The following is a 115,343-nucleotide window of genomic DNA, read 5'->3' as shown; positions in this document are numbered from 1 at the left end:
GAGATGATGAAACGCCTCATTTAATTTTAGAAGATCTTGCCTATATTCTAACACCTGTAAAACAATTAGAAGATATTATTGAGTTATCAATAATATCAGAAGAGGAAATCAGTGATAAAGCAAGTAGTACTTTAAGTTCAATTAGAAGAAATTTAAAGGAAAAGAATTCATCAGTAAGAGATAAAATTAATTCAATAGTAAGATCAAATGCTAAATATCTACAAGACTCTCTATATACCATGAGAGGAGATAGATATGTATTACCTGTAAAAGCAGAATATAAAAGTGCAGTCCCTGGGCTTGTACATGATCAAAGTTCTACTGGAGCTACTCTTTTTATAGAACCAATGAGCCTTGTTAATTTAAACAATGAAATAAAAGAGCTTAAGCTTAAAGAAAAAGCAGAAATAGAAAGAATATTAATGGACTTATCAAACAGGGTTTTTGATGTAATAGAAACTGTTGAGAGTAATTTTAATATACTTACAGAATTAGATTTTATTTTTGCAAAAGGTAAATATGGATCAAGTTTAAATGCAATATGCCCAGATGTAAATGAGGATAAAAGCTTCGATATAATTCAAGGAAGGCATCCTCTTATTGACCCTAAATTTGTAGTTCCCTCAGATATATATTTAGGTAAAGAATTCAGTACCTTAATGATAACAGGACCAAATACAGGTGGTAAAACTGTTACATTAAAAACTGTAGGATTATTACACTTGATGGCATTAAGTGGGCTTTTAATTCCAGCTAGAGATAATTCTAGTGTAAGCTTTTTCAAAAGCATTTTTGCAGATATAGGAGATGAGCAGAGTATAGAGCAATCATTATCAACATTTTCTTCTCACATGACAAGTATAGTTAAGATAATGGAGAGTGCTGATGATAACTCTTTAGTTCTATTTGATGAAATTGGTTCTGGTACTGATCCTACAGAAGGTGCTGCACTGGCTATTGCTATATTGGAAACCTTAAGGGAACAAGGAGCAAGAATTATTGCAACAACTCATTATAGTGAGTTAAAGGGGTATGCTTTAAGAACTTCAGGTATAGAAAATGCTTCTGTAGAATTTGATGTGGAAACTTTAAAACCAACTTATAGATTATTAATAGGTATTCCAGGTAAATCTAATGCTTTTGAAATATCAAAGAGATTAGGATTAAGGGAAGATGTAATATCTAAAGCTAGACAAAATATATCTTCAGAAAATCTACAATTTGAAGATTTAATTAGGGATTTACAAGAAAAAAGCATTATAGCTAATAGAGATGCAAGAGAAGCTAAAAAGTTGAAAAATGAAGCAGATGAACTTAAAAAGAAATATGATGAAAAGCTTAAAAGATTAGATGAAATAAGAGATAAGGCTTATAGTGAAGCAAGATACGAGGCAAAGAATATAATTTCAAAAGCTAAGGATGAAGCAGATGAAATATTAAAGGCCATGAGAGAATTAGAAAAGTTAGGTATATCTCAAGGTGGTAGAGCTAGACTTGAAGAAGAAAGAAAAAAACTTAAGGATAGTTTAGAAAATAAGGAAGCTTCATTAATTAAGGAAAGAGAAAATAATGGTGAAGTTATAGATAAGGTTACATTAGGAATGGATGCTTATTTACCATCATTAAATCAAAATGTAATAATTATTTCAATGCCTGATTCTAGAGGCGATGTTCAAGTAGAGGCTGGAATAATGAAGATAAACGTTAAACTTAAGGATTTAAGAAAAGTAAAAAATACAAATACTAAAAAAGAAAAAAAGAAAAGAGAATTGAATTTAAATTTAAAATCTGTAGATAGTAGAGTAGATTTAAGAGGAATGGATTCAGAAGAAGCATGCTATAAAGTAGATAAGTATTTGGATGAAGCTTATATGTCTAATTTAGGAGAAGTTACTATTGTTCATGGTAAGGGAACGGGAGTTTTAAGAAAAGCAATTAATGATATGCTTAAAAGACATCCACATGTAAAAAGCTATAGACTTGGTGAATATGGTGAAGGTGGAGATGGTGTTACTATAGTAATACTAAAATAATTAAAATAAAATTAAAATAAGGAGACTCGTTTTTTCGGGTCTCTTTTTATGATATAATAATGTATGAAAAGAGGTGTCAATATGTATCTTATTAGTAGTTGCTTATGTGGTGTCAATTGCAAATATAGTGGTAGTAATAATCTAAATGAAAGTTGCTTAAAGCTTTTAGAAGAAGGAAAAGCTATTTTAGTTTGCCCTGAGCAATTAGGTGGACTTTCAACACCTAGAACACCTGCGGAGATAAATGGTACAGCAAAGGGAGTAATTTATGAAAATGATAAGGTTATTACTAAGGATGATATAGATGTAACTAAAGCTTTTATTAAGGGTGCAATGGAAACTTTACATATAGCGAAGTTAAGCAAGGTTAAAACTGCAATATTAAAAGAAGGTAGCCCATCTTGTGGAGTAAACTATATTTATGATGGTAGTTTCACTGGTAAAAAAGTTTATGGAAAAGGGGTAACTGCTACCGTTTTAGAGGAAAATGGGATAAATGTTATAAGTGAACTTGACTTTGGAGGTAAGAAAAATGGGGATTTTTAATTTTTTAAGAAAAGTAAAGCAAAATGGTAATTATGATGATGTAATGGATAATGATAATGTAATAGATGATAATAATGAAGATAATTATAAAGAAATTAAATTGGATTTAAGTGATTTAGAAAAAGAAATAGAAGGTATATTTGAAGAAAAAGAAGAAAATATTGAAGAAGAAGTTAAGCTTACTCAAGAAGAAATTGATGAGCTTATATCAACTGAAATATTAAGAATAATAGATTTGTATGATAATTTTGAGGATGTAAAGAGTTCAGCTTATGATTCAGCTATGAAAATTGGAAAAGAGAATATTAAAGAAATTCCAAAGTTTTTAAATGGTAAAATGCATAGACCTACTAGATATATAAACAAGTATATTGATGATCAAGAATGGTCAGTAGCAGTTGAAAATTCAATTTTAATGATAATATATAGCTTTAAGAAAGATGCAGTTCCTGTTTTAGAAAGACTATCTCAAAAAAATACTAAGTTAAATTTAAAAACTACAAATTTATTATGTAAGCTAGCAAGTGAAGGCGTTGAAACTGATGAGATAGTAAGTTGGATAATGAATAATTTAATGGCTTTTAATGATGAAAATAAAATTACAATTTTAGGATTTATGTCTCAAATAAAAGGTAATAATCAAGTTATTGGATTAATACAACACTTCTATAAGAGTTTTGTTAAAAATGGAGAAATAGAATATGCTTATAGAACATTAAATCATTTAATTAATGCAGCTGAAAAATTTACTCAAGGTCATTTAAAGTTCTTAAAAGCTATTGCCATGAATAAAGCCACAATTAACCTAGAGGAGATAATGATATTAGAGGAAAGTGATCCAAAGGTTATAACTTTAAATAAAATAGATGATAAATTAAGTATAGATGCTGCAGTAACACACTTTGCATTAGATAAAAATGACGACGATATAAATAGTAAGTTATACTATTTAAGTGAATATTCATTAGATAAGAACTTAAGAGAAAATCTTAAAGTACTTCTAAAAGGACAGTAAAAAGATATTTGATTAGAAGTATATTACTGGAGGTTTAAATTTGAAACAAAAGGCGAGAAAAACTAAGAAAAAGTCAAGGTTTAATTTTATAAGGATAGTTATATTTTTAGTTGTTTTATGGGCTTTTATATATATACCAATAAAAATTCAATATTTTTCATTAATTAGAAGAGAGGTAAAAGCTAGTGAAAGATTTAATGAAAATTTAGAGTATATAAATGATTTTAAAAATTTAAAAATTAGCTATTCAAATTTATATGGCAATGAAGATAGGTTAAGTGAAATTAATGAATTAATTAAAAGCATTGAAAGTAAATTATCAAATAAATTTGATGATGAGGTGGAAAATAAAATTTTAGAATTAAAATCTAAGATTAATGATTTAAGTGCTTTAAATGAAAGAGAATTAGAAGAATACTTTAATAATATTAACGATACAGATTTTAATAATTTTATTGATAGCGAAAAAGAAGAAGTAAATCAATATATTAATGATTTTAGTAATTTATTTGAAGATAAAAAGTATAATTTAGCTAAAGAAAAGCTAGATGAATTAAGTCAATATATTAATGAAACGAAGAAAAAAGCTAATGCTAGAAGAATAAATGAAACTTACGAAGAAAAATCTAATGAAAATGCTAGTTTAAGAGAGGCTAAATACATAAACGGAATATTGATAGTTAATAAAGAGTATGGATTGCCAGATACATTTCTTCCAGGGGAAAGTACTGAAGCAAGAGCTGCCTTTGAAGAAATGAAAAGTGATGCTCAAAAAGAAGGCATATACTTAAATGCCTTTTCAACTTATAGAAGTTATTGGAGTCAAAATAGACTCTATAATAATTATGTCGCAAATTATGGACAAGACCCTACAGATACATTTTCTGCAAAGCCTGGCTTTAGTGAACATCAAACTGGACTGGCTTTTGATATAGGTGGAGTAGATAGATCTCTATGGGCAGAGGAAGATTTCAAATACACTGAAGAAGCAGAATGGCTTAAGAAAAATTGCACAAAATATGGATTTATTTTAAGATATCCTGAAGGCAAGGAATGGGTTACGGGATATATGCATGAGTCTTGGCATTTTAGATATATTGGTGTTGAGCATAGCAAAAATTTTGAGAATAATGATTTAACATTAGAAGAATATTTAGGATTATAAAAGAAGCTGCCTAGGCAGCTTCTTTATTTTTTTACTATTTTAATATTTTCAATAGTTGAATCTTCTGTTCCTTGAACATATAAATTAGCTCTTTTTAAATCATGAACATAATCTACAACTTCTTTTGTTATTATTTCTCCAGGGCAAAGAACAGGTATGCCAGGAGGATATGCTAATAAGAATTCTCCAGATATTTCTCCAATACTTTCATTTATAGAGATAGAAACTTTATCGCTATAAAATGCTTCTCTTGGTTCTAATATTTTTTTAGGAATATTAGGTATATCTAAAAAGTCTTGAATAGGCTTTCTTTTTCCGTAGTATTCTTCAGATATAGATTTTAAAGCTGATATTAATTTATCCATTCCCTCTCTAGTATCTCCAAATGAACCAACAGCTAAAACGTTATAGAAGTCTGATAATTCCATTTGTATATGATATTTATCAGCAAGAATCATATCTAGTTCAAAGCCTGTTATTCCAAGGTCTCTAGATGAAATTGTAAGTTTAGTAGGATCAAAAGCATATGAACCAGGTTTCCCAAGCACTTCTTCTCCAAAACAATAAAATCCAGGAATTTTATTTATTTCATTTCTTGTATATTTGCATAACTCAATAGCTTTATCAAGTAATTCTTTTCCTTCTAAGGCAATTTGTCTTCTAGCACAATCTAAAGAAGCCATTAAGATATATGATGGTGAAGTTGTATGTAGTAAATTTAATATTTGTTGTACTCTCTTAGGACTTACATATTTACTTTTAACATGTAATAAAGATCCTTGAGTTAATGCACCAATGATTTTATGAGTACTTTGAGCACAAATATCTGCACCTGCTTCAAGTGCTGACATTGGTAGTTTTTCTGAAAATCCTAAGTGAGGTCCATGTGCTTCATCTACTATTAAAGGTATATTATAACTATGAACTATATCTGCGATTTTCTTTATATCTGTAGCAACTCCATAATAGGTAGGGTTAATAATTAATACTGCTTTAGCATCAGGATTATCTTCTAATGTTTTTGCAACAGTTTCAGGTGTAACACCATGAGCAATTCCTAGTTTTTTATCGATTTCTGGTTCCATAAATACAGGTGATGCACCACTAAGGATTATTCCAGAAGTAACTGATTTATGTACATTTCTTGGAACTATAATTTTATCGCCATCATTTACAACTGATAATATCATAGCTTGTATTGCACCAGATGTTCCATGGATTGAGAAAAATGTAGCATCTGCTCCATAGGCATCTGCAGCTAATTCTTGAGCTTTTTTTATGGGACCAGTAGGATGGTGTAAGCTATCTACTAATTTAAATACAGTAACATCTATTTTAAACGGGTTATCTCCAATAAAATTTCTAAATTCATTATCAACTCCTACTCCTTTTTTGTGTCCTGGGACATGAAAGGGTAGAGTTTCTCTATTTACATATTCCATTAAAGCATTAAATAGTGGAGTTTCATTTTGATTCATATTATACACAAAAGCACCCTCTTTCTTAAGAATAGTATTAATTTTATTTATATAGTTTTATACAAACATAAATATTATATTTTAATAATTATAACTATGCAATATAAACCTTTCAATTATTAAATAAATAGTAAATTAGCAAATTTTGAATAAAAATAATGAAAAATGATAAGAATATCTGAAGAAAAGTTAAATAATAGGAGGAGTTATTTGTGAATAGTCTAAATTTAAATAAAAGAGATGAGAGTATACCTAACAACGCAAAAAAATTAAGAAGAGAAGGCAAAGTTCCAGGAATTTTATATGGAAAAAAAATAAATGAAATTATGTTTGAAGTTGGAGAATTGGAATTATGTAGAGAAATATCAAAAAATGGAGAACATGGAGTTATAAGTTTTGATTTAAATGGAAAAGATTATCAAGGATTAATAAAAGATGTTCAAAGAGATCCTGTAACGCATAAAATAATTCATTTAGATTTAGAAGAATTAGATGAAAATAAGAAAATAATTTCAACAGTCCCTATATATTATGAAGGTGAAGGACTTTTAAATAAGAAAGGTATGGTACTTCAAAAAGAAAAAGACTCCATAAAAGTTGAATGTACTGCAGATAATTTACCAAAATATATAAAAATAAATATTAATGGAAGCAATAATGGATACGTATATAGAGCAGGAGATTTAGAAGTAGCCTCAGAATTATCAATTATTGATGATTTAAATACTGTAATTGCAGCAGTTACATACGAGAGAAAAACTGTAAGTGATGATATGGAAATTACACAAGAATAATACGAAAATAATAGAATAATGTCTTAAAATGTAAAGATATGCAACATTTGCACTCTTTACATTTTTTTATTCCATATTTCATTTTTTTAGTGTATAATATTAGCTGATAACTACGTTTGGGAGGTATAATATGTTGTATAAAGAGAAGTATAATGATTGGTTATCATCAACAGTTGTAGATGATGTAATGAAAAATGAATTAAGAAGTATTAAAGATGAAAAAGAAATTGAAGATAGATTTTATAAAGATCTTGACTTTGGTACAGGCGGACTTAGAGGGGTAATTGGAGCAGGAAGTAATAGAATGAATATCTACACTGTGTCAAAAGCTACTCAAGGCTTTGCTAATTATTTAAATGGAAGATTTGAAAATCCATCAGTTGCAATTGCATATGATTCAAGAAATATGTCAAAGGAATTTTCAAAAGCTGCTGCTTTAACTCTTTGTGCAAACAATGTTAAAGTTTATTTATATGAAGGCTTGAGACCAACTCCTATGCTTTCTTTTGCAGTTAGAGAATTAAACTGTACTGGAGGTATAGTAGTAACAGCTTCACATAATCCAAAAGAATATAATGGATATAAGGTTTATGATGAGTTTGGCGGTCAAGTAACTGATGAAAAAGCTAATATTATAATTAATGAAGTTAATAAAATTAACAATTTTGATATGATAAAAAGTATTTCTGAAGAAGAAGCTATAGAAAAGAATCTATTAGTATATATTGGTGAAGATGTAGATAAATTATACGTAAATAGAGTTAAAGGCCTAACTATTAGAAAAGAGTTAGTAAAAGAAAAAGCAAGTGATTTGAAAGTTATATATACGCCTATACATGGTTCAGGAAATATGCCAGTTAGAAGAGTGTTAAAGGAACTTGGATATACAGGGGTATCAGTTGTTAAGGAACAAGAAATGCCAGATGGAAATTTTCCAACTGCTTCATATCCAAATCCAGAGGAACCTGCTGTATTTAAATTAGCTTTAGATATGGCAAAGGAAGAAAATCCAGATGTTATTTTTGCAACTGATCCTGACTGCGATAGAATTGGAGTAGTTGTTAAGGATAGTGAAGGTGAATATAGAGTATTAACAGGAAATCAAACAGGATTATTATTAACTCAATATATTTTAGATTCTTTAAAAGAAGAAAATAAGTTACCAGAAAATGGAGTGGTTATTAAGACTATAGTAACTACAGATGGTGCGAAAAAAATTGCTGAAGCATATAATGTTGAATTAATGGAAGTTTTAACAGGCTTTAAATATATTGGAGAAAAAATACAAGGCTTCGAAGAAAACAAAGACAAAACATATTTATTTGGCTTTGAAGAAAGCTATGGATACTTAGCAGGAGACTTTGTAAGAGATAAGGATGCTGTTATTGCTTCAATGTTAATAGCAGAAATGACTTTATTCTATAAAGAAGAAGGAAAGAGCCTTTATGATGCTTTAATTGAACTTTACGAAAAGTACGGATTCTTTAAAGAAACTTTAGTTTCCTTTGAACTAAAGGGTAAAGAAGGGGCTGAAAAAATAGCTAAGTGCATAGATTCTTTAAGAAACGAAGAACTTAAAGAAGTAAATGGAGTTAAGGTTAATGTTAAGTATGACTACAAACTTAGCACTGAAGAAAATATATTAACTGGAGATAAGAAAGAAATAAACCTTCCTAAATCAAATGTTCTTAAATTTGTTTTAGAAAATGGATCATGGTTTGTAGTAAGACCTTCAGGTACTGAACCAAAAATGAAAGCTTATGTAGCAGTTAAAGGAAATGGCCTAAAGGATGCTGATGATCAGCTTGAAAGCTTTAAATCAGAAGTTATAAAGCTAGTTAATGAAAAATTAAATTAGTATAAAATAGGATGTTCATTTGTTATTATATAGTTATATAACAAATGAACATCTACTTTTTTATTTAATATCAATTTGTTATTTGAAACCTTATGAAATATATAGTATTATTTATAGTAAACCAAATAAAAGGAGGAATATGTTTGGATTATAATTCAACTTTTAAAGAAAAATTAGGTAAATTATTATTTTTAGAAATAGATAAGGATGGTTTTAAAAGGAGTGTTGGCATTCCCGAATATGTATCTTTCTCAAATAAAGAACTATATTTACCTATATCCTCAGAATATATAACTACAAATATCCAAAATGAAATTAAAATAAAGAACTTACCAATATTTTATTTTATTGAAGGAATGTTTTTAGCTATAGGAGCAGATGAAAATTTAAAATTTAATGAAGATTACGAGGTCATTTTATCATATATAAAGGATACTGATAATTGTATAAGAAGTGTTATATCTAATAAGATAAAAGAAGATAAGCTTATAGATGGATACTTATTACTAAAAGGATATTATAGATATTCTAAAGATACAGACATTATGAAAAAGCTTCTATTAGTTGCTGAAAGTATAAGAGAAAAGGATAGTGGATTTAAAGATATATTACTTACTGATATTGATTACTGTGAGAAAAACTTATTAAAGATTCCTGAAGCATTTTTATACAAGGCATTAATATTAAAGGATAGTGGAGATTTTAAGGCTGCTAAAGTAGCAATTAATGAATATATTAATATGAATGGCAAGATTACAGAAGATATTAAGTATTTAATTGATGATATAAATAATATATCAAATTATGAATTAGCAATTGAACATTTAAAAGATGATCCAGCAAAAACAATTAAAATGCTATTAGATTTACTTAATAATTTTGATAGTAACCCACTAATATATTATTATTTAGGTGTTGCATATAGAAAGTTAGAAAATTATGAAAAAGCAATATATTATTTAAATGAAAGTATAGCTAGAGAAAGTGGGATTTATGAAGTGGTAGTTGAACTAGGAATAAATTATGCTTGCATAAATGATTATGAAAATGCTATTAAATACTTTAAAAAAGCTTTTGAAGTTACTAAAGAAGTTGAGGTATGCACTAATATAGTTATGTGTTATATGAATTTAAATAATTATGAAGAAGCAAAACTTCACTTAGATATTGCGAAGAAGTTAAATCCAGAAGATGAAGTAGTTAAGGACTTAGAAAAGATATTAAATAAATAATAACTTAAAATTAATTAATAAGATATTTTAAGCTTATAATTTAAATAAAGGAGCTGGAAAATCAGCTCCTTTATTAATTTTTTCTATTTACTAAGATAAGATTTTTATAAAAACATTAATTATTAATAACTTTAGTAAAGTAAATAAATATGATATTATATTTATGGATAATTTTACGTATTAATTATTAAGGAGATAATATGTTATCTTTAGTGATTATAGTATAGATAGTAAATAATAATATAGATATAGATAATAGTAAATATATACAAGGATAAGAGAGTATAAGAAGATAGTGTATAAGAGTAAGTAAGTACCATAGTAAAATATATTATAGATAAGACAGTTTTACTATAGAATAATTATGTTAAATATACTTATAATAGTAGTATAAACTTATTAGACATATAAAGAATAATGGGAGGAACTTACTGAATGGAATTACACACTATAAGATATGAGAATAAAGACATTATTGTACTACTTGATGATAATATGAAATTAGTTAAGCCTGTATATGACTACTTAAAATACCTTAGATTAAAAGATAGAGCATTTAATACAATAAAGGCTAATTGCAATGATTTAAAGTTGTATTGGGAGTTTTTAAGCAAGGAGCATTACCAATATGACGAAGTAACACCCAATGTTATAGGTGAATTCATAGAATACCTTAGAGAGCCTAACGCTACCGACAACGTAGTTAGTATTTATGCTGAAAGTAAGCGTACAGGAAAAACAATAAATAGAATACTTAGTACAGTTTATAACTTCTATAAGTATTGTGGAATGGTTAGAGAGGTAAACAACCCTATCATTATGGAAGAAGTAAATAGACCATTTGATATGTTTAAGAGCCTACTACACCATGCAAGAAGTAATAATAAAACTAAGCAATCTATATTCAAGGTTAAGGAAAGTAAAACTACTTTTAAACTGGTATCAGATAGTGACGCTGAAACATTCTTAAATGTTTTACCAACTTGGAGAGATAAACTTATCTTCAAGACAATGTACCTTACAGGGGCGAGAATTGGTGAAGTTTTAGACCTGCAAATTGAGGATATACCATATCCCGATACGTCTAAGGAAATTGGAATGTTAGAAAATATAAAGTCTAAAGGTAAAAGAAGGCATTTATATATTCCAATGACTTTATTAGAGGAAATAGATAACTTCATAATGGAAGAAAGAAATAATATTGATACAGAGCATAGTTATATCTTTGTATCACAACAAAAGCAGAATTTAGGTAAGCCATTAACATATAGAGCAATCTATGAAGTGTTTAATACAGTTAAAAAGAAAACTGGTATAGAGTTAAATTTCCACGATTTAAGGCATACTTGTGCAACTGCTTTACTTGAAGGTGGTATGGATATTAGTCTTGTTAGAATAATCTTAGGACACGAACATATCACTACAACTCAACAATACACTCATATTTCAAATCAATACCTTGAAGATAATTTAAGCAGGTATTGGAATAAGAGTTCTTTAATTGGAGGTGGAGCAAATGGCAAGTAAAATGCCTAATGGTGATAAGTGGGAATTGATAGATAACGATAGTAACTCACAACATTATGGGAAGAAGTTTAAGTTTGATTTCTCATATATCGAGAGCGATAGCATTAAAAATGTGGTTAAGGCTTATATTTGGAGAAATTATAAAGAAGGAAATAAAGCGTTAAAAAGACTTTATGACGAATTAAAATATTTTAATGTATTTTGGGGATTTATTAACCTAAATAACATTAAAACTTTAGGGGAATTAAATAACAACTATATAGACAATTATGTAAGTTACCTAAAAACCTATATAACTCCTATTAGAAAGAAACCTTTGTCATACCAATCTCAAAAGATACATTTAGATACAGTTAAAAGTATTGTTCGTTGGGGACAATTGTATATGAGTAATGAAGTGCCTAAAGTAGAGATATTTACAGGTAATGAATATGTAGGAGTTAATAGAAAACTTAAAATAGATTTTATTCCAGATGAAGTTTTAGAACAGATAAATAAATCCTTAAAAAATGAGGAAAATCCTTATGTTAAATATGGAATAATCATTCTTCAATCAACAGGAATGAGAATTGGAGATATGCTTAAATTAACTACCGATAGCGTTAAGCCACATCTAATTAGTGGATATACTTTAACTTGGTATGACCATAAAAACCGTAAGGAACGTCAACCAATGCCTATTCCCAATGAATGTGCTATCGCAATCGAAAAGTTAATAGAGCATACAAAGGAATTGAGAGAACAGACTGATGATAGTATTGAAGACTATTTGTTTATTCATAGAGTATCTAACGGGAAAAATGTTGGAGAAATAATGAATATAAATAGAGTAACAATTGGAAATTGGTTTAATGCTTTCATTAAAAATAATGATATTAGAGATGCCAATGGTGAGTTATATAACTTAAAATCACATCAATTTAGAAGAACACTTGCAACTGATATGTTATCTAAAGGAACTGATTTAAAGGCTATACAAGAAGTTTTAGGACATTCTTCTCCTATGACAACTAAACAAAGTTATGCAGACATTAAAGATAAAGAAAGAGCCGAAGTTTTTAAGAATATAGGTATTATCGGTAACATCAACAAAGTTGATGAAACAGTTATAGAAAATAAGAATGATTTAATTTGGTTCAAGGAAAATAAGGATAAAGGAGCAAGAATGGAAGATGGTTATTGCACTAAACCTTGTAGTGATGGGAAGATTTGCGACAGATTATTAAAAAGACAGAAATGTTATACTTGTAGCAGATATATCACTACTCTAGAGTATTTACAGGCTCATAAAAATCATTTAGGAGAGTTAGAAAAGCAGTTAGAGGGAAATATCTATGGTGACCATTATGCCGAACATTTCCTACCTACTATTGAAATTCTAAAAGAGATTGTAAAGAAATTGGAGGAAATACAAGATGGAAATAACTAAGTTAAATTTACAACCGATAACTACTGAAAGTGATTATACTAATATAACCATTGGAAATTCTAAGTTTACTGACGATATATGGGATTTATCACCTTTTATAACTACTGCTAAGGTGATACAAAATAAAAAGCAAATAAATTTTAAATATATACATGAGGAAGAAATTAAGTGTACCACAAAACTTTATGTTTATTACAAGTTAGGGAAAGTCAAACCAAGAACTATTGTTGATTATATGAGATGTCATTTCCCTTCGTTTATTGAATATTGTAAATTAAATAATATTACTAATTTCAATGAGATAACTAAGGAAATGTTTCTACAATATTCAATGTGGCTTAAAGAAGAAAAGGAGGTTGAACAACAGACAGGTTATATTCGTTGTAAGATAGTTGAAGAAGTTATTAAAATCGGTCAAACAAAAGGATGGGATGTTCCTAAAAAAAATATCTTTGTAGATTTTACTTCTTTAGATTTATGGAATACGAAAAAGTATTTAAAAGAAAATAAAACCAAGCCTATTCCAGAAGATATATTTGATAAAATACTTCAATGTGCATTAAAAGAAAGTGATATGTTAACTAAAGCAGGAATAATAATTCAAAGTCAAACTGGACTTAGGATTAATGAGGTGTTATCTATTCGACAAGGTTGCGTTCATAAAACTAATGAAGGGTATGATTATATGGAAGTTACTCTTAGTAAAACAGAAAATGGTGAGCCTATAATCCATAAGGTGTTTATCAATGAGTTAGTTAAAAATGTAATTGTAGAACTTGAAGAATATACTAAGGATTTAAGAGTTAAATATGGCTTAAAGGAACTGTTTATAACTAATAGAGGAAATGTATATTCAATAGACCAATGGGGTTCAAAAAAGTTAAGAAAATTTATAGAAACACATGATATAAAGGATAACAAAGGCAACTTATATTCATTAGAATCACATCAATTTAGAGCAACGTTTGTTAGAGAACTTATAAAACAAAAAGTACCCATAGCACACATTATGAAACAGTTTGCTCATGTATCTATTGAAATGACTTCACATTATCTTACTTTAAAAGAGGAAGAAGTTAAAGAGATATATTCAGATATGATACTGGGTAAAGATTCTAAGATTGCTGGACTTAGAGCAAAGGAAATTAAGACTAAACTTGATGAACAGTTTAGAGGTAAAACAGATCAAGAGGTTGATGATATAGTTTCTAACTTATCGAAATCAATGAGTTTTAATCCATTACCGACAGGCGTATGCCTATATGACTTTAGAAGGGGGAATTGTTCTGATGGTGATGGTTGTTTCTTCTATAATTGTCCTAACTACGTTACCGAGGTTAAGTTCTATCCTGTTTTAAAGAAGGAATTAGACCTTATAGAGAAAGAAATGGCAAGATATAAAGAGTTAGGTCAACAACGTTCTTGGGAAAGACAATACGTTAAATATAAGTATTTAAAACCATTAGTAGATAGTTTGGAGGAGCAAATCAATGAAGAAAAATAATAATAAAAATACAGAAGGCTTAAAGGAATTTGCTGAAAAGAAAAATCAAGAAACTATTGAAAAGGTTAATAAAGCAATAGATAAATTAAAGCGTTCTAAAACTAAGAGTATTAACTTTAAAACAGTAGCCGAGGAAGCAGGAGTATCTAAGGCTACTCTATACAATAATGATATTCTTAAAGAACGTATATTAAGCCTTAGAGCCATACAGAAAGGTGTTCCTAATGATAATATAGTTGCTACACCTAAAGATAAGATAAAGGTTAAGGATGAGAAAATAAAACAACTTTATGAAGAAATAAAGAAACTTAAAGAAGATAAAGCAAAACTAATTATTCAATTAGTTGAGATGGAAGAACTTAAAGATGAAAATAAAAGATTAAGAGAAAATTTATATAAGATTAAAAGTATGTAGTTATTATTGAGTTTGTTAATATTGCAAAGTAATTAATGAAATGTTCTTTGAAAATTGAATAGTACGGTGTTGGAAATATATGCTATAATAATTATATTAAAGTAAACTAATAAAAGTTATTATTAACTATAATATAGTTAGAGGAGCAAATAATGAATAAAATAAATAATAAGTATGTTATAATTGTAGTTATACTTAGTTTAATATTACTAAATTTATTTCAGTTAATTAAATTAAAAAACTATCAATCAATTACAGACAATGTTGATTCTGATTTTGGAGCTTCATTAGATTTAATTTGTATTGGAATAGAAACTATAGAAGATAATACTGAGGATGAATTTGTGGGGATAGCTATATTAGCATCAGGTACTGGAGAAGCTGAATCACTTTATAAACAATCATCTTATTATAAAGAAAATGAACTACTATATGTGGCTTTAAGGAATTTAAATACTATTATAAGTAATAATAGTAGAGTTAGAGAGTTAATAGAAAAAAATGATTTAAAGACATTAATTCCAATAATTGAAGATTTAAGAAAAAATCCTTTGGATAATGAAGCAACTGAAAAGTTACATGTGTTTTTTAGATACTTTGAAATGTAGATTTAATGGTGAATAAAGGTAAAACAATACTCAGTATATAATGTAAATATATATAATACCGTACTATTCAAAAAATGAATGTGCGGTATTTTTTAGTACGCAATTCAGAAATAACTTGAACTAATAACTTGCTATACACTTGAAAGTGTATAAAATGAAAGGAGGTGAACTTTAGTAAGAGTTTGGTACTTATAATACACTCTCTTACTAAAGATAAGTTATGAAAGAGAATAACTTTATTGAGATATTAGGATATAAAATATTTAAGAATAGTATTGAAGATGCTATTAATTACATAGAAGATAAAAATAAACTTCATATAATTTCTGGTAATCCTGAAGTTCTTTATAATGGATTAAATAATAAAATACTTTTTGAAAACTTTACTTCTAATAATTCTTTAATTATTCCTGATGGAGTTGGGATTCAAATAGCAGCAAAATTTTTAAAAACTCCTGTTAAAGAGAAGATTGCAGGAATAGATTTAATGAAGGAACTTATTAAAAAGTTATCATTAGAAAATAAAAGTATTTATTTACTTGGAACTACAGATGAAAACTTAAAGGCCTGTGTAGCAAATATTATAATGGAGTTTCCAGAAGTTAATATAGCAGGATATAAAGATGGATATTTTGATATTAATAATCCTGTTGAATTATTAAATGAAATAAAAGAAAAAAAGCCTTATGCAATTTTTGTAGCAATGGGATGTCCAAGGCAAGAAGAATTTATAGCAAAATATATGGATGAGCTACCATGCCAAATTTTTATGGGTGTCGGTGGAAGCTTTGATGTTATTGCTGAAAAAGTTACTAGGGCGCCGAGATGGATGATAAAATTAGGATTAGAATGGTTATATAGGGTAGCAAAAGAACCTTGGAGAATAAAAAGATTAGGGAGTATACCTAAGTTTTTACTACTTGTAGTAAGGGGAAAAAATAAAAATGAATAAAAACAAAATATTTAAAGCAACTTTTATAGTTATGGCAATGACTATATTAAGTAGAGTTATTGGTTTTGCAAGAGATATTTTAGCAGCCTATCATTTTGGAGTTGAGGGGTCTTATGATATATATGTTGCATCTGTAGCAATACCAGAATCAGTATTTATGATAGTAGGTCTTGCCATATCAACAACATTTATACCAATGTTAAGTGAAATAAAACATAGTAAAAATAATAAAGAAATGTTTAATTTCTCTAATAATATAATTAATATACTATCATTAATTTCTATATTTATTATAATTTTAGGCCTAATATTCACTAAAAAAATTGTGAGTATTTTTGTGCCTAATTTTACGCCAGATAAAATAGAGCTAACTATTTTCCTAACAAGGATAACATTATTTAATATAATATTACTTTGTATAAATGCTTGTTTTGCTTCTATACTTCAAGTTTGTGAAGATTTTGTTATTCCAGCTTTACTAGGTATATTTTTTAATTTACCTATAATTATATATTTATTACTATTTAATGATGTTAGTATTGTTGGATTAGCTATAGCAAATGTTATAGGTAATTTATTAAGAGTTCTTGTGCAAATACCATCACTATATAAGAATGGATATAGAATTAAATTTTATATTAATATTAAAGATGAAAAACTTAAAAGTATGATTATACTTATTATTCCTGTAATAATTGGTGCAGGTGCTAATTCTATAAATATGTTAGTGGATAAAAGTGTAGCATCTGGGCTAATAACTGGTTCTATGGCTGCATTAGAGTATTCACAAAGAATTATACAATTTGCTAATACAGCAATTACAACCTCTTTAGTTTCTGTAGTTTATCCTATTATGGCAAACAAATTAAATAAAGGTGATAAGGAAGGATTCTTAAAATATTTAAGCAAATCCATAGTTATAATTTGTATATTTTTAGTACCAATTACCTTTGGAGTAATGTTTTTAAGTAATGATATTGTAAAAGTTATATATGAAAGAGGAAAATTTGAATCAAATGCTGTTGTTTTAACTTCTATGGCTCTTTTGGGTTATGCAATTCAATTGCCCTTTGCAGGAGTTAGAGATATATTAAATTCCTCTTTATTTTCAATGAAAAAAACAAAGGTTACTACTATAAATGGAGTTATTGGAGTTATAGTTAATATAATATTAAGTATTACTTTATCTAGATTTTTTGGAGTGCTAGGAATTTCAATTGCAACATCAGTTTCAGCAATAATAATATCTATACTGTTATTAAATTCTACAAGAAAAATAGTAGGAACATTCAATTTAAAAGAAATTTTTATTAAGGTTATAAAGATTACCATTAGTTCGTCTATTATGATAATTACACTTTATTATTTTAATAAAATATTTACTATAGAGAGTTCGTTTTTTATTATTGCAATAGATGGAGTAATGGGGGCTGTAATATTCTTTGTTTTATGTAAAATACTTAGCATTGAAGAATTCGAAGAAGCCTTAATTATTATTAAGGAAAAAATTATAAGGAGGGAAGGTTAATGAAAATATTATTTATCGCTTGTTATTCGCCACTAATAAATAATTCTGCATCTATTGAAACCCTTCAATATTTGAATAATTTAGCTAAAATTCATAATAATGAAATTCATCTTTTAACTGTAAATTTTCCTCCTAATTCAATTTACTATGATGAATATATTTTAAGTATGCTAGATCCTAAAGTTAAATTACATATTATTTCTGGTGGGATAGTATTTGAAAAGATAATGCCTAAAAAGAGAAATTCTTTAAGTGGGGTTAGTAATAGCAATAATTTTAAAGCTAAAGTAAAAGGTATTCTTAGAAAAGTTAAAAGTATATTTGCTATTCCTGATATGTATTTATATTGGGCTATAAAAGCAAGTAGTTATGGAATTAAACTAATGGAAAATGAGAAATTTGATGTTATGTTTTCTATGCATGAACCGCCTTCTAGTCATATATGTGCCTATAGAATTAAGAAAAAGTATAAAAAACTTAAGTGGATAGCTTACTGGAGTGATCCTTGGCTAAAAGATTCAACTAGAGAAGGCTCTAGCTTCATTAGAAAGAAAATTGAAGAAAAATATGAAAAAGAAATAGTAAATTTAGCAGATAAACATATTTTTGTTACAAAAGCTAATAGAGATGATTACGTAAGGACTTATAATTTAAATATTGATAATACTTATATAATAACAAGAGGATATGATGCTAAGGTATATAAAGAAATTAAGGATAGCGAGAAGCCTATTTTAATTAATGATAAGAGGATTAATATAGTTTATGCTGGAGAAATTTTCTCAAAGCTTAGAGACATAAGACCTTTTATTAAAGCTATAAATACTATTAAAAAAGATAATTATGCATTATATAATAAATTAAATATATTGTTTTTTGGAAATATAGATAACGAAGAAGTAAGAAATGAACTTCTAGAAATAGATAATGTTAAAGTTTCTAACAGAATTCCTTATAAAGAAGCTTTAGGTTATATGATAAATGCAGATATATTATTACTTTTTGGAAATAAAAATTCTAAACAAATTCCTGCAAAGATTTATGATTATTTTGGTTGTTATGCATATATCTTGGTTGTTTTAGGAGACGAAAATGATCCTATAATTGATGTTGTTAGTAATATAGATAAGTGCAAAGTAGTTATTAACAATAGTAATGATATTAATGATGCCATTATAAATTTAACAAATAGAATAATTGATGGAAGTAAATCTAATCAAATTGCTGAATATGAATGGGAGAATATATCTAAAAGATTAGATTTAATATTAAGGGAGGATTAGCAATGCATGTTATGTTTGTACCATCTTGGTATCATAATAAGAGAAATCCAGTACATGGAAGCTTCTTTAAGGAGCAAGCAGAAGCTATTCAAGAAAGTGGAGTTAAAGTTACAGTAGCCTATAATGAAATATGGCCATTAACACAATTGTTTAAAATTAATGAAAAAATAGGCATTAGTTTTAGTATTGAAGATAAACTAAGAACATATAGATATAAGAATTATAATTACTTACCTAAGAATCCTAAAATGTTTAGTATTTTTAATAGAAGAATGGATAGGCTTTATAGGGAAATTTTAAAAAAAGAAGGCAAAGTTGATTTAATACATTGTCAGTCTTCCTTTTGGGCAGGAATTAGTGCAGCATATATATCAAAAAAATACAATATTCCTCTAATTATAACAGAACATTCATCCTTAAAGACTGCTATTTATATTAAGGATAGTTATAAACCATTTATTAAAAAGTCTTATTTGGATGCTGATGTTTTAATAGCAGTAGGAAATGGACTAAAAAAAGAAATTAGTGACTTCTCTGGAAGAAGTGATATTAAGGTAATTCATAATTTAATTCCAGTGGAAAGATTTAATATTAGCAAAGATACTAATGATATATTTACTTTTTTCTCTTTAGCCTTTTTAGAAGGAGAAAAAGGAATGGATGTGTTAATAAAAGCCTATGCAAAATATTTTAAGAATACAAATACCAAACTAATTATAGGCGGAGATGGAAGTCAAAAGGAATATTTAGTTAATCTAGCCATAGAACTTCAAATAGATAGTCAAATGGAGTTTTTAGGAGCTTTATCTAGGGAAGAAGTATCAAATTATATGAGTAGATGTAATACCTTTGTTCTTGCTTCAAAATATGAAACTTTTGGTGTGGTATATATTGAAGCACTTGCCTCAGGGAAACCTATTATAGGAACTTATAATGGTGGTGCTGAAGACATTATTAATGAAAATAATGGTTTATTAGTTAAAGTTAATGATATTGATGATTTAGGTAATGCTATGAAATATATAACTAAAAATATAAATTCATATGATGCTGAAAAAATCAGAAGTGAATGTATAGATAAGTATTCAAAGAAAAAAATTATTAATGAAATATTAAAGGTATATAGTGATTTAATGAAAGAGAGGTAATTAAAGTGTTGTTTAAGGATTATAAAATAGAGAATTTCCTAGAGAAATTATCTTCAGAGGCTCCATCACCTGGTGGTGGAAGTACTGCAGCATTAGTTTTTGCTCTTTCTGCAAGTTTAAACTCTATGGTTTATTCATTAACTGTAGGTAAAAAAGCTTATGAGGCATTAAAAGATGAAGAAAAAGAAAAGATGCTAATTTTACATAAGGAAGCTAAAAAGTTAGTTGTTGCTGCTGAAGAGTTTATGGAAAAAGACAGAAAAGATTTCTTAAGTCTTATGGAATCTTATAAACTACCTAAAAGTAATGAAAAAGAAATAGAATTTAGAAAAGAAAAGATTAAAGAATTTACAATTAAAGCAATGAATACACCTATGGAATTAGCAGAAGAATGTATTAAGTTTTATGAAAATATAGAATTTGCTATAAGATATGGTAATAAAAATTTGGTTTCTGATGCAGGAGTAGCTGCAACTTTATTACATTCAGCAATTGAAAGTGCTATAATTAATGTTAAAGTAAATTTAAATTTCTTAAGAAAAGAAGAATTCTGTGCCGAAATAGAAGAAAAAGCTAATAAGATTGTTAGTGATTCTTGTTTAAAGAAAAATAATTTAATGAATGAAGTAGATAAAATAATTTACCCTTAAGAGGCTGCTTAGGCAGCCTCTTTTTTAAGGTAATTCATTTAATGATTTAAATTCATATCCTTGGGATTTTAGTTCTTGAATAACATCTTTTAAGATTTTTGCATTTGTGTTAGAAACTGCATGTAATAACATTATAGAACCTGGGTGAGCACCACTAACTATTTTTTTTATAGCAGCTTTTTCTTCAGGCTGATTATCAACTAGCCAATCCTTATATGCAAAGCTCCAAAATATAGTTTTATAGCCTAAATCTTTAGTTTGTTTTAATGAGTTTTTAGAGTATTTTCCCATAGGAGGTCTAAAAAACTTAGGCATATCTTCTCCTATTAAAGCCTTATATTCATCTTCAACTTCAGAAAATTCTAATTTAAACTTTTCACTATCCTTTATACTAGCCATTGATGGATGATGAGAGGTATGATTACAAACTAAGTGTCCTTCTTCTACCATTCTTTTAACTATATCAGGCTCTTGTTTAATATAGGGTTTAACTACAAAAAAAGCAGCAGGTACATTTTCTTCTTTTAAGGTGTCTAATATTCTCGGAGTATTACCATTTTCATATCCTTCATCAAAGGTTAGATATAGAACCTTTGAAGTTGTATCTCCCACATAATAGCCATCATATTCAGATAAAAAACTTTGTGATTCCTTTGGTTGCTCTGGTGTTTTAGCATCACCTCGTTTAACAAAATACCAATTTAATTCTAAATCATCTGATGCTATAGTTTCTAATGTTGTTAAATTTAATATAGAAAAAAGTGTTATAATTATTAAGGTTAATTTCTTAAGTTTTTTCAAAAAAATCGCCTCCTCAATAGTATTTTTATCTAAAATATTTCTTTTACTCTGGAAATAGAATGAAAGCATTAGATAATGAGGTTAATAGCTTTATATATTGAAAAAAAATTGAGAGTAGAGTATAATTTTAAAGATGTGAATAAGTAATGAAAGGAATGTACATAGATGAATTTAGGAATAGTTGGTTTACCTAATGTTGGTAAAAGTACTTTATTTAATGCAATAACAAAAGCTGGAGCTGAATCAGCAAACTATCCTTTTTGTACTATAGAACCAAATGTTGGAGTAGTAAGCGTACCAGATAAGAGATTAGATGTTTTAGAAAAAATGTATAATACTAAGAAAAAAGTTTATACAGCTGTTGAGTTTTATGATATAGCTGGATTGGTTAAGGGAGCATCTAAAGGAGAAGGACTTGGAAATAAGTTTTTATCTCATATAAGAGAAGTATCTGCAATTGTTCATGTTGTAAGATGTTTTGATGATGGAAATGTAGTTCATGTTGAGGGATCTGTTGATCCTATTAGAGATATAGAAACTATAAATTTAGAATTAATATTTGCTGATTTAGAAGTTCTAGAAAGAAGAATGGAAAGAAGTTTAAAGCAAGTAAGATCAGGAGATAAAAAGGCTAAAGAAGAATATGCTTTAATGGAGAAAGTAAAAGCTCATTTAGAAAAGAATTTACCAATAAGAACATTAGAAGTAACTGATGAGGAAGAGGAATTAATAAAAGGATTATTCTTAATAACTTCAAAACCAGTTCTTTATGCTTGTAACATATCAGAAGATGATATGATGGAAGGTAATACAAATAATCAGTATGTTCAAAAGGTAAAGGCTCATGCTGAATCTGAAAATTCTGAGGTTGTTGTAGTATGTGCAAAGCTTGAAGAAGAATTATCAGGATTAGAAGAAGATGAAAAACTTGAAATGTTAAGTGAATATGGTTTAACAGAATCAGGTTTAGATAAATTAATAAGAGCTAGTTATAAGCTATTAGGATTAATAAGTTATTTAACTGCAGGAGTACAAGAAGTAAGAGCATGGACAATCAAAGAAGGAACTAAGGCTCCACAAGCTGCAGGAAAGATTCACTCTGATATAGAAAGAGGATTTATAAGAGCAGAAATAGTATCTTACAATGATTTAGTTGAATGTGGATCTGAAGCTGCAGCAAAGGAAAAAGGTCTTTACAGATTAGAAGGTAAAGATTATGTTATGAAAGACGGCGATGTTGTTAATTTTAGATTTAATGTATAAGATTAAATAAATTAAAAGGTTGATTTTTATCAACCTTTTTTATTTTTTTAATAAAATATGCCAATAATATAAATAAATCTTGAAGTATTTATAAAAAAAATATAAAATAAAATTATAAAGTGGTTGAAAGTGGTTGAAAGTGGTGAAGAATTTTAGAGAAGGTGGGTTATAAATGTTTATTGGAGAATATCAACATGCAATAGATGCCAAAAACAGAATGATAGTTCCTTCTAAACTTAGAGAAGGCTTAGGTAATAAATTTGTGATTACTAAAGGCCTAGATGGATGTCTTTACGTTTACCCAATGGAAGAATGGAAGGCTTTAGAGATTAAGCTTAAATCTTTACCACTTACTAATAAGGATGCTAGAGCATTTGTAAGATTCTTTTTTTCAGGTGCTTGTGAAATTGAAGTAGATAAACAAGGAAGAGGGTTAATTCCTCAAAACTTAAAAGAATATGCAGGTATAGAAAAGGAAATAGTAAGTATAGGTGTATTAACTAGAGTTGAAATTTGGAGTAAGGAAAAATGGATAGAATATAATGAATCTGATATAGATTTCGATTCTATTGCTGAAAAAATGAGTGATTTAGGAATATAAGGAGAATTATTATGGAATTTAAACATGTATCTGTACTTCTAAATGAGTGTATAGAGGGATTGAATATAAAGGAAAATGGAATATATGTAGATGGTACCTTAGGTGGAGGAGGTCATTCATCAGAGATATTAAAAAATCTTTCAGATGAGGGACTTTTAATAGGAATAGACCAAGATAAGGATGCTTTAAAGGCAGCAAGTAATAGGCTACAGAATTATAAAAATGTTAAGTATGTACATAATAATTTTTATAATATAGATTCCATATTAAACGAGTTAGAAATTGAAAAAATAGATGGAATGCTTATGGACCTTGGTGTTTCCTCTTATCAATTAGATACAGGTGATAGAGGATTTAGCTATATGCAAGATGCACCATTAGATATGAGAATGAATAGAGAAAATTCATTATCTGCTTATGAAGTAGTAAATGATTATGAAGAAGCAGAAATTTATAGGATAATAAGAGATTATGGTGAGGAGAAATTTGCTAAAAGAATAGCTAGATTTATAGTAGAAAATAGAGAAAAGAAAAAAATAGAAACAACCCTAGAATTAGTAGAGATAATTAAAGCAGCTATACCTGCAAAAGCAAGGAGAGAGGGGCCACATCCAGCAAAAAGGACATTCCAAGCTATTAGAATAGAGGTAAATAGTGAATTATCAATACTTAATAAAGCTATTGAAGATGGAGTAAATAGATTAAATAAAGGTGGAAGAATGGCAATAATAACATTTCACTCTTTAGAAGATAGAATAGTAAAGCTTAAGTTTAAAGAGTTAGCAACTGCATGTACATGTCCTAAAGAATTTCCAATATGTGTGTGTGGAGGAAAAGCAAAAGTAAAAATTATATCAAGAAAAGCTATTGAACCATCAAAAGAAGAAGTTGATGAAAATCCAAGAAGTAGAAGTGCGAAGTTAAGGGTAATAGAGAGGATATAAGAAAAAAATTAAGTTAAGGAATATGGGGGTGTAATAAAATGGTTAATAAGGAATATGATTATATTAGGGGAAATACAGTTCTAAGTCCAAAGAGAAGATTTGAAGAAGAGAAAAGAAGAGAAGAAAGAGAACGAGTTGAGAGACAAAGAAAAGAGCAGCAAAGAAAACAAAGAGAAGCTAAAAAGGCTGTTGTAAAGAATATTTTACAGGTTGCATCTATTGCTTTAGTATTAGGAGTTTTAACCATTGCTAGAGATGGAAGAGTTTATAGATTACAAAATGACTTAAGCAATGTAAAGAGTGAGGCAAAAACAATTACAGCAGAAAATGAAGCCTTAAGGGTTAATTTATTAAAGTTTTCTTCACTTGGAGAAATTAAAGCCTTTGCAAGTAAAGAAGGAATGAAAGTTCCACAAAAGGATGATATTATAACTGTTAATATAACTAAGGATTTCTTTGCTAATATTAGAGAGTAACATAAGCAATAAAATAGTACACTTGCCAGATAAAGAGTATAAAAATACTCCACATGTTATTAATTAATTACATGGAGGCATTGATGTGAATAAAAAGATTTTTAGAGATAAAGCGCTAATGAAAAAAAGAATATCATTAGCGCTTACAACGTTAATATGTTTATTTACTCTTTTGATAATAAGGCTATCTTACATAATGATAGTTAAAAGAGAAGAATATTCTGCAAGGGCAGAAGAACAATGGACTAGTGAAGTTAAAATTGATGCTCGTAGAGGTAAGATATTAGATAGAAATGGAGTAGAGCTTGCAGTATCAGCTAATGTATATAGAGTGGATTTTGACTTAAATTCAATTAAAGGACATTTAAGAAAAGAAAATCTTACAATTAATGATATAGCGCCTAGTATAGCAGAAGCTCTTAATATTGATGAAAGTAAAGTTTTAGAGAAATTAAATACTAAATTACCTAGTGGAGCTGATGCAGGAGCTGCAATTTTAGTTAGAAGAATAGAAAAAGAACAAGCTGATAAAGTGAAAAATTTAAACATACCTGGAGTTATAGTCTCTCCAGACACAAAAAGATATTATCCTAATGGGAATTTTCTAGCCCATGTGTTAGGAAGTACAAATATAGACGGAAAAGGGCTAACGGGAATAGAATTAGAATATAATAATTATTTATCAGGAACACCAGGTCTTAGAATATCAGAATTAAGTAAGTACAACGATGAACTTCCTTATACTATTTCAGAATTTACTGCACCAGTAAATGGCAAGGATTTAGTGTTAACAATAGATACAAACTTACAAGCCTTTGCTGAAAAAGTTGCAGAAAAAGGCTATAAGGATAATTTAGCCAAGCAAGTATCAATTATTATAATGAATCCAAATAATGGAGAAATTCTCGCCATGGTTAATAAACCGGATTTTGACCCTAATAATCCATATGAAGGTACTGAAAATTATGAGGGAGCAAATATAGCAGAAAAAGTTCAAAAAATGTGGAGAAATCATTTGGTAAATGATACATTTGAACCAGGATCTATATTTAAGGTAGTAACAATGATAGGAAATCTTGAAGAGGGATTAGTTAAGGAAACTGATACTTTTACTTGTAATGGTAGTTTAAAAATAGGACCTCATACTATTAAATGTTGGAAAACATCAGGGCATGGGACTCAAATATTACCAGAAATTTTGCAAAATTCATGTAACGTTGGATTTATGGAGATTGGTAAAAGAATAGGTAAAGAAAAGTTAAATGAATATATTAAAAAATTAGGATTTGGACAAGTAAGTGGTATAGACTTGCCAGGAGAAGCTAAGGGGATTATAAAGAAGACAGAAAATATTAATGAAGCAGATTTAGCAACTATTTCATTTGGACAAACGAATACAGTAAATGCAGTTCAATATATGACAGCTTATAATAGCATTATAAATGGAGGGAAATTAATACAACCCCATATAATGAAGGAAATAGTTTATACTAATGAAAATGGCGAAAAGGTTGTAGAAAAAAACTTTGAACCTAATATTGTGGATGTTTTATCCGAAGAAAAAACTGCCATATTAAGAGATTACCTAGAAAGAACAGTTTCTTATGGAGGTTCAAGTAAAGCTTACGTTGAAGGATATCATATTGGAGCAAAAACAGGTACTGCCCAAAAAGTAAATCCTAAGGGTGGAGGATATGAATCAGGAAAATATATTTCCTCTTTAGCAGGTTTTGCACCAGCTGATAATCCGCAAATTACTGTGTTTATTTCTATTGATGAACCTGGAACTGGAACTTATTATGCAGGACAAATTGTAGCACCACTAGCTAATATATTATTTACAGATATTTTTAATTATATGAGTGAAAATATGCCTAAAGATGATATAGATAGTATAGTGAAAGAAGTAGTTATACCGGAAATTAGAGGACTCAAAGTAGATGAGGCTAAAAAAATATTAAAAGAGTACAATATAGCGTATAATATTCAAGGAAATGGGGATATAATTACAGATGTAAAACCTTATCCAGGGTATACTATTAAAGAAAATTCTAAGATTAATATAGACACAGGGGAGATAGAGTCTTATAATAAATATGTTGTTATGCCAGAATTAAGGGGCTGTACCTTAGAGGCAGCAACGAAAATTTTAGATGATCTTGGAATTACTTTTTCTTATGATGGTGAAGGAACAATAACAAAACAAAGTATTCAAAAGGGAGAGATAATTACTAAGGGAACTAAGGTTAAATTAGTATTAAATGAAGAATATGGAGATTAATTAGAATATCCCTTTACATTAGCATGTGGGAAACTCACATGCTAAATTTATATACAAAAGATATTGGGATTTCGTTTAGAATATTAAGGAGATGGTGAAATGAAGTTATTAGATTTATTAAATGGAGTAAATTATGAAGTCTTAAGTGGTACTGAAGATATGGATATAAACCACATCCAATATGATAGTAGAAAAATAAAAAATGGAGATATATTCGTTTGTCTTACAGGCTTTGAAGTAGATGGACATGATTATGCAATTAAAGCTATAGATGCAGGTGCAAAGGTTATTGTCTGTGAAAAAGATATAAATATAAAAAATGATGAAATAACAGTTATACTAGTTAAGGAAGGCAGAAAAGCATTAGCAACTATGTCAGCAAATTATTATGGACATCCAACCCAAAAATTAAAGTTAATTGGTGTAACAGGAACGAATGGTAAAACTACAACAGTATATTTACTAAAATCTATGCTTGAAAAAGCAGGAAAGAAAGTTGGATTAATTGGTACAATCGCTAATTATATTGGAGATAAAAAGGTAAAATCAGAAAGAACTACTCCAGAGTCTTTAGAACTTCAAAAATTATTTAAAGATATGGTAGAAGATAACTGTGAGTATTGCGTTATGGAAGTTTCATCACACTCATTATATCTAGATAGAGTTTATGGATGTGAATTTGAAGTTGGAATTTTTACAAACTTAACTAGAGATCATTTAGACTTCCATAAATCCTTTGAAAATTATTATAAAGCTAAATTCAAGTTATTTGAAAGAAGTAAAAATTGTGTGATAAATATTGATGATGACTATGGATATAGAATTGTAACAGATATTGAAAGTATAGGAAATAAGGAAGTAAAAACATATTCAATTAAAGATGAAAGTGATTTTAAAGCTTCTGAAGTTATGTTAAAGGAAGGAGATATTCACTTTAATGTAAATGGAGATAATTATAATTCAGTTTTACCAGGAGAGTATAATGTTTATAATGCATTAGGAGCAATAGGGGCAATGAATGTCTTAGATATTGATAAAAAATACATCAAAGAAGGTCTTATGGATGTGGTAGTTCCTGGAAGATGTGAAAGAATTGGATATAAATATAATATTCCATACGAAATAATAATTGATTTTGCTCATACTCCTGATGGTCTTAAAAACATACTAGAAACTTTAAAAGACTACACTAAAAATAGATTAATTGCAGTTTATGGTTGTGGTGGAGATAGAGATAAAGTAAAGAGAGCAGAATTAGGTAGGATTGGAACAGAATTAGCTGATTTAGCTGTTATTACATCTGATAATCCTAGAGAAGAAGATCCTATGGCTATAATAAAAGAAATAATAGCAGGTATAAGTAAATCAAACTATATAGCAATAGAAGATAGATCAGAAGCTATAAAGCTTGCATTAAGCATGGCAGAAGAGGGTGATGTAGTAGTACTTGCAGGTAAAGGCCATGAAAATTATCAAATCACTAATGAAGGTGTAATTCACTTTGATGAAAGAGAAGTAGTTGATGAAATTTTAGCAAATAAAAGAAAATAATAGAGGTGTGAAAAGTGGAATTATCTTTAAATGAAGTTTTAGAAGCTACTGCTGGAAAAGTAATAGTGGAAGGAAAAAAAGACTTTAATAAAATTTGTATAGATACAAGAAAAATTGAAGCTAATAATATTTACTTAGCCATTAATGGTGAGAGATTTAATGGTAATAAGTTTGTTATGGATGCCTTTCGAAAGGGTGCTTCAATAGCGATTGTAGATGAAGTTCTATTTGATATAGAAGAATTAAAGGGTTTAGAAACTGTAATAAAAGTAGAAAACTCAGAAAAAGCTTTACTAGATTTAGCAAGCTTTTATAGAAAAAAACTTGGACTTAAGGTTGTTGGTGTTACAGGATCATGCGGTAAAACATCAACTAAAGATTTAATTGCTGCATTTTTAAGTGATAAGTATAAAGTTTTTAAAACTAAAGGGAATTTTAATAATCAAATAGGATTACCACTTATGATATTAGAACTTGATAGTTCCTATGATGTTGCAGTCTTAGAAATGGGAATGAGTAATCTAGGTGAAATAGATGTTCTTGCTAATTGTGCAAGACCAGATATTGCAGTTATTACTAATATAGGATTATCTCATATCGAAAATTTAAAGACACAAGATAATATTTTAAAAGCAAAATCTGAAATATTTAATTACTTTGATGAAAGTAATACTTTAATAATTAATGGTGAAGATAATTATTTGTTAAAAATTAAAAATAAATGTTTTGAAATTTTAAGAATTGGATATAATCATGAATATGATGTCTATGCTTTTAATATTATACTAAAGGAGGATAAAACTTCCTTTACAGTAAAAGTTAAAGAAGAAAAATTTAATTTTGAAATTCCAATGGCAGGCAAGCATAATGTTTTAAATTCAATGCTAGCAATAGCTGTAGCAATGAAATTAAATGTTTCCTTCTCTGAAATGGAAAAAGGGATTAAGAATTTAGAAGCTACATCAATGAGGTTGCAAGTAATAAAAAAAGAAAATTTCACAATAATTAATGATTGTTACAATGCAAGTCCTGACTCAATGAAATCTTCTATTGATGTTCTTAATTCATATAAAGATGGAAGAAAAATTGCGATACTAGGAACTATGAATGAACTTGGTGATGAATCTATAAATGCACATATTGATGTTGGGTATTATGCTAAAGAAAAAGTTGATTTATTAATAGCAATTGGTGAATATAAAGATTGCTATAAAAAAGGATATACTTTAGATAATATAATTACCTTTGAAAATAAAGAAGGCTTTATTAGCAATTTAAACAAGATCATTGAAAAGAATGATGTTATTTTAGTAAAAGCATCAAGGGGAATGAAGTTTGAAGAAATAGTAAGTTCTCTAGAAGAAGTACAAATATAACAAAGGAGGTGAACTGCCTTCTTAGGCAGTGACAATGGGGGAGAAGTTAATAGACATTATAACATCAAAGATAGCTATAGGTTTAGTATTATCTTTTATAATAACAATTATATTAGGACCAATAATAATACCTATGCTAACAAAATTAAAATTTGGTCAAAATATTAGAAAAGAAGGGCCTCAAAGCCATCTTAAAAAAGCTGGAACTCCAACTATTGGTGGTTTAATATTTATTATTTCTACAGTAATAGTTATGTTGGTTATGAGATTTAGTCCTACAGATGAATCTATGATTGCACTTTATTCACTAATAGCTTTTGGATTTATTGGATTTTTAGATGATTTATTAAAGATATTGAAAAAAGAAAATGAAGGCTTAAAAGCTTGGCAAAAAATGTTGTTATTAATAATTTTTTCTACTGCAATTGCAGTTTATGGTTATGTAAATTTAGGAACTGGTTTAAGATTTCCATTCATAAATACAATACTACCATTAGGAGTTCTATATATACCATTTGTAATAGTGTATTATGCAGGTGCTACTAATGCAGTTAACTTAACTGATGGATTAGACGGATTAGCATCTACTGTAAGTATATTGGTTTTAACCTTTTTTGGAGTCGTATCTTTTACTATGGGACACGAATCTTTAGCTATATTTTCTATAATACTAGCAGGTGGGTTACTTGGATTCTTAAAGTTTAATGCTTATCCAGCTAAGGTATTTATGGGAGATACAGGTTCATTAGCAATAGGTGGAGCCATTGCCACTATTGCATTAATATTGGAGTTACCACTTATATTATTTATAGTTGGTGGAATTTATGTTTTTGAAACAATTTCAGTTATATTACAAGTTTCATCATATAAATTAAGAGGTAAAAGGTTATTTAAAATGGCACCAATTCATCATCATTTTGAACAAATAGGATGGAGCGAAACTAAAATAGTAACAGTTTTTGCAGTTATTACAGTAGTGTTATGCTTTATAGGATTTATGGCCCTTTAATCATTGATTGGAGGAGGTTATATGAGAGCAACAAAACAAAAGGCTAAAATAGGGGAAATAGACTATGGTATATTTTATGCCGTTATTCTTTTGCTTTCCATTGGAGTAATTATGATTTACTCTGCTAGTTCATACTATGCTATGTTTAAAGATGGAGATAGCATGGTATATTTAAAAAAACAATTAATTTGGGCTATAACTGGATTGATAGCCATGGGAGTTATGTCAAATTTTGATTATCATAAATTGCGTAAAATTACCCCGCATATACTTATTACTACTGTTCCTTTATTAATTGCAGTATTTTTCTTTCCAGCAGTAAATGGTGCTAAAAGGTGGATACAATTAGGTCCATTATCATTTCAACCATCTGAATTAACCAAATATGCAGTTGTAATTTTTCTAGCCATGAGTTTAGATGTAAAAGGTGATGGAATTAAAAAGTTCTGGACTGGAATAGTGCCATATCTAGGGGTATCTGGATTTTTTGCAGTTATGATTTTAGCTGAGAAGAACCTAAGTATTGCGGCAATTATTATGATAGTTACATTTATTTTGCTTTTTGTTGCAGGAGGCAGAATACAAGATTTATTTGGTAAAGTTGCTCCTGTTTTATTAGTTGCAGTAATGTTTTTTATATTTGGTGAAGACTATAGAAGAGCTAGAATGTTAAATTTTTTAAATCCATGGCAGGACCCAGCTGGAGATGGATATCAATTGATACAGTCATTTTATGCTTTAGGTGCAGGCGGAGTAACGGGACTTGGTCTTGGACAGTCTAGACAAAAAACATTATATATGCCAGAACCTCATAATGACTTTATTTTTTCTATAATTGGTGAAGAGCTTGGCTTAATTGGGTGTTTATTCATTATACTACTATTTATTTTCTTTGTATGGAGAGGAATAAAAGTAGCAATGAAGGCTAAGGATTCCTATGGAACTTTATTAGCTATAGGTATAACATCTATAATTGCAGTTCAAGCTATAATAAATATTGCAGTTGTAACTGGATCTATGCCAGTAACTGGAGTACCAATGCCTTTTATAAGTTATGGTGGTACATCACTAGTAATTAATATGACTGCTATGGGAATTCTTTTAAACATATCAAGGCAGATTCAAGGTAAAAATATATAAGTATAAAAAAGAGTTGATTTTTAAATATAAAAAATCAACTCTTTTTTATATTTACACTAAAATAGCATTAAAAATATTAAATTATTATAAATTTTTGAGTTAAGTAAAATTTTGTGATGAAAAAATAACCAAAAAGTGATATTATTAAATTATATATTATTATGTAAAAGTAGGAGAACTATGAATACTAATGTGAATAAATTTGTAATAAAGAAAAGAAGGAAAAAACTTATAAAAAGGATAGTACTTGGATTATTTGTTTTTATAATTGGAATTATTATTTTTATATACAAGGCACCAATATTTAATTTGAAAAAAATTAATATTACTGGATTAGTTACAATATCTAATGAAAGTTTACAGGAAAAATTAAAATATAATCTTGGGCAAAACATTTTTACATTAGATTATAACAAGATTGAAAAAGAATTAAAAGCTAATCCATATGTTCAAGATGTTATTATAAAGAAAAAAGGTATTAGCACTATTAATATTAATGTGGTTGAAAATAAAATAGCATTTTATCTTATTAGCAATAATAAAATAAAAGCTATAAATAATGAAGGTATAATTGTAGAAGAATTAGACGATTTAGGTGACAGAAAATTAACTAAGTTATCTGGTGTGGACGTATCAGATAAAACAGTAGGAAGTAAAATAGTAGATGGTAATGAATTACCTAAAGTTTTAGATACTTTTTATAAAATGATTGAAGTTATACCTGAAGAGTTTAAAATCTCAGAAATAAATATATTAGATTTAAATAATATTATTTGTTATATAGGAAATGTAGAAATAATATTAGGGGATAGTTTGGGCTTAATAGATAAGGTAAATATAGCTTTGAACCTTATAGAGCAGGGAACTATTACAAAGGGGTATATAGATTTGAGTTTGGAGGGAAGGCCTGTAATTAAGCAAAGTTAATAGAAAAGGAGAAGTTATATGAAGAAAGTTACATCACAAATATTACTAGCTATAGTTTGTGCATTTTTAGGCTTCTTATTAGCACATCAATTTAAAATGTTAAATGAAAAAAATAAAGCAAATATGTCTAATAAAAATTTAGATATTTTATCTGAAATAGAAGTGTTAAAAAAAGAAAAGGAAGAACTAACAGAAGTTAATACTTCTTTATCTGATGAATTAAAGCAACTAGAAGAAAAAGTTTCTCAAGAAGGTACTGTTGAAGCGGAAATAAAAAAACAATTAGATAATGCTAGAATGAACTTAGGCTTAGTAGATGTTAAAGGACCAGGGATTATAATAACAATAACACCAAAGTCTAATATATTTGGATCTAGTAGTGATAGTTCTAGAAGTGTTATTACTGAAGATGAAATTGTTCATGTAGTTAACTCTCTTAGATATATAAAAGCTGAAGCTTTATCAGTAAATGATTATAGACTAACACCTCAAACTGGTATTAAAAATTCTGGTAATTGGATTTGGGTTGGTACAGCTAAAATAGATCCAAAAGAAAAAATAACAATTAAGGTTATTGGAGATAAGCAAGCTCTTAGTGTAGCTGCAAACTTTCAAGGGGTTTTAGATTATGGTGCATTACAAAATTATTATTGTGATGTTAAAGAAAGTGATGAAATTGTAATAAATAAAACAACTCAATCTTTAAAGAATGAGTATATTAAACCGGTAGAGTAGGAGAAAGGGGATTAATATGATAGCATTTATAGGACTTTTAATAGGTGTGCTTTTAGGATTAATACTGCACGTAAATATACCAGAAACCTTCTCTTCATATATTTCTGTAGCAATACTTGCTTGTTTAGATTCAGTATTTGGAGCTGTAAGAGCTTCTTTATCAAAAAATTTTAAGGCTGATATTTTTATTTCAGGCTTTTTTGGTAATGCTATTTTAGCTGCTGGTCTTGCTTATTTAGGTGATAAGCTTGGAATACCAATGTATATAGCTGCTGTAATAGTTTTTGGTGGGAGAATTTTTGATAATTTCGCTGTTATAAGAAGATTGTTAATTGAAAGGTTAAAGACTCGTAAAAATGGTGAATAAATGAATTTTAATAAGGCAAAAGGTTTTATTTTAGTAGCATCAATTTTTACTGGATTTTTAATAATAAATAGTATAGATTTAAGCGAAGTTACAAAAGGTATGTCCTCATTAAATGCTATAGACTATAAAAAAGCAGTTGAGGAAAGAAATCAGCTTTATAAAGAAATAGATAATCTTAGAAGTGAAAATATTGATTATAGATATCAAATTAGTAAATATGATGATAACGATCCTGAAAAAAGTAAGAAACTAATTGAAGATATGAAAAGACAGTTAGTTGATTATGGAGCCTTAAGTGGAGTTTCTACAATAAAAGGTCCAGGATTAATAATTAAATTACAAGATGGGGATATTAATAAATTGTTAGATCCCGAATATGAAGTATTAAGAAAAATGCTCCATGAAGATGATATGGCACATGTATTAAATGAGCTAAGGGGTGCAGGAGCACAAGCAATTTCAATGAACAATCATAGAATATTACCAAATACATCTGTTAGTTGTTATTGGGCATTTATTGGCTTTGAAGATGAGTCTAGTATTTTTGCTCCCTTTTATGTTTATGTAATAGGAAATCCAGAAGAAATTAAGGCAGCATTACTTGCAGAAGGAAGTATTATTCAAGAGTTATTACTAAGAAAAATTAAAGTAGAAATAGAAGAAAAAGATGAAATAATCATACCTGCAACGAAACAAAATACAGAAGTAAAGTACATGGAAAGGTATGAATCAAAATAAATTTTCTAAAAATAATAAAATTTGAAGGATTTTAAGTTTTTTTGAAGAATTATTTAAATATGTAAATAACTTCTTTAGGAGGAAGTACAGTGAGTATTGAAGAAAATTTAAATAGAATAAAAAGAAATATACCAGATAATATTACACTTGTAGCTGTATCTAAAACAAAACCTATAGAAGATATAAAATTAGCTTATGAGTTAGGCCAAAGGGATTTTGGAGAAAATAAAGTCCAAGAACTTATTGATAAAGAAGAAGTTTTACCTAATGATATAAGGTGGCATTTTATAGGTAATTTGCAAACAAATAAAGTGAAATATTTAGTTGATAAGGTTTATTTAATTCATTCCTTATCAAGTATAAAGCTATTAAAAAAAATAGAAGATGAATTTTCTAAAAAAAATTCTATAGCTAATCTTTTAATTCAAATTAATATTGGAAAAGAGGAAAGCAAAGGAGGATTTTTTAAGGAAGATTTGAATAATGTTATTAGTGAAATTGAAAAATGTAATCATGTTAAAATTAAAGGAATAATGGCTATTATACCTAAAGGTAATACAGAAGAAAATAGATTTTATTTTAAAGAAATGAAAACTATTTACGATAATTTAAGTGAAAATACATATAAAAATATCTGTATGGAAATTTTATCAATGGGTATGACACATGATTATGAAGTAGCTATAGAGGAAGGCTCTAATTTGGTGAGAATTGGAGAAGGAATTTTTGGAAAAAGAAATATAGTAGGAGGATTGTCAAATGTCTAATATGTTTGGAAAGTTTAAAGAAATAATGGGTTTTGGAGATTATGAAGATGAGTTCGATGATTTAGAAGAAACTGAAGTAGAAGAAGAATTAGAAGAAGAAATTGAACCTATTATTTCAAAACAAAAAGGAAACAAAGTAGTTAATATTCATACGGCATCTACAGCAAAAGTTATGGTAACTAAACCAACTAATTATGATGATGCTAGAGAAATTGCAGATGCTATTAAAGCTAGAAAAATTGTTTTAGTAAACGCAACAACATTAGAAACTAAAATAGCACAAAGATTAGTAGACTTTATAAGTGGATCTTGCTATGTTTTAGGAGCAACTTTACAAGAAATAGAGCAAAGGGTTTATTTATTATCACCATCAAATGTTGAGGTAACAAATGAGCTTAAAAATGAATTAAGTTCTAAGGCATTATTCAACTGGAACAAATAGGAGGAGATTTATATAAATCTAGTTTTTTTAATAATAAGATTATTAACAATAGTTTTAGAAGTAACTATTCTGTCAGAAGTAATACTATCTTTATTTCCAACTATTAAAGAAAGTGTTATTTATAATATAATTACATCATTTAATTATCCAGTTTTAAAACCTTTTAAAACTATACAAAGTAAGATTTTTAAGAATAATATTATTGATTTTTCGCCTTTATTTGCAATTATGTTATTATCCTATATAAGGATGTTATTTAATGGTTAATAAAGAATATATTCTTAAGAATTTCACTGAAGATGATGTAAATGAAGCTATAAAGATATATGAAAATTATAAATTAGCTGTTGAGAAAGATATAACTATTTTCTCAAATAGTTTTTGTTCACCTAACATTTGGAGTTTCTTTCAAAATAATTGCGAAAGTAGCAATTTTAAAATAGCTACTAATGGAATTTTTGAAGAAGCAGAAAGAAGAATAATAGCATTTAATAACATATATGATATTAAATATCCTATGGAAGTGTTAGAAATCAAAAATAAGTCTAATTTTTCTAAGTTAAAACATAAGGATTATTTAGGTGCAATACTATCTTTAGGAATAGATAGAAATAAAATTGGAGATGTAGTTGTAAAGGAAGACAAAGCTTATGTTCCTGTAATGGAGGATATAAGTAATTATATTTTGAATAATTTATCTTCTATTGGAAAATCACCTGTAGAAATTAATCTTCTATATAATTTAGAAGATTTGCCATCTATAGATTTTGAGGAGATTTCAATTAATGTGCAATCACTACGTTTAGATAGTGTTATAGCAAAACTTACAAATGTGTCTAGATCTAAAGCCATAGAATTATTAGATAATAGTAAGGTTTTAGTTAATTATGTTAAATCAAAAGATAAGAGTCAGGAGCTTGCAAAGGGAACCAGGCTAACTATAAGAGGGAATGGAAAGTATATAATTGGAGATATAATTGGTGAAACAAGAAGTGGAAAACAAAGAATTATAATAAAAAAATATATATAATAGTAGAGGTGATTTTATGAAGCTTACTCCAATGGATATAAGCAATAAGGAATTTAAAAAGGGATTTAGAGGTTATGATAGTGATGAAGTTGATGAATTTATAAATGAAATCATAGAAAATTATGAAGAGCTTTATAAGGAAAATTCAAGACTTAAAGAAAATTTATCAAGAGTAAATGAAAAATTAGAACACTATGTAAAAATAGAAAATACTATACAAAATACTTTATTATTAGCACAAAATGCTGCAGAACAAGCAAGAGCAACATCTCAAAAGGAATCTGACATGATTCTAAAAAATGCTAATGAAGCAGCTAAGAGAATAATAGATAAGGCTCATAATGATGTAGTATCAATTAATGATGAATATGAAAAAGTAAAACAAGAATTTATAAAGTTTAGAGCAAAATTCAGAAACTTTATGAATGCACAAACTGAAACTTTTGATGAATTAGAAAAGGATCTAACTAAAAATTATAATGTTTCTGAACCTGTAGAAAAGTTAGAAAAGGAAGAAAGTATAAATTTATCTCATAAAAACATAGAAGAAGCTGAAGAGATGTATACTGAGGATATGGATGAAATAAAAAGCTTTTTTGCACAAACAGAATAAAAATCCGTTTAAAACGGATTTTTTTTTGCTTTAATGAAGCTTATCTATTGAGTGTAAAGTTTTGATATATTATAATGTGTTAAGAATTAAAAAATTTGGAGATTAATTAATGGATAAATTATTTTTTAAAATAACAAATGAAAATGATATAGGAGTAAGAATAGATAAATACTTATCAGCTAATATTGAAGGAAAATCTAGATCTTTTATACAAGGATTAATAGATTCAGATTCAGTTATTGTAAATGAAAAGAAAATAAAAAGTAATTACAAATTAAAAGATAAAGATATAGTAGAAGTAGTTATGCCAGAGCCAGTAGAACTAGATGTAAAGCCAGAGAAATTAGACTTAAATATTATTTATGAAGATAAAGACATAATAGTATTAAATAAACCACAAGGTGTAGTTGTTCATCCAGCACCTGGAAATTATTCAGGAACTTTAGTAAATGGATTATTATATCATTGTAATGATTTATCTGGGATAAATGGAGTCATTAGACCTGGAATTGTTCATAGAATAGACAAAGATACTTCTGGAATATTAGTAATTGCTAAAAATGATGAAGCACATAATGTCTTAGCAGAGCAATTTAAGGAACATAGTATAAAAAGAGAATATTATGCTTTGGTTGAAGGAAAATTTAGTAAGTTAGAAGGAACTATAGATAAACCATTAGGAAGAAACAAGAAGGATAGATTAAAGATGGCTATAGTTGAAGATGGGAAAAGAGCTGTAACACATTATAAGGTATTAGAGCAGTATAATAATAATACATCTTTAATTAAATGTATATTAGAAACAGGTAGAACTCATCAAATAAGAGTTCATATGGCTTCAATTGGTCATCCATTAGTTGGTGATCCTTTATATGGAAGTAAGAAGCAAAAGTTTAAACTAAATGGGCAAGTTTTACATGCAAAAACTTTAGGATTTATACATCCTACATCTAAGGAATATATGGAATTTGATTCTGAATTACCAAAGTATTATTTAGATTTACTAGAAATATTAAGAAAATAGAGGTGATAAAATGAAATTAAAAGCAAATTTATTAGATGATAAAGCAATTAAAAGAACTCTAATTAGAATATCTCATGAGATAATTGAGAGAAATAAAGGTGTTGAAGATATAGTTTTAGTAGGAATTAAAAGAAGGGGATATCCATTAGCTGAAAGAATTGCTAAGAATATAGAAAATATTGAAGGTATTAATGTACCTGTTGGATCAGTAGATATAACTTTATATAGAGATGATATAACGGAAATTAAGGATACTCCTAGAGTTAATAATTCCAATTTAGGTGTAGATATTATTGGTAAAAAAGTTATATTAGTAGATGATGTTTTATACACTTGTAGAACTGTAAGAGCAGCAATTGATGCTGTAGTTGATTCTGGAAGACCAGCACAAATTCAATTAGCTGTATTAATTGATAGAGGACATAAAGAATTACCTATAAGAGCAGATTACGTTGGTAAGAATATTCCTACTTCTAAAAGTGAGATTATAGCAGTAGAAATAGAAGAAATTGACGGTTTTGATTCTGTTAAAATATACGAAGGATAAAAAGGAGAAAAGTATGGAATATGATTTAATTGCTACAACTACCTTTGGATTAGAAGGTATAACTGCAAAGGAATTAAAAGCTTTAGGATATGAGAATTTAAAAACGGAAAATGGTAAGGTACATTTTCAAGGGGATGAGATGGATATAGCAATTGCTAATATTCACTTAAGAACTGCAGATAGAATATTAATAAAAATGGCAGAATTTGAAGCGAGAAGTTTTGAAGAATTATTTCAAGGGACAAAGAATGTTAAATGGAGCGATTTGATTCCTATTAATGGTATTATGCACGTAAATGGAAAGTCTGTTAAATCGACTTTACATAGTGTTCCAGATTGTCAGTCTATAGTAAAAAAAGCTATAGTTGATAGTATGACAAATTCTTATGGAATAACTCAATTTTCAGAAGATGGACCATTATATAAAATAGAAGTATCTATATTAAAAGATGTTGTAACATTAACTATAGATACATCAGGTCCTGGATTACATAAAAGAGGATATAGAGAAGAAGCTGGAGCAGCACCTTTAAAAGAAACTTTAGCGGCAGCTATGGTATTAATTTCTAGATGGAAAGAAGATTTTACTTTAGTAGATCCATTTTGTGGTTCAGGAACTATATTAATAGAAGCAGCAATGATTATGCAAAATATAGCACCAGGTTTATGCAGAGCATTTACTTGTGAAACTTGGCCAACAATGGATGAAGATATATTTGAACAAGTAAGAGAAGGTGCAGAAAGAGCTATAAAGAATAAAGATATAAAGCTTTTAGGTCATGATATAGATGGAAGAATATTAAAAGTTGCTAGAAGTAATGCTGAAAAAGCAGGAGTTTCTAAGTATATTGAATTCCATAGAAGAGATTTTAAAGATTTTTCTAATAGTGACAAGTATGGATTTATAATATCAAATCCTCCATACGGAGAAAGATTAGGAGAAAAGAAGGAAGTTGAAGAGCTTTATAATATATTTGGTAAATATAAGAGAAGATTTTTAAATTGGGATTATAATATATTAACTTCTTATGAAAAATTTGAAGTTCCTTTTGGAATGAAATCAAGTAAGAATAGAAAGCTTTATAATGGAAAATTAAAATGTTATTATTATCAATACTTTGATAATGAACTAATAAAGAATGATGGAGATATGCTTATAAATCATATATAAAATTATAGATAAAAAATATTCCTTCAAATATCAGAATGATTCTAATATTTGAAGGATTTTTTTATTTGATTATTTGATTATTTTCAAATTTAAAGTCATTGTAACCACTTGGTTCAGTATAAATTGTATAATTCGTATGATATATAACCATTCCAGGCTTTGCACCATTAGGTTTTTTAATATTTTTAACAATAGTATAATCTACTGGTACCTTTGTAGAATTTTTAGCTTTACTATAATAAGCTGCAAGTATAGCTGCTTCTTCTATAGATGTATCACTAGGATTATCACTACATAAAATAACATGTGAACCAGGTATATTTTTTGTATGAAGCCATAAATGATTTTTATTTGCAAATTTTAAAGTTAAATAATCATTTTGAATATTATTTTTTCCAATATAAATATCAATTCCATCAGAAGAAATAAAATGTATAGGCTTAGAAGCTTTATCTTTCTTATTATTTTTGTGATTTCCTTTAAATTTTAAATATCCAGTTTCAGTTAATTCTTTTTTGATATCATTAATTTCAACATAATTTTCACAATTTATTATATTGGTAAATACTGAATTTAAATATTCAAGCTCTTCTTTATTTTTCTCCAATTGCTCAATAGCTGATTCTTCTGATTTTTTTAATTTATTATATTTTTTGTAATAACTTTGTATATTCTCTGAAGGAGATTTATTTTCATCTAATTTTATAGTTACGTATTCTTCTTCATCTGAATTATAAAAGTTTAGTACTTTAATTTCTTTATCACCTTTATTAATCAAATAAATGTAAGAAGTTAATAAATCACCAAAAATCTTATATTTTTGTTTTTCATCACATTCCTTCAAAATGTTTTTTAATTTCTTTGCTTTATTATTACATCTATCTATATTTGTAGTGACTAATTTTTGCAAATCCATACTTCTACTAAGCAATCTATCTTGTTTATCTTTTATAGCAAAAAATTCATCTAATAAAAGATTTGGATTATCAAAATTTATTTTAGAAAACTTATTTTCATATAAAGATAGGTTTATACAATAAAAGTCTTTAAAAATATCATTTTCCTTATATATATTAAATGAGAATTCATTTTCAATATTTTTCATAAATATTTTGAAGAAATTAAAAATATTATCACTATTTATGTTATCATTATCTTGTAGGAAATTTATATATAAGCTTCTAGATAATGGTTTTCCTATACCTGTAAAAGTATTTGTGAAGAAAAGTTCATCTATAGCTATATTATTATTTTCTAAATATAAATTATAATCATCAAAAGAAAAATTAAATGGATCTAATTTTGGAGAACTAGGAGGATATACATAGCTTATTCCAGGATATAAAACTCTATAGGTATTTACATCTGAAGAAATATGCTTAATGCATTCCATAATTTTATTATCTCTTTCTCTAACCAAGGTAATATTGCTATGTCTTCCCATTATTTCAACTATTAATATATATTTACTATCAAACCCTAATTCATCAGTAGATTCAATATGTAATTGAATTATTCTATCTCCATTTAATTGAGTTATATGAGTAATTCTTCCTCCAATTAAATACTTTCTCATTACCATAGTAAACATTGGTGCTTGAAGGGGGTTTGGTTTGCTTACATTAGTTAAATGAATTCTAGGAAATTTAGAAGAAGCAGAGATTAATAACTTAATATTTTCTCTATCCTTTCTTAGTGTTAAAATTACTTCATCTTTTTCTGGTTGATTAATTTTATCTATTTTACAATTTAATATTGATTTTTTAAAATCATGTAATAAACTATATAAGTAGATACCATCCAAAGCCATAAGTATCATCCTTTCTTTGGTAATAACATAAGGATAGTATAACATTTAATAGTGAGTCTTATCAATGGAATAAAAGCTAAAAGGAGGGATTTTATGAATTTTATAAAAATGCAAGGCCTAGGTAATGATTTTATTTTAATAGAGGATACTGAAGAGTTATTAATTGATAGGGAAGTAGAACTTGCAAAAGAGGTTTGTAATAGAAAATTTGGTGTTGGTGCAGATGGATTAGTTATAATTAGAAAATCTAGTGTTGCTGATGCTAAGATGGTAATCATTAATAGTGATGGTTCAAGAGCAAATATGTGTGGAAATGCTATAAGATGTTTTGCAAAATATTTATATGAAATCAAGATGATTAAGAAAGATAAGCTCTATATTGAAACAGGGGATGGAGTAAAGTCAGTTAATCTATATATAGATAATAATAAAGTTATTTTAGTTAAAGTTAATATGGGAAAAGCTAGTTTTAAAGGTGAAGATATATTATTAAAAGATAAAGATGAACTAATTAACAAGGAAATAATAATCAATAATAAATCTTATAAAATAACTAGTTTATTAATGGGTGTACCACACACTATATTAATTAATGATAACAAGGAATATTCAATTAAAGATGGTAAAATAATAGAAAACTATGAGTTGTTTATAGAAAAAACAAATGTTAATTTTGTAAATATAATCGATGAAAATAATATAGAAGTTCAAACTTGGGAAAGAGGAGCTGGTGCTACTTTAGCATGTGGAACAGGTTGCTGTGCATCTGTAGTTGCTTTAAATAAACTTGGAATGTGTTTAGATAAAGTTAAGGTAAAAACCTTGGGAGGAAATTTAGAAGTTCAGCTTAATAGTGGAGATGTATATATGATTGGGGAAGCAGGATTTATTTGCAGGGGAGAATTATTGTAGTAAGAGGTAAAAAATGAATTATAAAAGAAAAAGGAAATATGTCCTAGTAAGCTTAATTATATTGTTAACTAATATTAACTATGGTTGTAAAAGTACATCTGAGGATAAAGAAAGTATTCAAATAAATAATGGATCAGTTGCTATTGAGAATAATGGCAGCTATAAGACATATAATTTAAATAATGGAACTTATGAAGGGATAGAAGCAGACTATATTATTACTTCTTATGATTCTAAAAGTAATAATTATATTTTTAATGAAGAAGGAGAATTTAAAGTACATTATTTAGGTAAAGAAAAAATAATTGATGAAGATAATGAGATTTTTTCACCTAAATTATCTCCAGGGGGAAATTACCTAAGCTATTTCCTAAAAGATATATATTTAAATCTAAAGGTAAAAGATCTTAAGAAAGACAAATTTATAGATATTAATAGTAATGTGTCTATATCTGGAGAATTAATTGATTGGTATAATAGTGAATCTTTAGTTTACTATGGAATTGACGATTCAAAGAATAATGGAATTTTCATTTATAATATAGATAAAAATGAAGAAAAAATGATTTATAAACTAGATTCTGGATATGTAGAGTATCTAGAGGTTTTAAATGATGGAGTAGTATTTTTACAACAAAAAGAAGGAAAGAAAAAGACATTAAAGTTTATAAATGAAAATGGTGAATTAAAGGATTCAATTGAAAATATAATTGATATAAGTGATGTAGAACATACAGAAGATGGTATATATATAATAGGAAAAATTGAAAATAATAATTATTCATTATATAAATATAATGATGGAAAAGTAAAAAGATTGGTATATGATTTTCCTAAAATAATTAATTTAGATAAAGGATTATCAAAAGATTCTAATGGTAATATTTTATTTATAGGCGGAGATGAACCAAATGTAGAAAAAGTTTATATTTGTGAAGATGGTGCTATAAGTGAATTAAGTGATAAAGAAGGAAAATACTATTTTATAAATTATGATTAAGGATATTTATAATAAATTATAAATGTCCTTTTTTATTTTTAATATTAAATTTAAATAAGGAAATAGATTTACTTTGTTGGATAATATTGTATAAAAATCTTTGTAATGGATATAAATTAAAATGGTGATTTAAAATGGGAAAAATAAATGTCTTTGAAATTGATTTAAACATTGCTAGAAAGCTAGGAATTAATAAGATTAAGGAAAATTGTATTTTACCAATAAAAGTTCAAGAACAAAAGATATTAATACTTTCAAATAAGGAATCTTTAGAGAATATAGATGAAATTGAATTTATATTTAATAAAAAGGTTAGTCTACTTGAAGCTAGTTATGATTATATCAAAGATTTAATTTATAAGGTATTCTTAGGAACAGAAGAAAAGCTTTTGGATATAGTATTATCTAAAGGTATAGTAGAAAGGGCATCTGATATACATTTTGAGCCTGTAAGAGAAGAAGTTTTTATAAGGATAAGAATAGATGGAGTATTAGTACCCTTTGCAAAGATTAAATATGAAGAATATCAAAAGTTACTATCAAAAATTAAAATCATAGGAAATATGGACATAACTGAAAGACGAAGACCTCAAGATGGAAAAGCATTTATAAAAATAGATGAAAAAGATTATGACTTAAGATTATCAACTATTCCTATTGTTTATGGAGAAAAGTTAGTTGTTAGAATTTTATATGGAGAAATCTTCGAACATGATATAAGTAAGATAAATATGAGTAATTATCAAAGAGAAAAATTAAACAAAATAATCTCTATTAAAAATGGTTTAATTTTAATAAATGGACCAACTGGAAGCGGTAAGTCAACAACCCTATATTCAATACTAAAAGAAATAAATAAAAAAGAAATCAATATAACTACATTAGAGGATCCAGTAGAAGTTATGATAGAAGGAATAAACCAGGTAAGCTTAAATAAAAAAGCAAATATTACATTTTCTACTGGACTTAGAAGTATATTAAGACAAGATCCAGATGTAATAATGATAGGAGAGATAAGAGATGAAGAAACTGCAAATATGGCAGTAACAGCATCATTAACAGGGCACAAGGTTTACTCTACAATTCATACTAAAACTCCTAAAGAAGTTTATTTTAGACTAGAAGATATGGGAGTAAAATCATATTTAATACGTGATTCCTTAATAGGAATAATTTCTCAAAGATTAGTTAGAGTATTATGTGAAAAATGTAAGGAAATTGATAATAATATTAATATGAATGGAAAAAAGGTAAATATTTATAAATCAAATGGATGTTTTTATTGTAATTATTCTGGATATAAAGGAAGAAAATCAGTTAGTTCTGTTGTTCATATAGATAAGAATATAAAAAGGATAATTTCAAATATTTACCAGGAAATAAAAGAACTTAGTAATGAGGAAATGATAGTAAATCTTTCTTATTTACTTGAAAAGGGATATATCTCTTGTAGTGATTATAATAACTTTTTGTTAGAAGAGGATTTAAATTATGATGAAAATAAAATTATTATATAAAAAAGTAAAGTATAATGATTTATCATTAATATCTGGTAATATTGCAATGTTATATAAGGAAGGAATATCAATGCTTATGATTATGGATTTACTTACTGAATTACCTATAAGTAAATACTATAAAGAAAGTTTAATTAAGTGTAAAAGCTATATTCTAGAAGGAAAATCCTTAGAACAATGCTTTAAGAATTTTCCTGATTTGTATCCTGACTTTTTTGTAGGGATGATTTCAATGGGAGAAAAAAGTGGAAATTTATATAAGGTATTAAAAGGACTAGAAGAATATTGTAATAAAATTATATTTATTAAAAGCACTATAAAAAATGTTCTTTCATATCCATTATTAATTATAATTTCTTCAATATGTCTGTTAGTCTTTATAGTACTCTTTACAATACCAATATTATATGATTTCTTTATTAGCTTAGGCAGCAGTGTTCCATTTATATGTAAGTTATCTTATAATCTTTCCAATTATATTAAAGAAAATCCAATTATATCAATAATTTATAGCTTCAATTATTTTATATTATTACCTTGGTTTTTAGGTAAGTTCTACCTTAAAGATATATTTAGAAGATTAGTTAATAAAATTCCAGCTTATAAGGATTTTATTGAGTATACATTTATTTTATTGCTTTCAATTATATTAAAGAGTGGTGTTAATTTATCAGAAGGACTTATATATGCTACAAATAGTTTTAAAATAAATGATTTAAAAGAAAGATTTAATTATTTAAATTTAAGTATTTTAAATGGAGATTCAATTTCCAGTAGTTTAGAAAATAGGAGAAGCTACTCTAAGTATACAATTTCTATTGTAAAGTTAGGTGAAGAAGGCGGATCTATAGATGAGAGGTTAGATTCATTATCCTTATATTTAGAGAAAAAACTTATATCAAAAATAAATAGAGGAATAGCTTTATTACAACCAGCTTCAGTTATATTTATGGGAGGTTTTGTTATCATATTCTTAATTATTTTTATACTTCCACTTTTTTCTGCAATGTTTGAGGTGGGTTTTTAATGAAAAAGGGTTATACATTAATAGAATTAATAGTAGTTTTATCTATAATTACAATATTTTCTTCTATAGTTGTTATAAATATTGGAAAAGTTAAAGAGAAAATGTATGATATCCAATTTAAAAATTTAGAAGCAGAAGTTAAGTCTTTATTAAGCTTTGGAAAATCATATTGCCGTAAAAATAAAGTTCCAGGAGAAATAACCATTGGATTAGATGGTAAAACTATATTATTCCAAGTTACAGGTATAAAGGCACCAATTATAAGAAGAATTAGTTTTGGTGAAGATATTGAAGTATTAAGTAATATTAATTCTTCAGGAAATTCAAATAATATAACTCAGGAAGGTTATATTAAATCTGCAGGCACTATAACAATTAAAGGTAAGAAAAAGAGAACTGAAATTACTATAAGTGTAGGAAATGATATTATTAGAAGCCCTATAATAAATGATGAAGAAGAGGGTGATATTATAGAATGAAAAAAGGTAGTACTTTAATAGAAACTGTAATATCAATGGCAATTTTATTGATTGCATTAACTTTAAGCACACAAATTTTTTCAATATCTTCAAAATCTATAGTAGTAAGAAGAGATAAGGAAAAAGCTAATAGAGTAAGTTATGCTATAGAAAAAGAAATAAAATATAATATAAGATTTCTAGATATAAAAAATTTACTTGTAAATAATAAATTATCTTTAAAGTATAAAGAAAATATTTTAGAGAGTTTATTAACAGAATCTATTTTATCATTAGAAAGAGAAAGCAGAATAGAAAGAAGAAATGCAATTATTATTGAAAAGAAAGAAGAAAATTCAGTAGAAAATAATTATGAAATATCAACTTTTAAAATAACCATTTATGATTCAAATGGAGGTATATTAAATGAAAGGGAATTTATTAAATCCTACTGGATGGAAATTTAATAAGAAAAAGTTAGGATTCACATTGATAGAACTAAATGTTTCAATGTTAATTCAATTAATAGTATTAACCTTAGCCATTAATTCATTTATATTAATTATTAAAAATTATTCAGTTCTTATAAATAATTCAAAAGTTCAAGATCCCTTTGACGATGCAGTTCTTAATATAGAAAGACTTTTAACAGGATATATGATTGAATCTATAAATATACAGGATGAGATTTTATATGATAGAAGTTTAATAGAAATTAACTATAGAATAGATAATAGTAAAGGTGATATAAAAAGAAAAGAGATAAAGTTTGATAATACTAATGGGAAAATTGTTTTAGAAACATATAAAAACAAATTTAAAATAGGTACTAATATAATAATGATTGATGTTTCAAGCTTTAAAATTACAAAGAAAGATAAGACTTACTATTTACAAATTACAAATAAAAATAATGATACGAGGATTATATGTTTATGAAATATAAGAAAAAGGCTTTTGCATTTATACAAAGTTTAATAGTATTTATGCTTGTAATACTAATAGTAAGTATTTCTGTTACTTTAATTAGTTCTAATTATCTTAAAGCTAATACATTTAAAAGCTATCCAGATAAAAAGTCATTAGCTATTGAGGAGGAACTTATTTTAAAGATAATTAATAAGGATAAGAATTATACCTATAGTGATAATAAATATGAACTTATAAAGAGAAAAGAAGTATATTACTTAGTAAAGAAAAGTACTAATTCTAATACTTATTTTCAACTTGAACTTAAGGAAAAAGAAGGAGAAAAATTCTTAGTGCCAACTTATTATAAAACAAAAAATATTATAGGAGATATTAATATTGATTAGTAGTATTGTTGTATGTAGACAAAGATATTATTACAAAGGAATAGGATATAGTAAATCTGATATTACTTCTCTACTTAAAAAAATAAGTAAAAATAGAAGGATTATTTTATGTCCTGAAAGCATTTTAATAAAAAAATATAATTATTCTAGTAAAAATATTGATAAATTTATAGATAATAAAATTTATGAAGATTTTACAAATAAGGATAATTTATTATTTCATTATGAAATAGACAAAGAATATAAAAATGTTTACTTATATTCTATAAGAAATAATATTAGAGAATTATGTGAAAATGCAAAAGATTTAAGAGTTGAGGTCCTTGAGTTTAAAATTAAAGCTTTTGTAAAAAATAAACTAAAAAATATTAATGATATTATAATAATATATAAGTTTAATAATATAAATTATTTGTTAAAGATTAGTAATAATATTATAGTTGATATAATTTCAACTATAGATATAAGCTGTATTAAAAATTATTTAAGCGAAGAAAAAAATAAAAAAATTATTTTAGTAAAGGATAAAGAGTATAAAGATATAGATAATATATATTTTCATTATTCTATAGATTTAGGAGTTGATACATATGAAAAAGTATGTAAGGAATAAGAATTTTATTTCAGATGATTTTATTAATAAGCTAGAGAAAAATTCTAATGAAAACAATAATAAATTAATTTTATTATTATTAATTGTGAATATATTTATAATTCCTAATTCTATTTCTAAAATATCTAATGAATTAGAGAATCGCAAATCAGTTTATGCTGCAAATATGCATAGTAATTCTAACGCAACTTATAAAAATATAAATAATGATAAATTAATTTTAATACTTAATTCTATTGGTAATATTAAAAAAATTAAAATTGATAATACTGGGGGCTTTATTGAGGTGGATTCTATGGATGAAGTATATAATATAGAGGAAAAAAAGGATTTTAAAATAAAGTCTGTAGAGATTAAAGAAAAAACTATATCTGTTGAGGTTCAGCTATGAAAAATAAATACATACTATATATTATGGTAGTACTTATAAGTTTTTTACAATGTTATATATTATTGAGATTTAATAAGGATACAGAAGTTAAAAATATAGAGGATACACAAGTAGAAAGTATAACTATAAGTAAAAATGTGAAAAATATAAAGGACATAAAAAAAGATTTTATTAATTATAAGACCGTAACTATTTTAGGCTATAATAAATTAGAAGATGGAAGTTGGAAAATCAAATGTTTATTAAATGGTAGCAAGAAAGATGTTTTAAATGATATTGAAAATATAAAATATTATGAAATAATTGATTATAACTTAAGTTATGAAAAAAATAATGTCTCAATAGAGGCAAATCTTATATATAAATAATTGCATTTATTTGTGAATTTTGATAAAATATTTTTGTTATGTCATAAACAATGTTGAAGTTATGACTATTTAGTTGCTAAAAGAGTTATACTAAATATGTAATAAAGTTTTTGGAGGGATATTTAATGATATCAGCAGGAGATTTAAGAAAAGGTACTACTTTCGAGCATGAAGGACAAGTTTATACAGTTATAGAATTCTTACACGTTAAACCTGGTAAAGGTGCAGCTTTTGTAAGAACTAAACTTAGAAATGTAATTTCTGGTGGAGTTACTGATACAACTTTCAACCCTACGACTAAGCTTCAAGAAGCAGTAATTGAAAGAAAAGAAATGCAATACCTTTACTCAGATGGAGAATTATACTACTTCATGGATCAAGAAACTTTTGAACAAATACCTTTAAACTATGAGAAAGTTGAAGACGCTATAAAGTTTATCAAAGAAAATATGTTTGCAGTAATTAAGTTCTACAAGGGAGAAGCTTTCTCAGTTGAAGCTCCAAATTTTGTTGAATTATTAATAACACAAGCAGATCCTGGAATAAAGGGAAATACAGCTACAAATGCGATGAAACCTGCTACTTTAGAAACAGGTGCAGTTGTTAATGTTCCTATGTTCGTAAATGAAGGAGATGTAATTAGAGTAGACACTAGAACTGGTGAATACATGGAAAGAGTATAATAAACAAAAGCTAAGTTTTTACTTAGCTTTTATTTATAATTTTAAATAATTGGGTATAATTTAAATAGATTATTTCTAGTTTTAAGGAAGTGAATATATGAAGGAAGTAAAGTTTAAAATAGAAAAACTAAAGGAAGAAATATCTTCTGTTGAAGATAATAAGTATAAAGATATATTTAATAGTATATTATCTATAGTTAGTGACATATCAGATTCTATAGAAGAAATTGATTATAAGCAAGATTCTATAGAAGAAAATATTAAATATATAGATGAGGATATTATTGGATTACAAGATGAGTTGTTTGAAGAAGTTTCAATAGAAGAGTTAATTGAACTAGAAGATGAATATATTGAAATTAACTGTAAAAACTGTAATAAACCTCTATTTGTTGAAAAGGAAGCTATAGATAATAATAAGAAAATACCATGCCCATTTTGTAATAAAGAAGCACTATAATGAAAAATCCTATTAACATATGTTAATAGGATTTTTATATTTTAGAATTTATAAATCTAATTTACTTTAGTATTGAGGATATAGACACTATATTCTAGCCACTGGGAGATTACCAATTGGCAAAGAATATAATATCTATATCCTTTTTTATAGTTATTTTTAAATATTTTACATATTTAATTATTAGTATGAATATTATCTTATAGATAGAAATAATTTTAAATATAACAATAGAATAGGAAGTGATAAATTGTGGAATGAGGATGAAGTATTAAGAATATTACCATCAGATATATTAAATGAAGTAAGAGGGTATTTATTAATGGAATCTGTACAAGAACTACGGATAAAGGTGAACAAGCCCATAATAATTCATTTATCTACTAAGGAAATTATATTAAATAAGATAGCTACAATAAATGATATTAAACAGATATTAATTAGAGTTTCAAATTATTCTATATACGCATATGAAGAGGAAATTAAGCAAGGATATATTACTATTAAGGGAGGACATAGAATAGGAATAGCTGGTGAATGTGTATTGTCTAAAGGAGAAGTTAGAACTATTAGAAATATTTCATCTATAAATATTAGAATATGCAAGGAAATTAAAGGATGCTCTAATGAAATAATGAAATATATTGTTCAAAGTAATAGAGTTAACAACACTTTAATAATTTCTCCACCTAAATGTGGCAAAACCACTATATTAAGAGATTTGGCTAGAAATATTTCAAATGGTATGCCAATTAATAATTTATCTGGTAAAAAAGTATCCATAATAGATGAAAGAAGTGAAATTGCATCTTGTTTTAATGGAGTTCCACAATTAGATGTAGGCATTAGAACAGATATTTTAGACAACTGTTTAAAGAAAGATGGAATGATAATGGCAATTAGAAGCTTATCTCCAGAAGTATTAATATGTGATGAAATTGGTACAGAAGGGGATATAGAATCACTTAATATGGCCTTTAACTCTGGAGTAAATATAATAGTTACAATTCATGGATACAGCATTGATGATATATATAAAAGAAAGGTTTTTAAGGACTTATTAGAGGATAGTATTTTAGAAAAAGTAATTATTTTAAGTAATAGAAAAGGGCCAGGGACAGTAGAAAATATATATTCAATAATGTCTGGAGGAGAGCTAAAATGCTTAAAATAATAGCAATTTCAATAATATTTTTTGCTTGCACATATATAGGTTTTTATTACGGTGAAAGCTTTAAAAGAAGAAGTAAACAACTAAAATCTATTTTAAAATCAGTAATGTTTTTAAATAACGAGGTTATGTATTCAAACACACCATTACCTGAAGCATTAAAATATATTTCTATGAAGGTAGAAAGCCCTATAGATGATATTCTTTCAAAGGTAGCAGTAAACCTTGAAGATGGAGAATCCAAAAGTGTCTATGAAGCATTTAGTGAGCAATATCATAAAAGCAAAAGTAATTTTAATTTGTTTGAAGAAGATAAGGCAATAATCAAAGATTTTCTTAAGGGTCTAGGAGAATCAGGTGTATATGGACAAGATAAGTTATTCAATTTAACTATTGAAAATATGAAAATAAATTGCAAAACTGCAGATGAATTAGCAAAGAGGAATTCAAAAATGTATAGTGCTATAGGTATATGTATAGGTGCAATGATTGCAATTTTTTTATTTTAGTGGGAGGGGAATAAATGCTAGATATAAGTATTTTATTTAAAATAGCAGCTATGGGTGTTTTACTTGTAGTTATTGATAAAGTTTTAAAAGCTAGTGGCAAAGATGACATAGCAGTAATAACAAATATTGCAGGAATAGTAATTATACTTATTACAGTAATTGGATTAATAAGCAATTTATTTAACACTGTAAAAACTATGTTTATGTTATAGGAGATTATTATGGAAATATTAAAAATAGTATCCTTTGCACTTGTTGCATTATTTATATTCTTACTATTTAAGGATAAAAGATCTGATATAGCAGTATTAGTATCATTAATAGCAGGTGTAATTCTTTTTGTATCAATTCTAACTAGTATAACTGACATAATAAGCTTTATTAAAGATATATCTTCAAGAGCAAATATAGATATAGTTTATATAGGAGTTGTTTTGAAGATACTTGCAATATCATATTTAGCAACTTTTTGTAGTGAGATATGTAAAGATGCAGGAGCAGCAAGTATAGCTAGTAAGGTTGAATTTTCTGCTAAAATATTAATTTTAACTTTAGCAATACCTATTTTAATGGCTGTATTACAATCTATTTTACAAATATTGTAGGTGTTTATATGTTTAAAAAATTATTAACTATAAGAATTATATTTGTATTTACTATAATAGTTCTTACATTTATAAATTATAGTACTAAAATTGCTTTAGCAAATGATAAAGACAATAATTTTCAATACTCTTTAGAAAATAATGAACTTCAGGATGAAGAAGTAAATAACAAATTGAATTCATTATATAACTATATAAATAGTATGAAGTTTGATATTGAAATAATGAATGACTTAGATCCTGCAGATTATATAAAAGGATATATAAAAAATGGTGAGGGAAATTTATCTATAAAGACATTTAGTAATGCAATTATTAGTTTTTTATTTAAAGAGGTAAAAACAGCGCTTTCATTTTCTGTAAGCATTATAGTTATTGCAATTATGTGCTCTTTAATAAAAAACTTACAATCAGCTTTTTCTGGTGAAGGTATATCAAATATAGCATTTTTTGCTTGTTATTCTATATTGATAATAATTTTATCAAAGAGTTTTTTAGTAAGTATTAATATAGCAACAGATATAATAAAAGAATTATCAAACTTTATGGCTGCAATATTACCAGTATTAGTTATGATGATTGGTTCAATAGGTGGTTTTGCACAAGCAGCCACTATGGATCCTATTATTATTGGAGCAACATTAATAATTCCAAGAATTTATACAACTATCATTATACCTTTAATACTTATAAGCTTTGTTCTAGATTTTGCTAATAATATCTCTAATGAATTTAAAATTGGAAACTTATGTAAGTTGACCAAGCAAATAACTATTTGGATTCAGGGGATTATACTTACTTTATTTATTGGATTATTAACAGTAAGAGGTATAACTTCATCTACTATAGATGCAGTTACCTTAAAAACTGCAAAATTTGCAATAGATAATTTTATTCCTATAGTAGGTAAGGCTTTTTCAGATGCTATTGCTTCTGTAGCAGGATATTCACTTATAATTAAAAATGCTGTAAGCTCCATTGGATTAATAATAATAGTAATTATGATGCTTTATCCAATAATTAAGCTGGTTCTAATTTCCTTTGTATATAAGTTAACTGCAGCAATTATAGAACCCATAAGTGATAAACGTATAACTAGCTCTTTAGCTTCAGCAGGCAATTCATTAATACTTCTAATGTCCTGCGTATTATCAGTTAGCTTAATGTTTTTTGTTTTATTAGCTATAATGGCTTCAGCTGGAAAGTTCGTTATAGGAGGTTAGGAAATGAATGAGATAAAAGGGTTTATTGTAACTTTAATAAGTATGATTATTTTAATTTCTGCTATAGAATTAATTTCCCCTGATAATAGTATGAAAAAATACTTAAAATTTGTTCTAGGAACTATTTTAATAGCTGTAATGATAAGTCCAATAGTTTCTTTTATAAATAATGGAGAAAAAACTATAACTGGTGATATATCTGAATATATAGACTTATTTAATGGGAAATCTAAAGAAGCAAAAAGCGAAAATAGAGAAAGTAAAAGTGAAGTTGCATTTAAGGAAAATTTACAGGAAAATTGTAATAGATTATTGAAGGAAAAATTTAAAGAGCTAGAATTTAATAGTAATATTGATTGTAAGCTAAGTATGGAAGATATAACTTATTCAATTAATAAAGTTGAAGTAGGAGTTAAAAATAGAGAAGTTTCTAAAATAGAAAAAATAGTAATTAATAATAGAGAAAGTACAGAGGTTAGTTCTAAAGAAAAAAAAGTAAATAATGAAGATGAGATTATAAGTTATTTAGCAGAGATTTTAAATATTAATAAGAATCAAATAATGATTTATAAAGTAGATTAGTAGGAGTGAGAAAATGGGAAAAGGTAATTTTAAAGATGATTTAACCAAATTAATTAATGATAAAAAGTTTTTAAATGTTGTAGTAATAGCATTAATACTAGCCTTTGTATTACTTGCTATTAGCTTTTTAACTACAACTAGAAGGAAAGATACTAAAGAATCAATAAGCTCAAATGTAGAAGATATAAGTAACTTAGAGGAAGAGGTAAAGAGAACAATGGATAATTATGAGGAAAATGAAAAACAAACATTAAAAAATTTGCTAAGTAAAATAGAAAATGTAGGGAACGTTGAGGTTAAAATTAATTTTAAAAGTGGTGAAGTAAAGGTTCCTGCAGTAGAAAAAACTACTCAAGAATCAGTTACAGAAGAAACTGATAGTCAAGGTGGAAAAAGGGCAACTACTCAACAAAATGGTGGAAGTAAAGTAGTTATGGCAGGTGAATCTGGTAAGAATGAGCCCTATATATTACAAATAAATAAGCCTGAGATAAGTGGTGTTCTAATAGTTGCAGAAGGTGCAAATAGTGCTAAGGTTAAATATGATATACAAGTGGCAGTATCTACATTATATGGAATATCTATAGATAAGGTTAATGTATATCCTATGAAGAATTAGCATATAAATAATATGAAAAATAGATGGGGGGAAATCAAAATGACAAAAAAACAATTTGGTATTATTTTCACACTTATGGCTCTTATAGTATGTGTAGGAGTTGTAGCAGCTAGGATAAATAAAACTGGCTTAAATGATCCAACAGATTTTAGTCAAGTAATATCACAACAAGGAACAGATGAAGATAAAGAAAAAGATAATGATAAAGAAACTATTGGAAATAAAGAATATTTCTATAGTTTAAGAAGTGAAAAAGATCAACAAGATGCAGTTACAATGCAAGAATTAGATGAACTAATTAAAGATGAACAAACTTCACAAGAACAAAAGGATTTAGCATCAAATGAATTAAGAGAAAAAACTATGATGAAGGATCAAGAAGGCAGAATAGAAGTAAGTGTAAAAAATAAAGGCTTCGAGGATGTATTATGTTCCATTGAAAAGGGTACAGTTAGAGTAGTAGTTAAAGCAGATGAACTAACAGAAGCTGATACTGCTTCAATTCAAGAAATTGCTGAAAATATTTCAGGAATAAGCGATATAATAATTGAACCAAAGAAATAATTCATTGTAATATAGAAATTGCTTTGATATAATTAACATAAGAAAGAGTTTTGAAATCAAAACGCTAGGAGGTAATCAAATGGACAATATGAACTACGAAGAAAATTTAGGTATAGTTAAAATATCTGATGAAGTTGTTAGCGTTATAGCTGGAATAGCCGCAGAAGAAATAAATGGAGTAGAAGATCTACAACACATGGCTGGTAATAACATATCACAATTGCTAAAAGGTAAGAAAAATGCTGGAAAAAATGTTAAAGTAACTTTAAATGAAGACTATGCTACTATTGAATTAAATTTAGCTGTAGAGTATGGTGTTAAAATACCTGAAGTGGTAAGTGCTGTTCAAGATAATGTTAAGAAAACTGTTGAAACTATGACGGGATTAAATGTTACAGCAGTAAACATTAATGTTCAGAACATTTATGTTCCTAAAATAGAAAAATTAGAAAACAAAGAAAAATAATCAAACCCTCTGATTTTTCAGAGGGTGTTTTTCTTGTGCTTTAAATAAATTTGTTGTAGTATATTTATGATTAGAAAGTTTTATAAGGTTAATAATATTATTAACAGCACTTAGGAGGATAAGATGAATAGAAAAAGATCTAGAGAAATAGCAATGGAATTACTATTTGGAATGACTTTAAGCAAAAATACACTTGAAGAAACTATAGAAACATTCCTAGAAGACTACGAAATGAAATTAAATACTATAGACTTAGATTACATAAAAGAAATACTTTTAAAGGTAGAAGAAAATAAAACTGAGATTGATAAAAAAATAGAAGAAGCTCTAACAAATTGGAAATTAGAGAGAATTTCTAAAGTGAATTTATCAATATTAAGATTAGCTATTGGAGAAATGCTTTATATGGAAGATGTTCCTGAAAAAGTAGCTATAAATGAAGCAATAGAAATGACTAAAAAATATTCAGAGGATAAAAGTGTATCTTTTATAAATGGGGTACTAGATAAAGCATTTAAGAATTTATAAAATAAATAGGGGGCTGTTTTCCGTGAAAAATATAATAGATGGTAAAAAGATTTCTTTAGAAATAAAAGAAGAAATAAAAGCATTTGTAAAAGAAAGAGTAGAAAAAGGTTTAAGAGCACCTAAAATAGCATCTATATTGATTGGAAATGATGGAGGATCCATTTACTATATCAATAATCAAGAAAAAGTGGCAACTTCTCTTGGAATTGAATTTGATAAGATTATTTTAGACGAAGGTATAGAAGAAGATAAACTTATAAATATAATAAGTAAATTAAATGAAGATAAGGGTGTGGATGGAATAATTCTACAGCTTCCTTTACCTAAAAACTTAAATGAAAAGAAGATAATTAATGCTATTTCACCAGAAAAGGATATAGATTGTTTAACTTATATTAATCAAGGTAAACTTTATTGTGGAGAAAATGTATTTTTGCCTTGCACACCTAATTCTGTTATAACATTATTAGAAAAATATAATATAGAGTTACAAGGTAAAAATGTTGTTGTTATAGGTAGAAGTAATATAGTTGGAAAACCTGTAGCTCAACTATTACTTAATAAAAATGCTACAATAACTATATGTCATTCAAAAACTAAAGATTTAAAAGATATTTGTAAAAAAGCAGATATATTAATTGTGGCAATTGGTAGAGCTAAATATATAAATAAAGATTATATTAATAAAAAATCTATAGTAATAGATGTTGGTACTTCATCTTTAAATGGTAAAATAACAGGTGATGTAGATTTTGATGATATTGTTAATGAAGTAGAAATGCTGACGCCAGTACCAGGTGGAGTAGGAGCATTAACAACTACTTTATTAATAAAGAATTCATGTGAGGCGTTAGTAAAGTATGAGAATGAAAACTTTAACAGTTAGTGAAGTTAATAATTATATAAAAAAAATATTAGACAATGATTATATTTTAAATAACCTAATAGTAAGAGGGGAAATATCTAATTTAAAATATCACAGTAGTGGGCATATTTATTTTTCTCTAAAAGATGCAAGTAGTAAAATTAATTGTGTAATGTTTAAAAGTAGCTGTATTAATCTGGACTTTAAACTTGAAGATGGAATGCAGGTTATAGCAGTAGCTAGATGTTCAATATACCAAGGAACAGGTTCTCTTCAATTATACATTGATAAATTAGAAAAAGAAGGATTAGGTGAGCTTCACATTAAATTTGAAAATCTTAAAAAGAAACTTCAAGATGAAGGATACTTTAGTATTGAAAATAAAAAGAGTATTCCTAAAATGCCAAGAAGAATTGGGGTAGTAACATCTGAAACAGGAGCAGTAATTAGAGATATAATAAATGTAACAAAAAGAAGAAGTTCATTAGTTGATATTGTTTTATATCCAGCATTAGTACAAGGTGATGGTGCATATAAGACTATTATAAAAGGTATAAAATATTTCAATAATAAAAAAAATGTTGATACTATTATTATTGGAAGAGGTGGAGGTTCATTAGAAGAACTATGGAACTTTAATGAAGAAGAGTTAGCAAAGGAAATTTTTAAATCTAAAATTCCTATAATTTCTGCAGTTGGACATGAAGTTGATTTTACAATTTCTGATTTTGTAAGTGATTATAGAGCATCAACTCCTTCTCAAGCAGCAGAAATAGCAGTACCTTTAGAAAGTGATATCAAAAAATCTATAAAAGACTATGAAAGTAATATTAATAAGATAGTTTTAGATACTTTAAATTACGAAAAGGAAAGATTATATAATTATAAAAAATTAATGACATCCATGAATCCTGAAGTTACCTTATCTAATTCTTATATTGAAATAGATAGAACTTTAGATAAATTAAATAATCTTATGTTGAATAAGCTTGATAAGGAAAAAATGAAAATTCATTCCCTTAATGAATTACTTAAAGCACATAATCCCATAAATGTTTTAAATAAAGGATATGCAATAGTACAAGATAAAGATAATAACATTATTCCTTCAAAGAAGTCTTTGGGAGAGATAGAAGAAATAAACATTCTTTTTAATGATGGAAAAGTTAAAGGGAAAATTATAAAAGATTTTAATTAAATTAAAGGGAGTTGAAGGTTTATGGCTAAAAAAGAATCTTATGAAGAGATGTTAAATAATCTTCAAGAGATATTAAATAAAATGGAAAGTAATGATCTACCACTTGAAGAATTAATGAAAGAATATGAAAGTGGAGTTAAGTTAATAAATAAATTATATAAAACCTTAAATTCTTTAGAGGGCAAGATAAGTGTAATTAAAGAGGAAATGGAAATGGAGCTAAAGAATGAGTAATAAAATAAATCATTATAGGGATTATATTAATAGTTATTTAGATTTGTACTTTAACAATAAAGGAAGTTATAATAGAATTATATATGATGCAGCAAGTTATAGCCTTAATATAGGAGGAAAAAGAATAAGACCTATATTATTCTTATTAACTTATAGTTTATATAAAGATAATTATAAAGACGTAATAGAAATGGCCTCAGCAATGGAAATGATTCATACTTATTCTCTTATACATGATGATTTACCATGTATGGACAATGATGATTTAAGAAGGGGAATGCCTACTAATCATAAAAAATTTGGGGAAAGTATAGCTATATTAGCAGGAGATATGTTATTAAATGAGGCAATGAGTTTACTTATGCTTTTTTCTATAAAAAATGGGGGGAGAGCTTTACTTGCAGCTAGGGAAATATCAGAAGCAGCAGGACCAGAAGGAATGATTGGAGGTCAAGTTGTAGATATTATGGCTGAAAATAAAGAGATATCTAAGGAAGAACTTATCTATATGCATAATAAAAAAACTGGTGAGCTAATAAGAGCTTCAATTGTATCTGCCGCTATTTTAGCAGATGCACCTAAAAAAGATATTGAAATATTAAATGAGTTTGGATTAAAGCTAGGTTTAGCCTTTCAAATAAAAGATGATATTTTAGATATTACAGGTGAAGTATCAAAGCTTGGGAAAAATATTAATTGTGATGAAAATAAGTCAAACTTTATATCTTTATTTGGCTTAGAATATTGTGAGAGAGAATGTGTAAGATTAACAAATGAATGTATTGAATTGTTGAAGAGCCTTTCTGTAGATGCTATTGACTTAAATGAATTAACTTTAGAGTTATTAAATAGAGAATTTTAATAGAAAGAAAGGTTTGATTATGGGTAGAATATTAGATAAGATTACCTCTATTGAAGAAGTAAAGAAATTAACAAATATAGAATCAGAAGTATTAGCTTCTGAAATTAGAGAGTTTTTAATAGATAGTGTTTCTAAAACTGGTGGACATTTAGCTTCTAACTTAGGAGTAGTTGAATTAACTATTGCCTTATTTAAAAGTTTCAATTTAGAAGAGGATAAAATAGTATGGGATGTTGGACATCAATGCTATGTTCATAAAATTTTAACAGGAAGAAAAGATCAATTTGATAAGCTAAGAAAATATAAGGGCTTAAGTGGATTTCCCAAAAGATGTGAAAGCAAGTATGATGCCTTTGATACAGGGCACAGCAGTACATCTATATCAGCTGCTCTAGGAATGGCTAGAGCTAGAGATATTAAAAAAGAAAAAAATGAAGTAATTGCAGTTATTGGTGATGGAGCATTAACTGGAGGAATGGCTTTAGAAGCTTTAAATGATGTTGGATTTAAAAAAACTAAAATGATAGTGATTTTAAATGATAATCAAATGAGTATTTCACCAAATGTTGGTGGAGTATCTAAGCACTTAAATAAGCTAAGAATGGAACCAAAATACAATAAATTAAAATCAGAAATAAATGAAACATTAAAATCATCTAAAGCTGGAGAAAAAGTTGCTACATATATTTCGAAATTTAAAGATGGACTAAAACAATTTATAGTACCATCAATGCTTTTTGAAGATATGGGATTAAAATATATAGGACCTATAGACGGACATAACATAGAACTTTTAAACGAAGTTTTTGAAATGGCAAAAAAGATTAATGAACCAGTAATAATTCATGTAGTTACTAATAAAGGTAAAGGATATGAATTAGCAGAAAAAAATCCTAATAAATATCATGGAGTTAGTCCTTTTGATTTAGAAAGTGGAGAAGTTAATACTAAAAGCAGCAAAAATTACTCTAAAGCTTTTGGCGATGCAATGATTGAATTAGCAAAGGAAGATGATAGAATAGTAGCTATAACTGCAGCTATGCCAGATGGAACTGGGCTTAAAGAATTTGCTAAGGAATTTCCAAATAGATTTTTTGATGTAGGAATTGCTGAAGGACATGCAACTACTTTATCAGCAGGATTTGCAGCTGCAAATTTGAAACCAGTTTTTGCAGTTTACTCAACCTTTCTACAAAGAGCATTTGATCAACTAATACATGATGTTTGTATTCAAAATATGCCAGTAGTATTTGCTATAGATAGAGCAGGTTTAGTAGGTGAAGATGGTGAGACTCATCAAGGAATATTTGATTTATCATATTTATCAGCAGTACCTAATATGACTGTTTTAGCTCCTAAGCATTTAGATGAAGTAAAGATAATGCTAAAATGGGCATTAAATCACAATGGACCAGTTGCACTAAGATATCCAAGAGGTGGAGACTTATGTGGTAACTTAAAGCCTTTAAATTCAATAGAATATGGAAAATGGGAAAGAGTGTCTGATGGAGAAAAAGTTGCAATTATAGCTGTTGGTAAGATGCTACAATATTCTATTTTAGCCAAAGAAGAATTATTAAAGCAAGGAATTAATCCATTAATAGTTAATGCAACTTTTGTAAAACCTTTAGATAATAACATTTTAAGAGAACTAATAAATGATGGTTATGATATTGTAACTATAGAAGATAATATTACTAACGGTGGATTTGGTAGTTATGTATTAATGAGCTTAAATGAATTAGGTTTTAAAAATAAATTTAAAGCTTTAGGATTTAAAAATAAATTTGTACATCAAGGTGATATTAATACATTATATAAAGAAAATAAATTAGATGCAGAAGGAATTGCAGAATCAATCATAGAACTTTATAAATAAAGGAGATAAAAATGTCTGTGAAAAAAGAAAGACTTGATATACTTTTAGTTGAAAAAGGAATATTTACCTCTAGAGAAAGAGCAAAAACAAGTATAATGGCTGGTAAAATATTTGTTGACGGACAAAGAGTAGATAAAGCTGGTGAAAAGGTCAGTGTAGATGCAGAAATTATTTTCAAAGGACAAGAAATACCTTACGTAAGTAGGGGAGGATTAAAGCTTGAAAAAGCAATGAAGGAATTTGGAATTTCCTTAGAAAATAAAACTTGCATGGATATAGGAGCCTCAACAGGTGGATTTACAGATTGTATGCTACAAAATGGAGCAAAAAAAGTTTTTTCAATAGATGTAGGATATGGACAATTTGCCTGGAAACTAAGAACAGATCCAAGAGTTGTTTGTATGGAGAGAACAAATATTAGATATGTAACTCCAGGTGATATAGGAGAACTTGTTGACTTTGCATCTATAGATGTGTCCTTTATTTCATTAAAAAAAATTATGCCTGCTACTATAAATTTATTAAGTAACGAAGGTGAAGTTGTTGCCCTAATTAAACCTCAATTTGAAGCTGGTAAAGAAAAAGTAGGTAAAAAAGGTGTAGTTAGAGATATTAATGTTCATAAAGAAGTAGTGAAAAGTATAGTTGATTATTTGTACTCTGAAAATTTAAATATATTAGCAGTAAGTTATTCTCCAATTAAAGGCCCTGAAGGGAATATTGAATATTTAGTATATTTTACAAAAGATAAAAATAGAGAATCAACATTTTCTGTAGATGATATTGAAAATACTGTGAACGAATCACATAATTTATTATAATTTTATATTGAATCTTATTAAAGGCTTCTAGAATTAACTTGAAGTCTTTAATAAAATTTATGGTATAAGTAAACCACAGGGGGCATGATTGTGAAGAGAGTTGCTATTGCAATTAATTTAGATAAAGATAAAAATATGGAAATGGCTTTAGAAGTAAAAGAAAAGCTAAATAAGTATTTTGATGATATAGAAGTTATCATGCTAAACAGTTATGATATAATTAATTATAAGTTTAGAGATTTACTAGATCTAATAATAGTATTAGGTGGAGATGGGACAATATTAAGTGTAGCTAGGGGGATTAATGGGAAGCTGGATGTACCTATATTAGGTATAAATATTGGAAATCTAGGGTTTTTATCAAGCGTAGAGTTTTCTGATATAGATAAAGCTTTTAAAAAATTAAAAGATGGAAATTACACATCTGAAAAAAGAATGTTATTAACTTGTGATTTTTCTTTAGAAAAAGTAATTAATGAATCACTAGCATTAAATGATATAGTAATTGCAAGAGGAAGCTTATCTAGAATGATAAGATTTGATATATATATAGACGGAAAACGATACTATAATTATAAAGGAGATGGTCTTATTATAGCTACTCCTACGGGTTCAACAGCATACTCCTTTTCAGCTGGAGGACCATTTGTTTATCCAACTGTAGATGCAATTACATTAACTCCAATTTGTGCCCATACCACTGGGATTCAACCTATAGTATTAAATAGTAATAGTAACATTGAAGTAAGAATAAAAAGTAATAATGATGAAATTAATGTTATTTTTGATGGTCAAAGCACTATTACTCATATAGATGAAGTTATAGTAAAAATAAAAAAGGCAAAAGAATATGCAAATGTTATTTTATTTGATGACTATGATTATTTTAAAGTATTGAGGGCAAAAATTATAAATAATTGGAAAGATTGTGAAGGTGATTAATTTGAAGCTAAGAAGGCATAACAAGATACTAGAGATAATTAATGAAAAGGATATAGAAACTCAAGAAGAATTAGCAGAAGAGCTAAAAAAGGCAGGCTTTGATGTTACTCAAGCAACAGTATCAAGAGATATAAAAATACTAAAATTAATAAAAATGCAAGGAATATCTGGAAGTTATAAGTATGCAGTTTCTTCTAAAGAAAGCAAGGATATTAATGAAAAATTATCTAGCATATTATCTAATGCTGCTATATCAGTAGAAAATGTTGATAATTTTGTTGTAGTTAAAACCTTAACAGGTTCAGCTATGGCTGTAGCTGAAGCAATTGACACATTATTTGATACTGAAGTTGCTGGTACAATAGCAGGAGATAATACTATATTTATTTTAGCTAGAAGTTTAGATAAAGCTGAAGAATTAGTTGATAAGGTTAGAAAAATGATTTTATAAATAAAAGGTGATATTAATGTTATTACAATTAAATATTAAAAATTTTGCGTTAATTAGAGAATTATGTGTTGAATTTGGAAAAGGATTTAATATCTTATCTGGTGAAACTGGAGCAGGTAAATCTATTTTAATTGATACAATAGATTACGTTTTAGGTGGAAAGTTTTCAAAAGACTTAATAAGATATGGTGAAGACAAAACTTTTGTAGAAGCAGTATTTTCAATAGAAAACCCTGAAATTTTAGATATACTAAAAGAACTTGATATAGATGATGAATTATTAATTATTTCTAGAGAGACAACCTTATCAGGTAAGAGTATTATCAAAATTAATGGAAAATCTGTGGTTTTAGCTTTTTTAAAAAGAGTAAGAGAAAAATTATTAGATATACATGGTCAGCATCAAAATCAGAATTTATTAAATAAATCAAGCCATATACAGTACTTAGATGATTTTATTGGAGAAGAAATATACTGTTATTTAGATAAATACCAAGAGTTAAGAAAAGAGCAAAATTTAATTGTAGAGAAAATAAAAGAGTTAAATGGAAATACTGATAGGGATAAATTACTTGATTATATAAAATTTCAAATAGACGACATAGAAAAGGCAAATCTTAAAGTTAATGAAGAAGAGGATTTAAAGGAAGAGTTTAATCTTCTTTCTAATGCAGAAAAAATATCCTTGGCATTAAGAAAAAGTTATGCTTTATTAGATAGTCCAGTTGAAGGAATATCTATAAATGAAGGATTGTCTAAAGTAGTAAATGAATTAGCAAACGTTGAAAAGCATTTTGAAAAAATTAAAGAAAAAAGAGAAAAAATAGAAGACTCACTTTATATTATAGAAGAAATTTCAAGGGATATAAGGGATCTTTCATCTGAAATACATTATGATGAATTTGAATTAGAAAAAATAAATTCAAGAATATATGAAATAAGTTTATATAAGAAAAAATATGGTGAATCTGTTGAAGAAATATTAAATTATTTGCAAAAATTAAAAGATCAATATGATGAGCTAGTTAATTCTGAAGAAATAATAAATGAATTAAATTTAAAAAAATCAAAGATAGAAGAAGAAATGAAAGAATTATGTTTTGTAATGCATGATATAAGAGAAAAATATGCAATAAGTCTTGAAGAAAAAATTAAATATGAATTGAATTATGTAGGTATGGAAAAATCAGTAATAAAAATAGATATTGAAACTACAGATATATTTAATTCTAGAGGATTTGACGAAGTTACATTTTTAATATCTACAAACCCAGGTGAACCTTTAAAAGTTTTAGAAAAAGTAGTTTCTGGAGGAGAACTTTCAAGAATAATGCTTGCTATGAAATGTGTATTTGTAGATAAAGATCAAATTCCAACATTAATTTTTGATGAAATTGACACTGGAATAAGTGGAACTATAGCAAAGAGAGTTGGAGAAAAAATGTTTGAAGTTTCCGCTAAGCATCAAGTATTATGTATAACTCATTTACCTCAAATAGCAGCTTTATCAGATTGTCATTATTTTGTTTCTAAAAGAGTAGAAGAGGGTAAAACTTTTACTGAAATAAAAACACTAGACAAATATGAAAAAATTAAAGAAATAGCTAAAATGACAAGCGGAGATGAAGTCAGCGATGTAACATTAGAAAATGCATCTGAAATGGTTGCCTTTGCTGAATTAAAGAAACAAGAAATATTAAAATGTATATAAACTTATACATAAGTAAATATAATTTTGAACAAACTAAAATCATGGTTATTTGCCATGATTTTAGTTTTTTATTTTTTAAAGTTATATCTTTAAAATTTTTAACGATTTTAACAAACTTAATACAGCATATAAGAATGGTCATGAGGGAAAGTTAAATACAGAGAAGCAAAGGAGGAGATAAAATGAAAATGAAAAAAATTAAATATGTAGCTATGATAATAACTCCAATGTTTATTCTGAGTTTATTTACTTACTTCTATTTGTTTAATATACCTAAAAGAATTTATATTAATGAAGATGCTGAAAGTATAAAAGTATCAAATAATATATTTATAAAGGATAGTAAAATAGTTAAGGATAAATTAGAATTAAAACTTTTAGGCTTAATTCCAATTAAATCAGTTTCAGTTTCTAAGGTAAAAGATTTAGAAGTATATCCAGGAGGGTTAAATGTTGGAATAAAAATATCAACAAAAGGAGTCTTAGTTGTAGGACATTCAGATATTGATTCTATTGAAGGAAAGGTAGAAAGTCCTGCCAAAGCTTCTGGTATAGAATTAGGAGATATAATAACTAGAATCAATGGAAAAGAAATAGAGAATTCAAGAGATTTATCTCAAAAAATAAGTAAATTAGAAACAGAAAATATATGGGTAGAATATTTGAGAAATGGAATAAATAATAAAAAAGAAGTACATTTGGAAAAAGAAAATAATGAATATAAATTAGGACTTTGGGTAAGAGATTCTACAGCAGGGATAGGAACATTAACTTTTTATGATAAAAAATCAAATTTATTTGGAGCTCTAGGACATCCAATAACAGATGGTGATACTAATAAACCCTTTAATATAAAAGAAGGAAACTTACTTAATTCATCAGTAATAAGCATAAAAAAGGGAGAAAAAGGAGCACCTGGGGAATTAAAAGGTTTATTTGTAAATGAAAGAGAAAATATTGGTAAAATCGACAAAAATACAGAATCAGGAATTTTCGGAGTTGGCTCAGATAATTTAATAAATAGTGTATATAACAAACCTATTAAAGTTGGATTTAGAAGTGAAATTAAAGAAGGGCCTGCAAAGATTATTACTACTATAGATGAAAATGGACCTAAAGCCTATGATATTGAAATACTTAAATTATTATCACAAGAAGAGCCTGGTGCTAAAAGTATGATAATTAAAGTAGTAGATCCTGAATTGTTAGAAAAAACAGGTGGAATTGTTCAAGGAATGAGTGGTAGTCCTATAATTCAAGATGATAAATTAATAGGAGCAGTTACTCACGTATTAATTAATAAACCAGATGTAGGATATGGTATATATATCGAATGGATGCTTAAAGATGCAGGAATAATAGAATAGTATAAAATTATTTAAAATTTTCCAATATAAAATTTTGAAAAAATTGTAAAAAACCTATTTTATTTAAATAATTTGTGATATAATGAATAAGAATCCTTTATAAAACAAAAGTATTTTAATAGAATGTCTATAAATAAAGTTTATAGAAGATTTATAAAGATAAAAATGAAAAGAACTATTATTTACTCATTTAATGTGGAGTATACGGGAAGATGGGGGAGAAAAGTATGAATGACTCTAAAATTTCAGTTTTAATAGCTGATGATAACAAAGAATTTTGCAGTATATTAAATGACTATTTGTTAAATCAAAGAGACATAATAGTTACTGCAGTTGCTAAAGATGGAAGGGAAGCTTTAGCTTTAATTGAAGAAAAACAACCAGACTTAGTGGTGTTAGATATTATTATGCCACACTTAGATGGTTTAGGAGTTCTAGAAAAATTAAATTCTATGAATTTAGAAAAAATGCCAAGAATAATTGTACTTTCTGCGGTAGGCCAAGACAAAATAACTCAAAAAGCAATAACTCTTGGTGCAGATTATTATGTTGTTAAGCCTTTTGATATGGATGTATTTACAAAGAGAATTAGAGAATTATTTAATGGTTCTTCAAATGATATTGTAAGAAAACCAACAAACACTATATTAGAAACTGAAAATAAGCCAATGTCAAAAGGACCAATAGACTTAGAAACAGAAATAACAAACATAATTCACGAAATAGGAGTGCCTGCACATATAAAGGGATATATGTATTTAAGAGAAGCTATTACTATGGTAGTTAATGATATGGAGTTATTATCAGCTGTAACTAAGGAGTTATATCCTTCAATAGCTAAGAAGTACAATACAACTGCTTCAAGAGTAGAAAGAGCAATTAGACATGCAATTGAAGTAGCTTGGGGTAGAGGACAAGTTGATGCTATTAATAGACTATTTGGATACACTATCCACAATGAAAAGGGTAAACCAACTAATAGTGAATTCATTGCAATCATTGCTGATAAGCTAAGACTTAAGAATAAAGTAAGCTAAATTAATTATTGGATTTTAAAAAAGAAAAGTTTACAATTATAAATATTATAAAAATAAGTTTAAAAATTTTATTTTAGCAGATAAATTTTTAAATGATAGTATATTAAATCCTTCATTCAGATGATTTTAGATATCAGTTGAATTGGAGGGTTTTAATTTTTAAATTTTTATTTATATTAATTACTATGATATACTATATATAAGATAAATTTATGATAGTAATAATTAAAGGAGAAAATATGGATTTAAAAGAAAAAATAATTATTGAAAAACCAATATATAAAGGAAGCTTTTTAGATATAGTAAATGTTGATGTAGTATTGCCTGATGGTAATAAAGTTTCAAGAGATGTAGTTAAGCATCCAGGGGCAACTGCAATAATTGCTTTCTTAGATGAAGAAAATATAATCTTAGTAGAACAATTTAGATTAGCTTTAAATCGAATAATGTTAGAAATTCCTGCTGGGAAGATTAATAAAAATGAAGAAACTATGGAATGTGCAAGAAGGGAATTACAAGAGGAAACAGGATATATAGCAAAAAACTTAGAATATTTAGGAAGCATAGCTACTGCACCAGGCTTTTGTGATGAAATAATATACTTATATAAAGCAACTGATTTAACCTTAGGTGATAAAGATGAAGATGAAGATGAATTTACTAATGTAAAAATAATGAATATTAATAAGGTAAAAGAAATGATAAAAAAAGGTGACATAATTGATGGCAAAACAATAAGTATTTTTACTTATTTATAAATTTATTGTGAAAAGCTATGTTAAATTGATTAATTAATCAATTTAACATAGCTTTTTAATTTTATCTTTATAATACTTTTTTTATTTACATATATTCAATTATGAATAATAAAGAAGTAATTATCATATTATGATTTATAGCAACTTATTAGGGGGAGTATTATGAATATAATTGAAAAAATGAATTCTAATTTTAAGGAAAATAAAATTTTTTATTTATTGGTATTAACATTTTTCTTTGTTGGAATATTACTAGGTGCATATACCATAAAATATATGGATGGAGTAGATGCAAAGGATTTATCTGATTATTTTACAGGATTTATTAAAAGTATTGTAAATCAAGAAATTAAAACTAATGAATTACTTATTAGCATTTTTAAAAATAACATATTAACTATATTACTTATAATAGCACTTGGGTTCACAATTTTTGGAGCTCCTTTAATTTTAATCATTGATTTAGTAAAAGGATTTACTTTAGGATATACTTTTAGTTTTTTATTAACTACCTTCGATGGAAAAGGCATTTGGATAGCATTAATTTCAACTGTTCCACAAAATTTACTTTATATACCTTTTTTTGTTGGAATAAGTATAATTTCATTAGAACTTTCATCAGCTAAGGTTAAAGAAAAGTTTTTTGGTGGAGTAAGGTTTAGTAAGGAGATATATAGTGGACTATTTATGAAATTATCGTTCTTTTTTATATTATTTATAGTAGGAGTTTTAATTGAGTGTTATTTAAGCCCAGGATTGATAAGACTAGTGGTTACTAATGTTTATAAATTAACTTAAGCCAATGAAAATAAAGAAGGGATTAAGAATTTTTTGTCGAATAAATAATATATTAGGATAGGGGATTAATATGAAAGAAATTGTGAATAATTATAAGGAAGCTTTATTAAAGAGCCATAAAAGTGAAAATACTGTTTATGCATATGTAACTGATGTTAATTTATATGTGAAATATTTAAATAGCAAAGAAATTAATATAGATGAAACTGATAACGTATCAGTGCTTGGATACATTCAACATTTACTAAGTCAAGGAAAATCAGAGAGATCTATTAATAGAATAGTAATAAGCTTAAGAAGCTTTTATAACTATTTAAAAGATCAAGAAGTGGTTAGAGAAATTCCTAAGATTTATTATAAAAATACCTCAACAACAAGAAAACTACCAGAAATTTTAACTATTGAAGAGGTAGACAGAATAATTAGAATTGTAGATAAAGATTCTAATAAGGGGATAAGAGACAATGCTTTGTTAGAGCTTATGTATGCAACAGGCATGAAGGTTTCTGAAATAATTAACATTAAAGTTTTTGATGTTAATTTAGAATTGAATTTCGTGAAATGTATAGATAACAAGCACTTTGAAAGATTAATACCAATAGGTAGAAGTGCAGTAATAGCCTTAAAAGAGTATCTTAGTATAAGAGATAGAGTGGCTTGTGAAGGTGTAGATAATTTATTTGTTAATTTAAATGGAAATCAATTAACAAGACAAGGTGTATGGAGAATAGTAAAAGAATATTCGCATAAGGCTGGAATTAAAAAAGAAGTTAATTTAAATACCTTTAGACATTCATTTGCTGTTCATTTATTACAAAATGGTGCAAATGTCAGAGCAGTACAAAAACTTTTAGGAAATCAAGTATTAACTTATATGGACACATATTATGAAATAATAAATAATGATAAAATCAATATAGTATATAAAAACTCCCATCCTAGAGCATAATACTAGTAAATAATTTATAATTCTATGTTTTTGCTATTGAAAGGAGTAGATAAATTTTATTAGTTCTATAACATATAAAGAAAAAAGGCTTATAGAGATTTTTTATGCTATTATAATATATATAATTATATTTATATAATAAACTTTTGAATAACTTGCGTAAATAATAGGAGGACATATTCTAATGAGAATGTATGACATTATTCTAAAAAAAAGAAAAGGTCAAGAATTAACTAAGGAAGAAATTAATTTTTTCGTGCAGGGGTTTACAAATGGAGAAATTCCAGATTATCAAGCTTCTGCATTACTTATGGCAATATTTTTTAATAAGATGAATAAGAAGGAAACGGCAGATTTAACTATGGCAATGGTTAATTCGGGAGAGGTAATAGATTTATCTTCAATAAATGGAGTGAAAGTAGATAAGCATTCAACAGGTGGTGTTGGAGATAAGACTAGTATTTGTCTTACACCTTTAGTTGCTTCATTAGGGGTACCAGTATCAAAAATGTCAGGAAGAGGTTTAGGACATACTGGAGGTACTATTGATAAATTAGAGTCTTTTAATGGTTTTTCTGTAGAGCTTACAGAAGAAGAGTTTATTAATAATTCTAATAAAATTGGAATAGCCATAACAGGTCAAACAGGAAATATAGCACCTGCTGATAAAAAATTATATGCCTTAAGAGATGTTACTGCAACTGTAGATAATATGTCTTTAATAGCTTCAAGTATTATGAGTAAGAAAATAGCTTCAGGTGCTGATGCCATAGTTTTAGATGTAAAGGTAGGAGATGGAGCATTTATGAAAACTCCTGAAGATGCAAAAGCTCTTGCAAGAGAAATGGTTGACATTGGAACATCAGTTGGTAGAAAAACTATAGGAGTTATATCTGATATGGATCAACCTTTAGGATATGCTATTGGAAATGCCCTAGAGGTAAAGGAAGCTATTGAACTATTAAAGGGAAATGGACCAAAGGATTTATTAGAATTAACATTAACTTTAGGAAGTTATATGCTTATTTGTGGTAATAAAGCAAAGACTTTTGAAGAAGGGAAGGCTTTATTATTAGAAAATATAAATAATGGAAAAGGAATAGAAAAATTAAAGGAATTTATCAAGGCACAAGGAGGAGATCCATCCTTTGTTGATGATACTGAAAAATTACCAAAAGCTAAATATATTGAAGAAGTAAGAGCTAATAATAGTGGAGTAATAACAAAAATTAATGCTGAAGCATTTGGATTAATTGCTATGGAATTAGGGGCTGGTAGAGAAACAAAAGAAAGTGAAATAGATCTTGCTGTTGGAATTGTTCTTAATAAAAAAAGAGATGATGAAGTTAAAGCAGGAGATATATTAGCATATATTCATAGTAATGATAAAAATAATATAGAAAAGACTAAAAATAATATTTTAAATAATATAGTTATAAGTGAAAAAAGCACAGAAAAACTACCTTTAATATATGGAATAGTAGAATAATAGTGATATAAAAATATGATAAGAAGATTTATTCTTTTTATCATATTTTTATTTTTATTGGTAATAATAAGCTTGAAAGGAGGAAATAAAATGTATAAAAACAAAATGAAAAAAATTATTGTACTTTCTTTAAGCTTATTTATTTTAAATATTATACCAGTTGATGCCTTAGTTAAATCAGAGGGAAATGAAATTGAAACATATGAGGAATGGAATACTGAAACCTTTAGCGAAGAAGGTATAAATGTAGATGCAAAATCTGCATTATTAATTGAGCCTATTTCTGGTAAAATATTATATGAAAAAAATTCAGATGAAAAATTTGCACCAGCATCAGTAACAAAAATAATGACAATGTTATTGACTATGGAGGCAATAGATAGTGGTAAGATTTCTTTAAGTGATAAGGTAACCTGTAGCGAAAATGCAAAAAAAATGGGGGGAAGCACTATGCTTCTAGACACTGGAGAAGTAAGAACCGTTGAAGAGTTATTAAAGGGGGTTGCCATTGCATCCGGTAATGATGCAGCAGTTGCTTTAGCAGAATATTTAGCCGGAACAGAAGATGCATTTGTAGAATTAATGAACAAAAGAGCTGAAGAACTTGGCATGAAAAATACTACATTTAAAAATTGCAATGGATTACCGAAAGAGGGGCACTTATCTACTGCAAGAGATATTTCCCTTATGTCATTAGAACTTCTTAAACATCCAACTATATTAAAATACACAGGAACTTATATGGAAACAATTTCTGAAGGAAGATCATCTCCAATAGAATTAGTTAATCATAATAAGCTAGTAAGATTTTTTGAAGGATGTGATGGATTAAAAACTGGATATACATCAGAAGCTAAGTATTGCATTTCTACTACAGCAACAAGAAATGGTGTTAGAATGCTTTCAGTTATTATGGGGGCACCAACCTATAAAATAAGAAATAGAGATGCTGGAATGCTTTTAAATTATGGTTTTTCTAAATTTGAAGGCAAAAAGATATTAGTAAAAGATGAAGATGTTGAAAACATATATTTAAGCAAAAATACAGATAAATTTTTTATTGCAAAAGCCAAAGATGATTTAATTGCTATTATTGAAAAAGGGGATAAAAATGAAATAAGTAAAAAGATAGTAATGGATAATCTTAAAAAGGAATATAAAGAAGGAGAAATCGTAGGAAAATGTGAAGCATATTCTGGAGAAAATAAAATCGGAGAAGTAGATTTATATTCTGATAGAGATGTTAAATTAGGTGGCGTTTTTGAAAACTTTAAATTTAATATGAAAAATATGTTTAGAAAAGGCATATAATAGGATTCTTTAAGGAATCCTTTTTTTCTTGTTTTAAAAAGGTTGTTCTTTATAAATAAACTTGATATTATATTCTAAGGAAATACATTATTAAAGGCGGATGAATAATATGGAAATGCCCAAAATTAAAGTAGCAAATTTTGAAGGACCCTTTGATTTATTGCTACATTTAATTAAGAAAAATGAAATGGATATATATAATATTGAGATATATAAGATAACAAATCAATATTTAAGATATTTAGATGATATGAAGATTATGGATCTTGATATAACATCAGAATTTATAGTGGTAGCTGCAACTTTGATTGAAATTAAATCTAAAAAACTTTTACCAGTTATAAAAAATGAAGAGGAAAATGAAGAAGATATAGAAAAAAATCTTATGTATAGACTTATAGAATATAAAAAGATAAAAGGAGCAGCTTTATTCTTAAGAGATAAATTTGTTAGTTCAGGAGAGATATATACTAAAAAGCCTGAAATAATAAAAGAAGTTAATATTGCAAATAAAGAAGAAGATATTTTTAAAAATATAACTTTACTAGATTTATATAATATTTATAATAATTTAATTGAAAACTATATTAAGAAGCAAAATAAAGAAAATGTAATTCAAAGAAAGATATATGTTGATAAATATAAGATTGAAGATAAAATGAATGACTTAATGATAAAGTTTAATAACAATAAGATAGTTAAATTTAGAGAAATTATAAAAGAAAGTGAGTGCAAGTTAGAGGCAGTTGTAATTTTCTTAGCATTATTAGAATTAATAAAGCTTAGAATGCTTAAAGTATACCAGGACAATAATTTTGATGACATTTTAATGGAAAGGAGAATAGGAAATGAGTAGTATAGAAGCAGCACAATATGAGTTTGAAGAAATATCATCAAAGCCTATGTTAAAGTCTTCAATCGAATCACTTCTATTTGTTAGTGGTGAGCCATTAACTATAAGGGATTTAAGCAATACCTTAGAGGTTTCACCTAAAATAGTTAAAGGGATATTAGATGAAATGCAAAATGATTATGAAGAAGAAAGAAGAGGAATAAAATTAATTTCTATAAATGGAGAATTTCAATTAGTAACTAAGGCTGAAAATAGTGATTATATACAAAAACTATTAAGAAAAAATAAAAGACAATCATTATCTCAAGCTTCTTTAGAAAGTTTAGCTATAATAGCTTATAAGCAGCCAATAACAAGGGTTGATATAGATGAAATAAGAGGAGTTAAATCTGAAAGTGCTCTACATAGACTTTTAGAAAAAGACTTAATTAAAGAAGTTGGTAGATTGGAAGTTCCTGGAAGACCAATTTTGTTTGGAACAACAGATGAATTTTTAAGACAATTTGGATTAAAGGAATTAAATGAATTACCTTCATTAGATTTATATGATAATAAAGATGAAGATATTATAGAGAATATGAGTGAAATTATAAAAGAGATGTAAGATATATTTTAGACTTCTAAAATATATCTTACATAAATTAATATAAGTTGCTTGAGGAAGAATCACAATTGTCTATAGGTGATTCTTCTTCACATTTATTTTTAGTAGACTTATCTTCATTAAAGAAACCTTTTATGGTATCTATAATTTGAGGGATAGAATCTACTATTCTATCATATGTATTATTTTGTTCTACAGGTAATATTCTTACAACATCTTTTCTTAAAACTAAGAAAGCTACTGGCTTAACGGTAATTCCAGCGCCGGAGCCACCTCCAAAAGGATGATTTGACATATTATCTCCAGGACCAATGCATACATTCCCAAATTCACTTCCACCAGAAACAAATCCAAAGGTTACTTTTGATATTGGAATTATATAGCTTCCGTCTTTTGTTTCTATTGCATCACCAATAACAGTATTAACATCTATCATTTCTTTTAAATTTTCCATTGTACTTTTCATTAAACTTTCAACAGGATGTTGATTTGTCATATTTTTCTCCCTAAATTGGGAGCCACCTCCTTATTTTCTTTACTTTTAATTAATAAGAATAATATACATATAATATTAGCAATATTAAAGTAAAATATACTAGTAATTCCAAAAGTTAATAAAGTTGAATTAAATTTAGGATCAATATCAAAAGATAAATCCTTAACTTTAAAGATTATACTTAAGAATAAATATAAAATAATAGGTATATTACAAAGGAGCCCATATAATATAGCAGAAATTGCAGCATCATCTATTCCATAAGAAAGTGAAGCTTTAATTTTAATTTTAGGCTTTAATTTATTTTTAGAAAAATTTCTATATAAATTTTTAAATGAAAGTTTTCTAGTAAATTTTCTTTTTGCTTTTATTTTGTTAGTTTTAATTTTAGGCTTCTTTTTCAATAGTTTTTTTAAATATTTATTTTCAACTCCGTTTTTAGATGAAAATAGAGGATATTTATATAGTTTTATGATTAAGTTTTTATCTAAATACTCTAATTTTATTTTTATAGGTAAAGGTAAAAACAATATTATTAATATAATAATAAGTATGATAATTAACTTCATTATTAAATCCTTTCATTGAATTTTAAAATTATCTTATTTAGAAAATTTTAAAATTATGTTTAAAAATTATCTTTTAGAACAAACTATTTTTAGATGGTAGTATAGAAGGTGATAATATGAAAAATATAAAAAAATTTTTAGCAACTATTTTATTAGTATTATTGACATTTACATGGGATATATATTCAGTTAAAGCTGTTACTGATGATAATATTGACAATGATAACGAATCTATTGATATACTTGAAGAAAACTCTATAGATATATCTTTAGATGAAGTTAATATTAATTCTCCTTTAAAGGTATCTGCTAGAAATGCTATTGCAATAGATGCTGAAACTAATGAAGTATTATGGAATCAAAATGGATATGAAATAGTACCGATGGCAAGTACTACTAAAATTTTAACTGCCCTTATAGCAATAAATTATGGCAATTTAGAAAGAAAAGTAACCATAAGTAAAAATGCTTCATCTATTAGGGGTTCAACAGTAGGATATGTAGCAGGTGAAGAAATAACTATGAGAGAATTATTATTTGGATTGATGTTTAGATCTGGTAATGATGCAGCTATAGCTATTGCAGAAGATATTGGAGGATCAATAGAAGGATTTTCTAATATTATGAACGATTTTGCTAAAAGCGTAGGAATAATAGATTCACATTTTGAATCTCCACATGGTCTAGATAGTCCAAAACATTATTCTTCTGCATATGATTTAGCAATTTTAACATCAAAAGCAATGGAATATGATATTTTTAGAGAATGTGTCGGAGAAAAGGTAATATATAAGGATAAGTATAATTTTACTAGAGATTATCAAAACATTAATAAAATATTATATAAAATACCAGGTGCTAACGGAGTAAAGACTGGATACACAGGTGGTGCTGGCAAATGTTTAGTTTCGTCTATAAATTATAACGGCAAGAATATAATAATAGTTGTATTAAACTGTGTTGATAGATGGAATGTTACAGAAAAAATATATAATTATGTTATAAAAAGTAATGAGTTTATCAATAAGAATAATAAAAAAATATTAGATGAAGAAAAACTTGCGGGTTTAGGTAAAATAATAAATGAAGAGGATTTAACTTATGGATATAAAGAAAGTGATGTTATAGAAGTGGAAGTTTTTAAACCGATAATAGATGTAGAAGAAGGACATATAATTGGGAAAATATCCATTAAAGAGAAGCTATATGAAAAAAGCAAATTTCCTTTAATAAGTAATATAAATATAAGTAAAGAGGAATTAGAAAAAATAATAATTGGTGAAAAGTAGAGGCTACATAGTCTCTACTTTTTATTTTTAAGATTGTAACAAAATAAATTATAATAAATAATCTAATATTGTATAAGAAATCTTTGGAGAGATATAAAATAATGAGGGAAATTGTAGAATGTATTGATTCAGGTACAGAATTTTGTCCGTGTAAGTTAGCTGAAGCAGGTGAATGTATAGTTTGTTCACAATTGCAGGGAAGTTGTTTTTGTGATTGTTTAAACTGGAAGGGGGTTTGCATATATCACGAATTTATTAACAATGGTTCTAAAGCTAAAGAAGGAAGAAAAACATATAATTGTTTAGTTAAAGAAACAGAACTTTATGAAAAAGATATATTATTAATTAAGTTTGAAGTCCCTCACAAGTTAGCAATAGATTTAGTAAAAGCAGGCAGTTTTATATTTATTAGACCAGATGAAAATAATATATATTTTGATGTTCCTATATCTATATTAGAGTCTGATATAGAAAAAAATATTGTTTCTATAATGATAGAAATAAGAGGAATAAAAACAAAAAATTTATTAAACGTAAAGGAAGATAGCATATTAACAATAAGAGGACCTTATTGGAATGGAGTATTTGGATTAAAAAATTTAAAAACTCAAATAAATAACAATGTATTAGTACTAGCAAGGGGAATAGGAATGGCTCCAATGATTCCTGTTATTAGAAATTTATATCAAAATAATAATAAAATAATATTAATCCTAGATAAATCACCTTATAAAGATAATTATGTAAAAGAGTATTTGAAAGATTATAATGTTGAAATCATTAATGAAATTTTAATAGATAAAGGGGAAATTAGTGATGAAGCAAAAGTCATAATTAAAAATCTCTTATCTGAAAAGGATATTAAATATGTTCATATTGCAGGAGCAGACATATTAAGTGTAAAACTAATAGAGTATTTAAATAGTATAAATAGAGAAGATATAAAGCTTTCATGCTGTAACAATATAAAAATGTGTTGTGGAGAAGGAATATGTGGAAGTTGTACTGCTAGATTTTCAGGACATAGAGTAAAAAGATTTTGCAAAGTTCAAACAGATCCAAGAAAGGTATTTGAAGGGAGAAGATTTATATGACAAAGGTTATTATTGTTGGGGGAGGATGGGCTGGTTGTGCATCTGCAATAACAGCAAAGAAAGCAGGAGCTGAAGTCCATTTATATGAAAAAACTGATTTATTATTGGGACTTGGAAATGTTGGAGGCATAATGAGAAATAACGGAAGATGGACAGCATCTGAGGAATTAATAAATCTTGGTGCTGGAGATTTAATAGATATTGTTGATAATACTGCAAGACATAAAGATATAGAATTTCCAGGTCATAAGCATGCTACATTATATGATGTGAATTTAATTGAAGGTAAAATAAGTAAGTATTTAGAAGAAATGGGCATAAATATTCATATAGAAAGTAGAGTTACTGATGTTAATTTAGAAGGTAGTAAAATTAAAGGAATATACCTTAGTGATGGTAGCTATGAAGAGGGTGATGTATTTATTGAAACAACAGGAACTACAGGTCCAATGGGAAATTGCTTAAGATACGGAAATGGATGTTCAATGTGTATTTTAAGATGTCCAGCCTTTGGTCCAAGATTAAGCATAAGTGAAAGATGCGGTGTTTCAGATATACATGGAGAAAGAGACGTAGATACATTAGGAGCAATTTCAGGTTCTTGTAAATTAGCTAAAGAAAGTTTATCAAAAGAAATTGTTGAAGAGTTAGATAGAACAGGATGCGTTATATTAGAAGTTCCAAAGGAAGATATAAATTATGATAAGCTTAATGCTAAGGTATGCCAGCAATATGCTTTAAAGGAATTTGCAGAAAATATAATTTTATTAGATACTGGACATGCTAAGCTAATGACTACCTATTATCCACTAAAGAAGCTTAGAAAAATTAAAGGCCTTGAAAATGCAAAATATGTTGATCCATATGCAGGAAGTAAAGGAAATTCAATACGATATTTATCAGTAGCACCAAGAACTAATGATTTAAAGGTAAAGGGAGTAGATAATCTATTTTGTGCAGGTGAAAAATCTGGATTATTTGTTGGCCATACTGAAGCAATAGTTACTGGTTCATTAGCAGGTCATAATGCTGTAAGATTAGCTATGGGAATACCATTATTAATATTACCTTCATCAATTGCAATAGGAGATATAATTTCATATGCCAATGAAAAAGCTGAAAGTAGAGAGGGAAGAAAAAATAGATATACCTTTGCAGGAGCTGAATACTTTAAGAGAATGAAAGATTTAGGTCTATACACTAAAGATAAAGAGGAAATAAAGCAAAGAATTAGCAAAGTTAATTTAGATAATGTATTTAATCAAAAATTAATATAAAAATTTAAAAAGCACTTAGTTTTTTCTAAGTGTTTTTTAAATTTTTATAAATAAACTTCTTAAATAAAATACTCGTAAATGATAATAAATTTATAAGAAACAAATGCTAACATAAAATTAATAACAAAAATAATCTAAAATCAAGATTATAATAGAAGGAAAAATAAGTATGTTTATTGAATTATAGAAATAAAATCATATATGTATAAATGATGACAGAAAGTAAAAAAAGAAAAGTTTATTAATAAAAATATAAATTAAAACATTACCTAATCTTTAATAAAGGAGTTTTTTATGAAAACTAATATTGGAATATCCATAGAAAAGTTATTAACACTTGAGATATTAAAGGGATCAAAGGTACTTGCTGGAAACAAAGGATTAAAAAATAAGATTACTAAAGTAAATGTAATGGAGGTACCAGATATTATTGATTGGGTAAGCAAAGGAGAATTCTTAATTACTACTGCTTATTCTATAAAGGATAATGTGCAAATATTAGAAGAATTAATTCCAAGATTAAAAGAGAAGGGGGTTGCAGGGCTAGGAATTAAGGTAGGTAGATATGTAAAAGAATTATCAGATAATATTTTTAAATTAGCAAATAAACTTAACTTTCCAATTATAGAGGTCCCAATATCTGTGTCTCATACAGATATAATTTCATCAATTTTAACTCAAGTTATAAGTGAGCAAACTATTCTGTTATTAGAAATTGAAAGATATAATAAAGAAGCTATGGAGATTGTTATAAATGGTGGCAACTTAAATGATATTGCAACAAATCTATATAATAATATAGGTAATACTTTAGCTATATATGAAAATATAAATGATAGATGTGAAATTATTTGTAATGATAATATAGAAAAAAGTGAAATTGAAAAAATAGTATATGAATTTATTAGTAGCAATAACTATTGCGAAAAGAGTTGTTGTGAGAGTATAGATATTATAAATGGGAAAAATATTGGAAGAATTACTATTCCTTTAATTATTAATAAAATGGAATATGGCAATGTCTTTATATGGACTGATAATAGTGATATAAATACATTACAAAAAATGATTATTGATCTTTATATTAATATAATAATGCTGGAATTTTCAAAGAGAATTTCTATGCATAGTATGGAAAGTAAGTATAAACTAGAGTTTTTTGATGATTTACTAAGTCAGGACGAAATTAGATTAAAAAGAGCTATTGAAAAATCTAAAAATTATAATTTCAATATTAGTAATAAATATTGTATTATAGAAATAATGTTAAAAGCATGGAATGAAGAAATTAAACATAGTTATCAAGAAGAAATAAACAATTTAATGTTTATTGTAAATAGAATTATTAAGTCTTGTAAAAATAATATTATATATGTAGAACGTGGAGATAGAATTATACTTTTATATGGAAGTGCTAAAAGTTATAATGCTGTTAAAATTAAAGAAGATACGTTGAATTTATGTAAAAGGATCTATTCTGAAGCAGTAAAAAAGATTACTTCTATGGAAATAATAGTTGGCATTGGGAGATGCTATATTGATATATCACAATTGTATAAAAGTTATGATCAAGCCAAGCTTATTGTTGAGCATTTAAGTAAAAGTACTACTGAATCAATAATTCATTATGATGATTTAGGTATTTACAGAATATTAGCCCATGATGAATTAAAAGGGGAACTAATTGACTTTTGTAAAGATACTATTATGCCATTAATAGAGTATGATAAGGAATATGAATCAGAGTTAGTAAAGACATTAAAACAATATTTTAAATTTAATGGGAATATGAAGAAAATTTCTGAAAGAATGTATATGCATTACAATACTATAGTGTATAGAATTAATAAAATTGAAGCAATTACTGGGTTAAATATAGAAGATGGTGATAATAGATTAAACTTACAAATAGCTTTGAAAATACTAGATATTATAGATATAGCTTAAAAGTACTTATAGGCAAATAGTAAATTGCCTATAGGTACTTTTTCTGTTTGGTAAATGTTTACAAAAGAAAAGTTTTAGGTTTATTAATATTACACAAAAGATTTATTTAATAATAATAGAATTATATAAGTATAATAAATTGTAAGAGAATTACAGGGGAAAAGGATGAGGTTTCTTGGAAGCATTATTTATAAGTAAAGATTTATTAGAATACGTTAAAAGCAACACTACTATTATATCTAAAATTCATTCAATATTTAATAATGCTTGCAACATGGAATATAAAGAAAAACTAATAACAATTTTAACAAAAGATAAGATAATAGCTCCTATGAGTATAGTTATAGATAATCCAGTGGGCTTTGATTTCAAAAAGCTTAAAATAAATAGTAATAATAAATTTGTATTTACTGATGAGTTTATTATTTGTAGTAATTTTACTTTTAAAGTTGAATTAAAAAATGCAAAAGTCTATGATCCAAAGATTGAAAGATTAGAAAACTATATTGAAGAAGAGGTTATTTTGAAAAACTTAATTAAGATGAAAGACATTTTATTTGAATATGGAAAATTAGACTTCTTTTATCCGTTACTAGATGATATTAAAAATTGCATTGCAAATGATTTAGTTTATAAATTAAGGATAATAGATATAGGAAAATTAAGTAATGGATTAAGTTTAAAAAACAATGATAAAAGTTATCTATTTATAAAAAACAAATTTATAGACTTTTTAAAAGCTATTATAAGCTATGATATTGCTAATATTCAAGATTATGCAAGTAACATAATTGGATTTGGCTTTGGATTAACACCATCTATAGATGATTTAATAAGTGGACTAATGATTTCAATTATTTATTTAGGCGATTATTACAACTTAGATATTAAAAATATATATAAGTTTAATAATAAATTAATTGCAAAATCAATAAATAAAACTACAAAGGTAAGTAGTGAAATGCTTATAAATTCAGCAAAAGGTGCAATAAGTAAGGGGATTAAACAGTTGATGACTACATTATTATCGGAGGATGATGATGTAAGCATAACCAATGATTTGAAAAGGGTTATTTCCTTTGGAGAAACTTCAGGAAGTGATATGGCATTTGGAATATATATAGGATTTGCCATTTTTACTGATATTAGATATAGGGGGAATTGGAAATGAATCTATGTGTAGATATTAGAAAAAACGTGTACTACGATTCAGTAGCGCTAATGCTTATTACAAAAGAAGTTAAGAAAATGGATGGTGTTAAAGAAGTAATCGTTGGAATGGCAACAGAATTGAATAAAGAATTAGCAGAAAACTTAAACCTATCTAATGATGAAATAAGAATATTAACACCTAATGATTTCTTTATTTCAGCATATTCAGAAGATAATGATGGTCTAGAAAAAATTGTAGATAGAGTAAATGAATTATTAAATTCAAAACAAAAAGAAGAAGAAACTGAAATAGAAGTTAAAACTTTAACTGCAGCAATTAACCATATGAAGGATGCAAATATGGCAGTTATATCACTACCAGGAAAGTATGCAGCTTATGAAGCAAAGAAGGCCTTAAATAAAGGACTTAATGTAATGCTTTTCAGCGACAATATAACTGTAGAAGAAGAAATTGAATTAAAGAAATTAGGAAGAGATAAGGGCCTTTTAGTTATGGGCCCAGACTGTGGTACTGCAATAATTAATGGAATTCCTTTATGCTTTGCAAATGTAGTTAGAAGAGGAAATATAGGAATTGTTGGGGCCTCTGGAACAGGAACTCAAGAAGTAACTGTACTTATTGACAAATTAGGTGGAGGCTTATCACAAGTTATAGGTACTGGTGGTAGGGATTTAAAGAGTGAAGTAGGCGGAATAATGATGCTTGAAGGCTTTAAAGCACTAATAGATGATAATGCAACTGATGTAATAGTTTTAATTTCTAAACCTCCTGCAAAGGAAGTTGCTGAAAAGATTCTTGAAATGGTAAAGGCTACTAGCAAACCAGTTGTAGTTAATTTTATAGGTGGAGATAGAAGTCAAATAGAAAAAAGTGGAGCATATGCATGTATAAGTTTAGAAGATGCAGCTCATAAAGCCTATAATTTATCAAAAGGTATTGAACCACAAGATTATGAAGGCTTTGAGATGTCAGATAATGATATAAATGAAATAGTAGAAAAGGAAGCCTCTAAACTACATCCATCACAAAAGTATTTAAGAGCATTATATACTGGTGGAACATTAGCGGATGAAGCTATGAAACTACTTGGTAAAGAAGGTTTTTCAATATATTCTAATATACCTTTATCACCAGAGTTTAAATTGAAGGATATTCATAAGAGCGAAGAGCATACTTGTATAGATTTAGGTGATGATGATTTTACTGTTGGAAGACCACACCCAATGATTGATCCAATAGGAAGAGTTGAAAGATTACCTAATGAAGCTTTAGATGAAGAAGTTGCAGTTATACTTATGGATTTTGTAATAGGATATGGATCTAATATGGACCCAGCTGGAGAGATGTTACCATATATTATTGAAGCAAAAAAGAAATTTGAAAGTGAAAATAAATATTTATCTATAATAGCTTATATTTGTGGAACTGATAAAGATCCACAAAGTTATAGAGAACAAAAAGAAAAGCTAGAAGCAGCAGGTGTTATTCTTATGCCATCAAATGCACAAGCAGTACGACTTACTGCAAAGCTTCTTAAAGCGATAAAGGGTTAGGAGGTGCGGTATGTCTTTAATAAATAAATTATTTGAAAATGATTTAAAAGTTGTAAATCTTGGGTTAGAAGCTTTTCATAATGATTTAAAAGAACAAAAGGTAGAATCAATCCATGTAAATTGGAGGCCACCAAGTGAATCAAGTAAAAAGCTAGATCAATTAGAAGATGAGGATATAAAAATAAAGATAGAAGCAGCTAACAAAGAAGCTATAGAAAGATTATTATCAGCTCAGCCTGTGATATTAGGAGTAGGAAAAGCAGGGGATGATATTCCAGGTATGACAAAGAACACTATACTTCATGCAGGGCCACCAATTACTTGGGATAGAATGAGTGAGCCTTTAAGAGGTGCAATAATAGGAGGGCTTTTATATGAAGGCTTAGCTTCTAAGGAAGAAGAGGCAAGAAATTTAGCCGCATCAGGAGAAATAATTTTTGCACCATGCCATCATCATAATACAGTTGGCCCAATGGCTGGAGTTGTTACTTATTCAATGCCAGTATGGAAACTGCAAAATAAAGCTTTTGGGAATTATGCTTATTGCACATTTAATGAAGGATTAGGAAAAGTATTAAGATTTGGTGCCTTTAGTGATGAAGTTATAGATAGACTTAAGTGGATTGAAAGCACATTAGCTCCTGTCATTAAAGAAACAATGAATATTAGAGGGCCTATAGATTTAAAAGCTATCATTGGACAAATAGTTCAAATGGGTGATGAAGGTCATAACAGAAATAAAGCTGGTACATCACTAATATTTAGAGAGTTAGCACCATATGTAGTTAAGACAAGTTTCTCGGATGAAATAAAATCAGATGTTTTATCCTTTATAGATAAAAATGATCATTTCTTTTTAAATATTTCAATGCCTGCATGTAAATGTAGTTTAGATCCATTAGAAGATATTGAGTATAGCACAGTAGTATATACAATGTCTAGAAATGGTACTGATTTTGGAATAAGAGTAAGTGGAACCTCAAAAGAGTGGTTTACAGCCCCTTGTGAATTAGTTCAAGGACTTTACTTCCCTGGCTTTGATGAAAAAGATGCAAATCCAGATATAGGAGATAGTTCTATTACAGAAACAGCAGGAATAGGTGGTTTTTCAATGGCAACAGCACCAGCAATTGTTCAATTTGTTGGAGGAACACCTAAAGATGCTATAAATTATACAAATAGTATGTATGAAATAACTCTTGCAGAAAATAATGCTTATAAATTACCGAACTTAAACTTTAGAGGTGCACCTACTGGAATAGACATAAGAAAAGTAATTGAAACAGCAATATTACCAGTAATAAATACTGGTATAGCATGTAATAGAGCAGGAGTTGGACAAGTGGGAGCTGGTATAGTTCACCCACCTACAAAATGTTTTGAAGATGCATTAAATGCATTTATAAATAAATATATATAAATTGAATGGAGGATTTTAAATGAACATTATTGAGGCTTTTAGCAATGTAAAAATGTATGATTTAACTCAAAAACTTAGCCATTTAACACCACCTTGGCCAACTTATGAGCCATTAGAAATTAAATTTTTCAAAAGATTATCTTCAAATGGAGCTAATGGACAAGTATTGACACATTCAAACCACGTTGGAACTCACTTAGATGGTTCTCTACATTTCTGTACTCATGGAAGAGATATAGCAAGTATTCCACTAGAAGAATTAGTTGGACCAGGAGTAGTAGTAGACCTTTCTGATATAGCAGAAGATTATGGAATTTATACATCAAAAGACATTATGGATAGAGCAGATGTTAGAAAAGGAGATATCCTTATAATAAATACAGGTTATCACAAATATGGATGGGATGAACCAGAGGCTGACGAAGAAAGAGTTATGGTAAGACATCCAGGTCCTACAAGAGAATTTGCTGAATGGTGTAAAGAAATGGAATTTAAATGGATAGGTGTTGACTGCGGTTCTGCAGATCATCCAATGAATACAAAGATTCGTGAATGGTGTCCAAAAGAAGCTAGAAAAGCTGATAAATTCTTAAAATCTAAATATGGAAAAGGATTAGATGATTTCTTCCCAGAAGATGATTACCAATTTATGCACTATGATTTATTCCCAGTTGATATAATTCATGCTGAAAATCTTGGTGGAGATATAGATAAGGTCCTTGGCAGAAGATTAATAATTGGATGTTTCCCTTGGAGATTTGAAGGTGGAGAATCTTGTATATCTCGTATAGTTGCATTTGATACTAAATAAAAATAAAAAAATAATTTTGAGAGGATGTTAAGTTATGATAATAGATAAAATGGAACAAACCTTAAGACCTGCTGAAAGTAATATGCCAGAATATCCAGCTAAATATATAACATTAGCTACTGGAGAAAAAATGGTTATACGCCAAATAAAGAGAGAAGAAGTGCCTCTAATATTAGAGGCTATACAACCTTTAATGGATGTAGAAAAAGATTTTTATGATATAGTTGCTTCAAGATTTTATTCTGAATTATTAGGTTACTACAAATATAGAGTTAAGGATGAATATTGCTTAATAGGAACTATAGATGGACTAATAGTTGGTATAGTTAATGGACGTATGATAGATGAAAAATCAGGAATGTCTTATCACACAATCACTTTAAAACAAGGCTTAAGAATAGGTGCTCAATTATTTGCAGCTAAAATGGAATACCATTTTGATTATTTAAATCAAGAAGAAGTTTGGATAGTTGCAGAAAGTCCAAATGGATTTAAGAGATGGATGATAGAATATGAATTAGAATCAAGACCAGAAATATGGCATGAATTAGGTGGAGTTCCAACTTACGTTTTAACTAAGGCATTATGGGAAAAGCATAAAAAATCTAAATGCACAGGAAGACGTCCAGTTAAAGAAGAATTACTTGCAACTTCATTAAATCCTATCCTTCCAGAAACTTATTCTCAAAAACCAGGGTACAGAAGATGCGCGAAGTAGGTATAGTAGGCATCGGACATACTAAGTTTGGTAAATGGTCTGGAGGGACATTTATAGACATGCTTAGTAAAGCTGCAGTAGAAGCTTTAGATGATGCTGGTGTTAAAACTGGAGAAAATCATGGAATAGATCAAGTTTTTGTTGCATCTATGGGTGCAGGAATGGTAAATAGAGTAAGTGGTGTTGCATCTGCTTTAGTTGATACTTTAAATCTAAGACCTGCAATGGCTGATACAGTAGAAAATGGCCCAGCATCAGGTGGATCTGCAATAAAACTTGGTTATATGGCAATTGCTAGTGGTATGTGTGATGCAGTTTTAGTTGTTGGTGGAGAAATGATGAGAGTAATAAGTGGATGGGAAGGTACAGATTTCGTTGCAACTATGTTACACCCAGAAGCAGAATACAATTATGGACTAACTCTTCCTTCATTTGCAGGAATGTTTACTAAATTGTGTATGGATAAATATGGTATTACCGAAAAGGATTTATCAATTGTATCTGTTAAAAATCATGAACATGCAGTTCATAATCCAGTAGCACATATTCACGTAGTTCCAAGTTTATATGCCATTGCTGATGACGAAGATGCTGATGTAATAAATCCTTATGTTGCAGAACCATTAAGACTATATCATGTATGCCCAGTATCAGATGGTGCAGCAGCTGTACTTTTATGTGCTATGGACGTAGCTGATAGATTTAATAAAAAACCTGTTAAGATAGCAGGTATAGGTCAAGCTACAGATACACACGTAGTAGCTGAAAGAAAAGTTCCTACTGATTTATTAGCAGTAAGACTTTCTGCAAAAAAAGCTTATGAAATGGCAGGGGTTAAACCAGAGGATGTAGATGTAGCTGAATTACATGATGCATTTCAAATTCTGGAAGTAGTTGAATCAGAAGAAGTAGGATTTTTTGAAAGAGGACAAGGACACATTGCTGCACGTAATGGAGAAACAAAAGTTGGAGGTAAAATTCCAATAAATACTTCTGGTGGATTAAAGGCTAAAGGGCATCCATTAGGAGCAACAGGGGTATCTCAAGTTGTTGAATTAGTAAAACAATTAAGAGGCGAAGCAACAGGAAGACAAGTTGAGGGAGCTAAAGTAGGACTTGCAGTTAACTTTGGTGGCTTTGGAAATAATGTAGTTTCAACAATATTAACAAAGGTGGAGGATTAGAAGATGAGTGAAAAGATGTATGCTTATAAATGTACAGCTTGTGGTGAACTTCATCATCCAAAGCATTATGTATGTAGAAAATGTGGTGCTAGAGAATTTGAAGAAGTTGAACTAGGGGGAGAAGTAACATTATTAACTTATACAAGAGTGTATAATCTTCCAGAAGGTTATATGAAACCTTATCTAGCTTTTGGAATAGTTAAATTTGATAATGGATTAACTGCTACTGGACAAATTGACTCTGAAGACCTTGAAATAGGTATGAAATTAAATACAACAGTTGGAGTAATAAAAGAAACTGTTGGTAGGGATTGTTATGGTTTCATTTTTAAACCTATAGAATAGAATATATTAAGACGAAGCTTCTATTGTACTACAATATAAATAAAAGTTAGTATAATAGGAGCTTTTAAAAATTAAATGTAATGGAGGGATTAAATTGCAAGAACTTCAGTACTTGAGACCAGAAAGTATAAAAGAAGCTTTAGAACTCTTAGATGGTTATGGCAAGAACTTAAAAATATTAGCTGGTGGTACAGATCTTATTATTGCACTAAAGGATAGATTAATAAACTGTAATTATTTAATGGATATTAAGAATATACAAGAGTTACAAGAAATAAGATATACAGAAGATAAAGGATTAGAAATAGGAGCAGCAGTTTCTTTAAATGAAATAATCCATTCAGACATTATTAATGAAAAGTATGGAATATTAATTCAGGCTGCTAAAACATTAGCTAATAGTTTACTTAGGAATAGAGCTACACTCTTAGGTAATATATGCAATGCTTCACCAGGTGGAGATATGCTTGGACCTTCTATTGTTCTTGAAGGTAAATTGGAAATCTTATCTAAAAATGGTGTGAGAATAGTACCTTTGAAAGATTTCTTTGTAGGAGTTAAAAGAACAGTATTAAAGGAAAATGAATTGGTTAGCAAAATTATTTTCCCAAGTATAGAAGGCGTTGGGAAATACAGAAGAAGGTCAAGAATAAAAGGACATGATTTAGCTCAAATAGGAGTTTCTATGTTCTTAAAAAATGACAGTTGGTTAAACGTTTCCATAACTGCTGCGGGACCAACACCAGTTATAATTGAAGACTTTGCTCTATTAAAGAAGGATAATCTTAAAGATAATATTCCTGTTATAGTTGATAAAATTATGACTTCAATAAAGCCAATAAGTGATCAAAGAGCAAGTAAAGAATTTAGAATTGATATGGCAAAATATTTATCAAATCAGATCTTAGAAGAGTTAAGTTCGGAGGGATAAAATGAAAGAGAAAATTCATCTAAATGTAAATGGAGAAGAGGTTTTTGTAGAAGTTGAGCCAAATAAAACTTTACTTTGGCTATTAAGAGAAGAATTGGAATTAACAGGAACTAAGGAAGGTTGTGGGGCAGGGGAATGCGGAGCTTGTACAGTTATTCTTAATGGTAAAGCTGTTAATTCATGTTTAGTAATGGCCTTAGAAGCTGATGGAGGATATGTTCAAACAATTGAAGGGGAAGCTAAAAATGGCAATCTTTCAAAACTTCAAGAAGCATTTATTAAGCATAATGGTCTTCAATGTGGTTTCTGTACTCCAGGAATGATAATGTCTGCAAGAGCTTTATTAAATAATAATCCAAAACCAAATAGAGAAGAGATAAAAGAGGCTATGCAAGGAAATCTTTGCAGGTGCACTGGTTATGAAGCTATTATAAAATCTGTTGAAGAGGCAATAGAAGAATAAGTAATTAATAATATATTTTAAATTTCTGATGAGGGGGGAATAGCTTTGAATTATGATTATGTGGGCAAAGGAGTAACAAGATTAGATGGAATCGAAAAGGTTACTGGAGAGGCTAAATATGTTCATGATATTAAACTTCAAGGAATGCTATATGCCAAAGTTAAAACAAGTCCATATGCACATGCATTAATAAAAAGCATAGATATATCAAAAGCTAAAGCATTACCTGGCGTAAAAGCAGTATTAACAGGAAAAGATGCTTATCAAAAGCTTGGAATATACATGATAGATAGACCTATATTAGCATGTGATAAAGTTAGATATTACGGAGAGGCAGTAGCAGCAGTAGCAGCTATTGATATTGAAATTGCAGAAAAGGCTATAGAGCTTATTGATGTAGTTTATGAAGAGTTACCCGTAGTACAAGATGTTGAAGAAGCTTTAAAAGAAGAATCACCTTTGGTTCATGAGGATATATCAAGTAATAAATGGATGGAAAATGTATTTAGTCCTGTAATAGGTACAAATATAGCTAACCTTTTTAAAATAAGAAAAGGAGATCCTGAAAAAGGATTTGAGGAAGCAGATATAATTGTAGAAAATACATTTACCCAACCGCAAGTGCTTCATGTTCCTATGGAAACTCATAATGTAATAGGGAAATGGTCAGTAGGAAATAAAATTAAAGTATGGAGTAGTGCACAAGCACCATTTGCTATAAGAGATTTAATGAGTGTTGCTTTAGAAATTCCAAAGCAAGACATAGAGGTTATAGTTCCATATGTAGGTGGAGGCTTTGGTGGGAAAGCAGGTATTCATTTAGAACCACTAGTGGTTTTACTTTCTAAAGCTGCAAATGGTAAGCCAGTTAAACTTTGTCCTACAAGAGAAGAAGAAACTTCTACACTACCATGTAGACAAGGCTTGGTAGCAAAAATTAAAACTGGTGTGAAGAAAGATGGTAAAATAGTAGCAGAGAAAATTGAATATTTATGGGACGCAGGTGCTTATGCAGATTATGGAGTAAATATTGGAAGAGCTTCTGGGTATTCTGCAGCAGGTCCATATGAAATAGATAATATATTTGTAGATTCATATACAATATATACTAATCATATTTTTGGAACAGCATATAGAGGTTTCGGGCATGCAGAGTTCTTTTGGGCAGTAGAAAGACAAAGAGAATTAACAGCTAAAGCTTTAAATATGGATTCATTCGAATTTAGAATGAAGAATTTATTAAAGTCTGGTTCTAAGACTATTACTGGTGAAATAATAACTGAAAATACAGGAAATGTTCAAGAATGTTTAAGAATTGTTAAAGATAGTATAGGATGGGGAACAGAAAAGACTGAAGAAGAAAAAGCTAATGAAATGAAGACAGGAAAATATAAAGGAAAAGGAATAGCAGTTCTTCATAAAGCTCCAGCAATGCCTTCTTGGTCTGCATCATCTGCCTTAATTCAGATGAATGAAGATGGTTCAGTTAAATTTAATGTTGGGGGTATTGACTATGGACAAGGAACCTATACAGTTTTAGCTCAAATTATAGCAGAGAGACTTCATGTTCCTTTAGAAAAAATCCATGTAGTTAATGAAACAAATACAGATACAGCACCTTATGATTGGCAGACTGTTGCAAGTCGTATGACAGTTCTTGCAGGTAACGCAATTATAGAAGCTTGTGATGATTTAGTAGAACAGATTTATGAATTAGCATCAATAGTTCTTCATGCTGCAAAACACGAATTAGCAATAGGTGAAGAATGTGTATATGTAAAACAACACCCAGAAAATAGACTTCCTTATAATAAGATAGCTATAGGATATGTTTATTCAAATGGCAATTCAATTGGAGGTCCATTAATAGGAAGAGGAAAGAGTATAGCTCAAGGATTAACATTCTTAGATCAAGAAACAGGGCAAGGAAGACCAGCTTTAGATTGGACTTTTGGAGCTCATGGAATTGAGTTAGAAGTAGATAAAAATACAGGTGATATAGAGATATTAAAAATAGCATCTGCCTTTGATGTAGGACATGTTATGAATAAAATGCTTTTAGAAGGACAAGTAGTAGGAGGAGTAATACAAGGATTAGGAACAGCTTTATGTGAAGGTATGATTTATGATAATAAAGGCAGGCTACTCACAAGAAATTTTGTAGACTATAAGATTCCTACAATGCAAGACTTACCAGGAAAGATAGAACTTCATTTTGTAGAAACACCACAGCTTGATGGCCCATATGGAGCTAGAGGTTGTGCAGAGCATCCTATGATTTCAATTACATCTGTAATAGGAAATGCAATAGCTGATGCAACAGGAGTAGAAATATATGAACTTCCATTTACTGCAGACAAAGTATATAGGGCATTAAATAAAAGGTAAATAAAATTTTTATAATATATGAAGGAGAGTGAATTAATGAGACGTACTATTGGTGTAGACGAAAAATTACCTTTACTCCAAACATTACCATTGAGTTTTCAACACTTAACTGCAATGTTTGGTGCCACTATTCTTGTCCCAATTCTTTTTGGAGTAGATCCAGCCATTGCATTACTTATGAATGGTATAGGAACAATGTTATACTCCTATATTACAAAAGGAAAAATTCCAATGTATCTTGGATCAAGTTTTGCATTTATTTCTCCAGTATTACTAGTAATTGAGCAGTATGGTGATTATTCATATGCTCAAAGTGGATTCCTTTTTCTAGGGATACTATATCTTGTATTATCCCTTATAATTAGATCTGTTGGTACTAGATGGCTAGACATAGCACTTCCGCCACCAGTTGTAGGTGCAGTTATTGCAACTATAGGTATTGAGCTTGGACCTGTTGCTGCAGAACAAGCTGGTTTACTTGGTGGAAAAAGTGCAGATGTAATTATAGTAGCAATGTTTACTTTAGGTGTAGCAGTTATTGGGTCTTTATTATTTAGAGGTTTTATACAAGTAATACCTATTCTTATTGCAGTAGTTGCTGGATATATTTTTTCATGCTTTATGGGGATGGTGGATTTTTCAGTTATAGCAGCTGCTCCATGGTTTAAGCTACCTACATTTACTGCACCAAAATTTGATATTAATGCAATGCTCATTATTGCGCCTGCTTGCTTAGTTGTAATAGCTGAGCATATTGGAGACTTAATGGTTACTGGAAATGTTATAGGGAAAAATGTTATTAAAGATCCAGGATTACACAGATCTTTCTTAGCAGAAGGTCTTAGCAACCTTATGTCTGGATTAGTTGGTTCACCTCCAAATACAAGTTATGGTGAAAACATTGGGGTTATGGCTATAACAAAAGTATTCTCTGTATGGGTTATTAGAGGTGCTGCTATACTTGCAATTATATTTTCTCTTATTGGAAAGATATCAGTTGTTATTCAAACTATTCCTTCAGCAGTTATGGGTGGAATGACTTTATACTTGTATGGTGTAATTATTATATCTGGTATAAGAATGTTAGTTGAGCAACAAGTTGACTATGCTAAGAACTATAATTTAGCTTTAGGTGCAATTACATTTTTAGTTGGAACATGTGGAGCTACAGTTACAATTGGAGCAGTAAGTGTTAGTGGAATGGTACTTGCAGCTGTAGTTGGTATGATTTTATCACTTATAATTTATGCTTTTAGTAAACTTGGATTATTAAATGAAGAGTATAAAATCAAGTATAGGGACGAGATAGACCAAAGTCATAAAAATGAAGATACTAAAAATATTAATAATTAAATAGTTAATAAAGGCAGTAGAAGAGTTTTATACTTTAAAGTTCAGATACTGTCTTTTTGAATACGTTAGACATTTAAAAGAGAACAAACACTATAATATTTTATAATAAAAAATAAGGGTAAACATTCTTAAATAATATACTCGTAAATAAGCATTAAATAAATATAAAGTGGTGAATTTATGAAATAAATGTTAGAATATAAGTATAATTATTAACAAAGGAGGATGTATAATGGACATAGATTTAATGATATTATTTAATGGTTTCATAAGAAATTATGTCAATTTAGGGTTAAGTATAGGCAGCAAAAGTAAAGATATAATAAACCAAGAGAATAGATATTTTATTACATTAGGTAAATTATTAGGATATTTTGTCTCAAGCAAAAAGAGTGATGACGGAAACATTGAAATAGATTGGAAGGAATATGAGTTTAATACTATTAGTACTTCATCAACGAAATTAAATATAATAAGGGAAATAGACTTAACTAAGGATCTATCAGTAATACATAATTTAATTAATAAAGTTAATTTAAAACCTAACATAAGGTATATGCTTATATTGGAAGTTTCATCTTTCAATAGAATAGATTTTTTAAATAATATTATTAGTACATCATTAAAATCTACTAAGTATGAAGTATTGATAATATATAATGTAAGAGATGTAATAAAAAATATTTTTCACTATAATGCATATTTATTTAAAGATAGTGACACTATTAAAAGTAAGATAGGAATTTCATCAGTTGACGAAGATGGAAATTTAAAAGCTATTTTTAAAGTATAATAAGTAAAGGTGATATAAATGGATATTAAAAAAAGTAGAATTTATGAACTTTGGAACATTGATCATAGTAAAGTAATTATGTATAAGCAAATTATAAAAAATAATACGTTAAATGAATCAATGGAAATTGAAAGTGATAACTTGAATGAACTTATAAAAGAAGTAAGAGTTCAACTTAATAAATGGAATAAAATATCCTAAGGAGATTGTAATGAGTTTAGAACCAATTAATAATTTTAATTTTAAAAATATTATAAATATTAGATTTAATAATATTCTAGATGGTTTTGATAATTATAAGTATATAGAACTATCACCCATTAATAATGAGAGGCTAGATAAGGAAAATGAAGAAAATTTTATTAAGGCTCTTGAAGAATTTTATGATTTAAATGAAGGAAACTTGATTATTGATTTTTATAAAAATAAGTTAAATTATGAGAGTATTAATTTTATAAAAAATAACTTGAGTATTGAAGATAATATATTATTTGAAGAAGTTATTAATGAAGTTAATGATAATGATACTTATTATAAGGTTAATAACAAAATTTATATTAAATTATTAACAAAATTATGTACTAGAGAATTATTCTTTATTACATTTTATTTTTATAAATATCCAATCACAATATGGGGAAATTATAATTTGAGATTCCCTTTATTCTATAATGACATTGAAAATATTAGTAAGTATATAAAAATAGCCCAAATAAATAAGTTATATTAAATAATAACATAAATATACCGATAATAACATAAACATAGTTATTATTGTTTGTGGGTGGGTTTATGTATAAAATAAAAGGTATTTTTAATAAGCTAAATAAAGAAAATACTAGTGATGAAAAAGAGAGTAATCAGGATTTAATTTGTTTTGTTTGTAATAGTGTAATAAATTATGGACAAGCATATATAAGTGATGAAGAATTAAATGTTTATTGCTCTGAGGAGTGTTATTTAAAACAATTAAATTCAAAATATTATTAAAAATGGTACATAGAACTATGTACCATTTTTATATTGTAATTTTAGTATTATCTTTCTCTAAGTTATTAAATAAATATATAGTTGATAATCTTAACTTCCCATTTTCTAAAATCCTTAAAAACCATTGTATATTAGAATTAGCAGAGGATGAGATAATAGAGTTTTCTTTTTTATCAATAGTCTTTAATCGTGGATAAATAGTAGTAGAATAATTATAGTTTTCTAAAGTAACTATTATGCTATATTCATAATTTGTACATAGATCATTTAAGGCTTTTAAATTTATAACTAAAGAATTATCTTCTATTTTAGAAGCACACTTAAGAACTTCACGGGTTTTAATGTTTTTTAAAAATACAGAAATAAATTTATAGTTACTTAAATTAATATCTTCAAATTTAAGCGTTAAATAGTAACTTTTTAATGAATAAAAACTTAATAATTTTTCAATTGAATGAAAATAAAAATGATTTTTTTCATAATCTTCAATATTAACTTGTTTTTTCATAGCTCCTCCTTGGAAAATAATATATAAACTATAATATTTGTATTGCTATGAAAAGATGATAATATTTAAAAAATTATTTTAACATATTAATCATAGTATCTAAAGTAGCTTTTGTTTTATTTAAATTATTAATATAGTCAGCAATATGATTTTTATAATATTCTATGCCACTATCAGTAATAGAATATATTTTTTTACTTCTTTTATTTAAAAATTCATCTCCAGTCCACGTACTTGTAACATAGCCTTTTACTTCAAGATCGTATAGGGTTTCATATATTGTACTGGAAGATACGGGGAATGGTAATGAAGTAGTAGAAAATTTATTTCTAAATTCTTCAAGTACTTTATTTCCAAAAATAGTATTGCCTTTAGACAATTCTTTTAGTATATAAAAGCTATAGAGCATTTTAGTATTTACAACATTTCTAGGAGCAACTAATCTATTTCTTTTTTCCATATAAATACCTCCTTATAAAAATATATTAACATAAAAGAATTATTTTTACAATTAAATAAAATGTTCTTAAATGATATACTCGTAAATGATAAAAAACTAATAAAAATATAAACAGTACCAAAATAAAACTAAAAGAATAGTATATAGTAAACAAAAGAGTAGGAGTTGATAAACATGTCAAAAAGAAGCAGATGTTGCTGTAGTAACAATTGTGGATGTAGATGTGGCTGTGGTGGATTCAATAACTGTGGTGGCTGTGGATTTAATAACTGTGGCTGCGGTGGATTTGGAGGCGGCTTTGGTGGCGGTTGTGGATTCGGTGGCGGTTGTGGCTGGCCATTATTATGGTTATTGTTACTAGGTGGATGTTGGTAATAATGTAATAAAAGGATGCATTAATTTGCATCCTTTTATCTTAGTTAATAGTATATAATAAAGTAAAGATAATAAGAATATGTTAGAATATATTAGAGGTGAAAAGATGCTTGAGAAAAAATGTTTTTGTGAAAAGTGTAAAAAAATTCAACCAATAATTATTAGAAGAAAAAAAGAAACTAAAGATTTTAATATTGGTAAGGTAACTTATAATAAATTATATGGTACTTGTGCTGTATGTGAAGAAGAAGTATATTCTTTTGAATTATCAAGAAAGAATAAATTAGAATTAGAGAAAAAAATAAAAGAATTAGAAGATGAATTAACAATATTAAAAATAATTGAAGATAGTAATTCGGGAATTTTGGAAATACAAGAAAGTGATAAAGAATTAATAAAAGAGCTTGAAAATATTCTTACGAATAAAAAATAAAGAAAAATAATTAGTTATTAAACTTCTAAAAAATTAATATAATATGTGTATAGCATGTATTCCTAGGAGGAAATTATGTTAGATTTACTTGTTTATTTAGATGAGTTATTAATTAAAAATTTAAACTCATTATCATTAAATGGGTATATTGATATAAGAACATATAGAAGAATTAGAGATAGAACAATAGGAGGAAATGCTAGAATAAGTGATAGAAATTCAAATGCATTAGATTACAAAAATCAAAAAGATAAAATTTCTGGATATAAAAGCAGACATAATATATGTGAAGAACATTTTCAAGATGGTTCAGAACGAGTTTTAGGACTAGAAGGCAGAGATTTTGACAGAAATGAGCAAGAAATAAAGAAGATAACTACAGTATTCACTCTTCATAATGACTTGTTAACCAACATGTACAAAAATAATAACGTTATAAATGCCATAAATTTTAAATCAGTAGAAGATCATAATATAAAAGTTGGAGATTATATCGAAATAACTGGCTGTGTTCAAGAAGTTTCTATTCCTTTATATATAGATACATTAATAGATAGTTTAAATTGTTATGGAGTTGATTTTTTAAATGCATATCTAAATAAAGAAAAAGATATTGTAAAAGTTTTAGATTTTGGAATTATTACTAGGCTTTTGGATGGTTTAAAAAATAAAATCACAAAAAATGGAACTACTGATTTAGTTTTAAAAAATTCTGATACTTCTATAGTTCTAACAATTAATGAAAATAATTTTGTTAATAATGGATATAATACTTTTGATTTTATTCAATGTTCTTGCAAAATATTTGGTAAAGTGATGATGATTAAAGAGGATACTGATAAATGTATTAGTTTATTAAGAAAATCATCCCAAGAAGAATATTATGAAAAAGTTTTAGAATCAATTGAACCATACTTAAACATACTTAGAGCTAAAAATATAATTTTACCTAAAAGGCCAAAATGTAATATAACTGGGAAAATGATAATGATTTTACCTATAAGCATATGTATATAAAATTATATATGCTTATTATTTTTTTATAGAAACACTAATCTATTTGAGGTATAATTATTACTTATGAAGGAAGTTAAAAATATAGAAAAGAGGCAGAAATATGAAAGTAGGATTTGATCATAAAAAGTATTTAGAAGAACAATCTAAATATATTTTAGAAAGAGTAAATAATTACGATAAGCTATATTTAGAGTTTGGTGGAAAATTAATGTATGATTTACATGCAAAAAGAGTTTTACCAGGGTTTGATGAAAATGCTAAAATAAAACTACTTCAGAAATTGAAAGAGAAAGTTGAAGTTGTTATTTGTGTTTATGCTGGGGATATAGAAAGAAACAAAATAAGAGGGGACTTCGGTATTACATATGACTTAGAAGTACTAAGATTAATAGATGATTTTAGATCTTATGAATTAGATGTTAATAGTGTTGTCATTACGAGATATGATGGACAACCTGCTACAACAGTTTTCATTAACAAACTTGAAAGAAGAGGAATTAAAGTTTATAAGCATAAAGCAACTGCTGGATATCCAACAGATGTAGATACGATAGTTAGTGAAGAAGGATATGGACAAAATCCATATATTGAAACTACTAAGCCAATAGTTGTAGTTACTGCACCAGGTCCTGGTAGTGGAAAGTTAGCAACTTGCTTAAGCCAATTATATCACGAAAATAAAAGAGGTAATGTTGCGGGATATTCAAAGTTTGAAACTTTTCCTGTATGGAATGTACCTTTAAAACATCCATTAAATATAGCTTATGAAGCTGCTACTGTAGATTTAAAGGATGTAAATATGATAGATTCATTTCATGTTGATGCTTACAATGAAGTTGCTGTTAATTATAACAGAGACATAGAAAGTTTTCCTGTTTTAAAAAGAATAATAGAAAAAATAACTGGAAAAGAATCAATATATAAATCACCAACAGATATGGGTGTAAATAGAGTTGGTTTTGGAATTATAGATGATGACATAGTTAAAGAAGCTTCTAAACAAGAAATAATAAGAAGGTACTTTAAAACAATTTGTGAATATAAAAAAGGATACATAGATAAGGATACTGCAGATAGAGCAAAGCTAATAATGGAAGAATTAAATCTAAAGGAAAGTGATAGAAAAGTTGTAATTGAAGCAAGAAACTATTCTTTAGAGAAAAAAATTGAACATAATAAAAATGATATTTATTCAGTAGTATCCTTAGAATTAAATGATGGTACTATAATTAATGGTAGAGAGTCAGAAATAATGGATGCACCAGCAGCAGTAATTTTAAACTCCATTAAGTATCTTGCTAATATTAATGATGATATTCATTTAATATCACCGGTTATATTAGAACCAATACAAAACCTAAAAAGTAATACATTAGGTATTAAAAATACTATCTTAAATTGTGAAGAGATATTAATAGCTTTAAGTATTTGTGCTGCCACTAATCCAACAGCACAAGCTGCTTTAAATAAGTTACAATGTTTAAAAGGTTGCCAAGCCCATTCAACAGCTATTATTTCTAACAATGATGATCAAACCTTCAGAAGACTTGAAATAGATATAACTTGCGATCCAGAGTACCAAAGTAAAAATTTATATTATAGTAACTAATAATGAAGCTGTTTTAACAGCTTCATTATTTTTTTACATTATTTATTTTAAATATATTTTTGGGTAATACTACTCTTAAGAGAATAGGAGGTTTTTTTATGGAAAAAGAAAGTTTAATAAAAATTATTCCACTAGGTGGAGTTGGTGAAATAGGTAAAAATATAACAGCTATTGAAGTAGAAGATGAAATAATAGTAATAGATTGTGGTATTGCTTTTCCAGATGAAGAAATGTATGGGGTAGATCTTATAATACCAGATATATCGTATTTAATAGAAAATAAAAGTAAAGTTAAAGGATTTTTTATTACTCATGGACATGAAGATCATATAGGAGCAATACCTTATATATTAAAACAACTAAATGCACCTATATATGGAAGTAAACTAGCACTAGCTATAATTGAAATAAAGCTTAAAGAACATAATCTACTAGAAACTACTGAATTAATTACTGTAGACCCAGGCTCAAAAGTGGAATTTGAAAGTTTAAGTGTTGAATTTATTCAAAGTACACATAGTATTGCAGAATCATGTTGCTTATCAATAACAACTCCTCTTGGCATAATATTTCACACAGGAGATTTTAAAATAGATTTAACACCTATTGATGATAAAGTAATAGATTTAGATAGAATATCTACTATAGGGAAAGAAGGGGTATTATTACTTATGGCTGATAGTACCAATGTTGAGAGAAGTGGATATACAATGTCAGAAAAATCTATAGGAAATACATTTAATAGAATTTTTAGTGGCGCTAAAGGTAGAATAATTATAGCTACTTTTGCCTCCAATATTCATAGAATGCAACAAATTGTAAATTCATCTTTAGAAAATAATAGAAGAATAGCTTTTTCAGGTAGGAGCATGGAAAGCATATCTAAGCTTGCCTTAGAACTTGAATACTTACATATACCACAAGATATGATTATTGAAATTGATGACATAAATAATTATAATAATGAAAATATAACTATTATAACTACAGGAAGCCAAGGAGAACCAATGGCTGCATTAGCAAGAATTGCCTATGGAAATCATAAAAAAATAAAAATTCAAAAGGATGACTTATTTGTAATATCAGCTTCTCCTATACCAGGTAACGATAAGCTTATTTCAAAGGTTATTAATGAACTATTTAAAAAAGGTGCAGAAGTTATTTATGAAGATTTAGAAGAAGTTCATGTTTCAGGCCACGCCTATAAAGAGGAACTTAAACTAATGCATAGATTAATAAAACCAAAATATTTTATGCCTGTTCATGGAGAATATAGGCATTTAAAGCATCACAAAGATTTAGCAATGACACTTGGAATGAATAATAAGAATATTTTCATACTAGAAAGAGGAGATATATTAAAGATAAATAAAGAAGAGGCTAAATTAGATGGAAAGGTTTCTTCAGGTACAATTTTAGTAGATGGATTAGGTGTGGGAGATGTAGGCACTTTAGTTTTAAGGGATAGAAAGCATTTAGCACAGGATGGATTAGTTAACATAGTTGTTACTATTGAGAAAGAAAGTTATGCTATAATTGCTGGACCTGATATTATAACTAGAGGTTTCGTTTATGTAAAGGAATCAGAAGAGTTGATAAATGAACTTAAAGAAATAGCAACTGAAGAATTACAAAATTGTTTAGATGAAAAAATCTTAGAATGGTATTTAATTAAAACTAATATAAAAAAGGCATTAGAAAGATTTATTTATGATAAAACAAAAAGAAGACCAACAATTATACCAATTATTATGGAAATTTAGAAAAAATGATATATAATATAGTATAATATAAAAAAGAAATGGAGGGGTTTTATGAAAAATATAGCAGCATTTTTTGATATTGATGGAACAATATATAGAGAAGGATTAATTACCGAAGTTTTTAAAAAAATTATTAAGTATGAATTAGTAAGTGAAAATAAGTGGTATAAAGATGTAAGACCTGCCTATTTAAAATGGGATAAAAGACAAGGGGACTACGACACTTATTTACTTAAGATGGTAGACATATATACTGAAGCTATAAAAGGAATAAATAGTTACCATATTGACTATATAGCTAATAAGGTTATAGAACAAAAAGGTGATAGAGTTTATACTTTTAGTAGAGAAAGAATTAAATGGCATAAGGATCAAGGACACATTGTAATAGCAATTTCTGGTTCTCCTAGTGAATTAGTTAAAGAAATGTCTAAAAAATATAATATGGATGATTATAAAGGAACTATATATAAATTAGACAGTAACAATAAATATAGTGGAGAAGTTATACCAATGTGGGATCATGAAAGTAAGTTGTCTGCTATAAAAGAATTTGAAAAGAAATATAATATTGATTTAAGTAAAAGTTATGCTTATGGAGATACATCAGGAGATATAACTATGTTTAAATCTGTAGGGATACCATATGCTATAAATCCAACTAAAGAACTTCTAGATAAAGTTATGGAGGATGAAGAAATAAAAAATAAAATAAAGGTTATAGTTGAACGTAAAGATGTTACTTATAGCTTAGATGTAAATTGCATAAATCTTATATAAGAAATAGACAATATACTTCTTAGGATATATAATATTAAAGAATATTACATTTAATATTATTTTAAGGAGAAAAACATGCTAACTATAGACAATAAAGTAATAGAAGAAAAAATTAAGCAATTAAAAAAAGCCATAGAAATAGTTGGAGGAAAATCTTTATTAAATGAATTTAAAGATAATGGAGATTTAGCTAACTATATATTAAATAGTTCTTTCCAAGGAGAAAAAGTTATATTTAAAGTTATGGATAATGAATATACAGTTAATGAATTGCTTAAGTTAAAATTAGATTATGAAAAAAATTATATAAAAAATAAAAAAGTGTACATAGAAAAGATATCTTATAAAATTAAAGAATATAATACTTATTTAGATTCACTTATAAGAAAGTATAGAAAAAATGGTGGATTAGAAGAATTTAGAAGTATTAAAGAAGAAATTGATTTAAGATATTGTCAGGATATTAATAACTTCTTACTTAATAAAATAGGAAAAGAAATAGAAAATAGTACTGATTATTATGGTGAGTATTTGGAATCAAAAAAAGAAGACTTTATAAATTCTATAATATGTAATATAGTTTAAATAATAAAATATACTCTTAAGGGGAAAATAATACTGAAGTACAACCTTAGGAGGTAGTAATTATGAAGAATAAACTAATGAGAAGCATGAAAAGAACAATGAAAAAAGGCAAAGCTAAAGGTATGATTCTAGTAGAAATAGCTGATGATTTCATGGATGTTATTCAAAATGCAAAGTTATATAAAAAAATGAATAAAAAAAGAAAAAAATTAAGATAATAATAAGGAGCTGTTTTAAACAGCTCCTTAATACATTTGATTGATTTTAAAACCATTATTATATAGCTCAGATTTAATTAATTCAATATGATCATTGCCATTAGTTTCAACAGTAACTTCTAACAACACGTTTTTTAATCTATTAGAAGCTTTAAATTGATTGTGCTCTAATTGTACAACATTTGCATTTAATTCAGATAATATCCTTGATATTTCTTGAAGTTGACCAGGAATATCAGGAAGTTCTACAGAAAAACAAAATAGTCGTCCTCTTTCAACTAAACCATCACTTATTAAAGAGGATATAGTTAACATATCAATATTACCACCGCTAATTATTGAAACAACTTTCTTATCTTTTAAATCTAATTTTTTTAATGCAGCTAAGGATGCAACTCCAGATGCTTCTGCTAATAATTTATGCCTTTCACATAAAATTAAAAATGCTTCAGCAATTTCTTTATCTGATACTGTTACAATTTCATCTACATATTCCTTTATTAAACTATAAGTTAATTCTCCAGGAGATTTGACAGCAATACCATCAGCAATAGTATTTACAGAAGGTAAAGATATCATTTTTCCTGATTTATAGCTTTGTTCCATGGCGTTAGCACCTTCAGCTTGTACACCGATTATTTTGATTTTTGGATTTATTTCTTTAGTAGCTAAGGAGATTCCACTAATTAGTCCACCACCTCCGATTGGACATATTATTACATCAATATCTTCAAGGTCTTCAAATATTTCTAAAGCTATTGTACCTTGTCCATAAATAACATTCATATCATTAAAAGGATGTATAAAAATAGAATCATTTTCAGATTCAATGGATTTTGCTTTTAAATAAGCATCGTCATAACAGGTACCATTTAATACTACATTTCCGCCAAAATTTTGAGTAGATTGAATTTTTAAATAAGGAGTGTTTTTTGGCATAACTATAGTTGACTTTACACCAAGAAGATTTGCTGCATAAGCTACTCCTTGAGCATGATTACCAGCTGAAGAACAAACAACACCTTTAGACTTTTCATCTTCACTTAAAGATCTAATTTTATTAAGAGCTCCTCTAATTTTATAAGCTCCAGTTACTTGTAAGTTCTCACATTTCATGTATACTGAACAATTATTAATTGAAGAAAAAATATTACTATGTATTAAAGGAGTTTTGGTAATAATATCTTTTATATTTTCTTTTGCTTTTTTTATTTCATTTAAATACATATAAGTCCACCTCTAGATAATTTAATAATAAAAGTATTATATCATTTTATTACAATATTATGAATATTTTTAAAATTAATATATTATTGTTTATTAATAAAGTATAATTTATTAAAAATAATACAAAAATATATAAAGAGAGGAGGCGGAAAATTGGATGATAACTTGATGGATTTAATTAATGTTGGCAATTTTACTAAAATTGCTGTAAAAAGATTCGAAGAAAATATAGTTAATAAAACAAACTATATTGAAAGTGTAAGAAGAGAAAGATTAGGAGAAAAAAGTAGTTTTAAGGAGGAGAAATAATGAATACAGAGTTTACAAATAAAATTCCAGCTCAAGAGCAAGATGTACAACCTGGAAAAGAAGAAGTTATGAATCCAACACCAGTATATAAAACTAATACTCCAGGTCATGGAAAACTTAAGGATAAAGTAGCAGTAATTACTGGTGGAGATAGTGGAATAGGAAGAGCAGTTTCTATTGCCTATGCTAAAGAAGGAGCAAAAATAGCCATTATTTATTTAAATGAAAACGAAGATGCAGAGATTACAAAAAAAGAAATAGAATCATTAGGCGGAGAATGTATTTTATTAAGTGGTGATATAGGTAATGAAGAATTTTGTATAGATGCTATAAATAAAATAAAAGAGAAATTTAATAAAATTAATATTTTAGTAAATAATTCAGCAGAACAACATGTATGTGAAAAATTAGAAGATATAACTAAAGAACAATTAGAAAGAACTTTTAAAACTAATGTTTTTGGAGCTGTTTATGTTACTAAAGAAGTACTTAAGCATCTATCAAAGGGTGATTGTATTATAAATACAACTTCTATAACTGCTTATAATGGAAATGAAACATTAATGGATTATTCTATGACTAAAGGAGCACTAACATCCTTTACTCGTTCATTAGCCATAAATTTAGTTAATAAAGGAATAAGAGTAAATGCAGTAGCACCTGGTCCTGTATGGACACCACTTATTCCAGCATCCTTTGATGCATCAGAAGTAGCAAAGTTTGGAAAAGATAATCCAATGAAAAGGCCTGCTCAACCAGTTGAACTGGCAGAAGCATATGTATTTTTAGCTAGTGAAGGAGCTAGTTTCATTACTGGAGAAACAATACATGTAAATGGAGGAGCAAATGTAACAACATAAAAATAATTTTAAACAACAATTTTTTTATATAGAACCTTCAAATTATATATATCATTTATAATTAAGTAATTCAGTTTTAATTAATTTTGCTTAATTATAAATAGAATTATTTATTAAAAGTGATATAATTATCTTATTTGGAGGGAAACTATATGGAAGAAAAAACAAATGTAATGCGAATTTTAGATAAAAAGAAAATTAATTATAAGAGTTATTCTTATGTAAATACTGATGCAATAAGTGGAGTTGAAGTTGCCGATGTTCTAGGGCAAAATCCAAATCAAGTATTTAAAACTCTTGTTACAGTTGGAAAGTCAAAAAACTATTATGTTTTTATGATACCTGTAGAAAAAGAGTTAGATTTAAAAAAAGCTGCTAAAAGTGTTGAAGAAAAATCTATTGAAATGATAAAGTCTAAAGATCTATTATCTCTTACAGGGTACATTCATGGTGGATGTTCACCAATAGGAATGAAAAAATTCTTTAAGACAACTATAGATGCTTCAGCAAAGGAACTTGATACAATAATTTTTAGTGCAGGAAAAATAGGTTATCAAGTAGAAGTAAATTTAGATGAATTAGAAAAAGTAATCAGATTTCAATTATCTGATTTAGTATAATAAAAAATAAGGAGGCTGTTTAGACAGCCTCCTATTTAAAATGCTCCAGAGCCTCCACCGCCACCACCTGTAAAGCTACTTCCAGATGAAAAGTTATTAAAGCTACTATCATTACTTTGATTTATAGTATTTTCTGCTGAAGAATGAATTTGGTTAAATAGAAACATGTTATTAAAATAATAATAACCATAATTATTTTTATTATTATTGTTATCTTTAAATTCAATATCTAAGTCTTCATAATCAATTCCTAATGCAGAGGAATATATTATAGATTCCTTAATATTAAATAGATCTTTCTTTTCTAATAAAGATATTAAATGATTTTTATATGCCTGCCATTTTAAGAATTCATTATAAGCTTCATTATTTAATACTTCTTTATTTCTAATAGTAGTAAATAGATTAAGTCTTCTTCCATCTATATCTATTTGATTAATGAAATCATAATAAGAATTATTAAATCTTTTCGCTTTTCTTGTGCTTTTTTCTACTAGTTTCTTTATTGATAGAAGATTAAATTCTTTGTTATCATCTTCATATCTTTTAAACCAATTAATCAGTATTTTTAAATGAGGATACTTACAAGAATCAATATCTTTTACTCTTGTAAAAGTCATATTTTCAACTTTACTATTTTCATCTAAAGAAGTATTTAATTTATATACTCCAATATTAGCAAGATATAATAAAGTTGATGGAACAATTGACCAAGATATATTATCTCTATTATAAATATAAGCAACTATAGTTGGGCTTTCTTTAGAAGGTGGGTAAAGTAATAAATCTTCTTTTAAAAATACATATTGAGAACGATATTCTTGTAATGCTTTATTAAATAGTTTTTTATTATGTTTATGAATAATGAAAAATATTAATGCAATTATAGTAATTAATGAAATAGGATAAATTAAATATATTGGATTAAAATCTTCATCTTGGAATTTAGCATCATTGTAATTACTTTCTATAGGAGATGTATTTAAATAGCTTTTCTGAAATCTCAATTTAATTCCTAAATCAGAAGTTAAATTTTCGCCAGTTAATATAATATTATTTTCTGTAGTTTCAGTATTAAAGCTACCATCTCCAAAAATTGTATAATATAAATCTTTATTATTAAATTTATCATTTGAAAGTTTTAAACTTAAACTAACATTATTTACAGGATAATCTTCAGAAGCTGTATAAAAACTCCAATATAAAGAAGAATAATCTTGGTACCTTTCTGCTGCATTTTTAGCAGTAAAGCGAATTTTAAATTTCTTTTCTTCATTAGAGCTTTTAGAATAAATCTTTATTTGTACTTTATCATTAGATTCTAGAATTTCAAAGCTATTATTAGATGCATCATCCTGTTTTTCTAAAATATACTCACCTGTTGAGTCAATAACATTAACTTCAGAAATATCATATCCTTCAGAGCCTTTTAAATTTAAATCTAAATAAATCCCATTAAAATCACCATTAAATTTATATGTAAATATTTCATCCACATATAAATCTCCATTTTCTTTAATTTCAGCATTAATATTAAGGTTTTCTATATTATATGATTTTGGGCTAGCTGAAACATTAATAGGAATAAGTAATAGGAATAAAAAAAATAAAAAAATTGCAATTTTTTTCAATAAACTCTCTCCCTTTTTATAGAATAAATACCCTACTTATATTATACTTTAATCTTTTACAATTTATAAGTATATTAGTATAATATTGTATGTATAAAATGTGTAAAGGAGTGATTTCTTTGAAAAGAATTTTTGAATTAACAACAAAGGATATTGAGGGAATTAATAAGAATGAATTGAAAGAAATTATTAAAGGATCTGAGGGTAGAACTGTTATGTCTGAATCAATAATTAGTTACACCCCTTATATAAGAGAAGTTTCTAATTTAGAGCTTGCTTCAAGCTTTGGTGCAGATATGCTAACATTAAATACTTTTAATTTTGAAAAGCCATTTATATTTGGTATAGATGGAGGAAATATCTTATTTAATGATTTAGAAAATATATCAAAAGAATATGAGAATAGTGTAAAAAGAAATTTAAGTGATGAAAATTATATAAAAAACGTAAAAAAACTAGTTGGTAGATTAATTGGAGTAAATTTAGAGCCAGTTCCAGAAGGAAGTAACTATGAAAAAGGCTATACTTTAAATAAGGAAAATCTAGAAAAGGTAAAATACTATGGATTTGATTATGTAGTATTAACAGGAAATCCTAATACAGGTGTTAATGCTGAAACCATTTGTAATGGAATTAAGTTAGCAAAAGAAATATTAAAAGATGAAACTTTAATTATAGCAGGAAAAATGCATGGTGCGGGTAGTGGAAATATATATGATGAAGAAACTATAAAAGGATTTGTAGAAGCAGGAGCAGATGTTGTTTTAATACCAGCACCTGGTACAGTTCCAGGATTTGATTTAACTTTAGCTAAAGATATTATTTCTATGATTCATGAAAATGGAGCATTAGCAATGACTACAATAGGAACCTCTCAAGAAGGTTCAACTAAATCTGTTATTGAAAACATAGCCTTAAATTCTAAGATGGCAGGAGCAGATATTCAGCACATAGGTGATTGTGGAACTTTTGGTATGGCGCTACCAGAAAACATTATGACTTTATCCGTTGCCATTAGAGGGATAAGACATACTTATAGAAGAATGGCACAATCTATATTAAGATAGCTATCATAATGATAATTTTTATCATAATGATAAAAACTTTAATGAGTTTTAGTGGCTTTGAAAGAATTTTTCATTGGCATAATGGTTGCTTAGATATAAGTTAAATAAAATTAGAAAGAGAAGTGAATAATATGTCTTTACTAATTAAAAATGGAACTATTGTTACAGCTAGTGATACTTATAATGGAGATATTTATATTGAAGAAGGAATTATTACTGAAATTGGTACTAATATAGATAAAGCAAGTGATGAAATAATTGATGCAAAAGGTAAATATGTTATTCCTGGGGGAGTAGATGTTCATACCCATTTAAATTTAGATGTAGGTATAGCAGTAGCTAATGATGACTTTTATACTGGAACTGTAGCAGCTGCCTGTGGAGGAACTACAACAATTATTGATCATATGGGTTTTGGTCCAAAGGGATGTGATTTAAAACATCAAGTTAATGTATATCATGGTTACGCTGATGGAAATGCTGTTATTGATTATAGCTTTCATGGAGTTATTCAACATATAAATGATGATATTCTAGAGGAAATGGAAAGTATAGTTAAAGAAGAAGGGATACCAAGTTTTAAAGTATATTTAACCTATGATTATATGTTGGAGGATGAAAATGTTTTAAAAGTTCTTAAAAGATTAAAAGAACTTGGTGGAATTACAACAGTACATTGTGAAAATCATGGAAGTATAAAGGTATTACGAGAATATTTTGTGAATAATGGATTTAAGACTCCAAAATATCATCCATTAAGTAGACCTGCAGAAGCAGAAGGTGAAGCTGTAAATAGAATGATTAATTTGGCATCAATTGCAGATAATGCTCCATTATATATTGTTCACTTATCTTCTAAAATAGGTTTAAGCTATATAAAAATGGCTAATGAAAGAGAAAAAAATATTTATGCTGAAACATGCCCTCAATATTTAGTTCTTGATGATAGTAAATATGAGGAAGATAATAATGAAGGACTAAAATATATTATGAGTCCTCCTTTAAGGAAAAAAGAGGATATTGATGCTTTATGGAAGGGTATAAATGATGGGTATATAAAAACAATAGCAACAGATCATTGTCCTTTTTCCTTTAAGACTGATAAACAACTTGGAAAGGATGATTTTACTAAATGCCCTAATGGAGCTCCAGGAATTGAAGAAAGAATGCCTTTAATTTTTTCAGAGGGAGTAATGAAAAACAGAATTAGTATTAATAAATTTGTTGAAGTATGTTCAACTAATCCTGCTAAAATTTTTGGAGTTTATCCCAAAAAAGGAGTAATTCAAGTTGGCTCTGACGGAGATATAGTAATTATTGATCCTACTATAGAAAAAACTTTAAAGGTTAAAGACTTACATTCCAATGTAGATTATTCAGCATATGAAGGAATAAAATTAAAGGGATATCCTATTATGACTATATCAAGAGGGAAAATAATAGTAAAAAACAATATTTTTATAGGTGAAAAAGGATATGGTAACTTCTTGAAAAGAAATATTTTATAAAAATAGTAACGGTATTTAATATACCGTTACTAAAATTAAATTTCATACTCAAAAATGTTAGTAGATAGTGTTTTAATGGATACTAAACTATTATTAATCCCGCTTAAGTAAAAGCTGGAGTTGGGTAATAATTTAAATTTAACATAAGAGAAATAGATTTTTTGCTTAAGGGGGCAACAAAATGAAATCTAACTTAACATTAATTGATGATTTAAATAATAGAATATTAGTTATAGATGGGGGAATGGGAACAAATATTCAGAATTATATGCTAGATGAAAAAGATTATAGAGGAGAAATACTAAAAGATTTTTCCTTTAATCAAAAAGGAAATAATGATGTATTAAGTATAACTAATCCTAATATTATAAAAAGTATACATCGTGGCTTTTTAGAAGCTGGAGCAGATATTATTGAAACCAATACTTTAAATGCAAATAAAATTTCTCAAGAAAAATTTCATTTAGAGGAATTAATCTACAAATTAAATTATGAAAGTGCAAAAATAGCTAGAGAATTATGTGATGAGTTTAAGTTAAAAGATGGGAAAAAAAGATATGTTGCTGGATCAGTGGGACCAACCGATAAAATGGCATCATTGTCTCATAATATGAAAGATTCCAATTTAAGAAGTATTAATTTTAATGAATTAAAAGAAGCCTATAAAGAACAAATAAATGCATTAATAGATGGTGGAATAGATATAGTATTAATTGAAACAGTCTATGATTTATTAAATGCAAAAGCAGCAGTTATTGCAGCAAATGAAGTTTATAATGAAAAAAATAAAAGCTTACCTATTATGATATCATGTACTATTAGTAATAAATCTGGAAGGATATTATCTGGTGAATATATATTAGATTTTGCAAATTCAATTAGAAATAATAATATTATATCTATTGGTTTAAATTGTTCTTTTGGAGCTAAGGGGCTAATAACTTTTATAAAAGAGCTTTCAGATTCACAGGAATTATTTATTTCTGTTTATCCTAATGCTGGAGTACCTAATGAACTTGGTTTTTATGAAGAATCTCCTAGAATACTAGCATCATATATAGAAGATATGCTAAGAAAAGGATATGTAAATATAGTTGGAGGCTGTTGTGGAACAACCTTTAGTCATATTAAAGAAATATCTAAAGTAGCTAATAAATATAAACCAAGAAAAATTAAAAATATGCTTTAGATTATCTCAACAAAAAATGCAATATAAAAACTATATGTTTTTATATTGCATTTTTTATTTTAAAATTAAAGATTTAACATTTAGAAAGTTTCCATCTAAAATTTTATAAGTACTTTTTATTGGATTTTTTAAATCAGGTGATAAATTTGAATGAATATATAATGTGTCTAGCCCTAAATCAAGAGCAGGTTCTATATCACAAAAATAGTCATTACCTATCATAATTGTTTCATTAACATTAAGATCATGTTTATTAATTAATTCATTATAAAACATTTTATTAGGCTTACATACCTTTGATTCAGAAGAATATAAAATATCATCAAAGTAGCTAGTTAAACCTAAGAGATTAATTTCATATGATGTGAATATTTTCTGAGCATTAGTCAGTAAATATATTCTTTTATTATTTAATTTTAGTACTTCTAATAATTCAACTACACCATTATATAAATTTAATTTATCTATTGAAAGTATTCTAAAAAAATGAGATGTATTTTTTATTAATTCTTCAGTTGGTGATACATTTTTCAATAAATACAATTCTTCAAAAATATATTCAATAGGGAAATCAGGATGATCAACATTATTAGCCCTTGATATATGTTTTTTTATGAGTTCATTATATTTTTTCTTAATTTCAAAATTTTCATATTGAGCATTGTTATAGGAATAAAAGAGACTAAGTTTATCCCAAATTAGTGGTTTTTCTTCATTTGTATTAATATCAACTAGTGTACCATATAAATCAAATATGTAATTGTTATACATAATATTCACTCCTTTCAATAAATAAGATTCTAACTAGATTTAATAAATCCTTCTTTAATATTAAATTAGTATAATATTTGTACTTTTATACAAAAAAGTATAATTATCATTGATATATTTTTATATAAAAAATAGTAAAACTAAGTTAATTCAAATGATATTAGGTGAATTAACGGATAATAATTATTTTTTATCAAATATCGAACAATCTATCAATTTGAATATATAGATTTTTAGTGTATTATATAATTATAAAGAAATATAAAAAAAAGGAGATATCAAATGAAAACTTTAGTTATTAACTGTGGAAGTTCCTCTTTAAAATATCAATTAATTGATATGGAAACAGAAACTTCATTAGTGCAAGGGTTAGTTGAAAGAATAGGGATAGATGGCTCAATACTAACACAAAAGGTTGAAGGAAGAGAAAAATATATTATTAAGGAAGACATGAAAGATCATAAGGCTGCAATAAAACATGTTTTAAATGCACTTGTAGATGAAAAAAATGGTGTAATTAAATCAATGGATGAAATAAGTGCAGTAGGACATAGAGTTGTTCATGGAGGAGAAAAATATTCTCATTCAGTAATAATTGATGATAACGTATTAGAATCTATAAGAGATTGTATATCACTAGCACCATTACATAATCCACCTAACATCATAGGTATTGAAGCTTGTAGAGAACTTATGCCAAATACACCAATGGTAGCTGTATTTGATACTGCATTCCATCAAACTATGCCAAAGGAGGCATATATATGTGCTCTTCCATATGAATTATATGAAAAGTATGGAATAAGAAAATACGGTTTCCATGGAACATCACATATGTATGTATCTCAAAAAGTTGCAGAAGTTATGGAAAAAGATATTAATGATTTAAAGATAATAACTTGTCATTTAGGAAATGGATGTTCACTTGCTGCTATTAAAGGAGGAAAATCAATTGATACTTCAATGGGCTTTACCCCACTTGCTGGAGTTATGATGGGTACTAGAGCTGGAAGCATAGATCCTTCAGTAATTAGCTTCTTAATAGAAGAAAAAGGATATACTATAAATGAAGTGGATGAAATATTAAATAAGAAGTCTGGTGTTTTAGGAATATCTGGAGTATCTTCAGACTTTAGAGATGTTTTAGAAGAATCAGAAAAAGGTAATGAAAGAGCTAAACTTGCCTTAGATATATTTAATTACAAAGTAAGAGCACAAATTTCTGCTTATGCTGGTATAATGGGTGGAGTAGATGTGATAGTATTTACTGCAGGTATTGGTGAAAATTCATCAATTACAAGAAAAGAATGCTTAAAAGGACTTGAATTCTTTGGATTTAATATAGATGATAATAAAAATTCAGTAAGAGGTAAGATTCAAGAAATTTCAACAGATGATTCAAAGGTTAAGGTCTTTGTAATACCTACTAATGAAGAACTTATGATTGCTAGAGATACTTTTAAATTAGTTAATAATAAATAGAATAAAATAATAATTAATAAAAGGCAGATTTCTTTGATCTGCCTTTTATTTTGTTAAAACAAAGGAAAAATGCACATGAGTAACTCAATTTACAAAATTTGTTTAAAACTTAATTGTATAGATGTTATAATAATATGGGAATTAGGGTTTTAGGAGGGGACAATAATGCAAGAATACGAAAAACTTAATGTAAATGCTAAAAAGTCATGGGTTATAT

124 protein-coding genes (2 of these 124 only partly in view) are annotated in these 115,343 nt (G+C 27.2%); 114 read left to right on the top strand and 10 right to left on the bottom strand.

Features of this window, described 5'->3' with window-relative positions:
- From ACFYH6_RS10510 to ACFYH6_RS10495, 4 genes are all read left to right on the top strand, one after another.
- On the top strand, positions 1 to 2,033 hold the 3' portion of the coding sequence (locus ACFYH6_RS10510; protein WP_416178584.1) for an endonuclease MutS2. The gene continues 325 nt to the left of window position 1, outside the view; 2,033 of the gene's 2,358 nt are visible here — the last part of the coding sequence; its start codon lies beyond the left edge, outside the window; it ends in the stop codon at positions 2,031 to 2,033.
- Positions 2,034 to 2,114: 81 nt separating this feature from the next.
- Positions 2,115 to 2,579: a DUF523 domain-containing protein gene (locus ACFYH6_RS10505; protein ID WP_316342408.1), complete on the top strand. Its 465-nt coding sequence runs from the start codon at positions 2,115 to 2,117 to the stop codon at positions 2,577 to 2,579.
- On the top strand, positions 2,566 to 3,594 hold the full coding sequence (locus tag ACFYH6_RS10500; RefSeq protein ID WP_316342409.1) for a hypothetical protein: 1,029 nt from the start codon (positions 2,566 to 2,568) through the stop codon (positions 3,592 to 3,594). Before ACFYH6_RS10505 ends, ACFYH6_RS10500 begins: the two co-directional genes overlap by 14 nt.
- Before the next feature lie 40 nt (positions 3,595 to 3,634).
- The gene (locus ACFYH6_RS10495; RefSeq protein WP_316342410.1) at positions 3,635 to 4,759 is read left to right on the top strand and encodes a M15 family metallopeptidase; all 1,125 of its coding nucleotides are present in this window, start codon (positions 3,635 to 3,637) and stop codon (positions 4,757 to 4,759) included.
- A 23-nt stretch (positions 4,760 to 4,782) separates the two neighbouring features.
- On the opposite strand, the gene ACFYH6_RS10490 is transcribed toward ACFYH6_RS10495, so the two are convergent.
- On the bottom strand, positions 4,783 to 6,246 hold the full coding sequence (locus ACFYH6_RS10490; RefSeq protein ID WP_316342411.1) for an aminotransferase class I/II-fold pyridoxal phosphate-dependent enzyme: 1,464 nt from the start codon (positions 6,244 to 6,246) through the stop codon (positions 4,783 to 4,785).
- Between the two features lie 203 nt (positions 6,247 to 6,449).
- Between ACFYH6_RS10490 and ACFYH6_RS10485 the strand changes: the two genes are divergently transcribed.
- From ACFYH6_RS10485 to ACFYH6_RS10425, 13 genes are all read left to right on the top strand, one after another.
- Positions 6,450 to 7,031, top strand: coding sequence for a 50S ribosomal protein L25 (locus tag ACFYH6_RS10485; RefSeq protein WP_416178583.1), 582 nt, complete (start codon positions 6,450 to 6,452; stop codon positions 7,029 to 7,031).
- A gap of 130 nt (positions 7,032 to 7,161) precedes the next feature.
- Positions 7,162 to 8,889, top strand: coding sequence for a phospho-sugar mutase (locus ACFYH6_RS10480; RefSeq protein WP_416178582.1), 1,728 nt, complete (start codon positions 7,162 to 7,164; stop codon positions 8,887 to 8,889).
- Positions 8,890 to 9,032: 143 nt separating this feature from the next.
- Complete coding sequence (locus ACFYH6_RS10475) at positions 9,033 to 10,121, top strand: tetratricopeptide repeat protein (protein ID WP_316342414.1); 1,089 nt, start codon at positions 9,033 to 9,035, stop codon at positions 10,119 to 10,121.
- 435 nt (positions 10,122 to 10,556) lie between these two features.
- The gene (locus ACFYH6_RS10470) at positions 10,557 to 11,648 is read left to right on the top strand and encodes a tyrosine-type recombinase/integrase (protein WP_416178581.1); all 1,092 of its coding nucleotides are present in this window, start codon (positions 10,557 to 10,559) and stop codon (positions 11,646 to 11,648) included.
- A complete protein-coding gene (locus ACFYH6_RS10465) occupies positions 11,638 to 13,077 on the top strand; it encodes a tyrosine-type recombinase/integrase (RefSeq protein WP_416178580.1) in 1,440 nt (479 codons plus the stop codon). Before ACFYH6_RS10470 ends, ACFYH6_RS10465 begins: the two co-directional genes overlap by 11 nt.
- On the top strand, positions 13,064 to 14,581 hold the full coding sequence (locus ACFYH6_RS10460) for a tyrosine-type recombinase/integrase (RefSeq protein ID WP_416178579.1): 1,518 nt from the start codon (positions 13,064 to 13,066) through the stop codon (positions 14,579 to 14,581). The genes ACFYH6_RS10465 and ACFYH6_RS10460 overlap by 14 nt, the downstream gene beginning before the upstream one ends.
- Positions 14,568 to 14,996, top strand: a complete 429-nt coding sequence (locus ACFYH6_RS10455; RefSeq protein ID WP_416178578.1) for a DUF6262 family protein — start codon at positions 14,568 to 14,570, stop codon at positions 14,994 to 14,996. Before ACFYH6_RS10460 ends, ACFYH6_RS10455 begins: the two co-directional genes overlap by 14 nt.
- 152 nt (positions 14,997 to 15,148) lie before the next feature.
- The gene (locus tag ACFYH6_RS10450) at positions 15,149 to 15,604 is read left to right on the top strand and encodes a hypothetical protein (RefSeq protein ID WP_416178577.1); all 456 of its coding nucleotides are present in this window, start codon (positions 15,149 to 15,151) and stop codon (positions 15,602 to 15,604) included.
- 220 nt (positions 15,605 to 15,824) lie between these two features.
- On the top strand, positions 15,825 to 16,556 hold the full coding sequence (locus ACFYH6_RS10445; RefSeq protein WP_316342415.1) for a WecB/TagA/CpsF family glycosyltransferase: 732 nt from the start codon (positions 15,825 to 15,827) through the stop codon (positions 16,554 to 16,556).
- Positions 16,549 to 18,084, top strand: coding sequence for a murein biosynthesis integral membrane protein MurJ (gene murJ, locus ACFYH6_RS10440; RefSeq protein ID WP_416178576.1), 1,536 nt, complete (start codon positions 16,549 to 16,551; stop codon positions 18,082 to 18,084). The genes ACFYH6_RS10445 and murJ overlap by 8 nt, the downstream gene beginning before the upstream one ends.
- Positions 18,084 to 19,367: a glycosyl transferase group 1 gene (locus ACFYH6_RS10435; protein ID WP_416178575.1), complete on the top strand. Its 1,284-nt coding sequence runs from the start codon at positions 18,084 to 18,086 to the stop codon at positions 19,365 to 19,367. Before murJ ends, ACFYH6_RS10435 begins: the two co-directional genes overlap by 1 nt.
- 2 nt (positions 19,368 to 19,369) lie before the next feature.
- Positions 19,370 to 20,515, top strand: coding sequence for a glycosyltransferase (locus tag ACFYH6_RS10430; protein ID WP_416178574.1), 1,146 nt, complete (start codon positions 19,370 to 19,372; stop codon positions 20,513 to 20,515).
- Positions 20,516 to 20,520: 5 nt separating this feature from the next.
- Positions 20,521 to 21,165 carry a cyclodeaminase/cyclohydrolase family protein gene (locus tag ACFYH6_RS10425; RefSeq protein ID WP_416178573.1) on the top strand — a complete coding sequence of 215 codons (645 nt, stop codon included), beginning with the start codon at positions 20,521 to 20,523 and terminating at the stop codon, positions 21,163 to 21,165.
- 24 nt (positions 21,166 to 21,189) lie between these two features.
- On the opposite strand, the gene pdaA is transcribed toward ACFYH6_RS10425, so the two are convergent.
- Entirely contained in the window at positions 21,190 to 22,035 is an 846-nt protein-coding gene (gene pdaA / locus ACFYH6_RS10420) for a delta-lactam-biosynthetic de-N-acetylase (protein WP_416178572.1), read from the bottom strand.
- Between the two features lie 96 nt (positions 22,036 to 22,131).
- On the opposite strand from pdaA, the gene ychF reads away from it, so the two are divergent.
- From ychF to ACFYH6_RS10315, 21 genes are all read left to right on the top strand, one after another.
- Complete coding sequence (gene ychF, locus ACFYH6_RS10415; RefSeq protein ID WP_316342420.1) at positions 22,132 to 23,229, top strand: redox-regulated ATPase YchF; 1,098 nt, start codon at positions 22,132 to 22,134, stop codon at positions 23,227 to 23,229.
- 172 nt (positions 23,230 to 23,401) lie between these two features.
- Entirely contained in the window at positions 23,402 to 23,830 is a 429-nt protein-coding gene (gene mraZ / locus ACFYH6_RS10410; protein ID WP_316342422.1) for a division/cell wall cluster transcriptional repressor MraZ, read from the top strand.
- A gap of 11 nt (positions 23,831 to 23,841) precedes the next feature.
- The gene (gene rsmH, locus ACFYH6_RS10405) at positions 23,842 to 24,774 is read left to right on the top strand and encodes a 16S rRNA (cytosine(1402)-N(4))-methyltransferase RsmH (RefSeq protein ID WP_416178571.1); all 933 of its coding nucleotides are present in this window, start codon (positions 23,842 to 23,844) and stop codon (positions 24,772 to 24,774) included.
- A gap of 38 nt (positions 24,775 to 24,812) precedes the next feature.
- Positions 24,813 to 25,250 (top strand): cell division protein FtsL, encoded by a 438-nt coding sequence (locus ACFYH6_RS10400; RefSeq protein WP_316342425.1) that lies wholly within the window; start codon positions 24,813 to 24,815, stop codon positions 25,248 to 25,250.
- Between the two features lie 85 nt (positions 25,251 to 25,335).
- Positions 25,336 to 27,531 carry a stage V sporulation protein D gene (locus ACFYH6_RS10395; RefSeq protein WP_416178570.1) on the top strand — a complete coding sequence of 732 codons (2,196 nt, stop codon included), beginning with the start codon at positions 25,336 to 25,338 and terminating at the stop codon, positions 27,529 to 27,531.
- 99 nt (positions 27,532 to 27,630) lie between these two features.
- Positions 27,631 to 29,082 (top strand): UDP-N-acetylmuramoyl-L-alanyl-D-glutamate--2,6-diaminopimelate ligase, encoded by a 1,452-nt coding sequence (locus ACFYH6_RS10390; RefSeq protein WP_316342427.1) that lies wholly within the window; start codon positions 27,631 to 27,633, stop codon positions 29,080 to 29,082.
- Between the two features lie 14 nt (positions 29,083 to 29,096).
- A complete protein-coding gene (locus tag ACFYH6_RS10385; protein ID WP_416178569.1) occupies positions 29,097 to 30,458 on the top strand; it encodes a UDP-N-acetylmuramoyl-tripeptide--D-alanyl-D-alanine ligase in 1,362 nt (453 codons plus the stop codon).
- A gap of 34 nt (positions 30,459 to 30,492) precedes the next feature.
- Positions 30,493 to 31,467: a phospho-N-acetylmuramoyl-pentapeptide-transferase gene (mraY, locus tag ACFYH6_RS10380; protein WP_416178568.1), complete on the top strand. Its 975-nt coding sequence runs from the start codon at positions 30,493 to 30,495 to the stop codon at positions 31,465 to 31,467.
- Between the two features lie 21 nt (positions 31,468 to 31,488).
- Complete coding sequence (gene spoVE, locus ACFYH6_RS10375) at positions 31,489 to 32,607, top strand: stage V sporulation protein E (protein WP_416178567.1); 1,119 nt, start codon at positions 31,489 to 31,491, stop codon at positions 32,605 to 32,607.
- Between the two features lie 180 nt (positions 32,608 to 32,787).
- Positions 32,788 to 33,534, top strand: coding sequence for a cell division protein FtsQ/DivIB (locus tag ACFYH6_RS10370; protein ID WP_416178566.1), 747 nt, complete (start codon positions 32,788 to 32,790; stop codon positions 33,532 to 33,534).
- Positions 33,535 to 33,552: 18 nt separating this feature from the next.
- Entirely contained in the window at positions 33,553 to 34,269 is a 717-nt protein-coding gene (locus tag ACFYH6_RS10365) for a DUF881 domain-containing protein (protein ID WP_316342432.1), read from the top strand.
- 16 nt (positions 34,270 to 34,285) lie between these two features.
- Positions 34,286 to 34,636, top strand: coding sequence for a small basic family protein (locus tag ACFYH6_RS10360; RefSeq protein WP_291627037.1), 351 nt, complete (start codon positions 34,286 to 34,288; stop codon positions 34,634 to 34,636).
- Positions 34,637 to 35,374: a DUF881 domain-containing protein gene (locus ACFYH6_RS10355; protein ID WP_316342433.1), complete on the top strand. Its 738-nt coding sequence runs from the start codon at positions 34,637 to 34,639 to the stop codon at positions 35,372 to 35,374.
- Between the two features lie 89 nt (positions 35,375 to 35,463).
- A complete protein-coding gene (locus ACFYH6_RS10350) occupies positions 35,464 to 36,141 on the top strand; it encodes a YggS family pyridoxal phosphate-dependent enzyme (protein ID WP_316342435.1) in 678 nt (225 codons plus the stop codon).
- Complete coding sequence (locus ACFYH6_RS10345) at positions 36,134 to 36,583, top strand: cell division protein SepF (RefSeq protein WP_316342436.1); 450 nt, start codon at positions 36,134 to 36,136, stop codon at positions 36,581 to 36,583. The genes ACFYH6_RS10350 and ACFYH6_RS10345 overlap by 8 nt, the downstream gene beginning before the upstream one ends.
- A 6-nt stretch (positions 36,584 to 36,589) precedes the next feature.
- Entirely contained in the window at positions 36,590 to 36,850 is a 261-nt protein-coding gene (locus ACFYH6_RS10340) for a YggT family protein (RefSeq protein WP_416178625.1), read from the top strand.
- The gene (locus ACFYH6_RS10335) at positions 36,843 to 37,613 is read left to right on the top strand and encodes a YlmH/Sll1252 family protein (RefSeq protein WP_416178565.1); all 771 of its coding nucleotides are present in this window, start codon (positions 36,843 to 36,845) and stop codon (positions 37,611 to 37,613) included. Before ACFYH6_RS10340 ends, ACFYH6_RS10335 begins: the two co-directional genes overlap by 8 nt.
- Before the next feature lie 16 nt (positions 37,614 to 37,629).
- Positions 37,630 to 38,226 carry a DivIVA domain-containing protein gene (locus ACFYH6_RS10330; RefSeq protein WP_316342438.1) on the top strand — a complete coding sequence of 199 codons (597 nt, stop codon included), beginning with the start codon at positions 37,630 to 37,632 and terminating at the stop codon, positions 38,224 to 38,226.
- A gap of 109 nt (positions 38,227 to 38,335) precedes the next feature.
- On the top strand, positions 38,336 to 39,250 hold the full coding sequence (locus tag ACFYH6_RS10325; RefSeq protein WP_316342439.1) for an RluA family pseudouridine synthase: 915 nt from the start codon (positions 38,336 to 38,338) through the stop codon (positions 39,248 to 39,250).
- A 10-nt stretch (positions 39,251 to 39,260) separates the two neighbouring features.
- A complete protein-coding gene (gene pyrR, locus ACFYH6_RS10320) occupies positions 39,261 to 39,797 on the top strand; it encodes a bifunctional pyr operon transcriptional regulator/uracil phosphoribosyltransferase PyrR (RefSeq protein WP_316342440.1) in 537 nt (178 codons plus the stop codon).
- A 13-nt stretch (positions 39,798 to 39,810) separates the two neighbouring features.
- Positions 39,811 to 40,968 carry a THUMP domain-containing class I SAM-dependent RNA methyltransferase gene (locus tag ACFYH6_RS10315; protein ID WP_416178564.1) on the top strand — a complete coding sequence of 386 codons (1,158 nt, stop codon included), beginning with the start codon at positions 39,811 to 39,813 and terminating at the stop codon, positions 40,966 to 40,968.
- Positions 40,969 to 41,029: 61 nt separating this feature from the next.
- Here ACFYH6_RS10315 and ACFYH6_RS10310 read toward each other — a convergent pair whose 3' ends face one another.
- Positions 41,030 to 42,778, bottom strand: coding sequence for an Rqc2 family fibronectin-binding protein (locus ACFYH6_RS10310; protein WP_316342442.1), 1,749 nt, complete (start codon positions 42,776 to 42,778; stop codon positions 41,030 to 41,032).
- Positions 42,779 to 42,871: 93 nt separating this feature from the next.
- Between ACFYH6_RS10310 and dapF the strand changes: the two genes are divergently transcribed.
- From dapF to scpB, 41 genes are all read left to right on the top strand, one after another.
- Positions 42,872 to 43,690, top strand: coding sequence for a diaminopimelate epimerase (dapF, locus tag ACFYH6_RS10305; RefSeq protein ID WP_416178563.1), 819 nt, complete (start codon positions 42,872 to 42,874; stop codon positions 43,688 to 43,690).
- Between the two features lie 13 nt (positions 43,691 to 43,703).
- Entirely contained in the window at positions 43,704 to 44,690 is a 987-nt protein-coding gene (locus ACFYH6_RS10300) for a hypothetical protein (protein WP_316342444.1), read from the top strand.
- Positions 44,691 to 44,824: 134 nt separating this feature from the next.
- Entirely contained in the window at positions 44,825 to 46,207 is a 1,383-nt protein-coding gene (locus tag ACFYH6_RS10295) for a GspE/PulE family protein (protein ID WP_416178562.1), read from the top strand.
- Positions 46,182 to 47,234, top strand: coding sequence for a type II secretion system F family protein (locus ACFYH6_RS10290; protein WP_316342446.1), 1,053 nt, complete (start codon positions 46,182 to 46,184; stop codon positions 47,232 to 47,234). Before ACFYH6_RS10295 ends, ACFYH6_RS10290 begins: the two co-directional genes overlap by 26 nt.
- The gene (locus ACFYH6_RS10285; protein WP_416178561.1) at positions 47,234 to 47,713 is read left to right on the top strand and encodes a pilus assembly FimT family protein; all 480 of its coding nucleotides are present in this window, start codon (positions 47,234 to 47,236) and stop codon (positions 47,711 to 47,713) included. Before ACFYH6_RS10290 ends, ACFYH6_RS10285 begins: the two co-directional genes overlap by 1 nt.
- Positions 47,710 to 48,159 carry a PulJ/GspJ family protein gene (locus ACFYH6_RS10280; protein WP_416178560.1) on the top strand — a complete coding sequence of 150 codons (450 nt, stop codon included), beginning with the start codon at positions 47,710 to 47,712 and terminating at the stop codon, positions 48,157 to 48,159. Before ACFYH6_RS10285 ends, ACFYH6_RS10280 begins: the two co-directional genes overlap by 4 nt.
- Complete coding sequence (locus ACFYH6_RS10275; protein WP_316342449.1) at positions 48,119 to 48,631, top strand: PilW family protein; 513 nt, start codon at positions 48,119 to 48,121, stop codon at positions 48,629 to 48,631. The genes ACFYH6_RS10280 and ACFYH6_RS10275 overlap by 41 nt, the downstream gene beginning before the upstream one ends.
- A complete protein-coding gene (locus ACFYH6_RS10270) occupies positions 48,628 to 49,008 on the top strand; it encodes a hypothetical protein (protein WP_316342450.1) in 381 nt (126 codons plus the stop codon). Before ACFYH6_RS10275 ends, ACFYH6_RS10270 begins: the two co-directional genes overlap by 4 nt.
- The gene (locus tag ACFYH6_RS10265) at positions 49,001 to 49,621 is read left to right on the top strand and encodes a hypothetical protein (protein ID WP_416178559.1); all 621 of its coding nucleotides are present in this window, start codon (positions 49,001 to 49,003) and stop codon (positions 49,619 to 49,621) included. The genes ACFYH6_RS10270 and ACFYH6_RS10265 overlap by 8 nt, the downstream gene beginning before the upstream one ends.
- Complete coding sequence (locus ACFYH6_RS10260) at positions 49,599 to 50,012, top strand: hypothetical protein (protein WP_416178558.1); 414 nt, start codon at positions 49,599 to 49,601, stop codon at positions 50,010 to 50,012. The genes ACFYH6_RS10265 and ACFYH6_RS10260 overlap by 23 nt, the downstream gene beginning before the upstream one ends.
- A complete protein-coding gene (locus ACFYH6_RS10255; RefSeq protein WP_416178557.1) occupies positions 50,009 to 50,380 on the top strand; it encodes a hypothetical protein in 372 nt (123 codons plus the stop codon). Before ACFYH6_RS10260 ends, ACFYH6_RS10255 begins: the two co-directional genes overlap by 4 nt.
- Before the next feature lie 125 nt (positions 50,381 to 50,505).
- Positions 50,506 to 51,063 carry an elongation factor P gene (efp, locus tag ACFYH6_RS10250; protein ID WP_316343865.1) on the top strand — a complete coding sequence of 186 codons (558 nt, stop codon included), beginning with the start codon at positions 50,506 to 50,508 and terminating at the stop codon, positions 51,061 to 51,063.
- Positions 51,064 to 51,160: 97 nt separating this feature from the next.
- Positions 51,161 to 51,523: a CD1247 N-terminal domain-containing protein gene (locus ACFYH6_RS10245; protein ID WP_416178556.1), complete on the top strand. Its 363-nt coding sequence runs from the start codon at positions 51,161 to 51,163 to the stop codon at positions 51,521 to 51,523.
- A gap of 250 nt (positions 51,524 to 51,773) precedes the next feature.
- Positions 51,774 to 52,697 (top strand): stage III sporulation protein AA, encoded by a 924-nt coding sequence (spoIIIAA, locus tag ACFYH6_RS10240; RefSeq protein WP_416178555.1) that lies wholly within the window; start codon positions 51,774 to 51,776, stop codon positions 52,695 to 52,697.
- Positions 52,685 to 53,203 (top strand): stage III sporulation protein SpoIIIAB, encoded by a 519-nt coding sequence (gene spoIIIAB / locus ACFYH6_RS10235; protein ID WP_316343862.1) that lies wholly within the window; start codon positions 52,685 to 52,687, stop codon positions 53,201 to 53,203. The genes spoIIIAA and spoIIIAB overlap by 13 nt, the downstream gene beginning before the upstream one ends.
- Positions 53,204 to 53,217: 14 nt before the next feature.
- Positions 53,218 to 53,415 carry a stage III sporulation protein AC gene (gene spoIIIAC, locus ACFYH6_RS10230; RefSeq protein ID WP_316343861.1) on the top strand — a complete coding sequence of 66 codons (198 nt, stop codon included), beginning with the start codon at positions 53,218 to 53,220 and terminating at the stop codon, positions 53,413 to 53,415.
- A gap of 9 nt (positions 53,416 to 53,424) precedes the next feature.
- Positions 53,425 to 53,808 carry a stage III sporulation protein AD gene (gene spoIIIAD, locus ACFYH6_RS10225; protein WP_316343860.1) on the top strand — a complete coding sequence of 128 codons (384 nt, stop codon included), beginning with the start codon at positions 53,425 to 53,427 and terminating at the stop codon, positions 53,806 to 53,808.
- A gap of 8 nt (positions 53,809 to 53,816) precedes the next feature.
- A complete protein-coding gene (spoIIIAE, locus tag ACFYH6_RS10220; RefSeq protein WP_416178554.1) occupies positions 53,817 to 55,031 on the top strand; it encodes a stage III sporulation protein AE in 1,215 nt (404 codons plus the stop codon).
- 3 nt (positions 55,032 to 55,034) lie between these two features.
- Complete coding sequence (spoIIIAF, locus tag ACFYH6_RS10215; RefSeq protein ID WP_416178553.1) at positions 55,035 to 55,613, top strand: stage III sporulation protein AF; 579 nt, start codon at positions 55,035 to 55,037, stop codon at positions 55,611 to 55,613.
- 13 nt (positions 55,614 to 55,626) lie between these two features.
- Positions 55,627 to 56,232, top strand: coding sequence for a stage III sporulation protein AG (gene spoIIIAG, locus ACFYH6_RS10210; protein WP_316343857.1), 606 nt, complete (start codon positions 55,627 to 55,629; stop codon positions 56,230 to 56,232).
- A 39-nt stretch (positions 56,233 to 56,271) separates the two neighbouring features.
- Positions 56,272 to 56,796 carry a SpoIIIAH-like family protein gene (locus tag ACFYH6_RS10205; RefSeq protein WP_416178552.1) on the top strand — a complete coding sequence of 175 codons (525 nt, stop codon included), beginning with the start codon at positions 56,272 to 56,274 and terminating at the stop codon, positions 56,794 to 56,796.
- A 79-nt stretch (positions 56,797 to 56,875) separates the two neighbouring features.
- On the top strand, positions 56,876 to 57,262 hold the full coding sequence (locus tag ACFYH6_RS10200) for an Asp23/Gls24 family envelope stress response protein (RefSeq protein ID WP_316343855.1): 387 nt from the start codon (positions 56,876 to 56,878) through the stop codon (positions 57,260 to 57,262).
- Between the two features lie 123 nt (positions 57,263 to 57,385).
- Entirely contained in the window at positions 57,386 to 57,790 is a 405-nt protein-coding gene (nusB, locus tag ACFYH6_RS10195) for a transcription antitermination factor NusB (RefSeq protein ID WP_316343854.1), read from the top strand.
- A 22-nt stretch (positions 57,791 to 57,812) separates the two neighbouring features.
- Positions 57,813 to 58,676: a tetrahydrofolate dehydrogenase/cyclohydrolase catalytic domain-containing protein gene (locus ACFYH6_RS10190; protein WP_316343853.1), complete on the top strand. Its 864-nt coding sequence runs from the start codon at positions 57,813 to 57,815 to the stop codon at positions 58,674 to 58,676.
- Positions 58,651 to 59,853: an exodeoxyribonuclease VII large subunit gene (gene xseA, locus ACFYH6_RS10185; protein WP_316343852.1), complete on the top strand. Its 1,203-nt coding sequence runs from the start codon at positions 58,651 to 58,653 to the stop codon at positions 59,851 to 59,853. The genes ACFYH6_RS10190 and xseA overlap by 26 nt, the downstream gene beginning before the upstream one ends.
- 21 nt (positions 59,854 to 59,874) lie before the next feature.
- Positions 59,875 to 60,087, top strand: coding sequence for an exodeoxyribonuclease VII small subunit (gene xseB / locus ACFYH6_RS10180; protein ID WP_316343851.1), 213 nt, complete (start codon positions 59,875 to 59,877; stop codon positions 60,085 to 60,087).
- Entirely contained in the window at positions 60,080 to 60,949 is an 870-nt protein-coding gene (locus ACFYH6_RS10175; protein WP_316343850.1) for a farnesyl diphosphate synthase, read from the top strand. The genes xseB and ACFYH6_RS10175 overlap by 8 nt, the downstream gene beginning before the upstream one ends.
- 19 nt (positions 60,950 to 60,968) lie before the next feature.
- Positions 60,969 to 62,828 (top strand): 1-deoxy-D-xylulose-5-phosphate synthase, encoded by a 1,860-nt coding sequence (gene dxs / locus ACFYH6_RS10170; protein ID WP_316343849.1) that lies wholly within the window; start codon positions 60,969 to 60,971, stop codon positions 62,826 to 62,828.
- A gap of 11 nt (positions 62,829 to 62,839) precedes the next feature.
- Complete coding sequence (locus tag ACFYH6_RS10165; protein WP_316343848.1) at positions 62,840 to 63,649, top strand: TlyA family RNA methyltransferase; 810 nt, start codon at positions 62,840 to 62,842, stop codon at positions 63,647 to 63,649.
- 90 nt (positions 63,650 to 63,739) lie between these two features.
- Complete coding sequence (locus tag ACFYH6_RS10160) at positions 63,740 to 64,591, top strand: NAD(+)/NADH kinase (RefSeq protein WP_416178551.1); 852 nt, start codon at positions 63,740 to 63,742, stop codon at positions 64,589 to 64,591.
- A gap of 1 nt (position 64,592) precedes the next feature.
- On the top strand, positions 64,593 to 65,042 hold the full coding sequence (locus ACFYH6_RS10155) for an arginine repressor (RefSeq protein WP_316343846.1): 450 nt from the start codon (positions 64,593 to 64,595) through the stop codon (positions 65,040 to 65,042).
- Positions 65,043 to 65,058: 16 nt separating this feature from the next.
- Positions 65,059 to 66,753, top strand: a complete 1,695-nt coding sequence (recN, locus tag ACFYH6_RS10150; RefSeq protein WP_416178550.1) for a DNA repair protein RecN — start codon at positions 65,059 to 65,061, stop codon at positions 66,751 to 66,753.
- A gap of 182 nt (positions 66,754 to 66,935) precedes the next feature.
- Positions 66,936 to 68,120, top strand: coding sequence for a SpoIVB peptidase (gene spoIVB / locus ACFYH6_RS10145; protein ID WP_416178549.1), 1,185 nt, complete (start codon positions 66,936 to 66,938; stop codon positions 68,118 to 68,120).
- Positions 68,121 to 68,347: 227 nt separating this feature from the next.
- A complete protein-coding gene (spo0A, locus tag ACFYH6_RS10140; protein WP_291708217.1) occupies positions 68,348 to 69,157 on the top strand; it encodes a sporulation transcription factor Spo0A in 810 nt (269 codons plus the stop codon).
- A 239-nt stretch (positions 69,158 to 69,396) separates the two neighbouring features.
- On the top strand, positions 69,397 to 69,915 hold the full coding sequence (locus tag ACFYH6_RS10135; RefSeq protein WP_416178548.1) for an NUDIX domain-containing protein: 519 nt from the start codon (positions 69,397 to 69,399) through the stop codon (positions 69,913 to 69,915).
- A gap of 162 nt (positions 69,916 to 70,077) precedes the next feature.
- Complete coding sequence (gene spoIIM / locus ACFYH6_RS10130) at positions 70,078 to 70,713, top strand: stage II sporulation protein M (RefSeq protein ID WP_316345540.1); 636 nt, start codon at positions 70,078 to 70,080, stop codon at positions 70,711 to 70,713.
- Between the two features lie 70 nt (positions 70,714 to 70,783).
- Positions 70,784 to 71,662 (top strand): tyrosine-type recombinase/integrase, encoded by an 879-nt coding sequence (locus ACFYH6_RS10125; protein ID WP_316345541.1) that lies wholly within the window; start codon positions 70,784 to 70,786, stop codon positions 71,660 to 71,662.
- A gap of 184 nt (positions 71,663 to 71,846) precedes the next feature.
- Positions 71,847 to 73,151: a pyrimidine-nucleoside phosphorylase gene (locus tag ACFYH6_RS10120; RefSeq protein WP_416178547.1), complete on the top strand. Its 1,305-nt coding sequence runs from the start codon at positions 71,847 to 71,849 to the stop codon at positions 73,149 to 73,151.
- A gap of 90 nt (positions 73,152 to 73,241) precedes the next feature.
- Positions 73,242 to 74,462: a D-alanyl-D-alanine carboxypeptidase family protein gene (locus tag ACFYH6_RS10115; protein ID WP_416178546.1), complete on the top strand. Its 1,221-nt coding sequence runs from the start codon at positions 73,242 to 73,244 to the stop codon at positions 74,460 to 74,462.
- 109 nt (positions 74,463 to 74,571) lie between these two features.
- Positions 74,572 to 75,318 (top strand): segregation/condensation protein A, encoded by a 747-nt coding sequence (locus ACFYH6_RS10110; protein WP_316343438.1) that lies wholly within the window; start codon positions 74,572 to 74,574, stop codon positions 75,316 to 75,318.
- The gene (gene scpB, locus ACFYH6_RS10105) at positions 75,311 to 75,919 is read left to right on the top strand and encodes an SMC-Scp complex subunit ScpB (RefSeq protein ID WP_316343439.1); all 609 of its coding nucleotides are present in this window, start codon (positions 75,311 to 75,313) and stop codon (positions 75,917 to 75,919) included. The genes ACFYH6_RS10110 and scpB overlap by 8 nt, the downstream gene beginning before the upstream one ends.
- 37 nt (positions 75,920 to 75,956) lie before the next feature.
- Here the strand turns inward: scpB and ytfJ are convergent, their stop codons facing one another.
- Together ytfJ and ACFYH6_RS10095 are read right to left on the bottom strand one after the other, a co-directional pair.
- The gene (gene ytfJ / locus ACFYH6_RS10100; RefSeq protein WP_316343440.1) at positions 75,957 to 76,415 is read right to left on the bottom strand and encodes a GerW family sporulation protein; all 459 of its coding nucleotides are present in this window, start codon (positions 76,413 to 76,415) and stop codon (positions 75,957 to 75,959) included.
- Positions 76,412 to 76,984 carry a DUF2953 domain-containing protein gene (locus ACFYH6_RS10095; protein ID WP_416178545.1) on the bottom strand — a complete coding sequence of 191 codons (573 nt, stop codon included), beginning with the start codon at positions 76,982 to 76,984 and terminating at the stop codon, positions 76,412 to 76,414. Before ACFYH6_RS10095 ends, ytfJ begins: the two co-directional genes overlap by 4 nt.
- 257 nt (positions 76,985 to 77,241) lie before the next feature.
- Here ACFYH6_RS10095 and ACFYH6_RS10090 point away from each other — a divergent pair, with 257 nt between their 5' ends.
- The 19 genes from ACFYH6_RS10090 (at position 77,242) to ACFYH6_RS10000 (ending at position 96,714) form a co-directional block, all read left to right on the top strand.
- Positions 77,242 to 78,273: a D-alanyl-D-alanine carboxypeptidase family protein gene (locus tag ACFYH6_RS10090; RefSeq protein ID WP_416178624.1), complete on the top strand. Its 1,032-nt coding sequence runs from the start codon at positions 77,242 to 77,244 to the stop codon at positions 78,271 to 78,273.
- A 101-nt stretch (positions 78,274 to 78,374) separates the two neighbouring features.
- Positions 78,375 to 79,367 carry a sulfide/dihydroorotate dehydrogenase-like FAD/NAD-binding protein gene (locus tag ACFYH6_RS10085; RefSeq protein ID WP_416178544.1) on the top strand — a complete coding sequence of 331 codons (993 nt, stop codon included), beginning with the start codon at positions 78,375 to 78,377 and terminating at the stop codon, positions 79,365 to 79,367.
- On the top strand, positions 79,364 to 80,644 hold the full coding sequence (locus ACFYH6_RS10080; protein WP_416178543.1) for an FAD-dependent oxidoreductase: 1,281 nt from the start codon (positions 79,364 to 79,366) through the stop codon (positions 80,642 to 80,644). The genes ACFYH6_RS10085 and ACFYH6_RS10080 overlap by 4 nt, the downstream gene beginning before the upstream one ends.
- Positions 80,645 to 80,938: 294 nt before the next feature.
- Positions 80,939 to 82,591 (top strand): PucR family transcriptional regulator, encoded by a 1,653-nt coding sequence (locus ACFYH6_RS10075; RefSeq protein WP_416178542.1) that lies wholly within the window; start codon positions 80,939 to 80,941, stop codon positions 82,589 to 82,591.
- Positions 82,592 to 82,766: 175 nt separating this feature from the next.
- Positions 82,767 to 83,762, top strand: coding sequence for a DUF2877 domain-containing protein (locus tag ACFYH6_RS10070; RefSeq protein ID WP_416178541.1), 996 nt, complete (start codon positions 82,767 to 82,769; stop codon positions 83,760 to 83,762).
- A complete protein-coding gene (gene fdrA / locus ACFYH6_RS10065) occupies positions 83,759 to 85,318 on the top strand; it encodes an acyl-CoA synthetase FdrA (RefSeq protein WP_416178540.1) in 1,560 nt (519 codons plus the stop codon). The genes ACFYH6_RS10070 and fdrA overlap by 4 nt, the downstream gene beginning before the upstream one ends.
- Positions 85,319 to 85,328: 10 nt before the next feature.
- Positions 85,329 to 86,738 (top strand): DUF1116 domain-containing protein, encoded by a 1,410-nt coding sequence (locus ACFYH6_RS10060; RefSeq protein WP_416178539.1) that lies wholly within the window; start codon positions 85,329 to 85,331, stop codon positions 86,736 to 86,738.
- 19 nt (positions 86,739 to 86,757) lie between these two features.
- Entirely contained in the window at positions 86,758 to 87,549 is a 792-nt protein-coding gene (locus ACFYH6_RS10055; protein WP_416178538.1) for a cyclase family protein, read from the top strand.
- Positions 87,550 to 87,583: 34 nt separating this feature from the next.
- Positions 87,584 to 88,267, top strand: a complete 684-nt coding sequence (locus ACFYH6_RS10050) for a hypothetical protein (protein ID WP_416178537.1) — start codon at positions 87,584 to 87,586, stop codon at positions 88,265 to 88,267.
- Positions 88,255 to 89,451, top strand: a complete 1,197-nt coding sequence (locus ACFYH6_RS10045) for a thiolase C-terminal domain-containing protein (RefSeq protein ID WP_416178536.1) — start codon at positions 88,255 to 88,257, stop codon at positions 89,449 to 89,451. The genes ACFYH6_RS10050 and ACFYH6_RS10045 overlap by 13 nt, the downstream gene beginning before the upstream one ends.
- A gap of 3 nt (positions 89,452 to 89,454) precedes the next feature.
- Positions 89,455 to 89,796, top strand: coding sequence for a Zn-ribbon domain-containing OB-fold protein (locus ACFYH6_RS10040; protein WP_416178535.1), 342 nt, complete (start codon positions 89,455 to 89,457; stop codon positions 89,794 to 89,796).
- Positions 89,797 to 89,890: 94 nt separating this feature from the next.
- The gene (locus tag ACFYH6_RS10035) at positions 89,891 to 90,727 is read left to right on the top strand and encodes an FAD binding domain-containing protein (protein ID WP_416178534.1); all 837 of its coding nucleotides are present in this window, start codon (positions 89,891 to 89,893) and stop codon (positions 90,725 to 90,727) included.
- 1 nt (position 90,728) lies between these two features.
- Complete coding sequence (locus ACFYH6_RS10030) at positions 90,729 to 91,190, top strand: (2Fe-2S)-binding protein (RefSeq protein WP_416178533.1); 462 nt, start codon at positions 90,729 to 90,731, stop codon at positions 91,188 to 91,190.
- Positions 91,191 to 91,235: 45 nt separating this feature from the next.
- A complete protein-coding gene (locus ACFYH6_RS10025) occupies positions 91,236 to 93,578 on the top strand; it encodes a xanthine dehydrogenase family protein molybdopterin-binding subunit (RefSeq protein WP_416178532.1) in 2,343 nt (780 codons plus the stop codon).
- A 36-nt stretch (positions 93,579 to 93,614) separates the two neighbouring features.
- Positions 93,615 to 94,931, top strand: coding sequence for a uracil permease (gene uraA / locus ACFYH6_RS10020; protein ID WP_316343454.1), 1,317 nt, complete (start codon positions 93,615 to 93,617; stop codon positions 94,929 to 94,931).
- Positions 94,932 to 95,163: 232 nt separating this feature from the next.
- Positions 95,164 to 95,724 carry a hypothetical protein gene (locus ACFYH6_RS10015; RefSeq protein WP_316343455.1) on the top strand — a complete coding sequence of 187 codons (561 nt, stop codon included), beginning with the start codon at positions 95,164 to 95,166 and terminating at the stop codon, positions 95,722 to 95,724.
- Positions 95,725 to 95,742: 18 nt separating this feature from the next.
- Positions 95,743 to 95,925, top strand: coding sequence for a hypothetical protein (locus ACFYH6_RS10010; protein ID WP_316343456.1), 183 nt, complete (start codon positions 95,743 to 95,745; stop codon positions 95,923 to 95,925).
- Between the two features lie 10 nt (positions 95,926 to 95,935).
- Positions 95,936 to 96,454, top strand: a complete 519-nt coding sequence (locus ACFYH6_RS10005; RefSeq protein WP_416178531.1) for a hypothetical protein — start codon at positions 95,936 to 95,938, stop codon at positions 96,452 to 96,454.
- Between the two features lie 62 nt (positions 96,455 to 96,516).
- Positions 96,517 to 96,714: a hypothetical protein gene (locus tag ACFYH6_RS10000; RefSeq protein ID WP_316344819.1), complete on the top strand. Its 198-nt coding sequence runs from the start codon at positions 96,517 to 96,519 to the stop codon at positions 96,712 to 96,714.
- Positions 96,715 to 96,742: 28 nt separating this feature from the next.
- Here the strand turns inward: ACFYH6_RS10000 and ACFYH6_RS09995 are convergent, their stop codons facing one another.
- Positions 96,743 to 97,222, bottom strand: a complete 480-nt coding sequence (locus ACFYH6_RS09995; RefSeq protein WP_316344818.1) for a hypothetical protein — start codon at positions 97,220 to 97,222, stop codon at positions 96,743 to 96,745.
- A gap of 73 nt (positions 97,223 to 97,295) precedes the next feature.
- Positions 97,296 to 97,682, bottom strand: a complete 387-nt coding sequence (locus tag ACFYH6_RS09990; protein WP_316344817.1) for a PadR family transcriptional regulator — start codon at positions 97,680 to 97,682, stop codon at positions 97,296 to 97,298.
- A gap of 174 nt (positions 97,683 to 97,856) precedes the next feature.
- Between ACFYH6_RS09990 and ACFYH6_RS09985 the strand changes: the two genes are divergently transcribed.
- The 8 genes from ACFYH6_RS09985 (at position 97,857) to ACFYH6_RS09950 (ending at position 104,462) form a co-directional block, all read left to right on the top strand.
- Positions 97,857 to 98,057, top strand: coding sequence for a hypothetical protein (locus ACFYH6_RS09985; protein WP_416178530.1), 201 nt, complete (start codon positions 97,857 to 97,859; stop codon positions 98,055 to 98,057).
- Between the two features lie 106 nt (positions 98,058 to 98,163).
- A complete protein-coding gene (locus ACFYH6_RS09980; protein ID WP_316344815.1) occupies positions 98,164 to 98,490 on the top strand; it encodes a hypothetical protein in 327 nt (108 codons plus the stop codon).
- A 75-nt stretch (positions 98,491 to 98,565) separates the two neighbouring features.
- The gene (locus ACFYH6_RS09975; protein WP_316344813.1) at positions 98,566 to 99,507 is read left to right on the top strand and encodes a hypothetical protein; all 942 of its coding nucleotides are present in this window, start codon (positions 98,566 to 98,568) and stop codon (positions 99,505 to 99,507) included.
- 100 nt (positions 99,508 to 99,607) lie between these two features.
- Positions 99,608 to 101,116, top strand: coding sequence for a DUF1846 domain-containing protein (locus ACFYH6_RS09970; RefSeq protein ID WP_316344812.1), 1,509 nt, complete (start codon positions 99,608 to 99,610; stop codon positions 101,114 to 101,116).
- Positions 101,117 to 101,214: 98 nt separating this feature from the next.
- Positions 101,215 to 102,879 (top strand): ribonuclease J, encoded by a 1,665-nt coding sequence (locus tag ACFYH6_RS09965; protein WP_416178529.1) that lies wholly within the window; start codon positions 101,215 to 101,217, stop codon positions 102,877 to 102,879.
- Positions 102,880 to 102,930: 51 nt separating this feature from the next.
- The gene (locus tag ACFYH6_RS09960) at positions 102,931 to 103,659 is read left to right on the top strand and encodes an HAD-IB family hydrolase (protein WP_316344810.1); all 729 of its coding nucleotides are present in this window, start codon (positions 102,931 to 102,933) and stop codon (positions 103,657 to 103,659) included.
- A 75-nt stretch (positions 103,660 to 103,734) separates the two neighbouring features.
- Positions 103,735 to 104,244 carry a hypothetical protein gene (locus ACFYH6_RS09955; RefSeq protein WP_316344809.1) on the top strand — a complete coding sequence of 170 codons (510 nt, stop codon included), beginning with the start codon at positions 103,735 to 103,737 and terminating at the stop codon, positions 104,242 to 104,244.
- Positions 104,245 to 104,306: 62 nt separating this feature from the next.
- Positions 104,307 to 104,462, top strand: coding sequence for a hypothetical protein (locus tag ACFYH6_RS09950; protein ID WP_316344807.1), 156 nt, complete (start codon positions 104,307 to 104,309; stop codon positions 104,460 to 104,462).
- A gap of 27 nt (positions 104,463 to 104,489) precedes the next feature.
- On the opposite strand, the gene ilvA is transcribed toward ACFYH6_RS09950, so the two are convergent.
- The gene (gene ilvA / locus ACFYH6_RS09945) at positions 104,490 to 105,689 is read right to left on the bottom strand and encodes a threonine ammonia-lyase (RefSeq protein WP_316344806.1); all 1,200 of its coding nucleotides are present in this window, start codon (positions 105,687 to 105,689) and stop codon (positions 104,490 to 104,492) included.
- Positions 105,690 to 105,842: 153 nt separating this feature from the next.
- On the opposite strand from ilvA, the gene ACFYH6_RS09940 reads away from it, so the two are divergent.
- From ACFYH6_RS09940 to ybaK, 3 genes are all read left to right on the top strand, one after another.
- The gene (locus ACFYH6_RS09940) at positions 105,843 to 105,998 is read left to right on the top strand and encodes a hypothetical protein (RefSeq protein WP_416178528.1); all 156 of its coding nucleotides are present in this window, start codon (positions 105,843 to 105,845) and stop codon (positions 105,996 to 105,998) included.
- Entirely contained in the window at positions 105,998 to 106,858 is an 861-nt protein-coding gene (locus ACFYH6_RS09935; RefSeq protein WP_416178527.1) for an SDR family oxidoreductase, read from the top strand. Before ACFYH6_RS09940 ends, ACFYH6_RS09935 begins: the two co-directional genes overlap by 1 nt.
- 152 nt (positions 106,859 to 107,010) lie before the next feature.
- A complete protein-coding gene (gene ybaK / locus ACFYH6_RS09930; RefSeq protein ID WP_416178526.1) occupies positions 107,011 to 107,478 on the top strand; it encodes a Cys-tRNA(Pro) deacylase in 468 nt (155 codons plus the stop codon).
- 35 nt (positions 107,479 to 107,513) lie between these two features.
- On the opposite strand, the gene ACFYH6_RS09925 is transcribed toward ybaK, so the two are convergent.
- Positions 107,514 to 109,109 (bottom strand): DUF2207 domain-containing protein, encoded by a 1,596-nt coding sequence (locus tag ACFYH6_RS09925; protein ID WP_416178525.1) that lies wholly within the window; start codon positions 109,107 to 109,109, stop codon positions 107,514 to 107,516.
- A gap of 110 nt (positions 109,110 to 109,219) precedes the next feature.
- Between ACFYH6_RS09925 and ACFYH6_RS09920 the strand changes: the two genes are divergently transcribed.
- The 3 genes from ACFYH6_RS09920 to ACFYH6_RS09910 all read left to right on the top strand — a co-directional run bounded on the left by ACFYH6_RS09920 (position 109,220) and on the right by ACFYH6_RS09910 (position 112,873).
- The gene (locus tag ACFYH6_RS09920; protein WP_316344312.1) at positions 109,220 to 110,176 is read left to right on the top strand and encodes a hypothetical protein; all 957 of its coding nucleotides are present in this window, start codon (positions 109,220 to 109,222) and stop codon (positions 110,174 to 110,176) included.
- Positions 110,177 to 110,307: 131 nt separating this feature from the next.
- Positions 110,308 to 111,684: a dihydropyrimidinase gene (gene hydA, locus ACFYH6_RS09915; RefSeq protein ID WP_316344295.1), complete on the top strand. Its 1,377-nt coding sequence runs from the start codon at positions 110,308 to 110,310 to the stop codon at positions 111,682 to 111,684.
- 181 nt (positions 111,685 to 111,865) lie between these two features.
- Positions 111,866 to 112,873 (top strand): homocysteine S-methyltransferase family protein, encoded by a 1,008-nt coding sequence (locus tag ACFYH6_RS09910; protein ID WP_316344297.1) that lies wholly within the window; start codon positions 111,866 to 111,868, stop codon positions 112,871 to 112,873.
- Positions 112,874 to 112,927: 54 nt separating this feature from the next.
- Here the strand turns inward: ACFYH6_RS09910 and ACFYH6_RS09905 are convergent, their stop codons facing one another.
- On the bottom strand, positions 112,928 to 113,644 hold the full coding sequence (locus ACFYH6_RS09905) for an HAD family hydrolase (RefSeq protein WP_316344298.1): 717 nt from the start codon (positions 113,642 to 113,644) through the stop codon (positions 112,928 to 112,930).
- A gap of 282 nt (positions 113,645 to 113,926) precedes the next feature.
- Between ACFYH6_RS09905 and ACFYH6_RS09900 the strand changes: the two genes are divergently transcribed.
- Together ACFYH6_RS09900 and ACFYH6_RS09895 are read left to right on the top strand one after the other, a co-directional pair.
- Positions 113,927 to 115,126, top strand: coding sequence for an acetate kinase (locus ACFYH6_RS09900; RefSeq protein WP_316344300.1), 1,200 nt, complete (start codon positions 113,927 to 113,929; stop codon positions 115,124 to 115,126).
- Between the two features lie 165 nt (positions 115,127 to 115,291).
- Positions 115,292 to 115,343, top strand: partial view of a PH domain-containing protein gene (locus ACFYH6_RS09895; RefSeq protein ID WP_416178524.1) — the start only. The gene runs 494 nt beyond the window's last position; the window shows 52 of its 546 coding nt (coding positions 1-52); it begins with the start codon at positions 115,292 to 115,294; its stop codon lies beyond the right edge, outside the window.

This window comes from Clostridium sp. HCS.1 (assembly GCF_047900555.1).
Lineage (GTDB): Bacteria > Bacillota > Clostridia > Clostridiales > Clostridiaceae > Clostridium.
This window is presented reverse-complemented; position numbering and strand designations above follow the sequence as displayed.

Excerpts from the sequence above, each read along its gene's own strand:
- ACFYH6_RS10505 (WP_316342408.1), top strand. The coding sequence starts at position 2,115 with ATGTATCTTATTAGTAGTTGCTTATGTGGTGTCAATTGCAAATATAGT.
- ACFYH6_RS10500 (WP_316342409.1), top strand. The coding sequence starts at position 2,566 with ATGGGGATTTTTAATTTTTTAAGAAAAGTAAAGCAAAATGGTAATTAT.
- ACFYH6_RS10480 (WP_416178582.1), top strand. The coding sequence starts at position 7,162 with ATGTTGTATAAAGAGAAGTATAATGATTGGTTATCATCAACAGTTGTA.
- ACFYH6_RS10470 (WP_416178581.1), top strand. The coding sequence starts at position 10,557 with ATGGAATTACACACTATAAGATATGAGAATAAAGACATTATTGTACTA.
- ACFYH6_RS10465 (WP_416178580.1), top strand. The coding sequence starts at position 11,638 with ATGGCAAGTAAAATGCCTAATGGTGATAAGTGGGAATTGATAGATAAC.
- ACFYH6_RS10460 (WP_416178579.1), top strand. The coding sequence starts at position 13,064 with ATGGAAATAACTAAGTTAAATTTACAACCGATAACTACTGAAAGTGAT.
- ACFYH6_RS10455 (WP_416178578.1), top strand. The coding sequence starts at position 14,568 with ATGAAGAAAAATAATAATAAAAATACAGAAGGCTTAAAGGAATTTGCT.
- ACFYH6_RS10450 (WP_416178577.1), top strand. The coding sequence starts at position 15,149 with ATGAATAAAATAAATAATAAGTATGTTATAATTGTAGTTATACTTAGT.
- ACFYH6_RS10445 (WP_316342415.1), top strand. The coding sequence starts at position 15,825 with ATGAAAGAGAATAACTTTATTGAGATATTAGGATATAAAATATTTAAG.
- murJ (WP_416178576.1), top strand. The coding sequence starts at position 16,549 with ATGAATAAAAACAAAATATTTAAAGCAACTTTTATAGTTATGGCAATG.
- ACFYH6_RS10435 (WP_416178575.1), top strand. The coding sequence starts at position 18,084 with ATGAAAATATTATTTATCGCTTGTTATTCGCCACTAATAAATAATTCT.
- ACFYH6_RS10430 (WP_416178574.1), top strand. The coding sequence starts at position 19,370 with ATGCATGTTATGTTTGTACCATCTTGGTATCATAATAAGAGAAATCCA.
- pdaA (WP_416178572.1), bottom strand. The coding sequence starts at position 22,035 with ATGCTTTCATTCTATTTCCAGAGTAAAAGAAATATTTTAGATAAAAAT.
- ychF (WP_316342420.1), top strand. The coding sequence starts at position 22,132 with ATGAATTTAGGAATAGTTGGTTTACCTAATGTTGGTAAAAGTACTTTA.
- mraZ (WP_316342422.1), top strand. The coding sequence starts at position 23,402 with ATGTTTATTGGAGAATATCAACATGCAATAGATGCCAAAAACAGAATG.
- rsmH (WP_416178571.1), top strand. The coding sequence starts at position 23,842 with ATGGAATTTAAACATGTATCTGTACTTCTAAATGAGTGTATAGAGGGA.
- ACFYH6_RS10400 (WP_316342425.1), top strand. The coding sequence starts at position 24,813 with ATGGTTAATAAGGAATATGATTATATTAGGGGAAATACAGTTCTAAGT.
- ACFYH6_RS10390 (WP_316342427.1), top strand. The coding sequence starts at position 27,631 with ATGAAGTTATTAGATTTATTAAATGGAGTAAATTATGAAGTCTTAAGT.
- mraY (WP_416178568.1), top strand. The coding sequence starts at position 30,493 with ATGGGGGAGAAGTTAATAGACATTATAACATCAAAGATAGCTATAGGT.
- spoVE (WP_416178567.1), top strand. The coding sequence starts at position 31,489 with ATGAGAGCAACAAAACAAAAGGCTAAAATAGGGGAAATAGACTATGGT.
- ACFYH6_RS10370 (WP_416178566.1), top strand. The coding sequence starts at position 32,788 with ATGAATACTAATGTGAATAAATTTGTAATAAAGAAAAGAAGGAAAAAA.
- ACFYH6_RS10365 (WP_316342432.1), top strand. The coding sequence starts at position 33,553 with ATGAAGAAAGTTACATCACAAATATTACTAGCTATAGTTTGTGCATTT.
- ACFYH6_RS10360 (WP_291627037.1), top strand. The coding sequence starts at position 34,286 with ATGATAGCATTTATAGGACTTTTAATAGGTGTGCTTTTAGGATTAATA.
- ACFYH6_RS10355 (WP_316342433.1), top strand. The coding sequence starts at position 34,637 with ATGAATTTTAATAAGGCAAAAGGTTTTATTTTAGTAGCATCAATTTTT.
- ACFYH6_RS10345 (WP_316342436.1), top strand. The coding sequence starts at position 36,134 with ATGTCTAATATGTTTGGAAAGTTTAAAGAAATAATGGGTTTTGGAGAT.
- ACFYH6_RS10335 (WP_416178565.1), top strand. The coding sequence starts at position 36,843 with ATGGTTAATAAAGAATATATTCTTAAGAATTTCACTGAAGATGATGTA.
- ACFYH6_RS10330 (WP_316342438.1), top strand. The coding sequence starts at position 37,630 with ATGAAGCTTACTCCAATGGATATAAGCAATAAGGAATTTAAAAAGGGA.
- ACFYH6_RS10325 (WP_316342439.1), top strand. The coding sequence starts at position 38,336 with ATGGATAAATTATTTTTTAAAATAACAAATGAAAATGATATAGGAGTA.
- pyrR (WP_316342440.1), top strand. The coding sequence starts at position 39,261 with ATGAAATTAAAAGCAAATTTATTAGATGATAAAGCAATTAAAAGAACT.
- ACFYH6_RS10315 (WP_416178564.1), top strand. The coding sequence starts at position 39,811 with ATGGAATATGATTTAATTGCTACAACTACCTTTGGATTAGAAGGTATA.
- ACFYH6_RS10310 (WP_316342442.1), bottom strand. The coding sequence starts at position 42,778 with ATGGCTTTGGATGGTATCTACTTATATAGTTTATTACATGATTTTAAA.
- dapF (WP_416178563.1), top strand. The coding sequence starts at position 42,872 with ATGAATTTTATAAAAATGCAAGGCCTAGGTAATGATTTTATTTTAATA.
- ACFYH6_RS10300 (WP_316342444.1), top strand. The coding sequence starts at position 43,704 with ATGAATTATAAAAGAAAAAGGAAATATGTCCTAGTAAGCTTAATTATA.
- ACFYH6_RS10295 (WP_416178562.1), top strand. The coding sequence starts at position 44,825 with ATGGGAAAAATAAATGTCTTTGAAATTGATTTAAACATTGCTAGAAAG.
- ACFYH6_RS10290 (WP_316342446.1), top strand. The coding sequence starts at position 46,182 with ATGATGAAAATAAAATTATTATATAAAAAAGTAAAGTATAATGATTTA.
- ACFYH6_RS10285 (WP_416178561.1), top strand. The coding sequence starts at position 47,234 with ATGAAAAAGGGTTATACATTAATAGAATTAATAGTAGTTTTATCTATA.
- ACFYH6_RS10280 (WP_416178560.1), top strand. The coding sequence starts at position 47,710 with ATGAAAAAAGGTAGTACTTTAATAGAAACTGTAATATCAATGGCAATT.
- ACFYH6_RS10275 (WP_316342449.1), top strand. The coding sequence starts at position 48,119 with ATGAAAGGGAATTTATTAAATCCTACTGGATGGAAATTTAATAAGAAA.
- ACFYH6_RS10270 (WP_316342450.1), top strand. The coding sequence starts at position 48,628 with ATGAAATATAAGAAAAAGGCTTTTGCATTTATACAAAGTTTAATAGTA.
- ACFYH6_RS10260 (WP_416178558.1), top strand. The coding sequence starts at position 49,599 with ATGAAAAAGTATGTAAGGAATAAGAATTTTATTTCAGATGATTTTATT.
- ACFYH6_RS10255 (WP_416178557.1), top strand. The coding sequence starts at position 50,009 with ATGAAAAATAAATACATACTATATATTATGGTAGTACTTATAAGTTTT.
- efp (WP_316343865.1), top strand. The coding sequence starts at position 50,506 with ATGATATCAGCAGGAGATTTAAGAAAAGGTACTACTTTCGAGCATGAA.
- ACFYH6_RS10245 (WP_416178556.1), top strand. The coding sequence starts at position 51,161 with ATGAAGGAAGTAAAGTTTAAAATAGAAAAACTAAAGGAAGAAATATCT.
- spoIIIAB (WP_316343862.1), top strand. The coding sequence starts at position 52,685 with ATGCTTAAAATAATAGCAATTTCAATAATATTTTTTGCTTGCACATAT.
- spoIIIAC (WP_316343861.1), top strand. The coding sequence starts at position 53,218 with ATGCTAGATATAAGTATTTTATTTAAAATAGCAGCTATGGGTGTTTTA.
- spoIIIAD (WP_316343860.1), top strand. The coding sequence starts at position 53,425 with ATGGAAATATTAAAAATAGTATCCTTTGCACTTGTTGCATTATTTATA.
- spoIIIAE (WP_416178554.1), top strand. The coding sequence starts at position 53,817 with ATGTTTAAAAAATTATTAACTATAAGAATTATATTTGTATTTACTATA.
- spoIIIAF (WP_416178553.1), top strand. The coding sequence starts at position 55,035 with ATGAATGAGATAAAAGGGTTTATTGTAACTTTAATAAGTATGATTATT.
- spoIIIAG (WP_316343857.1), top strand. The coding sequence starts at position 55,627 with ATGGGAAAAGGTAATTTTAAAGATGATTTAACCAAATTAATTAATGAT.
- ACFYH6_RS10205 (WP_416178552.1), top strand. The coding sequence starts at position 56,272 with ATGACAAAAAAACAATTTGGTATTATTTTCACACTTATGGCTCTTATA.
- ACFYH6_RS10200 (WP_316343855.1), top strand. The coding sequence starts at position 56,876 with ATGGACAATATGAACTACGAAGAAAATTTAGGTATAGTTAAAATATCT.
- nusB (WP_316343854.1), top strand. The coding sequence starts at position 57,386 with ATGAATAGAAAAAGATCTAGAGAAATAGCAATGGAATTACTATTTGGA.
- xseA (WP_316343852.1), top strand. The coding sequence starts at position 58,651 with ATGAGAATGAAAACTTTAACAGTTAGTGAAGTTAATAATTATATAAAA.
- xseB (WP_316343851.1), top strand. The coding sequence starts at position 59,875 with ATGGCTAAAAAAGAATCTTATGAAGAGATGTTAAATAATCTTCAAGAG.
- ACFYH6_RS10175 (WP_316343850.1), top strand. The coding sequence starts at position 60,080 with ATGAGTAATAAAATAAATCATTATAGGGATTATATTAATAGTTATTTA.
- dxs (WP_316343849.1), top strand. The coding sequence starts at position 60,969 with ATGGGTAGAATATTAGATAAGATTACCTCTATTGAAGAAGTAAAGAAA.
- ACFYH6_RS10165 (WP_316343848.1), top strand. The coding sequence starts at position 62,840 with ATGTCTGTGAAAAAAGAAAGACTTGATATACTTTTAGTTGAAAAAGGA.
- recN (WP_416178550.1), top strand. The coding sequence starts at position 65,059 with ATGTTATTACAATTAAATATTAAAAATTTTGCGTTAATTAGAGAATTA.
- spoIVB (WP_416178549.1), top strand. The coding sequence starts at position 66,936 with ATGAAAATGAAAAAAATTAAATATGTAGCTATGATAATAACTCCAATG.
- spo0A (WP_291708217.1), top strand. The coding sequence starts at position 68,348 with ATGAATGACTCTAAAATTTCAGTTTTAATAGCTGATGATAACAAAGAA.
- ACFYH6_RS10135 (WP_416178548.1), top strand. The coding sequence starts at position 69,397 with ATGGATTTAAAAGAAAAAATAATTATTGAAAAACCAATATATAAAGGA.
- spoIIM (WP_316345540.1), top strand. The coding sequence starts at position 70,078 with ATGAATATAATTGAAAAAATGAATTCTAATTTTAAGGAAAATAAAATT.
- ACFYH6_RS10125 (WP_316345541.1), top strand. The coding sequence starts at position 70,784 with ATGAAAGAAATTGTGAATAATTATAAGGAAGCTTTATTAAAGAGCCAT.
- ACFYH6_RS10120 (WP_416178547.1), top strand. The coding sequence starts at position 71,847 with ATGAGAATGTATGACATTATTCTAAAAAAAAGAAAAGGTCAAGAATTA.
- ACFYH6_RS10115 (WP_416178546.1), top strand. The coding sequence starts at position 73,242 with ATGTATAAAAACAAAATGAAAAAAATTATTGTACTTTCTTTAAGCTTA.
- ACFYH6_RS10110 (WP_316343438.1), top strand. The coding sequence starts at position 74,572 with ATGGAAATGCCCAAAATTAAAGTAGCAAATTTTGAAGGACCCTTTGAT.
- scpB (WP_316343439.1), top strand. The coding sequence starts at position 75,311 with ATGAGTAGTATAGAAGCAGCACAATATGAGTTTGAAGAAATATCATCA.
- ytfJ (WP_316343440.1), bottom strand. The coding sequence starts at position 76,415 with ATGACAAATCAACATCCTGTTGAAAGTTTAATGAAAAGTACAATGGAA.
- ACFYH6_RS10095 (WP_416178545.1), bottom strand. The coding sequence starts at position 76,984 with ATGAAGTTAATTATCATACTTATTATTATATTAATAATATTGTTTTTA.
- ACFYH6_RS10085 (WP_416178544.1), top strand. The coding sequence starts at position 78,375 with ATGAGGGAAATTGTAGAATGTATTGATTCAGGTACAGAATTTTGTCCG.
- ACFYH6_RS10080 (WP_416178543.1), top strand. The coding sequence starts at position 79,364 with ATGACAAAGGTTATTATTGTTGGGGGAGGATGGGCTGGTTGTGCATCT.
- ACFYH6_RS10075 (WP_416178542.1), top strand. The coding sequence starts at position 80,939 with ATGAAAACTAATATTGGAATATCCATAGAAAAGTTATTAACACTTGAG.
- fdrA (WP_416178540.1), top strand. The coding sequence starts at position 83,759 with ATGAATCTATGTGTAGATATTAGAAAAAACGTGTACTACGATTCAGTA.
- ACFYH6_RS10060 (WP_416178539.1), top strand. The coding sequence starts at position 85,329 with ATGTCTTTAATAAATAAATTATTTGAAAATGATTTAAAAGTTGTAAAT.
- ACFYH6_RS10055 (WP_416178538.1), top strand. The coding sequence starts at position 86,758 with ATGAACATTATTGAGGCTTTTAGCAATGTAAAAATGTATGATTTAACT.
- ACFYH6_RS10050 (WP_416178537.1), top strand. The coding sequence starts at position 87,584 with ATGATAATAGATAAAATGGAACAAACCTTAAGACCTGCTGAAAGTAAT.
- ACFYH6_RS10045 (WP_416178536.1), top strand. The coding sequence starts at position 88,255 with ATGCGCGAAGTAGGTATAGTAGGCATCGGACATACTAAGTTTGGTAAA.
- ACFYH6_RS10040 (WP_416178535.1), top strand. The coding sequence starts at position 89,455 with ATGAGTGAAAAGATGTATGCTTATAAATGTACAGCTTGTGGTGAACTT.
- ACFYH6_RS10030 (WP_416178533.1), top strand. The coding sequence starts at position 90,729 with ATGAAAGAGAAAATTCATCTAAATGTAAATGGAGAAGAGGTTTTTGTA.
- uraA (WP_316343454.1), top strand. The coding sequence starts at position 93,615 with ATGAGACGTACTATTGGTGTAGACGAAAAATTACCTTTACTCCAAACA.
- ACFYH6_RS10015 (WP_316343455.1), top strand. The coding sequence starts at position 95,164 with ATGGACATAGATTTAATGATATTATTTAATGGTTTCATAAGAAATTAT.
- ACFYH6_RS10010 (WP_316343456.1), top strand. The coding sequence starts at position 95,743 with ATGGATATTAAAAAAAGTAGAATTTATGAACTTTGGAACATTGATCAT.
- ACFYH6_RS10005 (WP_416178531.1), top strand. The coding sequence starts at position 95,936 with ATGAGTTTAGAACCAATTAATAATTTTAATTTTAAAAATATTATAAAT.
- ACFYH6_RS10000 (WP_316344819.1), top strand. The coding sequence starts at position 96,517 with ATGTATAAAATAAAAGGTATTTTTAATAAGCTAAATAAAGAAAATACT.
- ACFYH6_RS09995 (WP_316344818.1), bottom strand. The coding sequence starts at position 97,222 with ATGAAAAAACAAGTTAATATTGAAGATTATGAAAAAAATCATTTTTAT.
- ACFYH6_RS09990 (WP_316344817.1), bottom strand. The coding sequence starts at position 97,682 with ATGGAAAAAAGAAATAGATTAGTTGCTCCTAGAAATGTTGTAAATACT.
- ACFYH6_RS09985 (WP_416178530.1), top strand. The coding sequence starts at position 97,857 with ATGTCAAAAAGAAGCAGATGTTGCTGTAGTAACAATTGTGGATGTAGA.
- ACFYH6_RS09980 (WP_316344815.1), top strand. The coding sequence starts at position 98,164 with ATGCTTGAGAAAAAATGTTTTTGTGAAAAGTGTAAAAAAATTCAACCA.
- ACFYH6_RS09975 (WP_316344813.1), top strand. The coding sequence starts at position 98,566 with ATGTTAGATTTACTTGTTTATTTAGATGAGTTATTAATTAAAAATTTA.
- ACFYH6_RS09970 (WP_316344812.1), top strand. The coding sequence starts at position 99,608 with ATGAAAGTAGGATTTGATCATAAAAAGTATTTAGAAGAACAATCTAAA.
- ACFYH6_RS09965 (WP_416178529.1), top strand. The coding sequence starts at position 101,215 with ATGGAAAAAGAAAGTTTAATAAAAATTATTCCACTAGGTGGAGTTGGT.
- ACFYH6_RS09960 (WP_316344810.1), top strand. The coding sequence starts at position 102,931 with ATGAAAAATATAGCAGCATTTTTTGATATTGATGGAACAATATATAGA.
- ACFYH6_RS09955 (WP_316344809.1), top strand. The coding sequence starts at position 103,735 with ATGCTAACTATAGACAATAAAGTAATAGAAGAAAAAATTAAGCAATTA.
- ACFYH6_RS09950 (WP_316344807.1), top strand. The coding sequence starts at position 104,307 with ATGAAGAATAAACTAATGAGAAGCATGAAAAGAACAATGAAAAAAGGC.
- ilvA (WP_316344806.1), bottom strand. The coding sequence starts at position 105,689 with ATGTATTTAAATGAAATAAAAAAAGCAAAAGAAAATATAAAAGATATT.
- ACFYH6_RS09935 (WP_416178527.1), top strand. The coding sequence starts at position 105,998 with ATGAATACAGAGTTTACAAATAAAATTCCAGCTCAAGAGCAAGATGTA.
- ybaK (WP_416178526.1), top strand. The coding sequence starts at position 107,011 with ATGGAAGAAAAAACAAATGTAATGCGAATTTTAGATAAAAAGAAAATT.
- hydA (WP_316344295.1), top strand. The coding sequence starts at position 110,308 with ATGTCTTTACTAATTAAAAATGGAACTATTGTTACAGCTAGTGATACT.
- ACFYH6_RS09910 (WP_316344297.1), top strand. The coding sequence starts at position 111,866 with ATGAAATCTAACTTAACATTAATTGATGATTTAAATAATAGAATATTA.
- ACFYH6_RS09905 (WP_316344298.1), bottom strand. The coding sequence starts at position 113,644 with ATGTATAACAATTACATATTTGATTTATATGGTACACTAGTTGATATT.
- ACFYH6_RS09900 (WP_316344300.1), top strand. The coding sequence starts at position 113,927 with ATGAAAACTTTAGTTATTAACTGTGGAAGTTCCTCTTTAAAATATCAA.